The 115343-nt window shown below is 70.3% G+C and carries 99 protein-coding genes, 3 tRNA genes, 1 other RNA gene, 3 pseudogenes and 1 riboswitch (2 of these 107 running past the window's edge); of the genes and pseudogenes, 37 read left to right on the top strand and 69 right to left on the bottom strand.

The annotated features are described in order from the left end of the window. The 25 genes and pseudogenes from IPN03_19300 to IPN03_19420 all read right to left on the bottom strand — a co-directional run. Positions 1 to 3322, bottom strand: partial view of a translocation/assembly module TamB domain-containing protein gene (locus tag IPN03_19300; GenBank protein ID MBK9375802.1) — the 5' portion only. 704 nt of this gene lie to the left of the window's left edge; 3322 of the gene's 4026 nt are visible here — the first part of the coding sequence; the start codon lies at positions 3320 to 3322; its stop codon lies off the left edge, out of view. 12 nt (positions 3323 to 3334) lie between these two features. Beyond that, positions 3335 to 4225: an NAD(+)/NADH kinase gene (locus IPN03_19305; protein MBK9375803.1), complete on the bottom strand. Its 891-nt coding sequence runs from the start codon at positions 4223 to 4225 to the stop codon at positions 3335 to 3337. A 9-nt stretch (positions 4226 to 4234) separates the two neighbouring features. After that, the gene (locus IPN03_19310; protein ID MBK9375804.1) at positions 4235 to 4996 is read right to left on the bottom strand and encodes a TlyA family RNA methyltransferase; all 762 of its coding nucleotides are present in this window, start codon (positions 4994 to 4996) and stop codon (positions 4235 to 4237) included. Continuing rightward, entirely contained in the window at positions 4996 to 6030 is a 1035-nt protein-coding gene (locus IPN03_19315) for an alcohol dehydrogenase catalytic domain-containing protein (protein MBK9375805.1), read from the bottom strand. The genes IPN03_19310 and IPN03_19315 overlap by 1 nt, the downstream gene beginning before the upstream one ends. Further along, a complete protein-coding gene (locus IPN03_19320) occupies positions 6027 to 7043 on the bottom strand; it encodes an alcohol dehydrogenase catalytic domain-containing protein (protein ID MBK9375806.1) in 1017 nt (338 codons plus the stop codon). The genes IPN03_19315 and IPN03_19320 overlap by 4 nt, the downstream gene beginning before the upstream one ends. Positions 7044 to 7059: 16 nt before the next feature. Next, the gene (locus IPN03_19325) at positions 7060 to 8979 is read right to left on the bottom strand and encodes a 1-deoxy-D-xylulose-5-phosphate synthase (GenBank protein ID MBK9375807.1); all 1920 of its coding nucleotides are present in this window, start codon (positions 8977 to 8979) and stop codon (positions 7060 to 7062) included. A gap of 21 nt (positions 8980 to 9000) precedes the next feature. Continuing rightward, on the bottom strand, positions 9001 to 9900 hold the full coding sequence (locus IPN03_19330; protein MBK9375808.1) for a polyprenyl synthetase family protein: 900 nt from the start codon (positions 9898 to 9900) through the stop codon (positions 9001 to 9003). Beyond that, positions 9897 to 10175, bottom strand: coding sequence for an exodeoxyribonuclease VII small subunit (gene xseB / locus IPN03_19335; protein ID MBK9375809.1), 279 nt, complete (start codon positions 10173 to 10175; stop codon positions 9897 to 9899). Before xseB ends, IPN03_19330 begins: the two co-directional genes overlap by 4 nt. Further along, complete coding sequence (gene xseA, locus IPN03_19340; protein MBK9375810.1) at positions 10175 to 11596, bottom strand: exodeoxyribonuclease VII large subunit; 1422 nt, start codon at positions 11594 to 11596, stop codon at positions 10175 to 10177. Before xseA ends, xseB begins: the two co-directional genes overlap by 1 nt. 69 nt (positions 11597 to 11665) lie before the next feature. Continuing rightward, complete coding sequence (locus tag IPN03_19345) at positions 11666 to 12658, bottom strand: O-antigen ligase family protein (GenBank protein ID MBK9375811.1); 993 nt, start codon at positions 12656 to 12658, stop codon at positions 11666 to 11668. Between the two features lie 229 nt (positions 12659 to 12887). Then, positions 12888 to 13145 (bottom strand): Trm112 family protein, encoded by a 258-nt coding sequence (locus tag IPN03_19350; protein MBK9375812.1) that lies wholly within the window; start codon positions 13143 to 13145, stop codon positions 12888 to 12890. Positions 13146 to 13183: 38 nt separating this feature from the next. After that, on the bottom strand, positions 13184 to 13975 hold the full coding sequence (locus IPN03_19355; protein MBK9375813.1) for a YmdB family metallophosphoesterase: 792 nt from the start codon (positions 13973 to 13975) through the stop codon (positions 13184 to 13186). Positions 13976 to 14056: 81 nt separating this feature from the next. Next, positions 14057 to 15664: a ribonuclease Y gene (gene rny / locus IPN03_19360; protein ID MBK9375814.1), complete on the bottom strand. Its 1608-nt coding sequence runs from the start codon at positions 15662 to 15664 to the stop codon at positions 14057 to 14059. A gap of 104 nt (positions 15665 to 15768) precedes the next feature. Continuing rightward, a non-coding RNA gene (gene ssrS / locus IPN03_19365) (6S RNA) lies at positions 15769 to 15955 on the bottom strand. A gap of 117 nt (positions 15956 to 16072) precedes the next feature. Then, positions 16073 to 16291, bottom strand: a pseudogene (locus IPN03_19370) (cell division protein ZapA). A 51-nt stretch (positions 16292 to 16342) separates the two neighbouring features. Then, complete coding sequence (locus IPN03_19375; protein MBK9375815.1) at positions 16343 to 16678, bottom strand: hypothetical protein; 336 nt, start codon at positions 16676 to 16678, stop codon at positions 16343 to 16345. Positions 16679 to 16689: 11 nt separating this feature from the next. Continuing rightward, on the bottom strand, positions 16690 to 18756 hold the full coding sequence (pheT, locus tag IPN03_19380) for a phenylalanine--tRNA ligase subunit beta (GenBank protein ID MBK9375816.1): 2067 nt from the start codon (positions 18754 to 18756) through the stop codon (positions 16690 to 16692). 4 nt (positions 18757 to 18760) lie between these two features. Further along, positions 18761 to 19890, bottom strand: a pseudogene (pheS, locus tag IPN03_19385) (phenylalanine--tRNA ligase subunit alpha). Positions 19891 to 19901: 11 nt separating this feature from the next. Next, positions 19902 to 20264 (bottom strand): 50S ribosomal protein L20, encoded by a 363-nt coding sequence (gene rplT / locus IPN03_19390; protein MBK9375817.1) that lies wholly within the window; start codon positions 20262 to 20264, stop codon positions 19902 to 19904. Positions 20265 to 20285: 21 nt separating this feature from the next. Continuing rightward, the gene (rpmI, locus tag IPN03_19395; GenBank protein MBK9375818.1) at positions 20286 to 20489 is read right to left on the bottom strand and encodes a 50S ribosomal protein L35; all 204 of its coding nucleotides are present in this window, start codon (positions 20487 to 20489) and stop codon (positions 20286 to 20288) included. Positions 20490 to 20547: 58 nt separating this feature from the next. After that, positions 20548 to 21048 carry a translation initiation factor IF-3 gene (locus tag IPN03_19400; GenBank protein MBK9375819.1) on the bottom strand — a complete coding sequence of 167 codons (501 nt, stop codon included), beginning with the start codon at positions 21046 to 21048 and terminating at the stop codon, positions 20548 to 20550. A gap of 80 nt (positions 21049 to 21128) precedes the next feature. Further along, positions 21129 to 23087, bottom strand: coding sequence for a threonine--tRNA ligase (gene thrS, locus IPN03_19405; protein MBK9375820.1), 1959 nt, complete (start codon positions 23085 to 23087; stop codon positions 21129 to 21131). A 69-nt stretch (positions 23088 to 23156) separates the two neighbouring features. After that, positions 23157 to 23232: transfer RNA gene (locus IPN03_19410), tRNA-Val, on the bottom strand. 22 nt (positions 23233 to 23254) lie between these two features. Continuing rightward, positions 23255 to 23329 (bottom strand) — tRNA-Val (locus IPN03_19415). A gap of 162 nt (positions 23330 to 23491) precedes the next feature. Beyond that, positions 23492 to 24157, bottom strand: a complete 666-nt coding sequence (locus IPN03_19420) for a ribulose-phosphate 3-epimerase (GenBank protein ID MBK9375821.1) — start codon at positions 24155 to 24157, stop codon at positions 23492 to 23494. A 144-nt stretch (positions 24158 to 24301) separates the two neighbouring features. Between IPN03_19420 and IPN03_19425 the strand changes: the two genes are divergently transcribed. Both IPN03_19425 and IPN03_19430 read left to right on the top strand, forming a co-directional pair. Then, a complete protein-coding gene (locus tag IPN03_19425) occupies positions 24302 to 25276 on the top strand; it encodes a glycosyltransferase family 2 protein (GenBank protein ID MBK9375822.1) in 975 nt (324 codons plus the stop codon). Beyond that, the gene (locus IPN03_19430) at positions 25257 to 26285 is read left to right on the top strand and encodes a flippase-like domain-containing protein (GenBank protein ID MBK9375823.1); all 1029 of its coding nucleotides are present in this window, start codon (positions 25257 to 25259) and stop codon (positions 26283 to 26285) included. The genes IPN03_19425 and IPN03_19430 overlap by 20 nt, the downstream gene beginning before the upstream one ends. Here IPN03_19430 and IPN03_19435 read toward each other — a convergent pair. The 4 genes from IPN03_19435 to IPN03_19450 form a co-directional block, all read right to left on the bottom strand. After that, the gene (locus IPN03_19435; protein ID MBK9375824.1) at positions 26269 to 26880 is read right to left on the bottom strand and encodes an orotate phosphoribosyltransferase; all 612 of its coding nucleotides are present in this window, start codon (positions 26878 to 26880) and stop codon (positions 26269 to 26271) included. The two genes, IPN03_19430 and IPN03_19435, sit on opposite strands and share 17 nt — an antisense overlap. Then, positions 26877 to 28352, bottom strand: a complete 1476-nt coding sequence (locus tag IPN03_19440) for a sigma-54-dependent Fis family transcriptional regulator (protein ID MBK9375825.1) — start codon at positions 28350 to 28352, stop codon at positions 26877 to 26879. Before IPN03_19440 ends, IPN03_19435 begins: the two co-directional genes overlap by 4 nt. A 22-nt stretch (positions 28353 to 28374) precedes the next feature. Continuing rightward, positions 28375 to 29055, bottom strand: coding sequence for a M15 family metallopeptidase (locus IPN03_19445; protein ID MBK9375826.1), 681 nt, complete (start codon positions 29053 to 29055; stop codon positions 28375 to 28377). A gap of 80 nt (positions 29056 to 29135) precedes the next feature. Next, positions 29136 to 30446, bottom strand: a complete 1311-nt coding sequence (locus IPN03_19450; GenBank protein ID MBK9375827.1) for a SpoIIE family protein phosphatase — start codon at positions 30444 to 30446, stop codon at positions 29136 to 29138. Positions 30447 to 30543: 97 nt separating this feature from the next. Between IPN03_19450 and IPN03_19455 the strand changes: the two genes are divergently transcribed. After that, positions 30544 to 31119, top strand: coding sequence for a hypothetical protein (locus IPN03_19455; protein ID MBK9375828.1), 576 nt, complete (start codon positions 30544 to 30546; stop codon positions 31117 to 31119). 89 nt (positions 31120 to 31208) lie between these two features. Here IPN03_19455 and IPN03_19460 read toward each other — a convergent pair. Beyond that, positions 31209 to 31307 (bottom strand) — tRNA-Sec (locus IPN03_19460). 36 nt (positions 31308 to 31343) lie between these two features. Between IPN03_19460 and IPN03_19465 the strand changes: the two genes are divergently transcribed. Genes IPN03_19465 through IPN03_19480 form a run of 4 tightly spaced genes read left to right on the top strand, consistent with a single transcriptional unit; the run spans position 31344 to position 38561 of the window. After that, positions 31344 to 31562, top strand: a complete 219-nt coding sequence (locus tag IPN03_19465) for a hypothetical protein (GenBank protein MBK9375829.1) — start codon at positions 31344 to 31346, stop codon at positions 31560 to 31562. 10 nt (positions 31563 to 31572) lie between these two features. After that, positions 31573 to 32151 carry a UbiX family flavin prenyltransferase gene (locus IPN03_19470; GenBank protein MBK9375830.1) on the top strand — a complete coding sequence of 193 codons (579 nt, stop codon included), beginning with the start codon at positions 31573 to 31575 and terminating at the stop codon, positions 32149 to 32151. A gap of 9 nt (positions 32152 to 32160) precedes the next feature. Further along, positions 32161 to 35271 carry a PD-(D/E)XK nuclease family protein gene (locus IPN03_19475; protein MBK9375831.1) on the top strand — a complete coding sequence of 1037 codons (3111 nt, stop codon included), beginning with the start codon at positions 32161 to 32163 and terminating at the stop codon, positions 35269 to 35271. Continuing rightward, positions 35268 to 38561: a UvrD-helicase domain-containing protein gene (locus IPN03_19480; protein MBK9375832.1), complete on the top strand. Its 3294-nt coding sequence runs from the start codon at positions 35268 to 35270 to the stop codon at positions 38559 to 38561. The genes IPN03_19475 and IPN03_19480 overlap by 4 nt, the downstream gene beginning before the upstream one ends. 14 nt (positions 38562 to 38575) lie before the next feature. On the opposite strand, the gene phoU is transcribed toward IPN03_19480, so the two are convergent. From phoU to pstS, 7 genes are read right to left on the bottom strand one after another with little or no spacing between them, the layout of a single operon-like run. Beyond that, a complete protein-coding gene (gene phoU / locus IPN03_19485; protein ID MBK9375833.1) occupies positions 38576 to 39256 on the bottom strand; it encodes a phosphate signaling complex protein PhoU in 681 nt (226 codons plus the stop codon). Continuing rightward, positions 39253 to 40644 (bottom strand): PAS domain S-box protein, encoded by a 1392-nt coding sequence (locus tag IPN03_19490; protein ID MBK9375834.1) that lies wholly within the window; start codon positions 40642 to 40644, stop codon positions 39253 to 39255. The genes phoU and IPN03_19490 overlap by 4 nt, the downstream gene beginning before the upstream one ends. Further along, positions 40641 to 41372, bottom strand: a complete 732-nt coding sequence (locus tag IPN03_19495) for a response regulator transcription factor (GenBank protein MBK9375835.1) — start codon at positions 41370 to 41372, stop codon at positions 40641 to 40643. The genes IPN03_19490 and IPN03_19495 overlap by 4 nt, the downstream gene beginning before the upstream one ends. Then, positions 41372 to 42214 carry a phosphate ABC transporter ATP-binding protein gene (pstB, locus tag IPN03_19500; GenBank protein MBK9375836.1) on the bottom strand — a complete coding sequence of 281 codons (843 nt, stop codon included), beginning with the start codon at positions 42212 to 42214 and terminating at the stop codon, positions 41372 to 41374. The genes IPN03_19495 and pstB overlap by 1 nt, the downstream gene beginning before the upstream one ends. An 11-nt stretch (positions 42215 to 42225) precedes the next feature. After that, positions 42226 to 43881: a phosphate ABC transporter permease PstA gene (gene pstA / locus IPN03_19505; protein MBK9375837.1), complete on the bottom strand. Its 1656-nt coding sequence runs from the start codon at positions 43879 to 43881 to the stop codon at positions 42226 to 42228. Continuing rightward, complete coding sequence (locus IPN03_19510; GenBank protein ID MBK9375838.1) at positions 43878 to 46145, bottom strand: ABC transporter permease subunit; 2268 nt, start codon at positions 46143 to 46145, stop codon at positions 43878 to 43880. Before IPN03_19510 ends, pstA begins: the two co-directional genes overlap by 4 nt. Positions 46146 to 46157: 12 nt before the next feature. Continuing rightward, the gene (gene pstS / locus IPN03_19515) at positions 46158 to 47126 is read right to left on the bottom strand and encodes a phosphate ABC transporter substrate-binding protein PstS family protein (protein MBK9375839.1); all 969 of its coding nucleotides are present in this window, start codon (positions 47124 to 47126) and stop codon (positions 46158 to 46160) included. A 213-nt stretch (positions 47127 to 47339) separates the two neighbouring features. Between pstS and IPN03_19520 the strand changes: the two genes are divergently transcribed. Then, positions 47340 to 48650: a hypothetical protein gene (locus tag IPN03_19520; protein MBK9375840.1), complete on the top strand. Its 1311-nt coding sequence runs from the start codon at positions 47340 to 47342 to the stop codon at positions 48648 to 48650. A 103-nt stretch (positions 48651 to 48753) separates the two neighbouring features. Here the strand turns inward: IPN03_19520 and IPN03_19525 are convergent, their stop codons facing one another. From IPN03_19525 to IPN03_19550, 6 genes are all read right to left on the bottom strand, one after another. After that, positions 48754 to 49056, bottom strand: a complete 303-nt coding sequence (locus IPN03_19525; protein MBK9375841.1) for an alpha/beta fold hydrolase — start codon at positions 49054 to 49056, stop codon at positions 48754 to 48756. A 328-nt stretch (positions 49057 to 49384) separates the two neighbouring features. Continuing rightward, entirely contained in the window at positions 49385 to 50617 is a 1233-nt protein-coding gene (locus IPN03_19530; GenBank protein MBK9375842.1) for a glycosyltransferase, read from the bottom strand. Further along, on the bottom strand, positions 50614 to 51378 hold the full coding sequence (locus tag IPN03_19535; GenBank protein MBK9375843.1) for a phosphotransferase: 765 nt from the start codon (positions 51376 to 51378) through the stop codon (positions 50614 to 50616). Before IPN03_19535 ends, IPN03_19530 begins: the two co-directional genes overlap by 4 nt. 81 nt (positions 51379 to 51459) lie before the next feature. After that, a complete protein-coding gene (locus IPN03_19540) occupies positions 51460 to 52707 on the bottom strand; it encodes a glycoside hydrolase family 1 protein (protein ID MBK9375844.1) in 1248 nt (415 codons plus the stop codon). A gap of 53 nt (positions 52708 to 52760) precedes the next feature. After that, on the bottom strand, positions 52761 to 53168 hold the full coding sequence (locus IPN03_19545; GenBank protein ID MBK9375845.1) for an ATP-binding protein: 408 nt from the start codon (positions 53166 to 53168) through the stop codon (positions 52761 to 52763). Positions 53169 to 53193: 25 nt separating this feature from the next. Next, complete coding sequence (locus IPN03_19550; GenBank protein ID MBK9375846.1) at positions 53194 to 53538, bottom strand: STAS domain-containing protein; 345 nt, start codon at positions 53536 to 53538, stop codon at positions 53194 to 53196. Between the two features lie 80 nt (positions 53539 to 53618). Here IPN03_19550 and IPN03_19555 point away from each other — a divergent pair, with 80 nt between their 5' ends. After that, positions 53619 to 54743, top strand: a complete 1125-nt coding sequence (locus tag IPN03_19555) for a hypothetical protein (GenBank protein ID MBK9375847.1) — start codon at positions 53619 to 53621, stop codon at positions 54741 to 54743. Here the strand turns inward: IPN03_19555 and IPN03_19560 are convergent. Continuing rightward, complete coding sequence (locus IPN03_19560) at positions 54740 to 57163, bottom strand: PAS domain S-box protein (protein ID MBK9375848.1); 2424 nt, start codon at positions 57161 to 57163, stop codon at positions 54740 to 54742. The two genes, IPN03_19555 and IPN03_19560, sit on opposite strands and share 4 nt — an antisense overlap. Before the next feature lie 454 nt (positions 57164 to 57617). Then, on the bottom strand, positions 57618 to 59378 hold the full coding sequence (locus IPN03_19565; GenBank protein MBK9375849.1) for a PAS domain S-box protein: 1761 nt from the start codon (positions 59376 to 59378) through the stop codon (positions 57618 to 57620). 225 nt (positions 59379 to 59603) lie between these two features. On the opposite strand from IPN03_19565, the gene IPN03_19570 reads away from it, so the two are divergent. The 5 genes and pseudogenes from IPN03_19570 to IPN03_19590 all read left to right on the top strand — a co-directional run bounded on the left by IPN03_19570 (position 59604) and on the right by IPN03_19590 (position 62857). Next, complete coding sequence (locus IPN03_19570) at positions 59604 to 60056, top strand: helix-turn-helix transcriptional regulator (protein MBK9375850.1); 453 nt, start codon at positions 59604 to 59606, stop codon at positions 60054 to 60056. A gap of 128 nt (positions 60057 to 60184) precedes the next feature. After that, the gene (locus IPN03_19575) at positions 60185 to 60442 is read left to right on the top strand and encodes a TM0996/MTH895 family glutaredoxin-like protein (GenBank protein MBK9375851.1); all 258 of its coding nucleotides are present in this window, start codon (positions 60185 to 60187) and stop codon (positions 60440 to 60442) included. Positions 60443 to 60497: 55 nt separating this feature from the next. Then, positions 60498 to 61686: pseudogene (locus tag IPN03_19580) on the top strand (permease). Then, a complete protein-coding gene (locus IPN03_19585; GenBank protein MBK9375852.1) occupies positions 61683 to 62171 on the top strand; it encodes a hypothetical protein in 489 nt (162 codons plus the stop codon). Before IPN03_19580 ends, IPN03_19585 begins: the two are co-directional and overlap by 4 nt. 8 nt (positions 62172 to 62179) lie before the next feature. Continuing rightward, positions 62180 to 62857 carry a sulfite exporter TauE/SafE family protein gene (locus IPN03_19590; protein ID MBK9375853.1) on the top strand — a complete coding sequence of 226 codons (678 nt, stop codon included), beginning with the start codon at positions 62180 to 62182 and terminating at the stop codon, positions 62855 to 62857. Positions 62858 to 63006: 149 nt separating this feature from the next. Here the strand turns inward: IPN03_19590 and IPN03_19595 are convergent, their stop codons facing one another. Next, positions 63007 to 63426 (bottom strand): hypothetical protein, encoded by a 420-nt coding sequence (locus IPN03_19595; GenBank protein ID MBK9375854.1) that lies wholly within the window; start codon positions 63424 to 63426, stop codon positions 63007 to 63009. Between the two features lie 212 nt (positions 63427 to 63638). Here IPN03_19595 and IPN03_19600 point away from each other — a divergent pair, with 212 nt between their 5' ends. The 5 genes from IPN03_19600 (at position 63639) to IPN03_19620 (ending at position 67190) form a co-directional block, all read left to right on the top strand. Then, positions 63639 to 64004 carry a helix-turn-helix transcriptional regulator gene (locus IPN03_19600; GenBank protein ID MBK9375855.1) on the top strand — a complete coding sequence of 122 codons (366 nt, stop codon included), beginning with the start codon at positions 63639 to 63641 and terminating at the stop codon, positions 64002 to 64004. 53 nt (positions 64005 to 64057) lie between these two features. Next, positions 64058 to 64909, top strand: coding sequence for an arsenite methyltransferase (locus IPN03_19605; GenBank protein MBK9375856.1), 852 nt, complete (start codon positions 64058 to 64060; stop codon positions 64907 to 64909). A 55-nt stretch (positions 64910 to 64964) separates the two neighbouring features. Further along, positions 64965 to 66038, top strand: coding sequence for an ACR3 family arsenite efflux transporter (gene arsB / locus IPN03_19610; protein MBK9375857.1), 1074 nt, complete (start codon positions 64965 to 64967; stop codon positions 66036 to 66038). Beyond that, a complete protein-coding gene (locus tag IPN03_19615) occupies positions 66035 to 66466 on the top strand; it encodes an arsenate reductase ArsC (GenBank protein MBK9375858.1) in 432 nt (143 codons plus the stop codon). Before arsB ends, IPN03_19615 begins: the two co-directional genes overlap by 4 nt. A 142-nt stretch (positions 66467 to 66608) precedes the next feature. Then, positions 66609 to 67190 carry a DUF1579 domain-containing protein gene (locus IPN03_19620; protein MBK9375859.1) on the top strand — a complete coding sequence of 194 codons (582 nt, stop codon included), beginning with the start codon at positions 66609 to 66611 and terminating at the stop codon, positions 67188 to 67190. A gap of 54 nt (positions 67191 to 67244) precedes the next feature. Here the strand turns inward: IPN03_19620 and IPN03_19625 are convergent, their stop codons facing one another. Beyond that, positions 67245 to 70007, bottom strand: a complete 2763-nt coding sequence (locus tag IPN03_19625) for a response regulator (GenBank protein ID MBK9375860.1) — start codon at positions 70005 to 70007, stop codon at positions 67245 to 67247. Between the two features lie 180 nt (positions 70008 to 70187). Between IPN03_19625 and IPN03_19630 the strand changes: the two genes are divergently transcribed. Beyond that, entirely contained in the window at positions 70188 to 73751 is a 3564-nt protein-coding gene (locus IPN03_19630) for a hypothetical protein (GenBank protein MBK9375861.1), read from the top strand. Positions 73752 to 73793: 42 nt separating this feature from the next. On the opposite strand, the gene IPN03_19635 is transcribed toward IPN03_19630, so the two are convergent. Beyond that, positions 73794 to 75614 (bottom strand): ABC transporter ATP-binding protein, encoded by a 1821-nt coding sequence (locus IPN03_19635; GenBank protein MBK9375862.1) that lies wholly within the window; start codon positions 75612 to 75614, stop codon positions 73794 to 73796. Positions 75615 to 75685: 71 nt separating this feature from the next. Then, positions 75686 to 75840, top strand: a riboswitch (molybdenum cofactor riboswitch). Here IPN03_19635 and moaA point away from each other — a divergent pair. After that, complete coding sequence (gene moaA, locus IPN03_19640; GenBank protein ID MBK9375863.1) at positions 75832 to 76800, top strand: GTP 3',8-cyclase MoaA; 969 nt, start codon at positions 75832 to 75834, stop codon at positions 76798 to 76800. It overlaps the preceding riboswitch by 9 nt. 52 nt (positions 76801 to 76852) lie before the next feature. Here moaA and IPN03_19645 read toward each other — a convergent pair whose 3' ends face one another. The 12 genes from IPN03_19645 to IPN03_19700 form a co-directional block, all read right to left on the bottom strand. Further along, positions 76853 to 79213, bottom strand: a complete 2361-nt coding sequence (locus IPN03_19645) for an efflux RND transporter permease subunit (protein MBK9375864.1) — start codon at positions 79211 to 79213, stop codon at positions 76853 to 76855. 687 nt (positions 79214 to 79900) lie between these two features. Next, the gene (locus IPN03_19650) at positions 79901 to 81055 is read right to left on the bottom strand and encodes an efflux RND transporter periplasmic adaptor subunit (GenBank protein MBK9375865.1); all 1155 of its coding nucleotides are present in this window, start codon (positions 81053 to 81055) and stop codon (positions 79901 to 79903) included. Further along, complete coding sequence (locus tag IPN03_19655; GenBank protein ID MBK9375866.1) at positions 81052 to 82239, bottom strand: TolC family protein; 1188 nt, start codon at positions 82237 to 82239, stop codon at positions 81052 to 81054. The genes IPN03_19650 and IPN03_19655 overlap by 4 nt, the downstream gene beginning before the upstream one ends. Before the next feature lie 123 nt (positions 82240 to 82362). After that, a complete protein-coding gene (locus IPN03_19660; GenBank protein MBK9375867.1) occupies positions 82363 to 82665 on the bottom strand; it encodes a hypothetical protein in 303 nt (100 codons plus the stop codon). Positions 82666 to 82717: 52 nt separating this feature from the next. Beyond that, entirely contained in the window at positions 82718 to 84184 is a 1467-nt protein-coding gene (locus IPN03_19665; protein ID MBK9375868.1) for a sodium:solute symporter, read from the bottom strand. Continuing rightward, complete coding sequence (locus IPN03_19670; protein MBK9375869.1) at positions 84181 to 84528, bottom strand: DUF190 domain-containing protein; 348 nt, start codon at positions 84526 to 84528, stop codon at positions 84181 to 84183. Before IPN03_19670 ends, IPN03_19665 begins: the two co-directional genes overlap by 4 nt. A gap of 2 nt (positions 84529 to 84530) precedes the next feature. After that, a complete protein-coding gene (crcB, locus tag IPN03_19675; protein MBK9375870.1) occupies positions 84531 to 84914 on the bottom strand; it encodes a fluoride efflux transporter CrcB in 384 nt (127 codons plus the stop codon). Positions 84915 to 84955: 41 nt separating this feature from the next. After that, positions 84956 to 86338, bottom strand: coding sequence for a sodium:proton antiporter (locus IPN03_19680; protein MBK9375871.1), 1383 nt, complete (start codon positions 86336 to 86338; stop codon positions 84956 to 84958). A gap of 22 nt (positions 86339 to 86360) precedes the next feature. Continuing rightward, positions 86361 to 87422 (bottom strand): sodium ion-translocating decarboxylase subunit beta, encoded by a 1062-nt coding sequence (locus IPN03_19685; protein ID MBK9375872.1) that lies wholly within the window; start codon positions 87420 to 87422, stop codon positions 86361 to 86363. Between the two features lie 58 nt (positions 87423 to 87480). Continuing rightward, positions 87481 to 87891: an acetyl-CoA carboxylase biotin carboxyl carrier protein subunit gene (locus IPN03_19690; protein MBK9375873.1), complete on the bottom strand. Its 411-nt coding sequence runs from the start codon at positions 87889 to 87891 to the stop codon at positions 87481 to 87483. Positions 87892 to 87899: 8 nt separating this feature from the next. Beyond that, positions 87900 to 88205 (bottom strand): OadG family protein, encoded by a 306-nt coding sequence (locus IPN03_19695; protein ID MBK9375874.1) that lies wholly within the window; start codon positions 88203 to 88205, stop codon positions 87900 to 87902. A 10-nt stretch (positions 88206 to 88215) separates the two neighbouring features. Further along, a complete protein-coding gene (locus IPN03_19700; GenBank protein ID MBK9375875.1) occupies positions 88216 to 89760 on the bottom strand; it encodes an acyl-CoA carboxylase subunit beta in 1545 nt (514 codons plus the stop codon). A gap of 118 nt (positions 89761 to 89878) precedes the next feature. Between IPN03_19700 and IPN03_19705 the strand changes: the two genes are divergently transcribed. Together IPN03_19705 and IPN03_19710 are read left to right on the top strand one after the other, a co-directional pair. Beyond that, positions 89879 to 91048 carry an AMP nucleosidase gene (locus IPN03_19705; protein ID MBK9375876.1) on the top strand — a complete coding sequence of 390 codons (1170 nt, stop codon included), beginning with the start codon at positions 89879 to 89881 and terminating at the stop codon, positions 91046 to 91048. Between the two features lies 1 nt (position 91049). Further along, the gene (locus IPN03_19710) at positions 91050 to 92084 is read left to right on the top strand and encodes a polysaccharide deacetylase family protein (protein MBK9375877.1); all 1035 of its coding nucleotides are present in this window, start codon (positions 91050 to 91052) and stop codon (positions 92082 to 92084) included. A 12-nt stretch (positions 92085 to 92096) separates the two neighbouring features. Here IPN03_19710 and IPN03_19715 read toward each other — a convergent pair whose 3' ends face one another. Then, complete coding sequence (locus IPN03_19715; GenBank protein ID MBK9375878.1) at positions 92097 to 93824, bottom strand: VWA domain-containing protein; 1728 nt, start codon at positions 93822 to 93824, stop codon at positions 92097 to 92099. Between the two features lie 105 nt (positions 93825 to 93929). Between IPN03_19715 and gpmA the strand changes: the two genes are divergently transcribed. Then, positions 93930 to 94676 (top strand): 2,3-diphosphoglycerate-dependent phosphoglycerate mutase, encoded by a 747-nt coding sequence (gpmA, locus tag IPN03_19720; protein ID MBK9375879.1) that lies wholly within the window; start codon positions 93930 to 93932, stop codon positions 94674 to 94676. On the opposite strand, the gene phnE is transcribed toward gpmA, so the two are convergent. The 3 genes from phnE to IPN03_19735 are packed head-to-tail and all read right to left on the bottom strand — an operon-like array spanning position 94673 to position 97889. Further along, on the bottom strand, positions 94673 to 95746 hold the full coding sequence (gene phnE / locus IPN03_19725; GenBank protein ID MBK9375880.1) for a phosphonate ABC transporter, permease protein PhnE: 1074 nt from the start codon (positions 95744 to 95746) through the stop codon (positions 94673 to 94675). The genes gpmA and phnE overlap by 4 nt on opposite strands. Further along, the gene (phnC, locus tag IPN03_19730) at positions 95743 to 96522 is read right to left on the bottom strand and encodes a phosphonate ABC transporter ATP-binding protein (protein ID MBK9375881.1); all 780 of its coding nucleotides are present in this window, start codon (positions 96520 to 96522) and stop codon (positions 95743 to 95745) included. The genes phnE and phnC overlap by 4 nt, the downstream gene beginning before the upstream one ends. Beyond that, on the bottom strand, positions 96519 to 97889 hold the full coding sequence (locus IPN03_19735; GenBank protein ID MBK9375882.1) for a PhnD/SsuA/transferrin family substrate-binding protein: 1371 nt from the start codon (positions 97887 to 97889) through the stop codon (positions 96519 to 96521). Before IPN03_19735 ends, phnC begins: the two co-directional genes overlap by 4 nt. A 117-nt stretch (positions 97890 to 98006) precedes the next feature. Here IPN03_19735 and modA point away from each other — a divergent pair, with 117 nt between their 5' ends. The 4 genes from modA to IPN03_19755 all read left to right on the top strand — a co-directional run bounded on the left by modA (position 98007) and on the right by IPN03_19755 (position 100950). After that, positions 98007 to 98843 carry a molybdate ABC transporter substrate-binding protein gene (gene modA, locus IPN03_19740; GenBank protein MBK9375883.1) on the top strand — a complete coding sequence of 279 codons (837 nt, stop codon included), beginning with the start codon at positions 98007 to 98009 and terminating at the stop codon, positions 98841 to 98843. Positions 98844 to 98878: 35 nt separating this feature from the next. Then, a complete protein-coding gene (locus tag IPN03_19745; protein ID MBK9375884.1) occupies positions 98879 to 99307 on the top strand; it encodes a winged helix-turn-helix transcriptional regulator in 429 nt (142 codons plus the stop codon). A gap of 273 nt (positions 99308 to 99580) precedes the next feature. Continuing rightward, positions 99581 to 100048 carry a winged helix-turn-helix transcriptional regulator gene (locus IPN03_19750; protein MBK9375885.1) on the top strand — a complete coding sequence of 156 codons (468 nt, stop codon included), beginning with the start codon at positions 99581 to 99583 and terminating at the stop codon, positions 100046 to 100048. Next, the gene (locus IPN03_19755; protein MBK9375886.1) at positions 100045 to 100950 is read left to right on the top strand and encodes a hypothetical protein; all 906 of its coding nucleotides are present in this window, start codon (positions 100045 to 100047) and stop codon (positions 100948 to 100950) included. The genes IPN03_19750 and IPN03_19755 overlap by 4 nt, the downstream gene beginning before the upstream one ends. A 546-nt stretch (positions 100951 to 101496) precedes the next feature. Here the strand turns inward: IPN03_19755 and IPN03_19760 are convergent. Next, entirely contained in the window at positions 101497 to 101685 is a 189-nt protein-coding gene (locus IPN03_19760) for a hypothetical protein (protein MBK9375887.1), read from the bottom strand. Positions 101686 to 101861: 176 nt separating this feature from the next. On the opposite strand from IPN03_19760, the gene IPN03_19765 reads away from it, so the two are divergent. From IPN03_19765 to IPN03_19785, 5 genes are read left to right on the top strand one after another with little or no spacing between them, the layout of a single operon-like run. Further along, complete coding sequence (locus IPN03_19765; GenBank protein ID MBK9375888.1) at positions 101862 to 102890, top strand: hypothetical protein; 1029 nt, start codon at positions 101862 to 101864, stop codon at positions 102888 to 102890. A gap of 14 nt (positions 102891 to 102904) precedes the next feature. Continuing rightward, positions 102905 to 103303 (top strand): hypothetical protein, encoded by a 399-nt coding sequence (locus tag IPN03_19770; protein ID MBK9375889.1) that lies wholly within the window; start codon positions 102905 to 102907, stop codon positions 103301 to 103303. A 9-nt stretch (positions 103304 to 103312) separates the two neighbouring features. Further along, a complete protein-coding gene (locus IPN03_19775; protein ID MBK9375890.1) occupies positions 103313 to 103855 on the top strand; it encodes a 4Fe-4S dicluster domain-containing protein in 543 nt (180 codons plus the stop codon). Position 103856: 1 nt separating this feature from the next. Continuing rightward, entirely contained in the window at positions 103857 to 106106 is a 2250-nt protein-coding gene (locus IPN03_19780; protein ID MBK9375891.1) for a molybdopterin-dependent oxidoreductase, read from the top strand. Between the two features lie 2 nt (positions 106107 to 106108). After that, positions 106109 to 106735, top strand: coding sequence for a molecular chaperone TorD family protein (locus IPN03_19785; GenBank protein ID MBK9375892.1), 627 nt, complete (start codon positions 106109 to 106111; stop codon positions 106733 to 106735). A gap of 633 nt (positions 106736 to 107368) precedes the next feature. On the opposite strand, the gene IPN03_19790 is transcribed toward IPN03_19785, so the two are convergent. The 3 genes from IPN03_19790 to IPN03_19800 are packed head-to-tail and all read right to left on the bottom strand — an operon-like array spanning position 107369 to position 111856. Further along, on the bottom strand, positions 107369 to 108211 hold the full coding sequence (locus IPN03_19790) for an EamA family transporter (protein MBK9375893.1): 843 nt from the start codon (positions 108209 to 108211) through the stop codon (positions 107369 to 107371). Further along, positions 108212 to 110518, bottom strand: coding sequence for a thioredoxin domain-containing protein (locus tag IPN03_19795; GenBank protein MBK9375894.1), 2307 nt, complete (start codon positions 110516 to 110518; stop codon positions 108212 to 108214). It abuts the gene before it with no gap. Positions 110519 to 110569: 51 nt separating this feature from the next. After that, positions 110570 to 111856 (bottom strand): HlyC/CorC family transporter, encoded by a 1287-nt coding sequence (locus IPN03_19800; GenBank protein MBK9375895.1) that lies wholly within the window; start codon positions 111854 to 111856, stop codon positions 110570 to 110572. A 107-nt stretch (positions 111857 to 111963) separates the two neighbouring features. Here IPN03_19800 and chrA point away from each other — a divergent pair, with 107 nt between their 5' ends. Genes chrA through IPN03_19815 form a run of 3 tightly spaced genes read left to right on the top strand, consistent with a single transcriptional unit; the run spans position 111964 to position 113839 of the window. Next, entirely contained in the window at positions 111964 to 113100 is a 1137-nt protein-coding gene (chrA, locus tag IPN03_19805; protein ID MBK9375896.1) for a chromate efflux transporter, read from the top strand. Beyond that, positions 113097 to 113312, top strand: coding sequence for a hypothetical protein (locus IPN03_19810; protein ID MBK9375897.1), 216 nt, complete (start codon positions 113097 to 113099; stop codon positions 113310 to 113312). The genes chrA and IPN03_19810 overlap by 4 nt, the downstream gene beginning before the upstream one ends. Then, a complete protein-coding gene (locus IPN03_19815) occupies positions 113309 to 113839 on the top strand; it encodes a hypothetical protein (GenBank protein MBK9375898.1) in 531 nt (176 codons plus the stop codon). Before IPN03_19810 ends, IPN03_19815 begins: the two co-directional genes overlap by 4 nt. A gap of 36 nt (positions 113840 to 113875) precedes the next feature. Here the strand turns inward: IPN03_19815 and IPN03_19820 are convergent, their stop codons facing one another. Next, a complete protein-coding gene (locus IPN03_19820; protein ID MBK9375899.1) occupies positions 113876 to 114994 on the bottom strand; it encodes a TerC family protein in 1119 nt (372 codons plus the stop codon). 341 nt (positions 114995 to 115335) lie between these two features. Between IPN03_19820 and rsgA the strand changes: the two genes are divergently transcribed. Then, positions 115336 to 115343, top strand: partial view of a ribosome small subunit-dependent GTPase A gene (gene rsgA / locus IPN03_19825; protein MBK9375900.1) — the 5' portion only. 1057 nt of this gene lie beyond the right edge of the window; only the first 8 of its 1065 coding nucleotides appear in the window; its start codon is at positions 115336 to 115338; its stop codon lies off the right edge, out of view.

The following is a 115343-nucleotide window of genomic DNA, read 5'->3' on the forward strand; positions in this document are numbered from 1 at the left end:
GCACCTCGAAGGCCCCTGGCGGAATCGCGATCCGCACTTCCAGCGCCACGTCGTCGAACCGGGTCGGCTCGGAGAGGGTCCCGCCGGCGCCACGCCGGCCCCCGAGGAGCGCCTGGATCGACAGGTCGAGGTCCTCGGCGTAGATCCCCCGGATCAGCCGCAGCTCTCCTCGGGCGGAGCGGACCTCTTCGTCCCCGAGCAGGACGAGGTCTCCCGACACGGTCGTCCTGAGCCCGGCAAACGGCTCGCTTTTCAGATCCTCGACGTGGACGTTGAGCCTCAGCCCCGACATCCGGAGTCCGTCGAGGGTGAGGACACCGGCCACGGCGACGCTTCCGTTCCACCGCAGCGAGAGGTCGTCGGTCGTGATCCGGCCGGGTGTCAGCTGCAGCGTTCCGGTGATCCCCTCGATCGGCTTCTCCCCGGGCGACGTGACGAGCTCGAGGCCGTCGAGGCCCACGCGCCCCTCGAAGACGGGCCGTTCGAGCGTTCCGGACGCCGTCGCCGACACGGACATCCTTCCTTCCAGGGTCGCACCGTCTAGGAACGGCGTCAGGATCGCTGCTTCGATCGTTCCGACGGCCCGCGCGGAGACTGCGCCTCCGCCTCCGGTCTCGAGGCTCCCGCTCAGGGTCACCTCACCTTCCGGAAGAGACCCGGCGGAACCCGCCGCCCGGTGCGCGGCGAGGCGGACGTCCTCCCAGGAGAACCGGCCGTCCACCCACGTGAACGCCGCCGGAGCCGGGAGAGAGAGACGGTGCGGACCGACGACGGCGTCGAGCTGCACGAACCGGCCCCGGGCCGAGGTCACGTTCCCGGCCGCGTCCCGCGAGAGGCTGGCGGCGACCCGTGCCGTCCCGTCGAGGTCGGTTCCGGCGGGAACCCCGAGGAGGGCCGCGTAGGCGGCGATCGAGCGAACCTCGAGGCCGACCTCCAGCCCGCCTCCGCTCCCCGCCGCAGTGAGGCGCGCCGCCCCTGGCGCATCGACCTCCGCCTCGACCTTTCCGCCGTCGAGAGTCAACCGGAGAGACACCTCCTTGCCGGGCAGTGAGAGCGGCGTCTGCTGCCAGGCCGCCTCCACGATCTTCCCCTCCATTTCGAGGTTCGGGACGTCGAGCGTTCCGCGGCCCGCGAGGGAGCCCGTGAGCCGGCCCGTCAGGCCGGGCGCCCCTTCGGAGAACGCTCCGAGTCTCTCGAGGGGAAGGTCCTGCGCCTCGGCCTCCATCTCGAATCCGTCGTCGGCGTACCGGTAGAAGCCGTCCAGGCGGGCCGCCCCCTTCCCCAGTGCGCCGCGAACCGCCGAGAGCCGGAGACGGTCTTCTTCGAAACCGAGCGTCCCCTCGACGCGGTCGAAGGGCTGACCCCAGAGGCGCGACTCGTCGAAGGCGAGGCTCCCCTCGCCGAGGACGCGGGGCGTCACGCCGTCGAGAGGGAGACGGCCGGTGACGAGACCCGTGATCGGAAGGTCGAGCGAGAGGAACGAGAAGATCCGTTCCACCGGCCACCGCTCGGTCTGGGTCGTGAAGCCGGTCAGGCGGTACTCACCTCCGAGCGCCCCGCCCCACGCGATCTGTCCGCTCGCCACGAGCCGGCCGCCCCCGTCGCGCGCCTCGAGCGGCTGCAGCGTCAGGACGTTTCTGTCGACGAGGAAGTCGGCGGTCGTCTCGCCGAACGGCACGCCGCGCAGGACGAAGGACGAGGCCTCCAGCCGCCCCGTGATGCGCGGATCGGAGAAGCTCCGTGTCAGCGACGCGACGAGCCGCCCCGAGCCGCCGAGCTTCAGCGGCGGGGAGAGCGGCTCTCCCTGTATGGCCGGATAGAAGTTCGCGGCGAGCCGTTCGGCCTCGACGAGGTCCGGGGCCTCGATCGTCAGCGCCCAGTCGGGTTCCCAGGAACCGATCTGAAGCGTCCCGTCCAGCGTCGCGCGGAGCCCGCCTGCCGTGAGGAACGCCACGCGCGGAAAGAGAATCGCACCGTCCTTCACGAAGAGCGGTCCCCCTCCGGAGACGGGGAGCGCGTGCCTCCCGCGAACGGCCGAGGGGACGCCCGGGGCCGCGGCGAGGCGGATCGCTCCCGATCCGTCCGCGCGCGCAGCCCCGCCCGGCCCGAACGTGAGCGTCATGTCCAGGTCCGCCCGGGCCATCAGGCCCGTCCCCGGAAGCCCGAGGTCCGAGAAGAAGCTCTCGAAATCGATCCCCTTCCCCGACACCGCGATCCGCACCGGGAGCGGTGGTCCTTTCAGCCTCCCGAGCTGGACGAGGGCCTCGAGCGTCCCGCCCGCGTACTCGGCGCGGGAGACGTGGGCGAGAAGACCGTCGGGGTCGACGCGGATCGATCCCTCCCCGGTCATCGGAAACGGACCGAAACGCCCGCCCTCCCCGATCTCGAACTCCCCCCTCACCCGGAACCCTCCACCCTTCGGGACCCTCACGCTCGCCACGGCCGACACCGGCCCGGTCAGCGGGATCCCCGCACCGAAGTAGCGATCGAGATCCTCTCCGCGCATCCGCGCCCGGGCGAGGATGTTCACCTCCGGATTCGTCAGGTCGTCGATCCCGCCGAGGGCGTCGAGGGCGAACCCCTCTCCCCGGAGCCGGATCCCCCGGAAGCGAACCCTGCCGGGAGACAGGACGACGTCGGCCCCGATCTCGAGGTCGAGGACGTCGCCGTCGTCGAGCTTGAGGCGGGCCTGCCGGCAGCCGAGGGAAACCCGGGTCGTCTTCGAGAACCTCCCGGAACGCGCCGTCAGCGCCGCCTCGGTCAGGATGACGTCGAGCTTCGCCTTCCACTCGCGAAAGCGAATCGTCCCCTTCTGGAGGATCGCCTCCCGGATCCGGACGTCCTTCCCGCCGCCTTCCCCTTTCGGCAGGGCCGCGACGATGGAGGAGAAGTTGTTCGTACCGTCGGCGAAGACCTCGAAAACCACGTGCGGCCCCATGAGCCGCACCTTGGGCAGGTCGATCCGGGTGGCGGAGATCTGCGGGATTCCCCGCAGGCTCACCTCCTCCGCGGAAAAGCAGGAGCCGGCGAGCCCTCTCGGGTCGTTCGAGACGGACACGTCCTTCACGAGGAACGCTGGCGGGACGAGGGCGAGGTCGAAGCCACCGATCGTCACCTTCCTCTTCAGCGCCTCGGAGAGGAGCGTCTCGGCCCGGCGCCTCATCAGGTCCTGGAAGCGCGCCGAGCGGAAGACGGCGTAGAGGACGAGGAGGGAAAAGAGGAAGAGGAGCACGAAGAGCCGGAGGACCCGGACGTGCTCCAGGACGAGGTGCGGGATGTGGGGGTGGGGGATCCGGCCGCCGAGCCCCTTCTTCACCCCCATCGCGGCGGTCGCCTACTTCTTCTCGCCGCCGAAGGACAGCTTCTTGGCGAGGACGTCGAAGAACGTGCTGCCGTGGGCGCGGACGAGAAGGGCCGTCTCGCGCGCCCGGGCGATCGTGACCCGCGTCGCCGGTCCGATAGGGAAGCCCTCCTGCCCGTCCATCGTCAGGTAGACGTCCGACGGATCGCCCTCGACCGCCAGGCCGAGGGTCACGTCGTCCGGGAGGACGACCGGCCGGAGGCTGAGCGTGTGAGGACAGATGGGGGTCAGGATGATGGCCGGCATCGTCGGCATCAGGATCGGCCCGCCGGCCGAGAGGTTGTAGGCCGTCGAGCCCGTCGGTGTGGCGACGATGAGGCCGTCCCCGCGATAGCGCGACACCGGCCGTCCGTCGACCTCGACGCGGATCGTCGCGATGCGCGACAGGGCCGACTTGCCGATGACGGCGTCGTTGATGATCCGGATCCGCCGCCGGGGCCTCCCGGCCTCGACGACGTCCACGTTCAGCATCCGTCGCGACTCCAGCGGAGCCGTCCCGGCCAGCGCGTCCGTCAGGAGCGGCTCCCAGGCGTCGGGAGGGCACGAGGTCAGGAAGCCGAACGTCCCGATGTCGATGCCGAGGATGGCGACGCCCGGCGAGGGGTGCCGCGCGACGGAGAGGAGCGTCCCGTCGCCTCCGAGCGTCACGAGGAGGTCGACGTGCTTCGAGATCTCCGCCCGCGGAACGCCCCCCATCGCATGCCGCGCCCCCATCGACTCGGCGTCGTGGAGGACCTCGATGCCGCGCCTGCGCAGCCACGCCTCGAGGCGTCGGGTGAGGTGGATGGCGTCGCCGCTCGTGGTGCGCGTGACGAGACCGACCCTCCGGATGGCCTTTCTTCGCGCCCTCGGTCGCGTCGACATGGAGCGATTCTAGCCGCTGGCGGCGCTCTGACCGCCGAGGAGGAACGCCGCGAGGAGCTCGACGTTGCCATCGGCGCCGGTGATCGGCGACTCGATCGTCCCGCGGTGGGCCAGCCCGAGCGCTTCGGCCGAAGCGACGACGCGCTCCAGCGCGCGGCGGCGGACCTCGGCGTCACGGACGATTCCTCCCCTGCCGACCTCGCCGCGCTCCGATTCGAACTGCGGCTTGACGAGGAGAACGGAGTCGGCGCCCGTGGAGAGGAGGGGGACTGCCGCGGGCAGGATCAGCCGAAGCGAGATGAACGACACGTCGGCCACGAGGAGCGAGCAGGCCTCCGGCACGTCCGCGCGAGAGAGGAGCCGCGCGTTGACCCCTTCGCGCAGAACGACGCGCGGGTCGTTCCTGAGCCTGGCGTGGAGCTGGCCGTGCCCGACGTCGATCGCGAAGACCCGCGCCGCCCCCCGCGAGAGGAGAACGTCCGTGAAGCCTCCCGTGGACGCGCCGATATCCAGACAGCATCGACCCGCAGGGTCGACACCGAATGCGTCGAGCCCTGCCGCGAGCTTGACCCCGCCGCGAGAGACCCAGGGATGCTCCGGCCCCTGGATCTCGATCAGGACGTCGGGACCGACGGACGTCCCGGGCTTCGGCCGCTCGACCCCCTTCACCTTCACGCGCCCCGCCAGGACGAGCGCCTCGGCCCTCGTCCTCGACTCGGCCAGCCCCCGGGCGACCAGGAGCACGTCGAGGCGCGTCTTCGGCGCGGCCATCAGATCTCGACGACGACCTTCAGCGCTTCGCCCGCGGCCTCGGCGAGGGCGAAGGCCTCGGCGGCGCGGTCGAGCGGCAGACGGTGCGTGACGAGACTCTCGACGGGGAGGTCGCCCGAGGCGATCAGGTCGAGCGAACGCCGCGTCTCGAGGGGGCCGGAGGAATAGCTGAAGCAGAGCGTCAGGTCCTTGAAGTAGGGCGTGTGCGGCGCGATCGGCCAGACGGTGTCGGGCGCGACCGGCGAGAAGAAGACGACGCGGGCCGCGGGCGCGGCCGCTTCCATCGCCGGGAGGACCGCGGCGGCCGCCGTCGGGATGATCCAGACGACGTCCGCTCCGCCGGGGGCCGCGGACGTCACCCACTCGACGAGGCTCTCGGCGGATGGGTCGACGACGGCGTCGAACCCGAGCTCCCGGGCGAAGCGGCGCCGGGCGGGGTCGGGGTCGCTCCCGAGGAGTAGGCGCGCCCCGGCGAGCCGCGCGAGCCAGCCGAGGAGGAGGCCGTTCGATCCGAGGCCGACCACGAGAGCCGTGTCGCCCCGGCGGACGGCGGCCCGGTCCACGGCCTTCAGCGCGCACGCGACGGGCTCGACGAACGCGCCGCCGGTGAAGGAGACGTGCGGCGGAAGGAGGAGCGCATCGCGCGAGACGGACGGGGCCGCCACCCTCACGTACTCGGCGAGGCCTCCGGGGTGGAGGCGGGAGGGCTTCCATTCCGGGCACATGACGGACTCCCCCGCGGCGCAGAAACGGCAGACGCCGCACGGGGCGTGGTGGTGGACGAAGACCCGGTCCCCCGGCCTCAGGTGCGTCACGCCGACGCCCGTCTCGACGACGACGCCCGCGGTTTCGTGCCCGAGGACAGCCGGGGCCTTCGTCGCCACGTACCACGGGTGGACGTCGCTCCCGCAGAGGCCGACGGCCTTCATCGCCACGAGGATCTCGCCGGGACCGGGCCGGGGCGTCTCCATCTCGACGATCTCGATCCGCCCCGGGGCGCGGGCGAGCGCCGCTTTCATCCTGGAAGGGATCACGGGAGGAACGCCACCTTCATCTCCATCCCGCGGGAAAGCCGTTCCAGCACGAACGGGTACTGCTCGAGCGGGCTCTCGGCCGTCACGAGGCGGTCGATCGGGACCTCGCCCCGGGCGAGGAGGTCGAGCGATGCGCGCGCGTCGTCTGCGGTGTAGTGGAACGAGCCGACGAGCGAGACCTCGTCGTAGTGGATGCGGTGTGCGAGGACGGCGAGACGGGCCTCCCGCACGAGCCCGGCAAAGAGGAGGACCGTTCCCCCTCGTGCCGCCAGACCCGGCGCCTCGTCCGCGATCGACGGGGCTCCGGTCGTTTCGATGACGAGGTCCGCTCCCTGCCCTTCCGTCAGGTCCCAGAGCCGCGCCGTGAGGCTCTCGCGTGTCGAGATCGTCTCCACCCCCAGCGCCGCGTGGGCGGCCAGACGCCCCGGGCTCCGCCCCGCCACGAAGACGCGCGACGCGCCCCGCTTCAGGAGCTGGGACGTGAAGAGGAGGGCGATCGGGCCGGCTCCCAGGACGAGAACCGTCCGGCCCGCGGCGTCGGGGACCCGGCCCAGCCCGCGAAGCACCGACGCAAGGGGGTCCAGGAGCGCGGCGGCGGCCGGCGCGAGCCCGTCGGGGACGCGCAGGAGGCCGTAGCGGACGATCCGGGCGGGCACCTTCACGAGCTCGGCCCATGTCCCCCAGACCCGGTGGTCGAACGCGGTGCCGCAGAGGTTCGGATGTCCGTTGTGGCACTCGCGACACGCGCCGCAAGGCGCGCTGACCGCCGACGTCACCCTCTCTCCCTCTGAGAACGGGGCCCCCGCGCCGACACGCAGTACGCGCCCACAGAACTCGTGCCCGAGGACCGTCGGGAACGGGACCTTCGGGTGCCCTCTCTTCACGAGCTTCAGGTCGGTGCCGCAGGTGAGCGTCGCCTCCACCCGGACGACGACCTCACCCGGGCCGGGCTCGGGATCCGGGAGCTCCCGGAGCACGACGTGTCCGGGGGACTCGCAGACGAGCGCGCGCATCGGGCGGCCCGCCCGGTCAGCTCGCGGCGCGCGTACGGATCGGGACGACGCCGCCGCCGGCGGTCTTCGCCCGGAAGGTCCCGAGGAGGCCCTCCTCGTCGATCCCCATCTCGGCCCGCTGCTCGGCCTGAGTGGCGTGCGGGATGAACCGGTCGGGGATCCCGATCCGGTGGACCGGCGCCACGATGCCGAGGGCGTCGAGCGCCTCGGAGACGGCGGAACCGAACCCGCCGGCGATGGCGTTTTCCTCCACGGTGAAGACCGTCGTTCCGTTCTTGACGAACTGCGCCAGCAGCTCGGTGTCGAGGGGCTTCACCCAACGGGCGTTGATCACGGTGAGCGACGCTCCCCCCTCCGCCGAAAGCCGCTCGGCCGCACCGAGGGACGGGAGGACCGGGTCGCCGATCGCCACGACGACGCCGTCCTTTCCGACGCGCAGGACCTCTCCCTTTCCGACGGGGAGGATCCTCGGCTCGGCGTCGAGCGCGACGCCGTAACCCGCGCCGCGCGGATACCGGACGGCGGTGGGGTGGCCGGTCGTGAAGGCCGTCGCGACGAGCTGCCGCAGCTCGTTCTCGTCCTTCGGCGCTGCGACCATCATGTTCGGGAAGATGCGCAGGTACGAGAGGTCGTAGGCCCCGTGGTGGGTCGGCCCGTCGGACCCGACGACGCCGCCCCGGTCGAGGGCGAAGACCACCGGCAGGTCCATCAGGCAGACGTCGTGGAAGATCTGGTCGTAGGCGCGCTGCAGGAACGTCGAGTAGATCGCGCAGACGGGCTTCATCCCCTGCGTCGCCATGCCGGCGGCGAAGAGAACGGCGTGCTGCTCGCAGATGCCGACGTCGAACGTCCGGTCCGGGAACTTCTTCGCGAAGCGGTCGAGGCCGGTGCCGTCCGGCATCGCCGCCGTGATCGCCACGATCCGCTCGTCCTTCGCCGCGAGATCGGAGAGCGTGTCGGCGAATACCGTGGTGTAGCTCGGCGGTGCGGCCTTCTTCGCGATCTCGCCCGTCTCCACCTTGAACGGCGAGGGCCCGTGCCAGAAGACCGGGTCCTGCTCGGCGAGGGCGTATCCCTTCCCCTTCGTGGTCCGGACGTGGATCAGGAGGGGGCCGTCGTACTCCTTCGCTTCGCGGAGGGTCCTCACGAGCACGGGGATGTTGTGGCCGTCGATGGGTCCGACGTACTTGAACCCCAGCTCCTCGAACAGGGTGCCGGGGACGAGGGCCTTCTTCAGGCCGTCCTCGAGGTGTTCGGCCATCTCGGCGAGGCGCTCCCCCTTCGGGAGCTTCTTCAGGACGCTGGCCACCTCTCCGCGCACCCTGTTGTAGATCTGCCCGCGCGCGATCCGGAGGAGGTAGCCCGACATCGCCCCGACGTTCGGGGCGATCGACATCTCGTTGTCGTTCAGGATGACGATGAGCCGGCGCTTCAGGTAGCCGCCCTGGTTCAGCCCTTCCATCGCGACGCCACCGGTCAGGCCGCCGTCGCCGATGATCGCGACGACGTCGTAGTCGTCCCCCTTGGCGTCCCGCGCCGCGGCCATCCCCAGGGCGGCGGAGATCGACGTCGAGGCGTGAGCCGCCCCGAAGACGTCGTACTCCGACTCCGCCCGGCTGGTGAAGCCCGAGAGCCCGCCCTTCTGCCGGATCGTGTGGAGCCGGTCCCGGCGCCCCGTCAGGACCTTGTGCGGGTAGCACTGGTGGCTGACGTCCCACACCAGGAGGTCCCTGGGGGTGTCGAAGACGTGGTGGAGGGCGACCGTCAGCTCGACCATACCGAGGCCCGAGGCGAAATGGCCTCCCGTCTTCGACACCGAGTTGATCAGGAAGGAGCGAAGCTCGTCGGAGAGCGTCGCCAGCTCCTCGAGGGTCAGGATCTTCAGGTCCCGGGGCCAGAGGACCCGGTCGAGGAGCGGGGTCGGACGGCTGGTCATAGAACCATCAATGATATCCGGTCAACGGTCCCGGTGTCCGGCGTACTCGGCCACCGCCGCCAGGAGCCCCGGGGCACCCTCCAGCACCCGGGCCAGGGAGAGTGTCTGGGCCAGGGTCCTCTCCCGCTCGACGACCGCGCCGTCGACACCGAAGACGGAGACGTAGGTGAGCTTCTCCTGCGCGACGTCCTTGCCGACGCTCTTGCCGAGAACCGCGGCCGTCGCGGTGACGTCGAGGAGGTCGTCGGCGATCTGGAAGAGGACGCCCAGGGAGTCGCCGAACCGCGCGGCGGCCTCCCGCCGCTCTCCGGTCGCCCCCGCCAGGACGGCCCCGAGCTCGCACGAGGCCGACAGGAGGCGCCCCGTCTTCTTCTCGTGGATCTCCTTCAGACGCCCCGCCGTCCGAAGGTCCTCCCGTCCGTGCCCGGACGCGGCCAGGTCGAGCGCCTGCCCGCCCGCCATCCCTCCGGAGCCGATCGCCCGCGCCAGGAGGAGGACCGCCTCCGCGCGGCGGGCCGCCAGGGCCTCGCCGCGCGGCCGGGAGGCGAGGACCTCGAAGCCGAGCGACTGGAGGGCGTCGCCCGCCAGGAGGGCCATCGCCTCGCCGTGCACGACGTGGCAGGTCGGCTTGCCCCGGCGCAGGGCGTCGTCGTCCATGCAGGGGAGGTCGTCGTGGATCAGCGAGTAGGTGTGGACCAGCTCGAGCGCCGCCGCGGCCTCCGCGACCTCGTCGCGTGGCGCGGCGCTCCCTCCGAGGACGTCGTGAACGGCGAGCGCGAGGGCGGGACGCAGGCGCTTTCCTCCCGCGAGCGTGCTGTAGCGCATCGCGTCGGCGAGACCCTCGCCGGCCGGGGGGAGGATCCGTTCGAGGGCAGCTTCGGCCTCTCCTCTCGCCGCGGCGAGGAACGCCCCGAGGCTCACGCCTCGTCCTCCCCCGCTGCGTCGTCTGCGCCGGGCGCGTCGAGGGGCTCCGTCTCGAGACCCTCGGGCGTCTCCTTCAGGACGACGTCGACCCGCTTCTGGATCTCCTCGAGCTTGCCGCGGCAGAAACGCGACAGCGCGACGCCTTCCTCGAAGAGCTCCAGCGACGCCTCGAGGCCCCTCTCGGGGTCCTCCAGCTCCGCGACGATCTTCTCCAGCCTCTCGAGCGCCTTCTCGAACGTGAGCCCTTTCGGGAGCTTCGCCTTCGCCGTCATCACGCACCGTCCTTCGAAATGTCCGTCACGCGCGCTCTCACGGTCCCGCGCGCCAGGACGATCCGGAGGGCGTCGCCCGGTGCGACGCCTTCCGCGTCGACGAGGGGAGCCGTCGCCCCCTCGACGTACGTCACAGAGTAGCCTCGTGCCAGCACGCGGAGCGGGTCGAGCGCCGAGAGCGAGGCGGCGAGCGCTCCGAGCCGCTCGCGCGAGGCGCCGAGACGCCGCTCCAGCCGCTCCGACGCCGCCCGCTCGGCCGCCGCCGTGCGCGCGAGACCGAGAGGCAGGGCGGCCCGGGACGGCCATGCCGCCACCGCCCCTTCGGCCCGCAGGAGGCGCTCGCGGTATGCCGCCGGCAGGCGCCGGACTGCCGAGAGGAGCTCCCGGGCCGCCGAGGACGCCCGCGCGGAGAGCGACGCCGCCCGCGCCGGGAAGCCGGCGAGCGCAGGGGCGTTCAGCAGGCGGGCCGCGTCGGCGTGGGCCGCCAGGAGGCGGCCCTTCAGGGTCCGCGTCAGCTCGCGCCCGAGGCCCTCGATTCGGCCCTCGAAGTCGTCCCGGCGGGCTACGACGAGCTCGGCCGCCTGCGACGGCGTGGCGGCGCGCAGGTCGGCCGCGAGGTCGGTCAGCGTCACGTCGATCTCGTGGCCGACGGCCGAGATCGTCGGAATGCGGCTGGCCGCCACGGCGCGGACGACCCTCTCGTCGTTGAAGGCCGACAGGTCGTCGCGCGACCCGCCCCCGCGCGCCACGATGACGACGTCCGCGGCCGAGTGGCGCGAGAACCCCTCGACGGCGCGCGCGATCTCGTCCGGGGCCGCGGCGCCCTGAACCGCCACCGGCCAGACCGTCACGTGCGCGTTCGGAAAGCGCGCCGACAGGACCTTCAGGACGTCGCGCACGGCGGCGCCGTGCCGCGACGTCACGACCCCGATCCGGCGCGGGAGGAGGGGAAGCTTCCGCTTCCGGGACGGATCGAACAGCCCCTCCGCAGCGAGCCTCGCCTTCAGCTGCTCGAAGGCGAGCTGCAGCGCGCCGGCCCCGACGGGCTGGATCTCGGAAACGACGAAGGAGAGCTTGCCGCTGCGGGCGTAGACGTCGGGCCGTCCCCGGGCCAGGACCTCCATCCCCTCTTCGGGGCGGAACGGAACCCGTGCGACGTCCGACGACCACATCACGGCCGGTAGCGCGGCCGAGGCGTCCTTGAGCGTGAAGTAGGCGTGCCCCGACGACCAGATCCGCCAATCCCCGATCTCACCCTTCACCCACGTGTCGGGGAGCGAGGCACGCAGGACGCCGTTGAGCCTCGCCACGAAGAGCGAGACCGTGATCGCCGACGCCCCTGGAGGTCCGTCGCCAAACGGGAGGGTCGGCTCCGTGGAACCGGCCAGCGGTCGCCGCGGCACCCTGTAGCGGAACGACATCTCCCTCATTCTATTGGCGTGGAAGAGAAGTCTCGACACCGGGCCGGGGCGGCGGCGCCCCCGGCGAGCCTAGGAGACCGGTGGGGCCGGCGCTCCGGCGCCGCGAGCCGCGGCGAACGGGAGCGCGAGGACGACGAGCATCAGCCGGAGGATCTCCACGTCGCCGAAGTTGTACTCGAACATCCCGGCCACGAAGAGCGCGACGTTCGCCGCGAGCGCCCCGCGGGCCAGGGAGCGCACGGCGGGGCGCGACCGGTCCCGCGAGAGGGGCCATCCGGCCGCGAGGACGGCGACGACGATCGCGAGGTAGGCGATGGCCGAGGGAACGCCCGTCTCCGCGGAGACGTTCACCAGGTTGTTGTGGAGGTGACCGACGTTCGCCTCCACGAATTCCGGCTGGCGGTAGACCGGGTAAAGCTCGGTTATCCGTCCCGGACCGACCCCGAAGAACGGTCGCTCCGAGATCATCGTGGCCCCGGACGACCACATCGCGAGCCGGTCGCGCGCGGCGGCGTCGGTCCGGTCGAACGTCGAGGCCGCCCTCTCCCGCACGCCCGCAGGCAGGACGAGAACGAGCAGGACGGCGAGCGGGGGGACGGCGAGAACGAGCCGGGGACGGGCCGTGAGGACGAGGACGACGACCCCGGCGGCCAGTCCGAGGTAGGCGCTCCTCGTGAAGGTGAGGCCCACGAGGAGGATCGCGGCCAGCGCGAGGGCTCCGTCGGCGACGCGCTGCGGACGCGGCCGCCCCGCCGTCAGCGCGCGCGCCGCCAGGACGAGCGAGAGAACCATCAGGAGCCCGGCGTACGTCATGTAGATCGAGAGCCCGCCGGAGGGCCTCTCCCAGACGTTGTCGTAGCCGAGGATGAAGTAGTCGACGAGGCCCCTCAGGACGAGGTACAGGGTGGTGAGCCGGAGGGCGTCCACGACGAGGTGGGCGTCCTCGACACCGTCGACGAGCGCCGCCACGAGGACGACGAGCAGGAACGTGACGAGGCCCTTGACCTCCCGGGCCGAGCGGATCGCGTCGGTCGAGAAGAAGACTGCGAGGATCGACAGCAATAGGAACGGCGCGACGGGACCGTGAAGCGGCGACGTCCTTCGGAAGGGCCCGAGGGTTCTCTCCCGGCCCGCCGGACCGCCAGGCGCCAGAGCAGCGAGGCGAGGAGCGCCAGGGCGAGCGCGATGTTCGCGACCGCCATCACGTGACTCAGCGCCACGCACAGGACGAGCACAGCGAACGCCGCACGCGGGAGCGGAGCCCGGTGGGAAAGTGAGCCTGGGAGCAGGTTCAGGACGCGCGGGCCCCGGCGGGGAGGGCCTCTTCGACCAGCATGACCGGGATGTCCGAGACGATCGGGTAGACCCGGCCGCAGGCGCCGCAGTGGAGGCCCTCGGTCACGACGGGTTCCTCGTCGCGGAACCTGTCGCGGTACTTCTCGACGACCTGCGCGGCGGCCCCGGCCTCGAGGGGGCAGAGGGTCACGGCCGGTCGGGCGTCACATGCCGGGCAGGCGAGGATGGCGAGGAGCTCGGGATCTACGGCCATGTCCGAATGCTAGCAGGAGGTGCGGCCGCCCTGACGGATCAGGAACCGAGCTTCTCCTGGATCGGCGTGATCGACCGGGCCTTCCCCGTCGCCTCGTCCACGTCGACGATGGCGCCGCAGAGGCGGACGTCGCGCGTGGCCGTCTCCATGCCGCGGGGCGTCTGGAACCGGAAACGCTCGAGGATGTTCTTCGGGTCGAATCCGATGATCCCCTCGTAGGCCCCGGTCATACCGGCGTCGCCCTGGTAGGCCGTCCCCTTCGGCAGGACCCGGGCATCCGCGGTCGGGACGTGGGTGTGCGTCCCGATGACGAGCGAGGCGCGCCCGTCGAACCACCACCCCGTCGCCTGCTTCTCGGAGGTCGCCTCGGCATGGATGTCGATAACGACCACCTTCAGCTCCGGGCAGGCCGCCTTCATCTCCTCGAGGCAGACGTCGCCGACGCGGAACGGCGAGTCGGTCGCGGCCATGAAGACCTGCCCCTGCAGGTTCAGGACACCGACCGGTATTCCCGCGGGCGTCGACTGGATCGACCAGCCCCGCCCCGGGTTGCCCGGCGGGTAGTTCGCGGGACGGATGAGGTTCGGGATGTCGTCGAGGAGGGGAACGAAGTCCTTCTTGTCCCAGATGTGGTTGCCCGACGTGAAGACGTCGATGGGGAGCTTCGAGAGGTCCGCGAAGATCTCCGCGGTCACGCCGAACCCTCCCGCCGCGTTCTCGACGTTGACCACGGTGAAGTCGATCGCCTCGCGGGCGATGACCTTCTCCAGCAGCCCGAGGGCCTTGCGGCCCGGCTTTCCGACGACGTCTCCGACGAACAGGAGCTTCACGACCTGGTCCTTTCCGGGGCTGGGGACGACGCCGCCCCGGGGAGGCCCCGGGGCGGCGGGCGTACGTGGGATTTCGCGAGCCTACTTGGCGTACTCGACCGCGCGGGTCTCGCGGATGACGGTGATCCGGATCTGGCCGGGGTACTGGAGCTCGGACTGGATCCGCTTGGCGAGGTCCTTCGACATCCAGAAGCAGTCGGCGTCGTTGACCTGCTTGGCGTCGACGATGACGCGCAGCTCGCGTCCCGCCTGGATGGCGAAGGTCTTCTCGACCCCCTTCATCCCCTGCGTCATCTGCTCGAGCTTCTCGAGGCGCTTGACGTACGTCTCGATGATCTCGCGTCGCGCGCCGGGGCGGGCGGCCGAGATGGCGTCGGCGGCGTTCACGAGGACCGCCTCGATCGTCCGCGGCTCGTAGTCGCCGTGGTGGCACTCCATGCCGTGGATGACGGCCTCGCTCTCGCCGTACTTCTTGAGGAGCTGCCGGCCGAGCTCGAGGTGCGTCCCCTCCTGCTCGCGGTCGATCGCCTTGCCGATGTCGTGGAGGATGCCGGCGCGCTTGGCGACGGCGACGTCGACCTTCAGCTCGCTCGCCATGTGGCAGGCGGCCCAGGCGACTTCCTTCGAGTGCTGCAGGACGCTCTGCCCGTAGCTCGTCCGGTACTTCAGGCGCCCGAGGAGCTTCACGAGCTCCGGGTGGAGGTCGGCGATGCCGAACTCGTAGGCGGCGGCCTCACCGGTCTTCTTGAGGTCTTCCCAGAGCTCGGCGCGGACCTTCTCGACGACTTCCTCGATCCGGGCCGGGTGAATCCGCCCGTCCTGGATCAGCCGCTCGAGCGCCCGCCGGGCGACCTCGCGCCGGATCGGGTCGAACGAGGAGAGCAGGACGGCCTCCGGCGTGTCGTCGATGATGATGTCGACCCCGGTGGCCGCCTCGACGGCGCGGATGTTCCGCCCCTCGCGGCCGATGATGCGACCCTTCATCTCGTCGCTCGGCAGGTCGAGGACGGTCACCGTCGTCTCCGCGACGTAGTCGGAAGCCATCCGCTGGGTCGTCATCGCCAGGAGGCGCTTCGCCTTCATCTGGGCGTTGTCGACGGCGTCCTCCTCGATGCGACGGATGAGTCCGGTCGCCTCGAGCCGGGCCTCGTTCTCGAGGTCCCGGATCAGGTCCTTCTTCGCCTGCTCCGTCGTCAGCCCCGCGATCTGCTCGAGCTTGGCGCGCTGCGCGACCACCAGCGACTCGGCTTCCTTCTGGGCCTCGGCCTCGATCTCGTCGACGTGCTTCTCGCGCTTGTCGAGGTTCTTCGACCGGTTCTCCGCGTCCTGCTCGCGCTTCTCGGCGGTGCCGATCTTCCGGTCGAGCGACTCCTCCTTCGTCAGGAGCCTCTTCTCGAGGTCGACGAGCTCGTTGCGCCGGCGCGCCACCTCCTCGTCGACGGCCTCGCGGGCCTTGAGAAGATGCTCCTTGGCGTCGAGCTCGGCCTTCTGCGCGGTGGACTGGGCGCGACGGACCTCGGCCTCGGCCTGGAGCTTCGCCGTCTCCAGGACCTTTCGCGCCTCGAGGTCGGCGAGGGCCCGGGCCTGATCGGCATTCGCCCTCGCCTTCGTCGCACGGACGAAGAAAACCACCGCCGCCACAAAGAGGATCGCGGCTACGGCGATGGCGATGTAACTAGCTGGATTCACCTGTAGTCCCCCTCGTCTCGCATGTCGTCGAGGGTGACCCTGTGCCGGGAAGCGGAAACGAGAGACCGGGGGAATGCTGCCGCTAGGAAGCCCTCGCGGGAAAAAGGCCCCCGCCTCGGCCGTGTGAGCCTGAGTCTTTGAACCCTCGGTAAACCAGGGCGAACGACCCGGGGCGACCCGTCAGTTCCCCGGCCGGAGCCGGGGCGTCACAGGGTGGCCGGGCTTCGGGACGTTCAGGGTTCAAATATCGGTTCAAGGACATTTGCTCAATCACGCACCGCGCAGGGTGCCAGATATATCCGTTCCGGCTCGCGCCGGGACATCCGCAGGCAGTATCCCGAGGATCTCGTCCAGTTTCTCGACGAGGCGGCCCGCCACCGGCAGGAGCCGCCCCGGATCACCCATCCGGGTCTTCAATCGGTACTGATGGAACTCGTCGGAGACGTTCAGGGCCGTCAGGATGGCGATTTTCGTCGAGTCCACGGTCGGGGCGTGTGCCGCCACTTCCCGCATCTTCCGGTCCACGAACGCGGCGAGGTCGAGGATGTACTCCGCCTCTCCGGCCGCGCGGACCGAATAAGTCTGTCCGAAGATCTCCACCTGGATGACGGTAGGCCTGTTCTCCATCCCGGCAGCTCTCCTTCTTTGCTGCCGCCGGAGAGGATATCACGCGGCGCCTCAGACTTCGGCGGCCGGCTCCTCCAAGCTCTTGACCAGACGCTCGATACGGGCACGGACCTCTTCCCGCTCGACGGACATCCTCGAGAGCCTCTCGTTCAGTTCGGCCACGTGGACGGCCCCTTCACGGCTGTCGGTCAGCTCGGCCTTGAGGCGGTCCCGTTCGGCGGCCGTCTCCTCGAGAGCGGCGCGGAGGCGGCCGTTCTCGGCGGCGCTTCCCTGCACCGCGGACAGGAGCCTGGCGACCCGCTCTTCCATGGCGGAGAGAAGCTGCTCGAGCTCTGCAACCGCCGGAACCTGCTCCTCGGCGGGGGCCTTTTCCTTCTTTCCGCTCATCTCGTTCTCCTTCAAGCAATTCCATCCACGGCCGCGCCCGGCACGAGGAGGAGCCGCCGGGCGGCTTCGTCGCGCCAGCGGTTGATCTCGTCCCTTCCGAGGGAGCGTTCCTGGGAGCCGTAGGCGACCGTGAGGGTCGTCTTCACGAATCCCTCGGGAACACCTGCTCCACGCCAGAGGTACTTCGTATCGACCCGGAGGAGCTCGCCGGGGGCGTCCCGCCGGACGGCCGACTCGAGCGCCTCCCAGGCGACCGACAAGGGATGCGTCACGGTCAGGTCGACTTCGCTTCCCGGAAAGCGAGACGGCATCTCCACGGTCGACGGGGGCGGCGAAGCCGGGATCGCCGCGACGTCGACGTCCGCCACGACCGCCTCGCCGAGATCCCACGAGGAGGCGAGAGGCCCGGCGAGCACGCCGACCCAGCCGACGACCGTTCCGCCGGCCACGACCTCGGCCGACCGGCCGGGGGCGAGGAACGGGAACGACGCGGGCCGGATCTGGGGCGCCCCGGCGCCGAAGCCGGCGTAAAGCGCGGCCACGGCACCCGATCCGTCGTAGAAGTCCGCGGGGCGCGACGCGGCGGCCCAGTGGGTTCCCCGGCGCCCGTGCAGGAGCACCGCCGCGCGCCGGCTTTCGACCGGCCTCCCCTCGACGAGAGCGTACGAACGGCCGACCTCGAACAGGGCGAGATCGGCGTGGCCGCGGCGAACGTTGTGCCGTGCGGAGCGGAGCAGGCCGATGACCGGGGTCGCCCTCATCGTCGTGAAAGGCTCGCCGAGGGCGTTGGCGATCACCGGGGCGGAGCCGGAGACGGCGGACGCGAACGGGGCGTTCTCCTCGGCCGAGACGAACGAATAGCTGCACGCCTCGACGAAGCCGGCCGCCGCGAGAACGTCGCGGGCGCGATCCTCCCGGGCGAGGATCGGCTCGGACCAGGTCGGGTTGAACGGCGGCGGGAGCGCCTCCGGGAGGGCACCGTACCCGACGACCCGGATGACCTCCTCGATGAGATCGCACTCCTGCTCGACGTCGATCCGCCAGCTCGGGACCGTCACCGCGAGGACACCCGGCTCCGTCTCCTTCACGCCGAAGGCGAGAGCCGAGAGGATCTCGACGGCGCGCGCGAACGGAACGTCCATCCCGAGGAACGAGACGAGGCGCGCGTGCCGGAGCTTCACGACCTTCGGCGGGATCGCGCGGGCGAGGACGTCGATCACGCCGTGCGCCACCGTGCCGCCGCAGCCGGCGACGAGGAGCGCCGTGACCCTGTTCAGCCCTTCGACCGTCGTCGCCGGGTCGGCGCCGCGTTCGAAGCGGTGAGAGGCGTCGGTGTGCATCCCGAGGAGCCGCGCCGTCTTCCTCACCGCCGTGGCGCTGAAGTGGGCCGACTCGATGAGGACGCGCGTCGTCGACGGCGTGATCGCGGTGTGCAGGCCGCCCATGACGCCCGCGAGGGCGACGGGCCTTTCGGCGTCGGCGATGACGAGGTGCTCGGGCGAGAGCGTCCGCTCGACGCCGTCGAGCGTGACGAGGGTCTCCCCGGACCGTGCCCGCCGCACGACGATCGCGGGGCGGCCATCCGGGCCCTTCGCGAGCGTGTCGAGGTCGAAGGCGTGCGTCGGCTGCCCGATGTCCCAGAGGACGTGGTTCGTGGCGTCGACCGGCGCGCTGATCGGGTTCATCCCGAGCGCCCGGAGACGCTCCTGGAGCGCAGGCGAGGCTTCGCGGACCCGAATCCCCTCGACGATCCTCGCCGAGTAGCGCGAGCAGAGCGCCGGCTCCTCGATCGCGACGGTCGCGAGCGCGGCGGCGTCGACCGGGCCTTCGGCGGGGGTGGGCGCGGGCACGTCGCGGAACTCCCGCCCGAGGGCGCAGGCGGCCTCCCGCGCGAGGCCGCGGTGGTTCATCCCGTCGGGCCGGTTCGCCGTCAGCTCGACGTCGAGGACGGCCTCGCGGCCCTCGCCTTCCGTCCCCTCGACGATGAATCCGACGTCGGTCAGCCGGCGGCGGAGCGTCTCGAGATCGGGGAGCTCGCCGGGCAGGTACTGCCCGATCCATTCGAGGCGGAACTTCATGGCGTCATGTCCACGTCCGGTCGAGGAACCGGACGTCGTTCTCGAAGAGGAGCCGCAGGTCTGGGATGCCGTGAAGGAGCATTGCGATCCGGTCGATTCCCATTCCGAACGCGAAGCCGGTGTAGCGCTCCGGGTCGATGCCGGCGTTCGCCAGGACGTTCGGGTGGACCATCCCGGCTCCCATGATCTCGATCCAGCCCGAGAAGGAGCAGATGCGGCAGCCCTTCTCGCAGAAGGCGCAGCTCACCGCGCAGTCGACGCCGGGCTCGACGAACGGGAAGAACGTGGGCGCGAGGCGCACCTCGGCGCGCCCCCCGAAGAAGCTCTTCGCAAAGGCCGCGAGCGTCCCGCGCAGGTGGGCGAACGTGATCCCCTCGTCGACCACGAGCCCTTCCATCTGGTGGAAGACCGGCGAGTGACGCGGGTCGATGTCGTCCTTGCGGTAGACGCGCCCGGGACAGAGGACCCGGATGGGGGGCTTGCGGCTCTCCATCGTCCGCATCTGGACCGGGGACGTGTGCGTCCGGAGCAGCAGCGCGTCGCGCCCCGTCCCGCCCCCTCGACGAAGAACGTGTCCACCGCATCCCGCGCAGGATGGTCGGGCGGGAAGTTCAGCGATTCGAAGTTGTACCAGTCGGTCTCGATCTCGGGACCGTCGGCGACCTCGTATCCCAGGCCGCGGAACGACGCCTCGATCCGGCGCCTCACGATCGTCAGCGGGTGAAGGCGCCCCACCGTCGGCGTCCGCGGCGGGAGCGTGACGTCCACGGCCTTCGCCGCTTCGGCGAGAGCCGCTGCGCGGTCGGCCGACTCCGTCTCGAGAGCGTCGAGGCGGGCCTCGACCTCCTGCTTGAGGGCGTTCACGCCGGCACCGAAGGCGGACTTCTCCTCCTTCGGCACCTCCTTGAGGCGCGCCAGGAGCGCCGTGACGACGCCCTGCTTCTTGCCGAGCCAGCGGACCTTCAGCGCCGCCACGTCCGCCGGCAAGAGGCCGCCGCGAGAGATCGCGGCGGCCTCCGACTCGGACAATTCGACAGCGAAAAGGCCGCGGGCCTCCTCGACGGAGACCGGGCTCCCGGGGGGCGCTGCTTGCGGCCCCCCGGGCCCCCCGGCCTCGGGGCGAATGCCGCTCATCCCCGCCCGCCTCAGGCGGCGGCGAGGGCGCTCTTGGCGGACGAGACGAGCGCCGTGAAGCCCTTCGGGTCCTGGAAGGCGATCTCGGCGAGGACCTTGCGGTTCACGTCCGAGCCGGCCTTCTTCAGCCCCGCCACCAGCTGCGAGTAGCTGATGTCGTTCATACGGGCGGCGGCGTTGATACGGGTGATCCAGAGCCCCCGGAACTCGCGCTTCTTCTGCTTGCGGTCGCGCGTGGCGTAGGCGAGCGAACGCTCGACCTGCAGCTCGGCGATGCGGAAGCAGTTGTGCTTGGTTCCGTAGTAGCCCTTTGCCAGATCCAGGATCCTCTTCCGGCGATCCTTCCTCTTTGTTCCGCGCTTGACGCGAGGCATGGCCTTATCTCCTCTTCCTTCTTACGCGTAGGGAAGCATCTTGCGGACGGTGTGCTCGTCGGCCTTGGCGACGAGGCCCGACTTGGCGAGCTGGCGCTTCCGGCCGGAGGCCTTCTTCGTCAGGATGTGCCGCGCCATCGCGTGGCCGCGCTTGAACTTTCCCTTGGCAGTGATCGTGAAGCGCTTCGCGGCGCCGCGGTGGGTCTTCCTCTTGTGGGTGGCCATGGGCCGGGTTCTCCTTGCTCCAACGTGGTCCCAGGTTCGGTTCTGAGGCCGGGAATGATCAGTGCTTCTTCGGCGGTCCGAAGATCATGTGCATCCGGTTGCCGAGCATCTCGGGGTTGCCCTCGGCGTGGGCCTTCCCCTCGAGGTCCTTGCTGAGACGCTGGAGGACCTTGCGCCCGTTGTCGAGGCGGGACATCTCGCGGCCGCGGAACTGGATCGTGGCCTTGACCTTGTCCCCTTCCTCGAGGAACCGGACGATGTTCTTGATCTTGAAGTCGTAGTCGTGGTCGTCGATGTTCGGGCGGAACTTGACCTCCTTGACCTGGGTCACCTTCTGCTTCTTCTTCGACTCGTGCTCCTTCTTCTTCTTCTCGAAGGTGAACTTGCCGAAGTCCATGATCTTGCAGACCGGAGGCTGGGCCTGCTCCGCGATGATCACGACGTCGAGGGCCACCTCACGCGCCTTCGCGAGCGCGTCCTGTGGCGTGACGACCCCGAGCTGCTCGCCGTCCTCGGCGATGAGGCGCACCTCGGGAAAACGAAGGATGTACTCGTTGATCGGGGAGTTCTTCTGGGGGGGGATCCGTGGACCGCCTCGAAAGAAAATGGCGCTTCCTCCTGTTCGTTACGACGACGCGTTTACGTTCTGGCGGGCGCCGGGGCGCCCCACGTCGCCGCACGCGCGACGACGGCCTGTTTCATCTCTGACACGACGTCTTCGAGCGGGCGCGACCCGAGGTCCCCCTCGTGCCGCTTGCGCAGCGAAACCGCTCCCGCCTCGCGCTCCTTCTCGCCGACGACGAGGAGGACGGGGACCTTCTCCAGCTCCCCGTGGCGGATCTTGGCACCCAGCTTCTCGTTCCGCTCGTCGATCGTCACCCGGAGCCCCGCCTCGCGCAGCGCGGCGGCGACGTTCCGGGAGTACTCGAGGAGCTTGTCGGAGACCGGGATGACGCGCGCCTGCTCGGGCGCGAGCCAGAGCGGGAAGTCGCCCCCCGTGTGCTCGACGAGGATCCCGAAGAACCGCTCGAGCGAGCCGAGGACCGCCCGGTGGAGGACCACCGGCCTCTTCTTCGACCCGTCCTCGGCCGTGTAGTCGAGGTCGAACTGCTCGGGGTTGGAGAAATCGACCTGCAGCGTCCCGAGCTGCCAGGGACGGCCGATCGCGTCGGTCACCTGGAAGTCGAGCTTCGGACCGTAGAAGGCGCCGTCTCCCGGGTTGATCTCGTACGCCCGGCCGCGCCGCTCGAACGTCGCGGCGAGCGCCTTCTCGGCGATTTCCCAGTTCTCGACCGTCCCCATGAACTTCTCGGGGCGCGTCGCCAGGGCGACCTTCACCTCGGGGAAGCCGAAGGCCCCGTAGACCTCGTCGATCAGGTCGATGAAGCGGTCCATCTCCGCCGGCAGCTGCTCCATGGTCACGAAGAGGTGGGCGTCGTCCTGGCAGAACGTCCGGACGCGCGTCAGCCCCTGGGTCACGCCCGAGCGCTCGTAGCGGTGGAGCCGCCCGAAGTCGGCGTAGCGGACCGGCAGGTCGCGGTAGGAGAAGGCCTGCTGCGAGAACATCAGGAAGTGACCCGGGCAGTTCATCGGCTTGATGCCGTACTCCCGCTCGTCCGCCACCGTGAAGAACATGTTCTCGTGGTAGTTCTGGTAGTGCCCCGACTTCTTGAAGAGCTCGACGTCGTAGACCTGCGGGGTCACGACCTCCGTGTACCCGTACTTCGGGTAGAGGCTCCGCATGTAGTCGACGAGGAGCGTGTAGACCGTCGCCCCCTTCGGGAGGAAGAACGGCGAGGCCGGCGCCCAGGGGTGGAAGAGGTAGAGCCCCAGCTCCTTGCCGAGCTTGCGGTGGTCGCGGGCCCGGGCCTGCTCCATCCGGTGCAGGTGCTCGTCCAGCTCCTTCTGGGAGAGGAACGCCGCCCCGTAGATCCGCTGGAGCATCGGCTTCGTCTCGTCGCCCTTCCAGTAGGCGCCGGCGGCGTGCGTCAGCTTGAAGACGCCGAGCTTCCCCGTCGCCGGGACGTGCGGCCCGCGGCAGAGGTCGATGAAGTCGGCCTGCCGGTAGCAGGAGAGGGAGCCCTCGGGGATGCCGGAGACGATCTCCACCTTGAGGTGGTCGCCCTGCTCCTCGAAGATCTTCACGGCCTCGGCCTTCGACATCTCGAGCCGCTCGACCGGGGCGTTCTCCGACACGATCTTCCGCATCTCGGCCTCGATGCTCTCGAGGTCCTCGGGCGTGAAGGGCCGGCCCGGGTCGAAGTCGTAGTAGAAGCCGTGCTCGATGGCCGGTCCGATTCCGATCTTCACGCCCGGGAAGAGGCGCTTCACGGCGTGGGCGGTCAGGTGGGCCGTCGAGTGCCGGTAGACCTCGAGGGCGTCGGGGTGCTTCGGGGTGATGACCTCGAAGGCGCCGGAGGCCGTCAGCGGCCTCTTCAGGTCGAGTATCCGGCCGTCCACCTTCACCGCGAGGGCGTCCTTGGCGAGACGCGCCCCGATGGAAGCCGCCACGGCCTCGCCGGTCGTACCCGTAGCCACCTCCCGGACGGAACCGTCGGGAAGGGTCAGGCGGACGACTTGTTCGGCGATGGCAGACATGGCGACGACCTCCTCCAATCGAGCTGGTGGGGATTCGAGATCGAATTTCGGGAGGAGGGGGGAGCGGGATGGTAGGCGCTAGCGGACTCGAACCGCTGACCCCTTCCGTGTGAAGGAAGTGCTCTACCGGCTGAGCTAAGCGCCTGCGAACGCAGTGGGAAGCGAGATGGTAGGCGCGAGCAGGATCGAACTGCTGACCCCTACCGTGTCAAGGTAGTGCTCTCCCACTGAGCTACGCGCCTAAAAGCTTCCCAGGGCTACCGGCAGGAGACCTCGTGGAGGTACTTTGAACCCCGCCCTCGACCCGGAACTGATTCTCAAAAGACCCGCTCCGACCAATGGGCCGGAGCCGCGGAGGATACGGGGACCGGCGGGAAGCGTCAAGCGGGCGTGGGGCGCGGGCCTCAGGGCCCGAGGAGCGCCTCCCGCAACCGCCGGACGTTCGTCGCGACGTCGCCCCTGAAGACGGCCGAGCCGGCGACGAGGACGGTGGCGCCGGCTTCGACGACCTCGCGCGCGTTGCCAGGCTTGATGCCGCCGTCGATCTCGAGCTCGGCCTTCGAGCCGATTGCGTCGAGCATCGCGCGGAGGCGGAGGACCCGCTGGGTGGCTCCGGGGATGAACGACTGGCCTCCGAAGCCGGGGTTCACGGACATGACGAGGACCTGGTCGACGTCCGGAAGGATCTCCTCGAGGGCGGAAAGGGGGGTCGCGGGGTTGAGCGTCACGCCCGCCTTCACACCCAGCTCCCTGATCTGCTGGATCGTCCGGTGGAGGTGGGGGCAGGTCTCGACGTGGACCGTCAGGACGTCGGCCCCGGCCTTCGCGAAGTCGGCGAGGTACCGCTCGGGCTCGACGATCATCAGGTGGACGTCGAGGAGGGCGCCGGTCTCCTCGCGGAGGGGCCGGAGCGCCTCGACGACGAGCGGCCCGATCGTGATGTTCGGGACGAACCGGCCGTCCATGACGTCCACGTGGAGCCAGTCGGCGCCGGCGGCGACGGCTTCGCGGGCGTGGGCGGCGAGTCGGCCGAAGTCGGCGGAGAGGATGGAGGCGGCGAGCTTCGCCATGGCGCCATCTTCTCCGAGAAACGGCCCGGCGTCGAAGCTCAGGCGACAGGCTCGCCGGGAGAAGCGCAGACCAGGCGATATCCGGCCATACGACGAGCCGCTCGCGCCTGAGATCGAGCCGGACCTCGGCTATGCTCGCCGTTCGTGAAGCTCGTCATCCAGATTCCCGCGTGGGACGAGGAGGGGCAGATCGCGGCCGCCGTCCGCGAGCTGCCCCGGCAGGTGCCCGGCTTCTCGACGGTGGAGGTCCTCGTCGTCGACGACGGCTCGACCGACGCCACGTCGCGCGTGGCGAAGGAGGCCGGGGCCGACCACGTCCTCCGGCTCGGTATTCACAGGGGGCTGGCCGTCGCGTGGCGGGCGGGCCTCGACCGCGCCCTCGCCCTCGGGGCCGACGTCATCGTCTCGACCGACGCCGACCGGCAGTACGCCGCCTCCGATGTCGTCACGCTCGTCGGGCCGATCCTGCGTGGAGAGGCCGAGATCGTCGTCGGCGACCGCGGCGTCGCGACGAAAGCCGATTTCTCGCCCGGCAAGCGGCTCGTCCAGCGGCTCGGCTCCTGGGTGGTGCGGCGTGCCTCGGGCACCGACGTCCCCGACGCCACGTCGGGTTTTCGGGCATTGACGCGGGAGGCGGCGCTGCGGCTCAACGTCTACACCCGGATGACCTACACGACCGAGACGCTGATCCAGGCGGGGCACAAGAACATGGCGGTCCGCTCCGTCCGCGTCGGGACGAACCCGCCGGTCCGGCCCTCGCGGCTCTTCCGGCGGACGTCGCGTTACGTCCTCGTCCAGGGAGCGAACATCCTGCGGATGTCGGCCCTCTACAAGCCGCTTCCCGTCTTCCTCGGGCTGTCGGCGATCCTGTTCCTCCTCGGGACGGGGCTTTTCGCGCGTTACGTCTGGTTCCTCGCCACGCGGGAGACCCCCGGCGCGCACATCCAGTCGCTCCTTCTCGCCACGGTCTTCCTCGTCGGCTCCTTCCTCTCGTTCCTGACGGGCCTCCTCGCCGACCTGATCTCGATCAACCGGACGCTCATGGAGGAGATCCTGCTTCGCCTGCGCCGCCAGGAGGCGGCCCGGGGCGCCGAGGACCGTGACGACGCCCGAGGGTGAGCCGGGGGATCGGACTCCCCCGACCCTCTCGCCGCCCTCGCCCATCCTGCCCCTTCTGCGCCGTATCGCGCTGACGCTCCTCTGGCTCGTCCTCCTCACCCTCCTCGCCCGGCAGGTCGCGCACGCCCCCGCCGACGTTCTCGACCGTCTCGGGAAGGCCCGGCCAGGGCTGATCGCGGCCGGAGTCGTCATCTACGCGCTGGGATTCGCCGCCCGCGCGGCGCGGCTCAACCTCCTCCTCCCGCCGGCCGACCGGATTCCGTTCGGCCGCGCCTGGGCCGTCTCCGGCGCGACGACGTTCCTCCTCCAGGTCCTCCCTTTCCGCGGAGGCGAGGTCGCGAGCTGGGCGCTCTACAGGCGCGTCCTCGGGACGGGCTGGGCACGCGCCGGCGCGGTCTTCGTCCTCGTGAAGACCCTCGACAGCGCCGCGTTCCTTCTCGCCGGCCTCGCCGGCGCCGCGGCGCTCGCCCTCAGGAGCGGCGTCCCGGTCCTCGGCGGGGCAACGGCCGTGGCGGTCGCCGCGGGAACGGTTCTCCTCGTCCTGATGCCGCGCCTCGGCGTCCCGGTCGTCGAGGCCGCCGCCCGCCGCTTCGCGGCGCGGCCGCGGCTCGCCCGGGGGCTCGGCGAGCTGGCCGAGGGGCTGCGCGTCGCCCGGGAGGCGCCGGGCGCCTACCTGCTCGCGTTCGCCGGGGCGGTCGCGTTCCTCGCGGGCCACTTCGCCGCGCTCACGCTCCTCTTCTCCGCCCTCGGCCTGACGCCGTCGCTCCCCGCGCTCGCGTTCGCCTCGCTCGCCTCGGTCCTCTCGGCCGCCGTCCTCCCCTCCCCCGCCGGGACGTTCGGGCCGATGGAATCGGGCTTTGCGGCAGGGCTCGCGCTCGAGGGCGTGCCGCTGGCGCTCGGCGCCACCGTGACGGGCGCGGTCCACCTGCTGACGACGATCGCCTGCGGCGTCGTCGGCCTGCCGCTCCTGGGCCGGCGCGGCGCGCGGGATCTCAGCCCGCGGCCTTGACCGACGAGAGACGCCGAGAGCCGGGGGAGACGATCTCCTGGCCGCGCTGGCAGTAGGGGCAGGAGGCCTCGTCCCACGTCGGGACCTCCATCCTGAGGACCGACCGGAACGGCAGCCCTTCGAGGCTCTGGGTGCCGCCGCCGGCCGACGGGCCCCTGCGGTCGACGACCGCGGCGCAGGCGACCGGCTCGGCCCCGAGGCTCCTCACGAGCGCGAGGACCTCGCGCGTCGAGCCTCCCGTCGTCACGACGTCCTCGACGACGACGACCTTCTCGCCCGGCTCGAGGCCCAGGCCGCGCCGGAAGGCGAAGGACCCCTCGACCCGCTCGGCGAAGATCGCCCGGCGCGCGAGAGCGCGCCCCACCTCGTGGCCGATGATGAGCCCCCCCATCGCCGGGGAGACGACCGCGTCGATCCCGAGCGGCGCGAGGGCCTCCCCGAGCGCGGCGCCGAGGGCGCTGGCGCGAGCGGGCCACTGGAGGACCTTCGCGCACTGGAGGTACTTGTCGGAATGGAGGCCGGAGGAGAGCTTGAAGTGGCCCGTGAGAAGGGCTTCGGTCTCCTCGAAGTGACGGAGCGCTTCGCTGGCGTTCATGCCGTTGCTTCCTCGCGTTTCTTCAGGCCGTAGCGGTCCATCTTCTTGTAGAGATTCGACCGCGGGGTCTCGACGGCCTCGGCCGTCCGCGTCACGTTCCCGCCGTTCTCGGCGAGCTTGGCGACGATGTAGAGCTTCTCGGCCTCGTCCTGGAAATCCTGGAGAGTCTTCACGCCCAGGAGGCGGAGCCAGACCTCGTCCGGGGCCGCTGCACCGGCTCCCGTGGACGCCGGAGCTTCGGATGCCGCCTCCGCCATGGCCTCCGGCTCACCTTCGCGAACGACGCGTCCTCCCCGGACGACGACCGGCCCCTCGGGCCGCACCTCGCCCGGGACCTCGACGTCGACCGAGTCGACGACGTCGCCGTCCGTCATGATCATGAGCCGCTCCACGTGGTTCTTCAGCTCGCGGACGTTTCCCGGCCAGGGGCGCGCGGCGAGCGCCATGAGCGCGTCGTCGGTGAAGCGCTTCGGCCGGTAGTTGTTCGTCCGCGCGAAGAGCTCGGCGAAGTGGAGGACGAGGGCCGGGACGTCCTCGGGGTGCTCGCCGAGGGCGGGGGTCTTCAGCGGGATGACGTTCAGCCGGTAGAACAGGTCCTCGCGGAACTTCCCCTGCCGGATCATCTCCGTCAGGTCGCGGTTCGTCGCGGCGATGACGCGCACCTTGACGCGGACGACCCGCGGGCTCCCGACCGGCTCGACCTCGCCCTCCTGCAGGACCCGGAGGACCTTCGCCTGCGCCGAGAGGGACATGTCGCCGATCTCGTCGAGGAAGATCGACCCGCCGTCGGCCTCGACGAACTTCCCCACCTGCTTGCGCTCTGCCCCGGTGAACGACCCCTTCTCGTGCCCGAAGAGCTCGGACTCGATGAGCGTCTCGGGAATCGCCGCGCAGTTCACCTGGATGAACGGCCCGTTCCTCACCGCCGATCCCTCGTGGATCGACCGGGCGACGAGCTCCTTGCCCGTCCCGCTCGGACCGACGATGAGGATCGTCGCGGGAGTCGGCGCGGCGCGGGCCACGTCGGAGAGGAGCTTCTTCACGGCGGGAGCGTCGCCGACGAGGCGCGTCAGGCCGAGGCGGCTGCGCAGCTCGAGGTTCTCGCGGGTGAGGCGGGAGGCATCGAGGACCCGGCGCAGGGCGTTGAGGACGTGCTCGGTGGCGAGCGGTTTCTCGAGGAAGTCGTTCGCGCCGGCCCGGATCGCCTCCATCGCCGTCCGCACGTCGCCGTGCCCCGAGATCATCACGACGGGCGTCGTGAGGCCGCGCTTGCGGATCTGCGCGAGCGTCTCGAGGCCGTCCTGGCCCGGCATCTTGATGTCGAGGAGGAGGGCGTCGTGATCGGGCGCCTCGGCCACCGCGTTCGGCCCCGCGGAGACGGCCGTCACGTCGTAGCCCTCGTCGAGCAGTATTTCCCGGAGCGACTCGCGGATGTCGCCCTCGTCGTCGCAGATGAGAATCCTCTGGGCCATCGCCGCGGAGGATACGACGGCGTCAGGGAGTTTTCGTGACGGGCGGCGTCCCTGGCCGGCCGAGCTTCTCGAACGGCACGTCGAGGAGCGGGTAGTCGCGCCAGTCCTTGAAGTCGAAGTGCCACCACTCCCACGGGTAGACGAAGAACCCCTCGCGTTCCATCGCGCCCCGGAGGAGGTCCCGCCGGTCGACCTGCTCCTTCGTTCCCCCCTCCCACGTCGCGTACGAGCGCGGGCTCATCTCGTCGTACCCGGCTCCCATGTCGGCGGCCTTGCCCGTGTCGAGGTGGTAGAGCGTGAGGTCGACCGAGCAGCCCCGGTTGTGGCGCGAGCCGCGCGCGGGGTTGGCGACGAAGAGCTTCTTGTCTTCGGGCGTCGCGTCCCAGAACGCCTTCGTCACCGCCCAGGGCCGGTAGCCGTCGAAGACCATCAGGCCGTAGCCCTTCCCGGCCAGGCTCCGGTGGACCCTCGCGACCGCCTCGGCGGCAGGACGCTGCAGGAACGCCCGGGCCTCCCCGTAAACCGGCCGCCCGAGGAAGTTGTCGCTCCGCGCGTAGCGGACGTCGAGCCGGACCCCGGGCTCGAGGGCCGTCAGCTCGACGAGGTCGGAGGCTCGAAAAGGCCCCGCCTCCACCGGAGGACCGGTCTGCGCGAGAACGGGAGCCGCGACGGCGAGCAGGAGCGCGGAAAGGAGGCGTCTCATCCTGCCGTCGATCCTAGCCCCGGATCGGGGTCACCGAGGACCGGGATCAGGTCTCGATTCTCCACTCCGGCCAGGTGTCGTCAGCCCTGCCCGAGCCTCTTCAGGACGAGGACCGTGAAGTCGTCGGCGTACTCGGCGGAGCCGCAGAACTCCGCCGTCGCCCTCACGACCTCCTCGATCAGCCTCCCGCTCGGCAGGTGACGCGACGCGCAGACGACCTCGGCGAGACGGTCGACGCCGAACTCGTTCCCTCCCGGCGCTTCCGCTTCCACGACCCCGTCCGTGAAGAGAACCAGCAGGTCGCCCGGCTCCACCGTGACCTCGCCGGCGAGGTACCGGGCTCCCGCGAGAAGGCCGAGGGGTGGCCCGCCGGTCGTCAGCTTCGAATAGCGTCCGTCCGCGCGGACGAGGAGCGGCGACGTGTGCCCGCAGTTGGCGTAGTCGAGAAGGCCGCTGGCCGCGTCGAGGACGCCGTAGACCGCCGTGACGTACTCCGTCGGCCCGACCCTCTCCCGCAGGAGGCGGTTTGCGGCGGCCGCCGTCCTCACCGGCTCGGGCTCCCCCTCTACCTGGGTCCGCAGGATGGCCCGGAACGTCGTGAGGGTCATCGCCGCGAGGCTCCCCTTCCCGGAGACGTCCGCGACGACGAGCCCCAGCTTCCCGTCGGCGAGCGGGATGTGGTCGTAGTAGTCGCCGCCGATCTCGTAGCGCGGCCGGGAGAAGCCCGCGGCGTCCCAGCCGGTGATGCCGGGCCAGGCCGCGGCGCCCGAAAGCTCGCGGGTCTCGAGCGCGAGCCTGAGCTGCTCTTCGAGCCGCTCCTTCTGGACGAAGAGCCGGTAGAGGATCGCCTTCTCGACGGCGATGGCGGCCGCGTCCGCGAAGAGGCGCAGCGTTTCCGCGTCCTCGTCGCCGTAGGCACCGGTCTCGTCGCTCTCGAGGTTCATCGCGCCGACGAGCCTTCCCCCCGCGTAGACCGGCACCGCCAGCTCCGACCGCGTCGCGGGGCGCCCCATCACGTACCTCGGGTCGAGGCGGACGTCGGGCGCCACGGCGGCCTCGCCCGTCTGGAGGGCGTGCCCGACGAGCCCCTGGCCCAGCGCGAGAAGCCGGTCGATGTCCGGAAGCGGCCCGTCGAAACCCCGCCGGACCGTCGCCGCGATCGTCCTCCACGAGAGTCCGTAGCCCGGAAAGACCTCCTCGCGGTTCAGGACGAAGATCCCGGCGGCGTCGTATCCGACGGCGGAGCGGAGCGTGTCCAGGAGCCGGCCGAGCACGTCGTCGAGATTGAGGGTCCCGTCGAGCTCGTGCGCAATCCGCACGAGGAGCCGGTTTCGCGCCTCCCCCGTCATCCCCCGCCCGGATCGGACCCCGCCGCTGGCCGCCGAGTCCACCGAAGGAGGCTATCACGGCAGGGGTCAGGTCTTGATTCTCGGTTCCTGAGATCCCGCGGGGCCCGGCGTCGTCGTAATCTCACGGTCCAGAGACACCATGCTCGCGCTCACACTCGCCCTCCTCCTCCCACACGCTGCGGCTCCGGCGACGGCTCCCCCCCCGACTCCCGTCCCCACGGCACGCCCGGCACCCGCACTCGGCCGGTCCACCGAGCCGGCCAGGGAGAAGACGCTGGCCGAGCACGCCGCGGAGATGAAGGCGAAGGGGACGCCGGCGAAGCAGGTCTCGTTCGACGACGTTCAGACCGTCGACCCGGCCGAAGCTGCGGAGCCGCCCGCCTCGCGCGGAGCCAGCACCTCGGGCGCGGCCTCCTCGAAGAAAGGTGGCAGAGCCGGGGACGGCGACGCTACGGCCGCCCAGGCCCAGCGCCGCATGGACCGCGCCGTCTCGAAGGGCCTCGCCGTACCCGAACGCACGACCAGCTCCCGTCGGGACAACGCACGCCGCGAGTGGGACGACGCCGCCGAGGCCTGCCGCAAGACGCCCGGCTGCGTCCCGCAGCACCGCGACGACGTCCGCTACGGCGAGAACAAGCCCCTGAAGACGGACCGCGAGCTGATCGACGACATCCGCAAGCGCGGCTTCTCCGAGCCGCACCCGCTCCCGAAATAGCCACGGGGTCAGGTCTTGATTTTCTATTCTACGAACGACGACCCTCTACGTTCCGGAACGCTCGATGCCGCGCCTCGACGGAAGACGAATGGCGGAAGCGTGTGGGAGTCGAACCCACCCGCCGCCCCTCGCGGAGCGTGCACGCTGGTTTTGAAGACCAGGGAGGCCACCGGACCCCTTGCGCTTCCGCGCCGGATTCTACGCGGAGAGGGGACGGCCGGCCGGTGACGCGCGTCCTGTTCGTCGAGGGGAAGGACGAAGCCGCGCTCCGGGCGTTCGCTCGGAGGCTCACGCTCCCCTGGCGACTCCTCGCCCGTCCCGAGCAGGGCCTGTTCCTCCTCGAGACGACCGATCCAGGCCGGGAGAACGAGCGCGCTGCGGCCGAGCTGGCGAACGCCCACGCCTGGACCTTCGACATCCTCGACGAGGAGTCCGGCGGCTAGACTCCGCTTCATGGCCGCAAACATTCCGCGCCGCGTCGTCGTCGGGGTCTCGGGCGCTTCGGGGATTCCCTACGCAAAGGACGTCCTCGAGACCCTCCGCCGCACGCCGGACGTCGAGGTCCACCTCGTCGCGACCGAGGGGGCACGGCGGGTGGCCGCGGACGAGCTCGGGATTCCGTTCGACGAGCTCGCCTCCCTCGCCGACGTCGTCCACCCGAACAAGGACATCGGCGCGGCGATCGCGTCCGGCTCCTTCCGCACGACGGGAATGGTCGTCGTCCCGTGCAGCGCGACGACCCTCTCGAAGGTGGCCTACGGCGTCTGCGACAACCTCCTGACCCGCGCGGCCTACGTCCACCTGAAGGAGCGGCGACCTCTCGTCCTCGTTCCGCGCGAGGCACCGCTGCCCCTCCCGACGCTCGAGGCGATGGTGAAGGCCGCCCAGGCCGGGGCGACGATCCTGCCCGCGTGCCCCGGCTTCTACACCCGGCCGAAGACGATCGACGACCTCCTCGGCTTCGTCACCCAGCGGATCCTCGATCTCCTCGGGATCGAAGCCGCCCGCGCCCCCCGCTGGAAAGAGGGCTGACCGGGCGGGATGGCGGCGCCCTCCGGCCACACCCTCCACGTCGGCGACTTCGCCGCGCTCGAGGTGCGGTTTCTCGACGAGATCAGATCCCTCAAGGCGGCCGACCCGCTTCGCCCCGTCGACGTCCTCGTCGGCTCCAATCTCCTGGGCGTCTACCTGAGGCGCCGAGCGGCTGAGGCGTTCGGCGGCATCGCCAACCTCCGCTTCCTCACGTTCCTCGACCTCGCCCGCGAGCGGCTCCGGGATCCCGACCCGCGGCCGCAGCTGCCGGCCCTCGGCGAAGCGCTCCTCACGCGCCGGGCGCTCCTCGACACGCCCGAAGGAGACGTCTTCGACGTCCTGCGCGAGCGCCCCTCGACCGCAGCCCTGCTCGCGCGGACGGCCGCCGACCTGCGCGGCGCCGGAATCGCCGCATCGGTCCTCAGGGACCTCGCCCCGAAGATCGCGCGCACCGGCGACCGTGCCGCATTCCTCGGAAAGGTCGCTCTGGTCCTCTGCCGCCTCGAGAGCCTCCGCAGCGCCTTCGCCGACGCAGACTCCGCGCTCGAGCGAGGTGCGCTCGAACGCGGACCGATCAATTCCGACCCCCTGCTCGTCTACGGCCTTTACGACCTGGGAGGCGTTCGCGAGGCGCTGCTGTCCGTCATCGCCAGGGAGCGGCCCGTCCTCGCTTTCGTTCCTTCGGACGGGGCCCCTGAAGAGGAGGGCGACGGCATCCCGCCGGTCCGGGCGGCCCTCTTCTCGGGGCTCCTGGGCGCAACCGCCCTGGACGCGGGCCCGACACCCGCGTCCTTCGAGACGGATGTCGTCGTCGCGCCGTCCGATCTCTCCGAGGCGCGCGAGGTCGTTCGCGAGATCCTGAGGGCCGTCGACGACGGCGTCCCGCTCTACCGGATTGCCGTCCTCGTCCGCGACCCGGTGCGGCAGGAACCCGCGATCGTGGCCGAGCTCACGCAGAGGAGGATCCCGTTCTTCCGGCCCGCCGGGATCGGCTTCTCCCGAACCCCGATGGGGCGCGCCGCCCTCGGCCTTCTCGAGCTTCAGGCAGGCGGCGTCGCATCCGAGCCCCTCCTCGCGCTCGTCGACGTCCTCGAGGCGCTCGGCCTTGCGGCTGCGGGCTCCCGCGCACGCGTCGCCCGTGCCCTCGTCGAGCTGCGCGCCCGCGGGGGCTGGGTTGACCTTCGGAAACGTCTTGGCGCTCGGCTCGCACGCCTCGCGCCGGAAGAGCCCGCCGAGGCCGAGGGGCGCCTCTCGCGGCGGGAAGCCCGTCTGCGGCTCGACCTCGCCGCCCTCGGCGCGGTGATCGACCTGCTCGATCCCGTCCTGCCCGACGCAACCCCGGCCTCGTGGGCCGCGTGGGGGCAGAGGCTGGCCGCGTCCTTCCAGACCCTTCTCGGAGGACTGCCCTCCATAGAGGAGCTGGCGAGTGCCGCCGCGCATCTCGAGAATCTCGAGAGGGTCGAGCCGGGCGCACTCGTCGCCGCGTCCGAGGTCCTTCCTCTTCTCGGACGAGCTCTCGAAGAGACTCCCGTCCGGCAGGGCCGGTTCGAGCGCGACGGTCTCGCCCTCCTCGCCCCCGTCTCCGCCCGCGGTCTCGCCTTCGACGTCGTCCTCGTCCCCGGGCTCGTCGAGCAGTCGTTCCCCCGCGTCGGACGGCCCGATCCGCTCCTCTTCGACGCGGAGCGTGCCGAGCTGTCGCGCCTCACGAGGCGGCCGCTCGCTCCGCGCACGGGCCCGCGCCACGCCAGGGAGGAGCGCTTTCTCTTCCACCTCGCCACGGGTGCCGCGCGACGCCGGCTCGTCCTCCTCGCCGCACGGCGCGAAGCCGCCACGGACCGGCCGCGCCTCCTCTCACCGTTCCTCGTCGACCTTCTCGAGGAGCGCGCCGGGCACCCCGTCTCCGAGCCGGATCTCGCCGACCCCGCCCTCGCGGACCGCCTCTCGGTGCGGTGGATCCGCCTGGGACGGCCGGCCACGGCCGAACCTCCGGTCGACAGCGAAGAGGCGCTCCGCCGCGCACTGGCGTTCTCTCCGCGGCTCGCCGCCGCCCTCCCCCCTGGCCTCGAGCCGCTCGAGCGGGCGCTCCGTCGGGGACGGGCCCGCGCCGAGCGCCGCTTCACGGAATACGAGGGGCGGCTCTCCCGCGCGCCGCGTCGGCTCCTCTTCGACGATCGCCCTCTCTCACCGAGCCGCCTCGAGCGGCTCGCCTCCTGCGCCTACCGGGCCTTCCTGATGGACGCCCTCGGCCTCTCCGCGCCCCAGGAGCCTCCCGACGAGCTCGTCCTGGACGGCCGGACCGTGGGCGAGCGCGCCCACGCGGCGCTGGAAACCCTGGCCACCGACGCGATGCGCACCGGCTCGTCCCTGGCGGACGTCCTGTCGTCGCGCGCGGACGACGAAGCAGGGCGGCAGATGAGACGCTTCTTCGCCGACTGGGAGTTGGACCTCCCGCCCGTCCTCGTGGAAGTGGCGACGGCACGGCTCGCCGGCCTCCTGCGCGCCGTCGCCGAGCTCGAAGGCCGAAGGAAGGACCCGCTCCCGCTCGCCGGGACCGAGGTCCGCTTCGGCCCTTCCGCGGTTGTCGAAGCCTCTGAGGGGGACGACCTCACCCCTGTCTCCCTCACCGGCCGAATCGACCGGCTCGACCGGGACGGCGCCGTGGCACGCGTCGTCGACTACAAGTTCAGCCGCCCGTCGCCCTTCGGAACGACGAACCGGAAGCGCTACCGGATCGCGGGAGGAGAGAAGGTCCAGCTCGCCGCGTACGCCCTGGCCGCACGGGCTCTGGGCGCTTCCTCCATCTCGTCCGAGTACCTCTTCGTCTACCCAGAGAAGGCCGGCGGCGAGCCCACGGCCGTCTCCGTCGCCTTCGACGCCGCCGCCACCGATGAGGCGGTCGGGTCCCTCGGCCGCGCGGTCGCCCTCCTCGACGCCACGATCCGGGCCGGGGACCTCCTTCCGCGCACCGCGTCGCTCTCGGCAGGCGACAGCCTCTGTTCCCAGTGCGACGTCGCGGCCGTCTGCGGCCCCGGTCACCGGCGGGTCTACGACTCCAAGCGCGCGGGCGAGTCCGCGTCCGACCCCGGCGCGCCCCTCCTCGCGCTCGAGGCGATCCCGTGACGCCGCTCGCGGACGCTGCCGCGCGGGCGACCGCCGTCACCGACGTCGAGCGGTCGCTCCTCGTCGAGGCCTCCGCGGGGACCGGCAAGACGAAGACCCTCATCGACCGGATCCTCCAGCTCGTCCTCGACGCCGGGGAGCCGCTCTCCTCGATCGCCGCGATGACCTTCACGGAGAAGGCCGCCGGCGAGATGAAGGAGCGGCTGAGGAAACGCATCGACGAGGAAGCGCAGGATGCGCGGGACCCGGTCCGCCGGGACCGCGCCGAGCGCGCGCGCCGAGACCTCGACAGTGCCGAGGTCTCCACGATCCACTCCTTCTGCTCGCGCCTCCTCCGCGAGAGGCCTGTCGAGTCGCGCGTCGACCCGGAGTTCGTCACTCCCGAGGACGGGGTCGCGCGGGAGCTCTTCGAGGAGGTCTTCTCGGCCTGGATCGACGAGGAGGCCCGCGCGAACGGCCCGGTCACCGAGGCCCTCCGCCTCGGCCTCGGCCCCGGGGCGCTCGGCGAGCTCGCCACGACGCTTCACGAGGAGAGGACGCTCGTCCTCTCCTGCCGGATCCCCGACGACCCTGTCCCGTACGTTCAGGTGGAGATCGAGAGCCTCGTTCGCGACGGCGATCGCCTCGTCGAAGAAGTCCCTTCCGACTTTCGCGATGACCCGAAGGTCCTCCTCCTCCGGTCGGCCCTGGACGAGGTCCGGTCGCTCCTCTCTCTCGGCCTCGAGGAGCTCGCGGCCTTCCGGCCCGTCACGACGATCGACTTCCGGCCCGGGAAGAAGGCGTTCTTCACGGGAGACTTCAAGACGGCCGCGAACGCGTTCCGCGACGAGTGGAAAGCCCTCTCGGCCCGCCTCGCATTCCTCCCAGCCGAGAGGCTTCTCGCGGCCGTCGCCGTCTCCGTGAGGGACGGCTTCCTGCCGCGCCTGGCGGCCGAGAAGGAGAGACGCGGCCTCCTCGACTTCGACGACCTGCTCCTGGCGGCGCGCAAGCTCCTCCGCGACTCCCGCGCGGCGCGCGAGCACTTCCAGGAGCGCTTTCCCCATCTCGTCGTCGACGAGTTCCAGGACACCGACCCCGTCCAGGCCGAGATCGTCCTGCGCCTCGCGGCGCCGCCGGGCGAGCAGGACCCCGAGAAATGGGACGACCTCGAGCCGGCACCGGGGGCACTCTTCCTCGTCGGCGACCCGAAACAGTCCATCTACCGGTTCCGACGGGCCGACGTCGAGACCTACCGCCGCGTCGCGGACGGGCTCGGCGCGAGCGCCCGCCTCTCCCTCGTGACGAACTTCCGTTCCGCACCTCGCATCCTCGACTTCGTGAACGGCATCTTCGACACGGTATTCGAGGGCGCCCAGGACGAGCCCTGGGAGGTCGCGAACGCGCCGCTCGTGCCGCGCCCCGAACCGGTCGACGACGCTCGGCCCGGGCAGGTCCTCTACCTCGCGACACCCGAGCTCCCGGCGAAGAGCGACGAGGAGGCGCCCGGGGCCGCCGGAAACGACGGCGACGAGGACGACTCCGCGGACGCGAAGGCCACGATCCAGGAGGCCCGGGCCGTGGCGAATCTCCTCCTCTCGCGCTTCTCTGCCGGGGGCTACCGGGGCGCGGCGGTCCTCCTCGGCTCCAACGACGCGATCGACCTCTTCCAGGACGTCTTCCGCGATGCGGGAATCCCGGCCGTACTCGACGGCGGCGTCAGCTTCTACAGGCGCGAGGAGACGGCCGCCGTCGTCGCCGCGCTCCGGGCCGTCGACGATCCGTCGGACTCCGTCGCCACCGTCGCGGCCCTCAAGTCCTTCCTCTTCGGCCTGACCGACGTCGAGCTCCTCGACGCTTCCGAGGCCGGCACGCGCTTCGACGAACCGGCAACGGCTCCGGCCGAAGGGCCCGTCGCCGCGGCGCTCGCGTGCCTCGGCTCGCTCCGTGCGCGCCGGCTCCACCGCCCCCTCGCCGAGACGCTCCTCGACCTGCTCACGACGCGCCGGGTCCTCGCCGCCGTCGAGAACGGAGCCGTCGTCAACGGCCTCCAGGCCTCGGCGAACCTCGACCGGCTCCTCGTCCTCGCCCGCGCCCTCGACGCCGAAGGGCTCCCCTTCCGGGAGGCCGTCGCGCGCCTCGGCCTTCGCCTCGAGGAGAAGGTCCCCGAGCCGCGGGCCTTCGAGGAGGACGACGACGCGGTGCGGCTCCTGACCCTCCACAAGGCCAAGGGGCTCGAGTTCGACACCGTCGTCGTCGCGGGACTCGGATTCCGGGACCGTGAGAAGGTCGCGTCCCGCCGAAGCCTCTTCTACGACCGGGCGGGAGGCACCCTCGCGCTCCGCCTCCCGGTTGCCGGACTTGTCGTCGGAACGCCCGGGCTGCGTTTCGTCGCGGCCGCGGACGAGCTGAGGCTGAGGGCGGAAGAGAAGCGGCTCCTCTACGTCGCACTCACCCGCGCGAAGAAGAACCTCGTGCTCTCCTGGTTTCGCCGGCGGCGGACGCTCAAGAGCGGCGACGTCTCGGACCCGATCGGCAAGAGCCTCCTCCGGCCGATCGCGTTCGCGGAGGGCCTTCCCGCCCGACTCGCGCCGCTCGTCGAGGTCGTCTCCCCCGACGTTTCCATCCCGCCCGCTCCTGCTGTCACCGCACCGTTGGACGCCGCCGTCGACCTCTCCGCCGTGATGGCCGCTGCCGAAGCGCGCCTCGGGCGGGCCCGTGCCACCGCCTCCCGCCCTCTCCGCCGGTCGGGCGAGAAGGACGGGCTCTGGCGACCCGGAGCGTCGCCCGGACCGGCCTCTCCCGAGGACCTCCCCTCCATCGAACGCAGCGAGGAGGTCCAGGCCCGCGCCGTGAGGCTCGGCTCGGCCGTGCACGAAGCGATGGAGCTCCTCCTCGACCCGGAGCGCGTCCCTCCCTCCTCCGCCGAGGATGCGGTCGCCGCCACGTTGCCCGCCCTCGATCCGGCCGGAGTGGCCGAGGCCGTCTCGCTCGTGGAGCGCCTCCTCGCCCACCCCGTCGTGGCCCGCGCCCGCGCCTCGCGCCGCCGCTTCGTCGAGCTGCCGGTCCTCTTCCGGGACGATGCGCTCGAGGGCTCACCCCTCGTCGAGGGAAAGATCGACCTCCTCTTCGAGGAAGACGACGGCTGGGTGGTCGTCGACTGGAAGACCGACAGGGTCTCGACGGCCGCCGCGCGCGCCGAGCGGGAAGCTCTCTACACCCCGCAGCTCGCGAGCTACGCCCGGGCCCTCACCGCCGTCCTCGGACCAGGCACGATCGTCAAGGAGATGGTCCTCGCCTTCGCCCGGGGCTGAAGGGCCTGAGAGCCTCAGCGGCCCGACGTCTCCTCCGGGAGCTTGCCCTGGTGCTTGATGACGAGCCCTTCGGCGATGAAGATCGTCTCCTCTGCGACGTTCGTCGCCAGGTCCGCGACGCGCTCGAGGTTCTTCGAGATCGACATGATCTCGATCGACCGGCTGATGAGCGCCGGGTTCTCGGCCATGTAGGTCAGGAGCTCGCGGATGAGCGAGAGGTTCTTGGCGTCGACGATGTCGTCGCGCAGGACGACGTCCTTGGCCAGCGCCGTGTCGCGCCGCACGAAGGCGTCGAGAGCGTCGCGCAGCATTCCGCGGACGACCTCGGCCATGTGCGGGATGTCGATCCACGGCTTGAAGGGCTTCGCCCCCGCGAGCCGCTCGGCCGCCTCTGCGATGTTCACCGCGTGGTCGCCGATCCGTTCGAGGTCCGCGTTGATCCGGACCGACGCGACGAGGAGCCGCAGGTCGCTCGCGACGGGCTGCTGCGTGGCGAGGAGGTGGATCATCGCCTCCTCGTTCTTCACCTCGAGGTCGTCTATGACCGCGTCCCGCTCGCAGACGCCGCGTGCCTTGCCGGCGTCACCTTCGATCAGGGCCTCGACGGCGACGCGAATCTGGCTCTCGACCTCCGCGCCCATGCCGATGAGCTGGCGGCGGAGCTGCTCGAGAAGCTCGGTGAAGTGCTCTTTCATGAGGCCTCCTTCAAGGCGGCGTCTGCGGCGGCGGGGAGCACGACCGTGAATCGGCTCCCGCGCAGCGGCTCGGATTCCACGCGGATCGCACCGCCGTGGAGGATGAGAAGGTGCTTCACGATGGCGAGCCCCAGCCCGGTCCCGGGCGTCGTCTTCGAGCGGGACGGGTCGACCCGGTAGAAACGCTGGAAGACCTTCGCCTGCTCGCTGGCGGGGATCCCGATGCCACGGTCGATCACGTGAACGAGGATCTCGGCGCCTGCCGACCCCTTCCGCTCCTCGGAGACCACCTCGACCCGGGCGCCGATCGGCGAGAACTTGACGGCGTTGTCGACGAGGTTCCGGAAGACCTGCGCGAGGCGCCGCCGGTCGCCCCTCACGCTCCGCCCGGTCCGCGCCTCGAGCGCCACCTCGACCTGCCGCGCGCGCGCGGGGCCCTCGAGGTCCTTCACGACGCCCGCGAGAAGCCCCTGAAGGGGGACGTCCTCGAGCTGGAGCGTGACCGCGCCCGATTCGATCTGCGAGAGGTCGGTGAGATCCGACACGAGGTCCTGCATCTGCCCCGCCTGCCGCTCGAGGATCGCGGCGAGGTGGTTCGCGGCCTCGTCCAGCGACTTCTCCTCGACGAGCGTCTCGGCCGCGGCCCGAATCGTGGCGAGGGGCGTCCTCAGCTCGTGGGAGACGTCGGAGACGAACTGCCGGCGCATCTGCTCGGTCCGCTCGCGCTCGGTCACGTCCCGCGCGACTCCGATCGCCGCCGGCTCCCCGTCGGCGTGCGTTCCGGGCACCGCCCGCGCCGCCACCTCCAGGAGCCGCTCGCCTCCTTCGCGCCCCTCCACCTTGAGGACGATCGGCGACGACACCTCGTCTCCTGCGCCTCCCGCGCTGATCAGCGAGCGGAAGAGCCCGAGGACCTGAGGGTCCCGTACGACATCGTGCAGAGCGGGGCACGAGGCGTCCGGCGGAACGCCGAAAAGGAGGCGGGCCGCAGGGTTGACGTCGAGGAGGGCCAGCGAGCGGTCGACGACGACGAGCCCGACCGGTACCTCCTCGAAGACGGAGCGGGCCAGGACGCGTGCCTTCTCGCTCCCCTCCCGCTCCCGGGCCACGAGGTCGGCGAAGCGGTGGAGCGCGTGGAACACCGACTCCGTCTCCGGGGAAAGCCCGCGCCATTCCTGGGGCCGCGTCCCGGTGGCCGCCGTGGCGACGCCTTCGCGCACCCGGTCCAGCTCCCGCATCCTCCGCAGCCGGATCACGAAGAAGACCGTCGCCACGAGCGCCCCTGCGAGGAACGCGCGGGGCTCCAGCCCCACCACCCCGACCGTGATGACGCCGAGGACGAGGGCCTCGAGCGCCGGGCGGGCCCGCCTCGGAACGGCCGGCTTCACGTGGGGAACCTGTACCCGACTCCGACGACCGTTTCCACGACGTCGTCCCCGATCTTCTTCCGCAGGGAACGGATGTGGACGTCGACCGTGCGCGTCTCGACGTCGGCGGCGTAGTCCCACAGGCGCGAGAGGATCGTCTCGCGGCTCACGACCCGGCCGCCGCTCTTGATGAGGAGCCAGAGGAGATCGAATTCCTTCTTCGTGAGGTGGATCGCGCGACCCTCTCTCTCCACGAGATGGCGCGACCGGTCGACGCGGAGCCGCCCGTCGTCGAACGCGTCGTCGGCCGTTGCCCCGGCGCCCCCCGCGCGCCGCAGGTGGGCGACGATCCGGGCGACGAGCTCCTTCATCGAGAAGGGCTTCGTGACGTAGTCGTCGGCCCCCAGGTCGAAGCCGAGGAGCTTGTCGCGCTCCTCCGCCCGGGCCGTCAGCATCAGGATCGGCACGCGGCGCGTCGTCTCGTGGCGCCGCAGCTCGCGGCAGATCGTCAGGCCGTCGACGTCGGGAAGGTTGAGGTCGAGGAGGACGAGGTCCGGAGGCCGTTCCGTCATCTCGTCGAGGGCGACGAGCCCGCCGGCGTACCGCACCGGGTCGAACCGGCCGTCCTTCCGGAGGCTGTAGAGGAGGGTGAACGCGAGGTCCTCGTCGTCCTCGACGAGGGCGATCCGCCAGCGGGCCGGAGTTGCTCCAGCCGCATCCGTCCCCTTCACCTCCGGGGCGCTCGCCATTAACCGAACCTCCCCGTAATGTAGTCCTCGGTCATCTTCTGCTTCGGGCGCGTGAAGATCACGTCGGTCTTGTCGAACTCGACGAGCTTGCCGAGCATGAAGAAGCCGGTCTCTTCCGAGACGCGCGCGGCCTGCTGCATGTTGTGCGTCACGATGACGATCGTGAACCGTTCCTTGAGGCTGAAGATCAGCTCCTCGATCTTCGCGGTCGCGATCGGGTCGAGAGCCGAGCAGGGCTCGTCCATCAGGACGACCTCGGGCTCGACGGCGAGAGCCCGCGCGATGCAGAGGCGCTGCATCTGGCCGCCGGAGAGCGAGAGGGCGCTGTCGTCCAGCCGGTCCTTCACCTCGTCCCAGAGCGCGGCCCCCTTGAGCGCCACCTCGCACGCATCGCGCAGGCGCGTCCGGTTCCTCTCCCCCTGGATCCTCAGGCCGTAGACGACGTTCTCGAAGATCGACTTCGGGAACGGGTTCGACTTCTGGAAGACCATCCCGAGGCGCTTGCGAACGTCCACGACGTCCACGTCGGAGCCGTAGAGGTCCTCCCCGTTCACCCGGAGCGATCCCTCGACACGGACGCCGTCGATCAGGTCGTTCATCCGGTTCAGGCACCTGAGCAGCGTCGACTTCCCGCACCCGGACGGCCCGATGAAGGCCGTCACCGACCGCTCCCTCACCTTGAGGTCGATGTCGAACAGGGCCTGCTTGGCGCCGTACCAGAAGTTGAACTTCCGGAGTTCGATGAGGGCCGGATCTCCGGTCGCAGCGGTCTCGGGCTGCGGGGAGGTCCGGGTCTCGATCGCGAGGGCGGGCGTCGGTGCGGTCATGATCTGCGCTTCCATGATGACGGATCTCAGATTCCCGACGAACGGAGCTTCCTGCGAAGCCGGCCGCGGATGACGATTGCCGTGAGGTTGAGGGCGACGACGAGGACGATCAGGAGGATCGTCGTGGTGAAGACCATGGGCCGTGCCGCGTCGACGTTCGGGGACTGGAAGCCGACGTCGTAGATGTGGAACCCGAGGTGCATGAACTTGCGGTCGAGGTGGAAGAACGGCGCGAAACCGTCGATCGGCAGGGCCGGCGCGAGCTTGACGACACCCGTGATCATGAGCGGCGCCACTTCCCCGGCGGCCCGGGCCATGGCGAGGATGAGGCCGGTGAGGATCGACGGCATGACGGCCGGGAGGACGACCCGCCACATCGTCTCGAACTTCGTCGCCCCGAGCGCGAGGGAGGCCTCGCGCATGCCGCGCGGAATCGCCGCGAGGCCCTCCTCCGCCGAGACGATGACGACCGGGACGGTCAGGAGCGACAGGGTCAGCGAGGCCCAGAGAATTCCCCCGGTGCCCCAGGTCGGCGTCGGCAGCGCCTCGGAGAAGAAGAGGCGGTCGATCGACCCGCCGAGGAAGTAGATGAAGAAGCCGAGGCCGAAGACGCCGTAGACGATGGACGGGACGCCCGCGAGGTTGTTCACGGCGATCCGCACGGCGCTGACGACCGGCCCCTGCTTCGCGTACTCGCGCAGGTAGAAAGCCGTGAGGACCCCGAGCGGCGTCACGACGATGCTCATGAGGAGGACCATCAGGACCGTGCCGAAGATGGCCGGGAAGACCCCCCCTTCGGTGTTCGACTCGCGCGGGTCCTCCGAGACGAAGGCCCAGACGTTCGCGGCGTAGCGCCCCGCCTTCGTGAACCAGCCCATCTCGTTGGGGCGGTCGGCCCTGACGACCTGGACGAGGGGCAGCTCCTTCTCCTGGCCTCCCGCCGTCTCGAGGACGAGGACCGCCGTGACCCGGGCCCGCACGGCCTGCAGCTGGGTCAGGAGCCGGTCGTACTCGCCCTGGAGCTTCGACTCCTTCGCCGCGAGCGCCTCGACGTCCGGCCCCGATGAGACGCCCTTCAGCTCGAGCTTCTTCCGGTCCAGGCGGAGCTTCTCCTTCTCGAAGTTCACCGCTCCGATCCGGTCCTTCTCGAGCGTGAGCGCCTCCTCGTAGACGTCGAGCGCCTTCGGAAGGAGGGCGCTCAGCGCCTTCCACGACGCGTCGCGCCCCGAGGCGACGACGTTGCCGCCGTCGCGGACTTCCTTCACCCAGCCGTAGAAGGCGCCCCACTCCCGCCGCTCGAAGGCGATGACGTCGGCAGGCTTTGTGGTCGACCGGATCGCCGACTCGTCGATCCAGACGAAATCCTCGCCGGTGACGTCCCGGTTCCCCTGCTTCACCTTGATCCGCCAGCGGGGCACGGTGCCGGCGGTCGCCCCCGGATCCGGGACCCTCTCCCGCGCCGCGAGCGGGCCGGCTACGGTCCGGCCGTCGGCCAGCGCGTACTGGGAGACATCCGCGGGCCAGAAGAAGCCGAGGCCGTTGGCCAGGATGAGCCAGAGGAGGCCCGCGACCATCAGCACCGCGGCGGCCAGGCCGCTGCCGGTGATCCAGATGAACGGCTCGCCGCTCTGGAAGAGTCCGGCCTTTCGCGCCGAGGCGAGGCGGGGGGTCGCGCTGCTCATTCGAACGTCCTGTACTTCTTCCGGAGGCGCAGGCGCACCAGCTCGGCCGCCGTGTTGACGACGAACGTCATCAGGAAGAGGAGGAGGGCCGCCAGGAAGAGCACTCGGAAGAGCGTCCCGCCTTCCGGGGCCTCTGGCAGCTCCACGGCGATGTTGGCCGAGAGGGCGCGGAAGCCGTTGAAGATCGACGCTTCCATGACGGGCGTGTTCCCGGTGGCCATCAGGACGATCATCGTCTCGCCCACGGCCCGCCCGAACCCGATCATCACGGCGGAGAAGATCCCGGGCGAGGCGGTCGGAAGGACGGTTCTGAGGGCCGTCTGCCAGCGCGTGGCGCCGAGGGCGAGCGAGCCTGCCGCCAGGCCCGTCGGGACGCTCGAGAGGGAATCCTCGGCGACCGTGAAGATGATCGGGATGACCGCGAACCCCATCGCGATGCCGACGACGAGGGAGTTGCGCTGGTCGTAGGTCAGCCCGAGGGCCGTCAGGAGGAAGTGCCGGTAGTCGCTCGCGAGGAAGAACCGCTCGACCTCGAATCCCAGCCAGATCGAGAGCGCCCCGCCCCCCACGACGAGCGGAACCAGGAGCACGGCCTCCCAGCCGTTGGGAATCCGCACCCGGATGCGCGAGGGCAGCTTCGCCCACGCCGCCGCGCCCAGGACGGCGAGGACCGTGATGACCACGGGCATGAGGAGGACGCCCGGGACGATCCTCTCGAGCATCGGTGCGAGCCAGAGCCCGGCGATGAAGCCGAGGACGACGCTCGGGAGCGCGGCCATCACCTCGACGACCGGCTTCACGACCGACCGCAGGTTCGGATGCATGAACTGCGCGGTATAGAGGGCGCCGGCGAGGGCGATCGGGATCGCGAGGATCAGGGCGTAGAACGTCCCCTTGAGCGTCCCGTAGATGAGAGGTGTCAGGCTGAACTTGGCTTCGAAGTCGTCGGTCCCGCCGGTCGACTGCCAGACGTAGTCGGGCTGGGCGTACCCCTCGTACCAGACCCTCCCGAAGAGCGCGTTCCAGGACACCTCGGGGTGAGGATTCCGGAGCGTGAACTGGTGCAGCCGCCCGTCCACCGAGGCCGCCAGGACGGCGTCGGCCTTCGGCGCGAAGACGACGGCGCCGAGAGGCGCCTTCCCCGCTTCGAGCGACAGGAGGGACTTGCCGGTCGTGGCGTAATGCACCTCGACGCCTCCCGCGGCGTCTCCCGTCACGAAGCCCTTGTCCCGCCGCGAGGCCGAGAACCCCGTGACGGCTGCCCCGTGGGGGCGGAACTCGTGGATCCTCGCGAGCCGACGCGAGTCGCCGGATTCCGCCTGGATCACCTGCCAGGAAAAGACGCGTCCTGCGGCGTCTCCGGATACCAGGGTGCGGTCCCCGTTCAGGAAGCCGAGGACCCCGAGTGCATCTCCGGATGAGCTGGCGGAGACGGTCTCCTCCTGCTTCGGGTTTGCCTCGTCGCGGAGGTCGAACCGGACGATCTCCCCGCCCGACGTACCGGCGAAGATGTCCTGTCCGCGGACGTCGAGGGCCAGCGACGTCACCTCGCCCTTCGCCTCGACGGGAAGCAGAATGCGCACTTCCTCCCGCGTCGTCTCGCCCATCATGTTCGTCTTCTCGACGACCCGGACGAGAGTCAGCTGACGGGGGCCGGTCGCGACGAGGGCGATCGGGCCGTCGGGGCCACGGACGTACTTGAAGACCCCGGCTGGCTTTCCTTCCGATCCAACCGTCACCGGCGACCCGGGACGGACGGATGGAGTCACGCGCCGCTTCCCCTCTTCGTACACCACCTCGGTCGAGACGCCGACCGGATAGAGGCGGCCGTCGGAGAGTCCGAGGACGATCAGCTCCGGCTCCGGCGCGACGGCCTTGACGACCGTGGCCTCGCCGAGCTCGGGCAGCTCCACGACCGTGGCCTCGCCGCCGGACACCGGCAGGATCAGGAGACCGCCCTTCGTGGCGACGAACGCCTCCTCCCGGTACTCGTCGACGGCCAGGGCCAGCGGAACCGTACCGGCCGGCAGCGCGCCGGCCGGTACGGAGGCGGCCGAAGGCGACCTGAGAAGTGGCCACACCACCGCGACGATGACGAAGAGGATCGCCAGGATGGCGGCGATGATGACGACGCCCGAGAGCGTGACGAACCGGGCTGCGAGCCGGTCGGCGAGGAACCGGCGGCTGAGCGGCCGGGCGGCGGCCTTTCGGGCCGGCGGCGCCACCGGGTCGCCCGGGGACGCGCTCTCGAGCGTGGAGGACATGGCGTCCGCGTCCTACTTGAGGAGCTTGGCGAGCTCTTCCTGCTCGATCTTCGACGGCAGGGGGAAGTAGCCGTCCTTGACGACGACTTCCTGGCCGTCCTTCGAGAGGACCAGCTTGAGGAACTCACCCACGATCGGGTCGAGCGGCTTTCCGGGGGCGCGGTTCACGTACACGTAGAGGAAGCGGGCCAGGGGGTAGTTGCCGGAGTAGGCCTCAGCGGGGGACGCCGGGTAGCACTTGTCTCCCTGCTTGGCCGCGAGCGGCAGCGCCTTGACGCCGGCCGTCGCGTAGCCGATGCCGGAGTAGCCCATCGCGAACCGGTCGACGGTGACGCCCTGGACGACGGACGCCGAGCCGGGCTGCTCCTTCACCTCGTCCTTGTAGTCCCCGTTCTTCAGGACGTGCTCCTTGAAGAAGCCGTAGGTGCCGGAAGCCGAGTTGCGGCCGAAGAGGCTGACGGGGCGGCTCGCCCAGTCGCCCGTGAGGCCGAGCTGGCCCCAGGTCTTCACGTTCTCCTTGTAGCCGGCCCGGCGCGACTTGGAGAAGGCGCCGTCGACCTGCTGCATCGTCAAGCAGGCTACGGGATTGTCCTTGTTCACGAAGACGGCGAGGGCGTCCACGGCGACCCGCACCTGGGTCGGCTTGTAGCCGTACTTCTTCTCGAACTCGTCGATCTCGCTCCCCTTCATGGCGCGCGACATCGGGCCGAGCTGGGCGGTGGCCGAGATCAGCGCCGGGGGGGCCGTCGAGGAGCCCTTCCCCTCGATCTGGATCTTCACGTTCGGGTACATCTTGTTGAACTTCTCGGCCCAGAGGGTCATGAGGTTGTTCAGCGAGTCGGAGCCGATCGAGCTCAGGTTTCCGGAGACGCCGGAGACGGGCTTGTACGGCTGGATGGCCGGATCCACCTGGACGGTCTGGCCGACAGCCGGGCCGGCAAGCAGCACGGCTGCGACGAGTGCGGGAGCGATTCTCTTCATTCTGTTCCTCCTTCGGGAATCCAATACGGCGGCGAGTCTTCCCTCAGGACGGGCGGAACACTGTTAGGTCCAGGTTAAATCTGTATGAAGCGTCGTCCCGGACGCGCATGCGGGGTCGCTCTCTTTACATCTCCTTCATACCGTCTGAACTGCGCCCTCCGGCGGCTCTCCGAGACTCCCCCCGGTTTGTAACGATCTGAAAGGAGAGACGGAATGCACCCCATCAAGCTTCGACACATCATGGGAGTCGCCCTCGCGGGCCTCCTGCTTCTCGCCGGCGCCGCCCAGGCCCAGGTCAACCTCCTCTGGTACAAGGAGGTCGCCAAGGAAGGCCGGATCTACGTCTTCAACGACCCGAACGAGTTCAAGGCGTGGGAAGGCTCCGGGGAGCTCGGCAAGTCGATCACGAAGATCGGCTACGGGCCGAACGGCGAGACGATGGTCTTCGACAACGAGGTCGCCCTCGACCTCTACAACTTCAAGCACGGCAAGGACGCCGAGGTCCGGAAGTACACCGCCCCGAAGGCGCCCACCTTCCCGCCCCCGACGTCACTCAAGGTCGGTGACGGCGACCTGAAGTTCGGCCTCCTCCTCCAGGGCTGGTTCTACGGCGACGACTCCGTGCAGGCCACCGGGACTTCGTACCTCGGCAACCCGACCGGCGTGAACACGTTCCGCCTGCGCCGCGCCGAGATCAAGCTCTCCGGCAAGGTCACCAAGGACTGGGGCTACGAGGTCATGATCGACCCGACGAAGAACCCGACCGTCACGGCCGGTAGCGACGGGAAGGTCATCCAGGACTTCGGCATCACCTACCTCGGCCTGACGGGGCACCAGTTCACGCTCGGCCAGAAGAAGATCGCCCTCACCGAAGAAGGGCTGCGGTCCTCCTCCGAGATCGACTTCATCGAGCGCTCCCGGATCGCCCGGATCATCGGTGACCAGCGCCAGATGGGCCTCTTCTACAAGGGCGACTACGGCTCGATGTTCGGCGCGCAGGCCTCGATCACGAGCGGCCTCCCGTCGAACGTGGACGGCACCTCCGACCGCCTCTTCTACGCCGGCCGCTTCGACGTGAAGCCCGCGAAGGGGATGGTCGCCGGCGTCTCCGGCGGCACGGGCAACCAGGGGACGGCCGCCCTGAAGCGCGACCGCCTCGGCGCCCACTTCCGCTGGGACGGCACCGAGACGCTGCCGCTCATGCTCCGGGCCGAGTACGGCATGGCGACCGACGGCCAGACGAACGGAACCGAGATCGACCGCGAGGGCTTCTACGCCTCGGCCCTCTACACCTTTGCGAAGAAGTACCGTGTCGGCGTCCGCTACGAGGAGTACGACCCGAACAACGACGTCGCCAATGACGACCTCTCGATCGTCACGGCCGGCTTCCACTACATGATCATGGGCAAGACCGTGAACCTGAAGGCCGAGTGGTACGGCGTCGAGCAGAAGGGCCGCAAGGTCAACAACGTCGCCGACGAGAAGTACAACCAGTTCGTCCTCGGAGCCCAGATCTCCTTCTAGTCCCCGGTCCCGGAATCCTGCGAGGGCCCCCGGCGCCTGCGGCGCCGGGGGCCTCACGTCTTCCCCAGGACCGCGATTGCTCCTGTGCGGGCCGGTCCGCCGGTCAGGCCGCCTCGTCGACGAGGCGGCGCGACGGGAGCGATTCGGGGGCCAGATCGTTCAGAAATGACGAGAGGTGGAAGGCAAACACCGAGGGGCGATCGACCATCGGGAGGTGGCCGGCCTCCAGGATGAAGAGGAGGCGTGCCTGGGGCAGGGCGGTCCGAAGGCGCCTTCCGACCGCGGGCGGCGTGACTGGATCCTCGGTCCCCCAGAGGAGGAGGACGGGCGTGTCGGCCCTCCCGAATCCGTCCCTGGGGTCGTCGGAACAGCCCGAGAGAACCACACCCCGAACGCGCCCCCGCATGCGACGGGCGAGCTCGAGCGCCACGATACCGCCGTCCGAGCTCGCCACGAGGACGAGGGGCCGCGTCTCGTCGCGAAGCTCGTCCTCGACCCGTTCCGCGAGCTGAATCGGAGATCCCGCGTCGGCGCGACCGTACGGCAGGTGCGGGGCGATGGCCGAGAACCTCTCCGGCAGCCTGCCGAGGACGCGGTCGAAGTCGGAGGGCCGTCCCAACGGCCCGTGGATAAAGACGACCAGGGGGCTCCGTGAATCCATCATCCCTTTGTCCTCAGGCCGGTTCCGCCAAGGCGCGCCGCGGAATGCCCATCGCGCGGCCGTCAGGCATCGCTCATGCGTTTGCGAACGACTCCGGTCGCTCGACCGCGACGAGAACCGTCCTCTTGCCGATGCGGGCGCGGTGGCCGTGCCAGACGACCTCCTTCGAGACGAAGGGAACGGCCTGGGTCGCCAGCTGGAGGAGGTCCTTCAGGGGCATGGCCAGGAGCGCGACGGGGCCCAGGGGCGTGCCACAGATCCGTCCCAGGAGGCTCGCCTGGAGAATACGGAGGAGGAGCGAGACGAGGGCGATGGATGAGACCGCCCCAGCCCACGGCGAGCCTCCCGGAACGGCGAGGAGTGCGGCCAGGAGCGCGACGGGGAAGGGGTTCATCAGCAGCTCGCCCGCGAAGAGGGACTTCGAGAAGGCGTAGCGGATCTTCCCCCAGCGCACCTGGCGGTCGAGGGCGCGCCCGAGAGTCCGGCGCTCGATGACGTTGGCGACGACGACGGGCGAGAGGACGACGCGGTAGCCCGCGTCGCGGACGGCGAGGCCGATGGCCTGGTCCTCCGCCAGGAACTCTCCGAACGCGGCGAAGCCGCCGATGAGGTCGTGGACGTGCCGCGGCAGGGCCATCGACTTGCCGACGACGCACGGCGTCCCGTTCCAGGCGGCGAGGACGTTTCCGGGAACGACGAACGTGAGGAGGTGGAGGCCTTCGATGACCGCGCCGAAGTCGCGCGCACCCGACCCGACGAAGAGGTTCGAGACGCAGCCGACGGACGGGTCGTCGAAGAGGGCGACGGTCCGCGCGACGTCGTCGGGGGCGACGCGGACGTTGGAGTCGGAGACGAGGAAGACGTCTCCGCGGGCGATGCGGGCCGCCGCGACGAGGCGCTCGACCTTCGGGTTTCCGATCCGCCCGGCGGGCGCGCCGCCGACGACGAGGACGAACGGGGCGTGGGGGAAGCGCGCCCTCACCCGCGCGACGGCGTCGAGGGCGGGGTCTTTCGGGTCGGCGACGGAGAGGACGACTTCGTAGTCGACGCCGCACAGACCGGCGAAGGACGCGAGGTTCTCCTCGAGGCCGTCGTCCAGGCCACGCAGGGGCTTAAGGATGGAGAGCCGCGGCCGGCCCGCCGTGGAAGCGGCCGGCGGGGAAGAAGGCCGATCGGCCCGCGCGCGCGGGCCGCGGCGGAAAGGGCGGTGTCTCCCCTTCAGGCGCGAGAGGAGGACGACCGGCAGGGTGGTGATGACGAGGCCCGCGAGGGCGAAAGCGGCGAGGAGGAGGGCGGCGGGCGTCATGCCGAGGCCCTCGCGAAACCGGGGAGGCCCTCGCACGGCTCGGGCTCCATGTGCGGCACGGGGGCGTGGGCGGGGGCGAGGAGACGCGTCAGGCCGAGCCCCTTTCCCTTCCGGAGCGCGGAGAGGACCGCCTCGGGACGCTTCTCGCAGTCGAGGAGCGTCTTCCAGGCCCACATGTGCGGGGCGCGATGGAAGTCGCTGTTGCCGAGAAAGGCGAAGCCCGCCTTGCCGACCTGGGGGAAGAGATCCCACCGGCAGGCGAGCTCCCAGAGGTGGACGAGACCCTTGACGTCGTCCTTGCGGTTCCAGAGGTAGAACGTGTTGGCGAACCAGTCCGACTGCTCGTTCGGGTGGCACGCGACGGTGATGGCTCCGGCATCGCGGGCGCGGGTCAGCATCTCCTCGACGCGGCCGTCGGCGGAGACGAAGTCGTCGAGGCCGAGGGCGAGGGCGTGCGCCGACTTGCCGCCCGTGAAGCCGTTCCGCGTCAGCTCGACGCCGGGGAGGACGAGCATCCGGTAGGTGTCCCAGGCGCGGCGCGCCTCCCGCTCGATCTCGGCGCGGTAGTCGGCCCACTTCTCCTTCGTCACGGAGAGTCGCAGCCTGTGAGCCGCCTTTCCGAGAAAGGAATCGGAGTTGACGACGTGGTCGGTGATGGCGATGACGTCGTGCCCGGAGCGGCCGAAGAGGTCGACGACCTCCGGCAGTGAATGCCGGCCGTCCGACCACGTCGTGTGGATGTGGAAGTCGCCGAGCAGCATTCCGAATTCCCCCTTTTCGGAACCCGACGATCGGCCTGGGGGCTGAGGGCGGCGTGTGGAGGCGGTTACGGGGCTGTTAAATCAGGAGCCCTGCCGCCCGGGAGACGGCCGTCCCAGGTAGCCGGAGGCGAGGCGGCGGAAGGTCCCGGCCGACGGGCGCTCGCGACGCGCGAGAGTCTCGCGGTCGAGCTCGAGGAGGCCGAATCGCGGCTCCCACCCGTCGAGCCACTCGTAGTTGTCGACGAGCGACCAGTGAAGGTATCCGTGGACGGGGAGGCCCTCGGCCTCGGCTGCCAGAAGGACGCCGACGTGAGCCTCCAGGAACGCGGCCCGCTTCGTGTCGGCCCCGTCGGCGAGACCGTTCTCGGTGACGAGGAGCGGCTTGCCGAGCGAGGCGGCCTGTCGCAGCAGCGGGAGGAAGGCCTCCGGGACGACCTCCCAGCCGTTGTCGGTGAGGCCGCGGCCGAGCGGGTCGCGGTAGGCGAAGGAGCCGATGCGCCCGCCGTCGCCGAGAAACCGCAGGTGCAGGCGCGAGTAGTAGTTCACGCCGAAGAAGTCGAGCGAAGCGGGAAGGCCGGGGCGCCTTCCGGCCAGGCGCGTGAACGGCGGCAGGTAGGCGCTCCAGCGCCCCTCGCCGAAGGCGTCGAGGAGCGCCTGGTTGTAGAAGCGGCCCGCGACGCGGACGAGGGCCCGGTCGAACGGGTTTCGCGCCCGCTCCGGAGCGAAGCCCATCATGTTGTGCGCGACGCCGATGGCGGCGCCGGGGACCGCCGCGCGAATCTCGGCAGCGGCCGCCTCGTGCGCGGCGAGAAGGTGATCGAGGGCGCGTGCGGCGTCGCGCGCGGACGCGATCCCTGGCGGGACCTGCCCGTCGAGGAACCCGCCGAGGACGAGGACGAGCGGCTCGTTCAGGACGGTCCAGCAGCGCGCCTTCGGCCCGAGCGCCCTCGCCGTCCGCGCCGCGAAACGGGCGAAGGCGTCGACGGAGGCCGTCGAGGTCCAGGGCGTCTCGGCGTGGAACCAGCGCGGGTGGGTGTAGTGCAGGAGCGTGACGACGGGCTCGAGGCCGAGCGCGTCGAGGCGGACGACGAAGCGCGCGTAGCGTTCGAGAGCCGCTTCGTCGAACTCCCCCCTCCTGGGCTCCACGCGACTCCACGAGACCGAGAAGCGGAAGGCGTTCGCGCCGAGGGCGGCCGCCGACTCGGCATCCTCCTCGTATCTCTCCCACGCGCCCGCGGCGCGGCCGCACGGCCCGCCGCGCGTCTTCCCAGCCGACTCCCAGTCGGTCCAGTCGCACGGGTCGTTCCCTTCCACCTGGTAGTGGGACACGGCGACGCCGAAGAGACGGGGACGGTCGGCGAACGGGAAACGGGCGGTCTGGCTCAGGGGACCGTGAACTCGACGACGACGACGTTCCGATCGCCGTCGCGGCGCCAGGCGAAGGAGCTCGAGAGGCCCCGGACGAGGTGAATCCCGCGCCCGCCGGGCGCCGTGTCGAGCGAAGGCGGAGGGGGCGGCGGGACGAGGGTCGGGTCGAATGGGAGTCCGGAGTCGGAGACCTCGAGCCGGACCCGCTCCGGCCCCGTCTCGAGGAGGAGCGCCGCCGGGCCCGCCTCCCCGGGCGGGTAGGCGTACTTCCAGACGTTCGAGAGGAGCTCCTCTGCGGCCACCTCCACGGCGTTCCGCGTCCTCGGAGACAGGGCGCAGCCGTCGACGAACTCGTGCAGCTGCGCGAGCGTCGCGAAGACCTCGTCCCGACGGGCCTCGAGGAGCTTGCGGTAGGTCGGCACGGTCTCGGGATGCCCCGCGCAGACTCTACGCCGCAGCGACGGCCCGGAGCGCGTCCTCCTGATTCGACACGATTCCGGCCACCTCGCCGAGGCCCCCGATGCGGAGGACCTCCTCGACGTGGGGCGTCGCCCCGTAGAGGACGAGGACCGCCCGCCGCAGTCGGACGTTCCGTGCGGCCGCGAAGAGCATCCCTATTCCGAGCGATCCGACGTACGTCACGTCCGCGAGATCGACGAGAACGGGCCTCTCGGATCGTCCGGCTCTCACCGTGAACGCGAGCTCGATCTCCTCGATTCCCTTCAGGTCGAGCCGCCCCTCCAGACGAATCCAGACGTTCGCGTCTCCCTTCTCCAGGACCTCCATCCTCATCGGGACCTCCCTCTTTGGCATGATGCGAGAACGCTGTAAAGACCGCGTGTAGCCAGAAATGCTCCAGAAGCAGAGACGACATGAATGATCGCTTCTCCCGACGCCTCATCGGTTTCGCCCTTGCGGGCCTCCTCCTCCTCGCCGGTACATCCTCCGCCCAGGCGAACCGCGAGGAGTCCGACGTCCGTCCCGACACGCCCCAGAAGGCACCCGCCTTCCCACTCCCGGTGACGCTGAAGATCGCGGACGGCGAGCTGAGGATCGGCGCCCTCCTCCAGGCGTGGTACGTCGCGGATGACTCCGCGCAGGGCTCCGGTACGGGCTACCTCGGCAACACCACGGGCATCAACACATTCCGCATTCGCCGCGCCGAGATCAGGCTCGCCGGCACGGTCACGCCGTCGTGGGGATTCGACGTCCAGATCGATCCCGCCAAGACCCAGAGCACTTCCGCCGGAGGCGACGACAACATCCTCCAGGATTTCGCCGTCACGTATCTCGGCCTGAAGGGCCACGAGTTCAGCCTGGGCCAGAAGAAGATCGCCATCACCGACGAAGGTCTCCGGTCGTCCGCGGATATCGATTTCGCCGAGCGTGCCCGCATCACCCGGGTCGTCGGCGACCAGCGCCAGGAGGGCCTCTTCTACAAGGGCGAGTACGGCCCGCTGTTCGGCGCCCGGGTCTCCATCACGAGCGGCGTCCCCTCGAACACCTCCAGCACCTCCGACAGGCTCTTTTGCGCGGCCCGCTTCGACGTGAAACCGGTCGCAGGGATGATCGTCGGAGTCTCCGGCGGCACCGGCGGCCAGGGAACTCCGCCCCTGGCCCGGGACCGTCTCGCCGCCCACTTCCGGTGGGACGGCACGAGGTCCTTGCCCCTGATGCTGCGAGCCGAGTACGGCCGGGCGACCGACGGCCAGTCGAACGGCACCGAGATCGACCGCGACGGTTTCTACGTCTCGGCGCTCTACACCTTCGCCAGGAAGCTCCGGATCGGCGCCCGCTACGAAGAGTACGACGCGAACAAGGACGTATCGGGCGACAGACTCACGATCGTCACCGCCGGCTTCCACTACATGATCAAGGGGAAGAACGTGAACCTGAAGGCCGAGTGGTACGGAGTCGACCAGGAAGGCCGCAAGGTCGACGGTGTCCTTCAGGAGACGTACGACCAGTTCGTCCTGGCGGCCCAGGTCGCGTTCTAGCCTGGCAGCTCCACGAAGAACGTCGCGCCCTTCCCTGGTGCGCTCTCCGCCCAGACCCGCCCCTTCATCCTCTCCACGGCCTTCCTCACGAGGGCGAGGCCGATCCCCGTCCCCGCGAACTCCTCCAGCCGGTGCAGGCGCTGGAAGATCTCGAAGATCCGGTCGTGGTACGCCATGTCGAACCCGATCCCGTTGTCCCGGATTCTGAGGCGAGTCGTTCCCTCTTCCGCGCTTCCGCTGATCTCGATGCGGGGCGGGCGCGCTCCCTGGCTGTACTTGAGAGCGTTCCCCACGAGGTTCCTGAGGACGATGGCCAGGCCCTCGTGATCGGCCTTCACGACGAGGCCGTCGACGTCGACGGCGACCTCCGCTCCCGACGCCACGATCTCTTCCTGCAGCTCTCCGAGTACCGCCGCCACGGCGGTGGAGACGTTCACGGTCCCCACGTGGATCGCCCGACGCTCGATCCTGGAGTAGGCCAGGAGCGCCTCGACGAGCTGGCCCATGCGCTGGGCCCCGCGACGGACCTTGACGAGGGTGGCCCGCCCGTCCGGATTCAAGGCCTCGGCATGCTCTTCCAGGAGGATCTGGCTGTATCCGTCGATGGCCCTGAGCGGCGATTTGAGGTCGTGGGAGACCGAGTAGGCGAACGTCTCGAGCTCCTTGTTGGCGGCTGCCAGCTCCGCCGTCCGTTCGGTCACGCGCCGCTCGAGATCGGCATTCAGCCTGAGGACCTCCTCCTCGGCCCGCCGTCGCTCCGTGATGTCGCTGACCAGGGCGAGGAAGACGTCGCCCTGGTCCGTCCCCACGAGCTGAAGGTGAATCTCGGTGGGATAGTGGGACCCGTCCTTCCTGCGGTGCGCCGACTCGAAGCGATGGACCTCGCCCGACCGGGCGCTCGCAGCCCGGAAGACCTCCTGCAGGGACTCGGAGTTGAACTCGGGAGCGATGTCGAGGGGCGTCATCCCCAGCAGCTCCCCTTCGTCGTATCCGAGGTTCCGTACGGCACCGCGGTTCACGAATCGGAACCGGTGGGTCTCCCGGTCGAGAACGTAGACCTCGTTGAGGCTCCGCTCGATGACGTCCCGGAGCCAGGCCCGTTCCGACTCGGCTGCGCGCCGGGCACGCTCGAGCCGGCCCAGCTGCCGCCTCCAGCCCGCCGCGACGCCGGACCCGACGGCGAAGAGGAGTCCGGCCATCACCAGGACCGTCAGCCAGAGCCGCTCGCGAAGCGGAGCGAAGGCCTCGGAAACGTCGATCCGGGCGACGAGCCCCCAGTCGGACCCGGGAATGACACGCGTCGCGGCCAGGACCGGAATTCCCCGGTAGTCCGTTCCGAGGCCGACGCCTTCCTCTCCGAATGCTGCCCGTACGGCCGGGATGTCGGTCTTCGAGAGCGGCACCCTGAGCGCGAGCGCGGAGTCTCGCGCGAACCGCAGCTCGTTCAGGAAAAGGGCGTCGCTTCCCTCCTGCCGGACCAGGAGCGTCTCTGCGGTCCGGCTCGGCAGCGGCCAGCGGGCGACGAAGGGATAGAGGAACGTCGCGGGATCGATGCGCAGGACTACGACGCCGATCCCGCTCCGCGCGCTCTCGTCATGAATCGGTACGACGACTCCCATGTGAATCGCTCCGCCCGGGCCGTCCCTGTGCAGGTCCATCAGGAGAGCGTCCGACTGCACGAGGACGTGCGGCAGCCTCCGTCGCAGCTCGGCGCAGGGCATCGCGGTCCCCCGCGGCGCCCTGAGACGGGAGCTCCCATCCGGCGCCAGCAGCTCGACCACCTCGTATCCGTAGCTCTTCTGGACTCTCTCGAGCCACTCCTCCAGGAGCTCGGCGTCTTCGGACGACGCCGACCCCTCGACGACACCTCGAGCCAGCTGCTCGAAGGCCCTGCTTCGCGCGAGCACCGAGCCGTTCCCGAGGCGCTCGCTCCTCCACCGGACGATCTCCCCCGCCTTCAGGTCGGCGATGGCCGAGACCTCCCGATACGCCTGCGCGCGGAACCGGCGATCCTGCTCCCGGAACCAGTAGACGCCGGAGAGAACGATTCCCGCCGCGAGACACAGGAAGAGGGCGATCAGGGCCACCTCTCCACCTGCCGTCAGCTGGACGCGATCAGACCCGCTCCTTTCGCGCGGCCGCGCCAGTGCGAGGATCCCCACCCCGAGGGCGGCGAAGGCGGCGCTCGTCGTGGCCGCCGGAGGAATGAACGTCCCGCCGTAGAAGAGCGGCTCTCCCGCGAAGTAACCGAGGAGCAGGACTCCTCCTCCCGTCGAGGTCACCCCGGCGGCGGCCGCGGCGAGGCGGGCCCGACCTCCGCGCCGTCCCCCGGCGAGGACGGCCGCCACGAGCGCGACGCTCAACAGAATGAAGCCGGCGGCGCTCACGGGCGACATGAAGCCGACCGGCGAGCCCCCCACTTCACCGCCAATCGAGAGCCCGAGGTGCTCGACCTTCGGCCGGACGCCCGCGAGACCAAGGGCGAGGAGAGCGGCGGCCGCCGCTCCGCCGACGGACGCGACGGAAATGGCGCCGGTGTGCGTCCGCCGGCCCGCGCCCGGAGCGGCCCACGGCCGCCAGTGCCGCCCCGTAGGCGACGAGGAGGAGCGCCGTGCTCGGCGCCATCGGGATGTTCTTCGAGCCGAAGTCCGCGAGGGAAGGGATCCCGAGGGCCCAGCCGGCGAGAGCCAGGGCGCCGAGAGCGGACGATACGACGCCGCACGCCGAAGCCAGGAGGTCGAACCGCCGTGTCTCGGAATGGTGTATCCCGTTCACCGGACCGCTCCCGTCGTCCACGCCCCCTCGATCTCCATCAGTCGCTCCGAGGCCAGTATGCGCCCGCGCGCGACCCCTCGCCGCCGCACACGGACCCCTTCAGTGCGCCGGCAGAGAGAAGAAGAACGTCGCCCCTTCGCCCACCTTCCCCTCGGCCCAGACCCGGCCCCCGTGGCGCAGGACGATCCGCCTCACGAGCGCGAGCCCGACCCCGGTCCCTTCGAACTCGCTGGGAGCGTGAAGCCTCTGGAAGACCCCGAAGAGCTTGCCCGAGTAAGCCATGTTGAATCCCGCGCCGTTGTCCCTCACGCGGTAGACGGCGCTGGGACCCTCGCCCTCTCCGTCGATCTCTATGACGGGCCACTCCCTGTGCGCCGAGAACTTGACGGCGTTCGACAGGAGGTTGACCCAGACCTGCATGAGCAGCGCCGGATCCCCCTCGGCTCTCGGCAGGTCCCCCACCCGGAACTCGATCCGCCCGCGCGCCTCCGGCGCTTCGACGATCTCTTCGAACGCGGCGCGGGCGAGGGAGGCCATGTCGACCGACGCCCGCCGCATCTCGCTGCGGCCCAGGCGGGAGAGGCGCAGCAGGTCGTCGATCAGCTGCGCCATCCTCCTCGCGTTCGCGCTCACGACCCCGAGGAGGCGGCGCCCCTCGGGATCCAGTCTCTCCCCGTGATCCTCCACGATCATCCTGGAGAAACCGTCGATGGCGCGAAGGGGTGCGCGGAGGTCGTGAGACACCGAGTAGGAGAAGGCCTCGAGCTCCTTGTTCGCCTCTTCGAGCTGGGCCGTCCGCTCGGACACGCGTCTCTCCAGCTCGGCGTTCAGCTCGCGGAACATCCCCTCGCTCCGCCGGAGAGCCGCTTCGGTCGCCCGGGACTGCTCCTCGGCCCGCTTGCGCTCCGTGATGTCGAGGACCATCGAGATGTTCGTCGAGGGGGGCTCGCCGGGCGCCCACATCGGGGAGACGGCGAGCGCCCCCCAGACGACGGTTCCGTCCCTCCTCAGGTAGCGCTTGTCGACCGTGAACTCGGAGATCCGTCCGGCCCGAAGCTCTTCCATCCTCGCGAGGTCGCGAGCGACGTCCTCCGGATGGGTGACGTCCTGGAAGCGAAGGGTTTCCAGCTCCTCCCGGGAGTAGCCGACGAGCTCGGCGTAGCGCTGGTTGACCCGCAGGAACGCGCCCGTTCCCGTGTCCACCTGCGCGACCCCGACGACGGTCTGGTCGAAGAGAGCGCGGAAGAGGGACTCCCTCTCGCGCAGCGCCCCGGAGTCCCGCTCCCGCCTCAGGCGGTTCGCCATGAGGAGACCGAGCGCCGCCGTCGCGGGCGGGTAGATCAGGAGGATCGGGAGGGTGATGTGAGAGAGCACCCGAAGGGCGCTCGACCAGGGAAGAGTGAAGAACAGGCAGAGCATCGCCACGTGGACGGCGAGACCGAGCGCGGTGAGCTCGACCCACTCCAGGTCGGCGAGACGCGACCGTCGGCGGTACCGCCAGAGGAGACCGATACAGCCGGACGCCACGATGACCAGGACGCCCGTGAGAGCTGCCGCGCCCCCCATCCAGATCCGGAAGGCCGACGTCACCGCCATGGCGATGACGGTCGGCACCGTTCCGAAGTAGAGGCCGGCCACCCCGAGGAGGATCGAGCGCGTGTCGAACACGATCCCGGGCTCGAGCGTCCACGAGGAGAGCATCACCGCCACCCCGAGGCCTGCGACCGCGAGACCGACGGGAACCTGCCGCAGACGGCTCGCGTCGGCCCTCCACCGCGTCGTGGCGAGGTCGTAGACGAGCGCCAGCGCCAGCAGGAGCGCGGCATTGTGGACGAGCGCGAGGAAGCCGCCTTCAGGCATCGGCCCGCCGTCGCCCCGTCCTCATCTTCGAGGGGGCCCGCAGGGCCAGCTCCGCGTCACTCTCGTCGTCTTCCACGAGGAGGATTCGCACGTTCTGGGACATCGCATCCTCCGACTCAGCGAATAGTAGACGCTCGGGCTGTGTACCGGCCGACCCGTCCGCCCGCGTCGGGGATTTCCGTTGACCCCGGCCCCCGCCGCAGCTACATTTCGCAGGAGACCGAAATGGTAGACAGGAACCTGCCCAACCTCGCGGGCCGGATGCAGGCTCTCGCGAACGCCACCCGGCTCCGCGTCCTGCTGCTGTTGCGCGACGGGGGTCTCTGCGTCTGCCAGGTCGCCGCCATCATCGACGTCCCCGCATCCACCGTCTCCAGCCATCTCGCCGATCTCAAGCGGGCCGGAATCGTGAGCGAGCACCGCCGTGGGCGTTTCGTCTGGTACGCGCTTCGCCGGCACGACGACGTCGTCCCGTGGCTCCGCCTCGTGGCCCGCCAGACGACGAGCGACCCGCAGCTCGCCGCCGACCACGCCCGGGCCACCCGCATCCGCCTCGTCCCGCCCGAGATGCTCCTGGCCTCGACGGGCTGCGAAGCGACGCAGAGCGTTCCGACGCCCGGTACGGCGACGGCGTCTCCCCGTCACCCGGCGGCGCGTCGCCGGTTTTCCGCCGTCTGAGCGCCCGGCCCCCCCGTCTCGAATGGAGAGCGCGCTGGACATCGTCCCATCAAGAAACTATGATTCGTGTTTAACCGAAGCCAGCCCGGCGTCGCCGGGTCCCGCGCTCGCGACGAAAGGAACCGCCCATGGAAACCACCCCCTCCCACAGGAAGATCGAGATCCTCGGCCCCGGATGCACCCGCTGCAAGGAGACGTTCCGCGTCGTCGCGCACGTCGTCGAGACCGAGAAGCTCCCCTTCACCGTCGAGAAGGTCGAGGGGATGGAGCGGATGCTCGAGCTCGGCCTCCTCGCGACCCCCGGCGTCGCCGTCGAGGGGAAGGTGATCTTCTCCGGCCGGATCCCGAAGGCCGAGGAGCTCCGCGCGGCCCTGGCCGCCCTCTGAGACCCCGCGACGGGGCGGGGCCGCGTCCGCCGCGGCGCCCGCCCGGAGGCCATCCATGAAGGAGAGGACGAAGCTCCTCCTGATCGTCGGGGTCTTTCTCGGCGCCTACTTTCTGCCGGTCGAGAGCGCTCGTTTCCAGCGGGCCGTCCCCGAGGGGTTCGTCCTGCTCCGCGACTACGCCCGCGAGCACGTCCTCCTCTGCCTCGTCCCGGCCTTCTTCATCGCGGGAGCGATCGGCCAGTTCGTCAGCCAGGGCGCCGTCATGAAGTACCTCGGCGCCACGGCGAAGCGCCCGGTCGCCTACGGCGTCGGCTCGGTCTCCGGCGCCATCCTCGCGGTCTGCTCCTGCACGGTCCTGCCGCTCTTCTCGAGCATCTACAAGCGCGGTGCGGGTCTCGGACCGGCCACGGCGTTCCTCTATTCCGGCCCCGCGATCAACGTCCTCGCGATGATCCTCACCGCCCGCGTCCTCGGCCTCCAGCTGGGCCTCGCCCGCGCGATCGGGGCCGTGGTCTTCGCCGTCGTCATCGGGCTCCTCATGGCCGCGATCTTCCGGAAGGAGGAGGCCGAGCGGGTGAAGAACGGCCCCGATCCGTTCGCGGCGGCCGGCACCGCGGCGAGCGGACGGACGCGCGAGGTGTGGCAGGACGCTTCCTTCCTCGGCTCGATGATTGCGATCCTCGTCTTCGCGAACTGGGGCGCATCGAACAGGGCCGTCGGCTTCTTCGCGGCGGTCTACGAGGTCCACTGGATACTGACCGGCGCGGCCCTCGCGGCCCTCATCTTCATGATGCTGCGCTGGTACGACCGGGAAGAGCTGCGGCTCTGGGTCCTCGGGACCTGGGAGTTCGCCAAGCAGATCCTCCCGCTCCTCCTCGGCGGCGTTCTCGTCGCCGGGTGGCTCATGGGCCGCCCCGGGCACGACTCCGGGCTGATCCCCGACGCGTGGGTCGCCGGGGCGGTCGGGGGAAACTCCCTCGCCGCGAACCTCTTCGCCTCCGTCGCCGGGGCCCTGATGTACTTCGCGACGCTCACCGAGATCCCGATCCTCCAGGGGCTCCTGGGTTCCGGCATGGGGAAGGGGCCGGCCCTCTCGCTCCTCCTCGCCGGTCCGGCCCTCTCCCTCCCGAGCATGATCGTCATCCAACTCGTACCTCGGCACGAAGAAGACGATCGTCTACGTCAGCCTCGTCGTCGTCATGTCCACCGCCACCGGTCTCGTCTTCGGAGCGTTCGCGTCATGAGCATCGAAAACAAGCACCTCGTCACCGGAGCTCTCCTCGCCTTCGTCGTCGTCACGGTTGTCACCCTCGCCGTGAAGGAGACGCGCCACGCGCGGGCCGTCGCTGCGGTGGAGGCCACGGACGCAGTACCGCCGTCGGCTGCCCCCTCCTCGACGGTCGTCGTCACGTACTTCCACACGACCGCTCGCTGCCTGTCGTGCCTGAAGATCGAGGAGCTGACGAACGCGACGATGACGGTGCACTTCGCCGGGCCGATCTCCGGGAAGGCGGTCGTCTGGAGGCTCGTGAACACCGACGAGCCCACGAACGCCCACTACGTGAAGGACTACAGGCTCTACACGAAGTCGGTCGTGGTCTCGGAGGTGAAGGACGGCAAGGAAGTCCGCTGGAAGAACCTCGACCAGGTCTGGCAGCTGCTCGGAAGCCCCGACGCGTTCCAGGAGTACGTCGAGCGGGAGGTCCGGTCGTACCTGGAGAAGGCGTGACGCCCGAGCTGGCCCCGGCGATCGCGACGGCCCTCTGGCTCGGCGTCCTGACGTCGATCAGCCCCTGCCCGCTCGCGACGAACATCGCGGCCGTCTCGTACCTGGCGAGGCGCGCCAACAGGCCCCGGCTCGTCCTCCTCTCGGCCTTCACGTACTCCCTCGGCCGCGCGCTCGCCTATGCCGCGGTCAGCACCGTGGTGGTCCTCGGCCTCCTGTCGGTTCCCGGCCTCTCGCAGTTCCTGCAGCGGTACATGAACAAGCTCCTGGGTCCGCTGCTCGTCCTCGTGGGGATGTACGTCCTCGACCTCATCCGGATCGGTGTCTCCACGACCGCGGGAAGCGACGACCTGCGGAAGAAGGCGGCAGACGGGGGCGCGTGGGGCGCGGCGCTCCTCGGCGCCCTCTTCGCCCTCTCCTTCTGCCCCGTCTCGGCCGCCCTCTTCTTCGGCAGCCTCGTGCCGCTCGCCCTCCAGCACGGGTCGAAGGTCGTCCTCCCGGTCGTCTACGGCTTCGGCACGGCGCTCCCGGTCGCGATTCTCGCGCTCGTCGCGACCGGCGGGACCAAGGCGCTCGCCGCGGCGATGAAAAAGATCGGGGCGTTCGAGGTCTGGGCGCGCCGAATCACCGGCGTCGTCTTCGTCGCGGTGGGGATCTACCTCTCGGTGCGGTTCGTCTTCCTGGGCTGACGGGCAGGCCACCGGAACTCCACCCTCTCACCCGTCCGATGTCGTCCCAGGGTCCCGCGCCTGCATCACTCCCGGCAACGAGACCTTGTCTGCGATCGCCCCGACGAGCTCGACGGATCGGTCTCGGCAGCAGGCTCCGGGCAACGGGCTCAGTAGTTGGGGATGTACTCCCAGGAGATCGGACCCCGCCTCAGGGCGTTTCTGTCGTCATAAACGAGTTCTCCCGGGCCTTCCGTCCGGTCTCCAACGGGCTCCACTCCCCGCGGGGTGAGCTGGGCCTGCCGGAGGACGGCGATCAGGCGTACTTGCTCGTTGCGACTCCCGTAATCACCAGTCCCGGACCACGTCTCCCTCTCGACCAGCTCCAGCTCACGCCGGACGATCGAGAACCTCCAGAAATGGGTCTTGTCGTCGTGGTTGGCGCCAGTCCCGATCGTCGCGGACTTGTCCAGCGGCCTCCAGGTCCCGGAGTAGTTGTATCCCGCCCCGAAGGTAGTGATCAATTCCGCCTGCGACTGAAAGTGCCTTCCGCTACCGCCGACCAACGGCTTCAGCAGCGCGATGCCCACCATGTCAGGGGGGGTGTTTGCTCCATGCCGGCTCTTCTGAAGAAGCTGAATCTTGCAACGCGAAAACACGATGGGCCCTCCTGCATGTCCGCTCTCTTGGATGGATCTTAATTGAGACGCGTTCTGTGACGCAGCCTGGCAAGAGGGGCTGGAACCGGCGGACTTGCGTCGGGCCCCTTGACATATCAAGAATTCTCAATATATTTAATCGCGTGAGCGTTCCCACTTTCCGCCCCGGCCCGGCCCGGCCCGCCCACCCTTCCGCCAAGCCGGACCGGGCGGAGCATCTCGCCGACCTCTTCCACGCCCTCTCCGACCCGACCCGCCTCCGGATCCTCTCGGCCCTCAAGAACGGCGAGCAGTGCGTCTGCAACCTGACGGGGCTCCTCGTCGCCCAGCAGTCCCGACTCTCGTTCCACATGAAGACCCTCAAGGACGCCGGCCTCGTGAAGGACCGGCGCGAAGGGCGCTGGATCCACTATTCCCTCGTTCCCGAGGCGGTCGACGAGATCCGGCTGGCGCTCGACGAGCTCGCGGAGGCCGCAAAGGCGTCGGCCGCGACCTGCTGCCGCCCTTGAAACCCCTTTTTTTCTTCTACGTATCGAGAATTCTTGATAGAAGGGAGCACACCATGAACGACAACGAGATCCGCGACATCGTGAGAGAGAAGTACGGGAAGGCCGCCCTGCAGGTAAAGGAGGGGCGCGCCTCCTGCTGCGGGCCGGCGCCGTCGGCCTGCTGCGGCACGGCCCCCTCGGCCTCCGGCCTCTCCGGCGACCCGATCACCTCGAACCTCTATGCCGACCACGAGACGGCGCTCCTCCCGACCGCCGCCGTCCAGGCCTCGCTCGGTTGCGGCAACCCCACGGCCCTCACGAAGCTCGAGGAGGGGCAGGTCGTCCTCGACCTCGGCTCCGGCGGTGGCATCGACGTCCTCCTCTCCGCAAAGCGGGTCGGCCCGACCGGCAAGGCCTACGGCCTCGACATGACCGACGAGATGCTCGCCCTGGCCCGCGAGAACCAGAAGAAGGCGGGCGCGACGAACGTCGAGTTCCTGAAGGGGACGATGGAGGAGATCCCGCTCCCCGACGGCTCCGTCGACGTGATCATCTCCAACTGCGTCATCAACCTCGCCGCCGACAAGGACCGGGTCCTCCGCGAGGCCTTCCGCGTCCTGAAGCCGGGCGGCCGGTTCGCCGTCTCGGACGTCGTGACGAAGGGGGAGATTCCCGCGCCCGTCAAGAAGAGCGTCGAGCTCTGGATCGGGTGCATCGCCGGGGCCCTCGACGAGGACGAGTACGTCGCGAAGCTGACGGCCGCGGGCTTCACGGACGTGACCGTCGAGCCGACGCGAATCTACCGGGTCGACGACGCACGCGAATTCCTCGAATCGGCCGGGATCGACGTGGACGCCCTCGGGCCGGAAGTCGACGGCAAGTTCCGGAGCGCGTTCGTCCGCGCGACGAAACCCGCGCGGGGCTGAGGACCGCCCTCCCCCGCCGCATCCCGAGTTCGGATTCGTTCAGGAGGCAGAGACCATGCCCGATGGCGTCGGAAAGAGGCTTTCGTTTCTCGACCGGTGGCTGACGTTCTGGATCTTCGCGGCGATGGCCGCCGGGGTCCTCGCCGGAGCCTTCGTCCCCGGGGTCGAGTCGTTCGTCAACTCGTTCCAGGTCGGGACGACGAACATCCCGATCGCCATCGGGCTCATCCTGATGATGTACCCCCCCTTCGCGAAGGTGAGGTACGAGGACATGGGCGACGTCTTCCGCGACCGGAAGGTCGTCGCCCTCTCCCTGTTCCAGAACTGGATCGTCGGGCCCATCCTCATGTTCGTCCTCGCGATCGTCTTCCTGCGCGGCTACCCGGAGTACATGGCCGGCCTCATCATGATCGGCCTCGCCCGCTGCATTGCCATGGTCATCGTCTGGAACGAGCTCGCGAAAGGCGACACGGAGTACGCCGCGGGCCTCGTCGCGTTTAACAGTGTCTTTCAAGTTCTCTTCTACAGCGTCTACGCCTGGTTCTTCATCACCGTCCTGCCTCCGCTCTTCGGCCTGAAAGGGAGCCTCGTCGAGGTGAGCATGGCGGAGATCGCGAAGAGCGTCTTCATCTACCTCGGGATCCCGTTCATCGCGGGCGCGCTCACGCGGCTCGTCGGCGTGAAGCTGAAGGGGAAGGAGTGGTACCACCGGCGCTTCGTCCCGGCCATCAGCCCGATCACGCTCGTCGCGCTCCTCTTCACGATCGTCGTGATGTTCAGCCTCAAGGGGAAGCTCATCGTCTCGATCCCGATGGACGTCGTGAGGATCGCCATTCCGCTCGTCGTCTACTTCGTCCTGATGTTCGTCGTCTCGTTCTGGATGGGCAGGAGGATCGGCGCCGACTACAGCAAGACGACGACTCTCGCGTTCACGGCGGCGAGCAACAACTTCGAGCTGGCGATCGCCGTCGCCGTCGCGGTCTTCGGGATCAATTCCGGAGCCGCTTTCGCGGCCGTCATCGGTCCGCTCGTCGAGGTGCCGGTGATGATCGGTCTCGTCAACGTCGCGTTCTGGTTCCAGCGGCGGTACTTCGTGCCCTCGGCGGCAGGGGAAAAGGCCGTGGCATGACGACGCCTCGCGTCCTGGTCCTCTGCACGGGCAACTCCTGCCGCTCCCAGATGGGAGAGGGGTGGGTGCGCCGCCTTCTCGGCGATCGCGTCGAGGTCCACTCCGCAGGGACCAAGCCGTCTTTCGTCCACCCGCGCGCGATCCAGGTGATGGGCGAGTCCGGCGTAGACCTCTCGTCCCACACGAGCAAGGGCGTCGAAAGCCTGAGGGGGATCTCCTTCGACCTCGTCGTCACGGTCTGCGATTCGGCCCACGAAGCCTGCCCCCTTTTTCCGGGCGCGAAGAAGACGGTCCACCACGCGTTCGAGGACCCGGCCCACGCGGGCGAGGGGGACGACGCGCTCCCCCTCTTCCGCCGCGTCCGCGACGAGATCCGCGACGTCCTCCCGGCGCTCGTTGCACGGGAACTGGGGCTCTCGGGGAACTGACCTGGGCGGGCGCCCCGTGCACGGAACGTCGTGAAGCTGGGACGTGAGGCGGGGGTGGACCGGCTCCTCGTGCCGGCCTCAGACCGCTTTCCGGATCCGGCCCCTCCTGAGGCAGACTTCCGCCAAAGACAAGGAGACCAGGATGATTCACCGATCTCTCGCCGCGGTCCTCGCCCTCTCAATTGCAGGCCTCCCCTCGGCCGCCGACGCGCAGGGGCGCCCCGATCCGGCCGTCACCGTCGCTGCCCAGAAGGAGGCCCTCGCGAAGCTCTCGTTCCTGGACGGCCTCTGGAGGGGCCCCGCCTGGACGATCTCTCCTTCCGGCGAGAAGCACACGGTCACTCAGACGGAGCGCGTCGGCCCGTTCCTCGACGGCGCCGTCAAGGTCGTCGAGGGGCTGGGCTACGAGGCCGACGGCAAGGTCGCGTTCAATGCGTTCGGCGTCATCTCCTACAGCCCGGCGACGCGTGCCTACTCGCTCCGGTCGTACGCGATGGGAATGTCCGGAGATTACGTGCTGACCCTTCTCCCCGAGGGGTTCGCATGGGAGATCCCGGCGGGGCCGATGACCATCCGCTACACGGCCACGGTCAAGGACGGCACCTGGCACGAGGTCGGGGACCGGGTCGTCCCCGGGAAGGACCCCGTCCGCTTCATGGAGATGACCCTCAAGCGATTCGGCGACACGACGTGGCCCGCGGGAGGGGCGGTCCCGTCCAGATAGGGACGAACGATCCGGAGCCCCCAGTGTCCGGAGCTCTTCCGACCGACGACCGTTTCACTTCTCCCGGAGAACGCCTCTGATGCAGGCGTCGAGCGCTGCTCCCAGGTCCTCGGTAGTGCCCGGCTTGAGGATCAGCGCCTTCGCGCCGACGGCGAGCGCGGCGGCCTCGTCGACGGACGAGACGTAGCCGGAGGTGAGGACCACGGGGACGTCGGGACGGATCACGAGCACCCGGCGGGCCAGCTCGAGACCCGACATCCGAGGCATCGACAGGTCGCTCACGACGACGTCGAAGGAACCGGGCTCGGCCCCGAATGCCGCGAGTGCAGCCAACGGATCGGAGCTCGCCGTGACGGCGAACCCGAGCCGGCCCAGGGCCCTCTTCATCAGCTCGACGAGGGCGTCTTCGTCGTCCACGTAGAGGACCCGCACCCGCGGCGGCGCCTCCGTTCGGGCCGGGACCTCGGCCCTGTGCGCGCGGCCCGCGTCGAGGGCCTCGCGCACCGCTACCGCCAGTTCGTCCGACGAGAACGGTTTCGAGAGCAGCCGCACCCCCTCGCCGATCATCCCCTTCCCCGTCACGACCTCCGCCGCGTGTCCCGAGACGAAGAGGCGGCCTATTCCGGGACGCGTCTCGAGGATGCGCTCCGAGAGCTCCCTGCCGTTCATCCCGGGCATGACGACGTCGGTCAAGAGGACGTGGATCGCGCCACGGTGCTCCGCCGCCATCCTCAGCGCCGATTCCGGACCGCCTGCCGCGAGCACCGTATATCCCAGGCGTTGAAGCATCGCGGAGGAGAGCCTGAGGAGGGCCGGTTCGTCCTCGACGAGAAGAATGGTCTCTCCCGCGGCCTGGGCCTTGACGGCGTCCGGCTCGCCGCCGGCGGTGCCCCCGGTCTTGCCGTCCGCGGGAGCTCCGACGAGCCGTGGCAGGAAGATGCGGACGTGAGTCCCCTCTCCCGGTGCACTTTCGACGTCGATGTACCCGCCGTTCTGCTTCACGATGCCGTAGACCGTGGGAAGGCCGAGGCCCGGGCCGCTCCCGGCCGTCTTGGTCGTGAAGAAGGGCTCGAACACGCGGTCGAGTACGGCCCTGTCCATGCCGCAGCCGTCGTCGTGAACGGCGAGCATCGCGTGATCTCCCGGGAGGGACCCCGGCCGCACCGCACAGTACCCGGCGTCGAGAACCCGGTTCGCCGTCTCCACGACGATGGTCCCGCGATTGCCGACGGCGTCTCGTGCGTTTGAAAGAAGCGCCTCGAGGACCTCGTCGAGCTGGACCGGGTCGATCCGCACGGGCCAGATCCCCTCCCCCGGCCGGAACGACAGCGCGACGCCACTGCTGGCGAAGGACGTGAGCAGGGGCCGCAGCTGCCCGAGCGCGGCGTTCAGGTCGACGGGGCGGGGCGCGGCGGGCTGCTTCTGGGCGAACGCCAGGAGCTGCCGGACGGAACCGGCGGCCCTTCGGGCAGCCGTCCGGATCTCGCGTAGGCCTTCGCTGGCGGGATGCGACGGATCGACCTGCTCGAGCGCCAGGGCCGCGTAGCCCTGGATCACGGCGAGCATGTTGTTGAAGTCGTGGGCGATGCCCCCCGCCAGGCGGACCACGGAGTCGATCCGGCGCGACTGTTGAAGCTGCGCCTGCAGCTTCAGCTTCGCCTCCTCCGAGCGCCGCCGATCGCTCAGGTCGCGCGTCACCCCCTGCAGTTGCCTCACGCGTCCCTGGGGGTCGGTGACGAACGACGCGGCGACCTCCACGGGCCTCACGCTGCCGTCCGGCCAGATCTCGTCGAGCTCGATCACGGCGGAGCGGGCCGACGCGTCTCCGGCTTCGAAAGCGGCGCGTCGCGAGCGCAGGAGGGCCTCCACCTTTCGCCAGGAGTCGTCCGTGAGGAGATCGCGCATCGAGAAGCTCGACGCCCTCCCGTCCCGACGGCCTCCGAGCCTGTTGGCGGAGGGGCTCACGTAGACGAAACGGTCCGCGTCGAGATCGTAGAGCCAGACGACGTCCGTCGCGTTCTCGGCGAGCAGCCGGTAGCGGGCCTCGCTCTTCCGAAGGGCCTCCACCTCGCGGCTCCGCGAGATGGCGATCGACGCGGCGTGCGTTGCGAGGTCGACGAGACGCTGGTCGTGCGCCGCGGGTCGACCCGGCTCCGGGACGTGGAGAGCGAACGTCCCGAGGACCTCGCCGCTCCCGGCCAGGATCGGCGTCGACCAGGCGGAGCCGTCCTGCGGGTGCAGGTGCTCGTGGTCGGGGTCGAGGAGGAGGATCGATGCGCGCGTCCCCGGCGCCTGCTCCTCGATACCGCGGGCGATGGCGTCGAGCGTGCCTTCGAGTGGCGCCCCGGTGGCGATCATGCCGAGAACGCGGTTGTGAAGCTCCAGGGTCGCCTCGGAGGCTTTCCGTTCCGAGATGTTCCGCGCGACGCCGAGGACGCCCACGAGCCGGCCCTCGCCGTCGATCAGCGGAGTCTTCAGGACCTCGACGACCTCGGCGTGCCCGTCCTCGGGGTAATACACGACGTTCTCGAACGCGATGGGCTTGCCCGCAGCGAGGACTTCGGCGTCCTGCCGGCGGAACCTCTCGGCGCGCTCGGAGGAGACGAAGGCATCGTCCGTCCTCCCGAGGATCTCGGACGCGGGGACTCCGCAGAGCTGCTCGTACCGGGCGTTGCAGGCGAGGTGTACGCCGCCGGGGTCCTTCAGCCAGACGGGATCCGGCAGGGCGCGGAACGCCGCCAGCAGGAGCGCGAGCCCGTGGCTCTCCGGCTCGGCCGCCTCGTCCTTCGGGCGCGCTGCGGCAGGATCGTCGTTCACGTCGTGTCGACTCCCTTCCGGGTGCGGGGCGCGCCTCCTCGAAGCGCACAACGGAAAGTATAGGCCCGAGAACGGACGGCTCAGGACACCAGGGCCTCGTCGAGGGCCGAGGCTGCCGCGCGGGTCAGCCCCAGATTCGATCGCGGGTTGCACTCTTCGAGCGTGTGCCACACTGAAGAGATGTACCGCCCAGTGATGACGCTTCTCGCCGCAGTCCTTTGTTCCCTGGCGGTCGCCGCCGACCTGGGCGCAGTCCCGCGGGCCTCGGCCGGCTCGCTCTCGCTGAAGGGCAACACCGTTGCGACGAGCCCAGGGCAGTGGACCTGGGCCGGTGGTCCGGACCGCATCGCAGAAGTCGAGCGCGTCGGCGTCTACGGGACAAAGGGCGTTACGGCGCCGGAAAACGTGCCGGGCGCCAGGTCCGGTGCCGCGACGTGGGTTGACACGAGCGGGAACTTCTGGCTTTTCGGGGGCCGGGGTTTTGCCAGGCACGCGCTTCTGGGCACTCTGAACGACCTCTGGAAGTGGGATGGGGCGAGCTGGACGTGGGTCAGCGGGTCGGACACCTACGGACGTCGCGGCACCTACGGCGAGAAGGGGGTCGCCGCGCCGGGGAATGAGCCGGGTGCCCGATCTGACGCGGTCTCCTGGATCGACTCCGCCGGAAACCTCTGGCTCTTCGGAGGGCACGGACGCGATTCGGCGTCGTCGTACAACGTCAGCCTGAGCGATCTCTGGAAATGGGACGGCTCCGACTGGACGTGGGTGAGCGGGCCGATCGTCGGCAGCCGACAGGGCGTCTACGGAACGCTGGGCGTCGCGGCCCCGGAGAACTGCCCGGGAGCCCGCTACGGCGCGACCCATTGGAGCGGCGGTGACGGGAGCTTCTGGCTCTTCGGCGGCAACGGCTACGGAATGAGCCAGTACAGCTCTGGGTTGCTCAATGACCTCTGGAAGTGGAACGGCTCAGCCTGGAGCTGGATGGGCGGGTCGAGCGGCGTAAACCAGCCCGGCGTCTACGGAACGAAGGGGATCGCGAATCCGGCGAACGTCCCGGGCGGCCGCCGCAACGCTTCGGCGAACGTCGGCCCGGACGGGACGATTCTGCTCTTCGGCGGTTACGGCCAATCGGTATCGGGAAGCGGCTACCTCAACGACCTTTGGAGGTGGGACGGTGCCGAGTGGATCTGGGTGAACGGCTCGGACGTCCCGAACCAACCGGGGGTCTACGGCACGAGGGGTGTTCCGGCGCCGGAGAACGTCCCCGGGGCCAGGGAAGGCTCGGTTGCCTGGATGGACGGGACCGGGAGATTCTTTCTCCTCGGGGGCTTTTACAGCCCGACATCGAACTCCTGGGCGTCTCTGAGCGACCTCTGGATGTGGAATGGCGCCGGCTGGGTCTGGGTCGGAGGAACGAGCACACCGAATCAGACCGGGAGCTATGGCGTTAGAGGGGTGCCGGCCGCGGGGAACGAGCCAGGTGCTCGCAACGGAGCGAGTGCCGCGCGAGACGCCTTGGGAGGCGTCTACGTCTTCGGTGGCGACGGAGCGTCGTCGACGGGCAGCATCGGCGCCTTGAACGACTTCTGGCGATGGAACGGCTCCGAGTGGGCGTGGCTCTCCGGCACGAACGGAGCGACTCTCGTCGGGGTCTACGGGACGAAGGGGCTCGCGAGCCCAACCAGCCATCCTGGTGCCCGGAGGGGGGCGGTCACGTGGCTTACCGCGAACGGGGAGACCTGGCTCTTTGGGGGCCACGGCTATTCGGCGGCAGGGCTGGGCTACCTGAATGATCTGTGGCGATGGGACGGCTCCAGCTGGACCTGGATGAGCGGGACGAACCTGGAGGACCAGCCGGCGATCTCAGGAACGAAGGGAATTCCCGCCGCGGAAAACGTTCCCGGCGCGAGGGCCTGGGGCGTTTCCTGGGCAGACTCTGCCGGAAATCTCTGGCTCTTCGGCGGCCGCACCCCCGACGTCTATGACGACGGTCTCCTCAACGATCTGTGGCGATGGGACGGCACGAACTGGACCTGGGTGAGCGGAAGCCTCTCTCCCTGGAAACAGGGGATCTATGGGACGAAGGGCGTCCCCGCTCCGTCGAACGTGCCGGGAAGCAGAAGCGAGCTCACCGCCTGGGCTGACGCGACAGGCAACTTCTGGCTCTTCGGAGGGTACGGCATGGCCGGAGGATGGTTCGGAGACCTGAACGACCTCTGGCGATGGGACGGAACGAACTGGACCTGGATGCACGGGTCGAACGACACAGACGATTCCGGCTCAGGAGGAGTCCTCGGTGAGCCGTCCGCAACGAACACCCCAGCAGCGCGAACCGGCGCCATCGGATCGGCGGCCCCGGACGGAACGGCCTGGGTTCACGGCGGCGCGAGCGGGGACTACTGGTTGATGGACGATCTCTGGCGATGGGACGGAACCTACTGGACCCGAATGAGTGGAACCGGGACCTACTTCGCGAACGGGGTTTATGGCGAGAAGGGAGTGGCGGCGCCGGGGAATCGGCCGGGGGCTCGCGCCTGGGGCGCATCCTGGGCCGACGCAAGAGGCCACTTCTGGCTCTTCGGGGGCAGCCGATCCTTCGGGGCCGGCGTCTACCTGAACGACCTCTGGCGGTGGGACGGAGTGAACTGGACCTGGATGAGCGGCTCGGACGCAGCGAATGCCTCTGGCGTCTACGGCGTCGCCGGAACGCCCGCCGCCGGGAACTCCCCGGGGGCGCGGGACACCGCGTTCGCCTGGAAAGGCAATGACGGAAACTTCTGGATCATGAATGGGTTCGGCGCCGACTCCGCCGGAGTCGCCGGGCGGCTCGCCGACCTCTGGGCCTACGAGCCCCCGGCCTGTTCGCCCCCCTCGGCGACGATCACCGCGCCGGACTGGATTCTCGAGGGGAGTGGCTCACACTCCGCTTCCGTGGCCAATGCCGGCGACGGGTTCACTTACGAGTGGACGATCACCGGGGGGACGATCGACGGCGGCCAGGGAACCCCGGCGGTCACGATCTCAGCTACCGCCGGAGAGTCGAGCGTCGTCCTCGCCGTCGTCGTTCAAAAGGGCGACTGCGCCACATCCCGGGAGAAGACGATCCTCGTCGGTCTCTATCACCGGCTGGTGGTCGTCCGGAACGGCTCGAGTGCCGACCGGGTCAGCTCGGGCAGCCCCGGCTACGAAATCTCCTGCGGGACCTCCTGCTCGGCGCTCTACGGGCCCGGAACCTCGGTCACGCTGTTCGCATATCCGGGACCGAACTCTCGTTTCGCCGGGTGGGTGGGCGGAGGATGCTCCGGGACGGAATCCTGTGTCGTCACGATGAACGAATCGACGATGGTCTCTGCCACCTTCCTCCAGAAGGCGGCCGCGGGTTTCTTCCCAGTGAGCCCCTGCCGCATCGCCGACACGCGCAACCCGGCTGGCCACTACGGCGCTCCCGCACTCGAAGCGGGCGCTTCGCGCTCTTTCACAGTCGGCGGAACGTGCGGTGTCCCGGCCGACGCAGCGGCGGTCGCGCTGAACGTGACGGTCACCGCGCCGACGGACGCAGGCTCGCTCACACTCTTCCCGGGAACGGGCCCGGCACCGGACACGGGCGTCGTGTCGTTCGCGACCGGGAGAACGCGAGCGAGCAGCGTGACGATGGGTCTCGTCGGCGGAGTCCTGTCAGTCCTCGATCGTCAGGAGACCGGCACCGTGGACCTGATCCTCGACGTCAACGGCTACTTCCGCTAACAGGCCGAAGCCGGTCTCGTTCGTCCGGCCAGCGCTCCTGATTCAGGCTTCCGGCGCCAGTGCTTCGTCGAGAACCGCGGCCTCCTCCGACACGGAGGCCGTTGCCTTCGGCATCGCCCACGGTTCCCGCTCGCCGATCTGCTGACGCCACATGGCGTAGTAGAGGCCCCGCCGTTCCACGAGCTCGTCGTGGCTCCCCGTCTCGACGATGCGCCCGCGCTCGAGGACGTAGATCGTCTCCGCGTGCGCGATCGTGCTCAACCGGTGGGCGATCAGGAGGACCATGTGCCGGCGGCTGCCCGAGAGCTCGCGCACCGAGGCCGTGATCTCCCGCTCGGTGATCGAGTCGAGCGCCGAGGTCGCCTCGTCGAAGATGAGGAGGCGCGGGTGGCGCAGGAGCGCGCGGGCGATGGAGATGCGCTGCCGCTCGCCGCCCGAGACCCTCAGTCCCGATTCGCCGAGACGTGTTTCGAGCCCCTCGCCAGAGCGCTCGAGGAGCGCTCCGGCCGAGGCCTGCCGGAGCGCCTCGAGCATCTCCTCGTCGGTGGCGTCGGGCTTCACGAGCTGGAGGTTCTCGCGGATCGTCCCCGAGAAGAGCTGCGGGTCCTGGGTGACGAAGCCGATCTGGCGCCTCACGCGGTTGTAGCGCAGCTCGTTCGTCGGGACGTCGTCGATCGTGATGACGCCGCCGGTCGGGGCGTAGAGCCCGACGAGGAGCTTCACGAGGCTCGACTTGCCCGAGCCCGAGGGGCCGACGAAGGCGATCGTGTCGCCCAGCTTCGCGGAGAAGCTGATGTGGTCGAGCGCGTCCTCCGCCGCTCCCCTGTACCGGAAGGAGACGTCCTCGAAGCGCAGGCTCCCGATCTCCCCGACGTCGACGGGCTCCTCCGGACGCTGCTCGACCGGCGTCGCCATGAGCTCCCCGAACGCGAGCAGGGAGGCTTCCGCCTCCCGATGGTTCAGGAGGACGTTCCCGAGCTGCTGGAGCGGTCCGAAGATCGTGTTGAGGATGAACTGGAAGGCGATGAGCTCGCCGGGCGAGAGGGCCCTGCGGAAGATGAGCCAGAGCAGGATGAAGAGGATCGACTGCCGGAGGACGTTGATGATCGTCCCCTGCAGGAAGGCGAGGCCCCTCACCTTCTTCACCTTCGCCATCTCGAGGTCGAAGATCCGCTTCGTGTAGCCGGAGAGGCGCCCGATCTCCGCGCGGGTCAGCCCGAGGCTCTTCACGAGCTCGATGTTCCGGAGCGATTCGGTGATGGCTCCCGCCATACGCCGCGTCTCGCGCACCACCTGCCGCTGGACCGTCTTGATCTTCCGGCTCAGGAGGCCCGTGAGGGAGCCGAGCAGGAGGACCCCGATCCCGAACGCCGGGATCAGGAGCCAGTGCCGGGTGACGCCGTACCAGACGAGGAAACCGATGCCGACGAGGGAGGAGTAGAGGATCGTCACCGAGGCGTTCACGAATCGCTCGGTGTCGGTCCTCACCTTCGAGAGGAGGGCCATCGTCTCGCCGCTCGACCGGTCCTCCATCTCCTGGAACGAGAGCCGGAGCGTCCGGCGCAGGCCGTCGTTGAACATCTCCATCCCGATCGACTGCACCAGGAGCCGAAGGGCATATTCCTGCAGGGCCGATGCGAGGCGGGCGGCGAGGGCCACGGCCGCGGCGACGAGGAGCCAGCCGAGCGCACCTCGAACCAGCTCGGTCTCGGGACGGCCACCGGGATTCAGGGCGTACTGGTCGACGATCCGGCCGAAGATGAGAGGGTCGACGAGCGTCAGGATCTGGGCCACGCCAGCAAGGAGAAGCGTGAGCGCCACGAGGCCCCGGTGCGGGCGCAGGTACCGCCAGAGGATTGCCATCGCGCGTTCGTCCTGCGACTCCGTCTTCGGCTCGGCGGTCATCTCTTCGCAACGTATCACCCGACGCGATAGACTCCCCTGGTCTTCGACTCCTGGCCCCTAAAGGGGCTCCCCCAAGGGACCAGGAGCGGCGGGCAGGACTCCCCGAGGGAGCCCGGAGCCCCGAGGGTCGCCTCCGGAAACGGGACGGCCTCCCGGTTGGAAAGGAGATCGCTCGATGCACCGCGCCGCCGGAGCCGCGACCCTGCGCGTCTCCGTGACCGACCGCTGCAACCTCCGCTGCGCCTACTGCATGCCGGAGGCGGGGGTCCCGCTCCTTCCGCGCGGCGAGATCCCGTCGCTGTCGGAGCTGGCCTCGGCAGTCGCGTGGCTCGCGTCGAGGTACGGCGTGGACCGGATCAAGGTGACGGGGGGCGAGCCGCTGGTTCGAGGCGGCGTACCGGCTTTCGTCGCGAAGGTCGCCGCGATCCCGGGGGTCCGCGAGGTCTCCATGACGACGAACGGGACGCGCCTCGCCCCGGCGGCCCGCGAGCTCGCCGCGGCCGGCCTCGCGCGCGTCAACGTCTCCCTCGACACGCTCGACCCCGCCCGCTTCCGCGAGCTGACCCGGGGCGGCCGCGTCGAGGAGGTCCTCGAGGGAATCGACGCCGCCCTCGAGGCGGGCCTCGTGCCCCTGAAGATCAACTCCGTCCTGCGTGGCAGCTCCTTCCGGGAGGACGTCCCCGGCCTCCTCGCCCTCGCCGCCGCGAAGGGCGTCGAGATCCGCTTCATCGAGCTGATGCACACCGGCACCGAGGCCGCCTGGGCGATCGCCGAGCGGGTCACCGGCGCCGCGGTGCGCGAGTGGCTCGCGGCCGAGGGGGCGCGGATCACCCCCCTTCCCGCGCGCCCCAACGCGCCGGCCCGGCGGACCGCGATCGCCTGGAGGGGGCTCGAGGTCGAGGCCGGCTGGATCGACCCCGTCAGCCACTCCTTCTGCGACGACTGCGACCGCCTGCGGCTCGACGCACGCGGGCGCCTGCGCCGCTGCCTCATGGACGACATGGCCTTCCCGCTCGTCGACCTTCTCCGGAGGGGCGAGCTTGCGGAGGCCGAGGTGGAGGATGCAGCAAGGGACTACGTCGCAGGCAAGCAGCCTCCGATCGCCATGACCATCGGTTCCACGATGGCGTCCATCGGCGGCTGAGAGCTTCTTTCGGCCGCCTGCGCACCTCTCGCCCCTTTAGCCGCCTCCCCGCTCACACCCTCTCCTCCACAGGCCTTCCCACCCACGCGTAGAAGCTCGGAAGGGCGAGGAGCGTGAAGAGGGTGGAGGTCACGAGGCCTCCCACCATGACGATCGCCAGCGGCCGCTCCAGCTCGCTCCCCGCGATGCCGAAGAGCATCGGGAGGAGGCCCAGGATCGCCGCGCCGGCCGTCATCAGCTTCGGCCGCACGCGCCCGAGCGACGCCTCGCGCAGCGCCGCGAGGAACGGGACGCCGCCCGCCACGAGCGACTTCGTCTGCGTGATGAGGACGAGGCTGTTCTGGACGGCGACTCCGAAGAGGCCAATGACGCCGACGATCGAGCTGATGTTCCAGGTCTCCCCCGCGAGCCAGAGGGCGAGGAGGCCGCCCGCGAAGGCGTCGGGGAGCGTCGCGAGGACGACGAGGACCTCCCTGAGCCGCCCGAGCGCGAGGTAGAGGAGGCCCACGACGAGCGCGAGCGCCACCGCGATGGCGACGGCGAGCCGCCGCTGCGTCTCGCGCGCCTCCTCGATTTTCCCGCCGTACCTGACGATCGTCCCCTTCGGGAGATCCGCCTTCCCCACCGCCTCTGCCACGCGCCGCGCCGTCCCGCCGAGGTCGCCCCCGGCGCGGACGTTGAGGGCGAGGCGGCGCTGGCCTGATTCGCGCCGGAGGACGCTCGGCGTCGACTCCTCCGAGAAGACCGCCAGCTGGCCCAGCTCGAAGACCCGCCCCCCTTCGACGACGACGGGCAGCCGGCGCAGGATCTCCGGGCTCGTCCGCCCGTCGTTCGGAAAGCGGACGACCCGCTCGATCCTCTGCGGGCCGTCGTGGCGCACGCCCGCCTCCACGCCCTGGAGCGCGGCGGCGAGCGTCTGCGCCACGAGCCGTCTCGGCACCCCGAGCCGGCGGAGGGCGTCGTCGTCGGGGACGACGTTCCACCTCGGGAGGGGCCCGCCCGTGTCGGGACTGACGGAGGCGACGCCCGGGAGGCGAGAGAGCCGCTCCTGCAGACGCGGGAGGGCCGCCTCGAGGAGGCCGAGATCGGGGTGGAAGAGCTTCACCTGGACGTCGGCCGGCGTGCCGCCGATCCCCTCCGCGATGCGCATCTGCATCGGGGTCGTGATCTCCACCGGGAACGGGAGGTCCTCCACGCGTCCGGCCACGATCCGCTCGACCGCCTTCGTGTCGGCCCCCCGTTCGAGGACGACGAGGACGTCGCTCAGCGTGTGCGGCATCGGGTCCTCGGCCACCTCTCCCCGGCCCGTCCGCCGGTAGACCGTCGCGACCCCGGGGATCTGCATCAGCCGCGCCTCGAGCCGGAAATTGGCCTCGTCCACGGCCCCGAGGCTCGTTTCCGACGGGAGCTTCGACTGGAGCATCAGGGCCCGCTCGTCGAGGGACGGCAGGAAGTCGGACCCGAGCCGCAGCGCGAGCCAGACGCTCGGGACGGTGAGGCCGAGGGCCACGATCCTCACGAGGAGACCGTGCCGAAGCGCCCACTCCAGGGCGGGGCGGTAGACGCCCTTGATCGCCGCCACGACGCGCGGCTCGGCGAGGGAGGCTCCCGGGGGGACGAGCCTCTCGACGAGGACCGGGACGAGCGTGAAGCTGAGGACGAGGCTGATCGTCATGGCCGACGCGACCGCCACGGCGAGCGGCGCGTAGAGGCGCCCCGCGAGGCCGCCGAGCGAAAGGAGCGGCACGAAGACCGCGAGGATGACCGCCACCGCCGTGACGATCGGCACCCCCACCTCCGCGGCCGCCCGGGCGATGACGCCGCGGCGCGAGGCTCCGTCCCGCAGTCGCGGAGCCGGTGGAGGAGGTTCTCGACCATGATGACCGAGGCGTCGACGAGGAGGCCGACGGCGATGGCGAGGCCGCCGAGCGTCATCGCGTTCAGACCGAGCCCGGCGGCCGCGAGCGGGATCGCCGCGCCCAGGGTGGCGAGCGGGAGGACGGAGAGGACGACGAGCGCGCCGCGGAAGTTCCCGAGGAGGAGGACGAGGACCGCCGCGACGAAGAAGGCCCCCAGGAGGAGCGCCTTCGTGACGCCGTTGAGCGCGTCCGTCACGAGCTCGCCCTGGTCGTACATGAGCGTCAGGACCATCCCCGCCGGCAACCCGGCCCGGAGGTCGTCGAGCATCTCCTTCACGTCGCGCGAGACGGCGATCGTGTCGGCCCCCGGCTGCTTGATGACGCGCAAAGAGACGTCCTCGTGCCCCTGGTGGCGCGCGAGACCGCGGCGGAATGCGGGCCCCTCGCGCACGTCCGCGACCTCGCCGAGCGTCACGACCCCGTGCGGCGTCGCGACCGGCAGGCGGCGGACCGCTTCCGGGCCGGCGGCGAGGCTCCCCACGGTGACGAACCACCCCTTGTCCTGGATCTCGAGGACCCCGGAGGCGGAGTCCTGCTCCGTCCCCTCCAGCGCCTCGAGAACGCGGTCGAGGCCCACCTCGAGAAGCCTCATCCTCTCCGGGTCGAGCGAGACCTGCAGCTGCCGCTCCTCCCCCCCGAGGTGCTCCACCCTCGAGACGCCGGGGACGGACTGGAGGCGCGGGACGACGACCTTCTCCGTGTAGTCGCGCAGGACCATCGGGTCGACGTCGGGCCCACCCAGGACGACCTCCTGTATCTCCTGCAGGCGCCCCGCGGCGCTCGTCATCAGCGGCGCCCGGGTCCCCTCGGGGAACTCGTTCACCGCCGCCTGGAGCCGCTCGGCCACGAGCTGGCGCGCGCGCCACGGGTCCGTCCCCCCCTCGAACGTGACGACGACCTGAACGACCTCCGCCTGCACCGTGGCGACGACGCGCCTCACGCCCGGCAGGCCCCCGACCGCCTGCTCGATCGGCTGCGCGACGGTCAGCTCGAGCTCCGACGCCGCCCGCCCGGGGCTCTGGACGAGGAGCGTGAGGCCGGGAAGGGTCAGGTCGGGGAAGAGGTCGCGGCGCAGCGAGGCGAACGCCACGACTCCCGCCAGGAGCCACACGAGGGCGAGGCCGAGGACGATTCCCCCGCGCGAGAGAACGGCCTCGAAGAGGCGCGGCAGAACCCTGCGCTCAGTGGTCATGCGCGTCCCCGCCGCTCTTCCTCTTCAGGAGCGCCGCTTTCAAGAGATAAGCGCCGTCGGTGACGACGGTCTGGCCCGGCTCGACTCCGTCGAGGACCATCACGTCGCCCCCCAGCTCGGTGCCGCGTTTCACGGGACGGAAGACGGCATGCCCGTCCTCCTTCACGAAGACCCCCCAGGAGCCCTCGACCTGCTGGAGCGCGTTCTGCGGAAGGATCACGGCCGACGCGAACGGCACGCGGACCTCCACCGGCTTGCCCGGGATCGGCAGCGGCCCCCCGGCGAGACGGAGACGGTAGGAGAGGCGGCGCGTCGAAGCGCCGAGGACCGCGGGGACGCCCGCGACGCGGGCCCGCCACCGCTTCCCGTCCGACGAGCGCACGTCCGTCTCGTCGCCGAGCGCCCACTCCGGCCCGGGGAGCGGAAGCTCGAGGAGGACGAGAGACGCGCCGGCGGACTGGAACGTCCCGAGCTCCTCCCCCGCCGCCACCCCCTGCCCGACGCGCACCTTCCACTCCACGACCGAGCCGCGGGCCGGGGCCTTCACGACGAACGGCCCCGGAATCGAGCCGGGCGAGACGCCGCGCGCCTCGAGCCCGATCCGCGCCGCGTCTTCCTCCGCGCGCGCCGCCGCCGCCTCGTTCCGCGAAAGCTCCAGCTCCCGCGCCGACGTCGCGTTCCCGGCCGCGAGGCGCTCCTCGCGCCCGAGGTCGGCCTCGGCCCTGAGGCGCCTCGCGGAGGCGGTGAGCCAGCGCGCGCGAAGATCGGCCAGCTCCGGGCTCGCGAGGCTCACGAGCGGCGTCCCCGCGGGAACGGGGGCCTGGGGCGCTGCGAGCGGCGCGACGACGATTCCCCCCACCGGTGCGGCGAGGATGGCCTGGGCGTTCTCGTCGCCGATCGCCTCGCCCGGGAACCAGGCGCCTTCGGAGCGGCGCGCGGGCGCCTCGACGAGCTTGAGGCCGCGAACCCCGTCGAGGGGAATGGCGGCGCCGGCTTCCCCTTCGGCGGTCTCCGCCGACTCTCCTTCGTGGTCGTGGTCGTCATGCCCGGCGGGGGCTTCGGGGGTCGTCGGCCGGCAACCGGCCGAGAGGGCCAAGAGAAGGACAAGGAGAAGGACGAGGACGGGCCCGTCGAGTCGCTTCACGGCGTCATTCCTTTCGTCAGCGCATCCAGCTCGGCGGAGAGGAGGGAGGCGTCCCTCAGCCTCTCGAGGGCCCCGAGGCGCCCGTCGAGGAGCTGTCGGCGGGAGAGGACGGCGTCCGAGGGGCTGTCCTTCCCTTCCAGGACCCTGAGGTTCACGGCGGCGAGGGCCTCCTCGAACGCGCGTCCGTCCGGTAGCGCTCCGAATTCACGGGCCCTCTCGAGGGCCCCGGCCAGGCGCGCCTCGAGGAGGCGCCGCTCGGCGTCGGCCTCGCGGCGGCGGGCCAGCTGGAAGAACTTCGAGGCCTCGTCGCCCGAGGTCCGCTCGCCCGGGAGCGGGAACCGGTACGCCAGCCCGGCCCGGGCCACGGAGTCCGCCCCCTCCTTCGCCACCGAGCCGAGGAGGCTCCACCTCTCGAGGCGATCCGAGCTCTCGAGCGAGCCGAACGCGAGGTCGAGCGCGAGACGCGCGTCGACCGACGCCCTCGCGACGCCGGCCTCGAACCGGGCTTTCGCCTCGTTCGCCCCCGGCCACGCCGGGATCGCAGGGCTCGCGAGCTCCTGCGGCGCCTCGGGGAGGTCGGCGAGGGCCCGCAGCGCCCCCCACGCCTCCGCCGCCTCGCGCCGCGCCCGGTCGAGCTCGCCACGGGAGCGCAGGAGGTCCGCTTCCACGAGGGCCGCCTGGAACGGCGCATCCGCGCCAGCCTCCACCCTCTTTCGTGCGGCGTCGCGCCACCCTTCGAGGAGCGTCCGCTGCCCGGCGAGCGCTTCGACCCGGCTCGCGGCGAGCCACGCATCCGCATACGCCTCCGCGAGGCGACGCGCGGCTTCGGCGTCGGCCGCCGCGAGTAGGACCGGCGCGGCCTCGTCGAGGCGCACCGCGGCCGCCGCCCGGGCGCCGCCCCTCAGCCGGATCGGAACGTCGGCCTCGACCGAGAGGTCCGCTTTCGTCCCGTCGTTCTCGAGGCGGCGCGGTCCGGCCTCGACGCCGACCAGAGGACCCTCGCGGGCGAAGCTCCCGGCCGCGGCCAGCTGACGGCGGCGCTCGGCGAGGTCGGCCCGCAGCCGCGCAACGCCTGCGTCTTCAAAGGCCGCCGCCTTCACGCTCCCGAGGTCGAGCGGCGCAGAGACGGCCGACGCGCGGGCGGCCAGGCCGCAGCAGGCGAGCAGGATCCACGTGGTTCTCATGGGCACCTCGGTCAGGACACGGCTCCGCCCGCGCTGCGGGTGGAACGGGTCAGGCGAGGGCGGAACGCGGAACGGTCGCGAGGCGAAAGGGAACGCCCGAGACCGCCGGGGCCGCCCGGCTCCTCAGGAAGAGGTGCCGATCGGAACGTGCGCGATTTCCGCCGGGTGACCCTCGGCGGGAACCACGGCCGGCGTCGCGAGCTCGAAGGCGTCGCGCGGGGCAGGCGACTCGAGGCGCGCGACCCGCGGCGGGACGGGGTTCAGGCGAGTCCCGCAGGAGCACGCGACGCAGACGGGCGAGCAGCGGCCCCCGGGCACGTCGTCGGGGCACGTCTCGGCGCACTCCTCGCCGGCGAGGAGCGAGCCGAGGCTCGACTCCTGGGCCAGGAAGAACGAGAGGAGCGCAACGACGACGAGCCGCACCACGACGAGAAAATAGCACGTCCCTCCCGGGCGGCTTCCCTCCCCGGGGAGCGTTTCAGGCGGGCCGGGCGCGCCCCTCCACCGCCGATGCGGTCCAGGCCACGGCCACCGTCACGAGGCTCCCGGTGAGCGTGTAGAGAGGCCAGGCGAGCTTCGTTCCGAGGACGACGAAGACCATCGCGCCGACGCCCGTGAGGAAGCCGATCGCGGCGGACCGTGAGGTCGTCTTCCCGCGGACCGCGAGGAAGAAGAGTCCGAGGAAGCCGCCGTAGGTGAACGACGCGATGCTCAGCGCCAGCTCCACGACGGCCTGCCCGGTCCCGATGAAGATGAGCGCCGCTCCGGTCAGCAGGATCGCCCAGCCGAAGCTGACACGCCGCGAGAGACGGAGCTTGTGCTCCTCGGTCGCGGCCCGTCCCCGCTTCGTCGAGGCGTAGAGGTCGAAGACGGTGGAGCTCGAGATCGAGCTGATCGAGCCCGAGATCGTCGACATCGCCGCGGCGAGGAGGCCCGCGATGATGAGGCCAGAGAGGCCGGACGGGACCTGCTCGACGATGAACTTCGGGAAGACGGCGTCGCCCTTGAGCGGGAGGTCGCCGTAGTAGAGGAAGAGGAGCGTCCCGACGGCGAGGAAGAGCGTGAACTGGAGGATGACGGCCACTCCGCTCGCGACGAGGGCGCGCCGGCCGTCGCGCAGGCTCTCCGTCGCGAAGAGGCGCTGGACGATGATGTAGTCGGTACCGTGGGAGGCCATCGAGAGGACGGCTCCGCCGAGGATCGCCGTCAGGACGTGGTACGGCGACGTGAGGAAGCTCCCGTCGGTCTGGAAGACCGTGAGCTTTCCGGAGGCGGCCGCGGCAGCCAGCTTCGCCCCGAGCTCCGGGATCTTCGGAACGAGGACGAAGATGGCGATGGCTCCCCCGAGGATGTAGACCCCGAGCTGGATGACGTCGGTCCAGATGACGGCCCTGACGCCGCCCACCTGGACGTAGATCACGGTGACGGCCGCGGTGAGGAGGATCGCGCCGACGTACAGCATCGGGTCCGAGACCCCGGCGAAGAGGTTGTAGCCGCGGAAGATGATGACGAGCGGGATCGCCGTGGCGTAGAGCCGCACGCCGTCCGCAAAGATCCGGGTCAGGATGAAGGTCCCGGAGGCCATCCTCCGGACGCCCACCCCGAACGTCCGCTCGAGGAGGGCGTACGAGGTCGTCAGCTCGCCCTCGAAGTAGCGCGGCAGGAGGAGCCACGAGATGACGATCCGCCCGAGGAGGTAGCCGAAGGAGAGCTCGAGGAAACCCCAGGCTCCCTTGAAGGCCATCCCGGGCACCGAGATGAAGGTGAGCGCCGAGGTCTCCGTCGCGACGATCGAGGCGGTGACCGCCCACCAGCCGATCTTCTTTTCCGACAGGAAGTAGTCCTTCGCGGAGGCCTGCTTCCCCCCCTTGGCGAGGCCAAAGGCCGCGATGCCGCCCATGTACAGGACGACGACGGCCCAGTCGAGCGCGGAAAAGCCGCTCATCGTGCCGGCGGCTTCCCCCCGCGGTAGAAGCGGACGAACGCCTTCTCCAGCGTCGCGAGCCCCTCGGGGACATGCCCCTCGATCTCCTCGAGAAAGGCTTCCAGCTTCTCGCGGACGTCGACGATCTCGACGATGACGGGCAGGTCTTCCGAGAGCCGCTCGATCTTGAAGGTGTGTAGCCGGCTGTGCGCGCCGAAGCCCATGACCCCGCGCAGGACCGTCGCTCCCGCAAGCCCCCTCGCCCTCGCCTTCAGGACGAGCCACTCGTACAGGAGCTTACCCTCGTGGCGATCGCTCTCGCCGACGAAGATCCGGAGGAGGGCGCCGTCTTCGGGGAGGGTCATCGTCACCTCCAGAGGAGCTGGGCCGCGACCCTTCCGAGCGCGACGGCGAGGAGGCCCAGCACGAGCTGCCCCCCGGCGTTCGCGGCGGCGGCCAGTGCCTCGCCGCCGCGCAGGAGGTTCAGCGTTTCGTTGCCGAACGAGGAGAAGGTCGTGTAGCCGCCGAGGACACCGACGAAGAGGAACGTCCGGGTCTGGCCGGACGGCACGCCCCGCGTCTCGGAGAGCTGCGCGAGGAGGCCGATCACGAAGCAGCCCGTGACGTTCACCGCGAAGGTTCCCCACGGGAACGTCGCGCTCCTGGAGAACGCCTGCACCGCGCCCCCGAGGAGGTGGCGGAGCGAGGCGCCGATCCCGCCACCGAGGAAGACGAGGGCGAGGGACTTCATCGGTCGGGGGAGCGTAGCACCGGCGGACGAACGACCGGCCGTCAGCGCCGCGCCGCCACCGCCGTCCGCACGAACCACCCGGCGAGGAGAGCCGCCAGGACCCCGCTCGCTATCCTGATCGCCGGCGTCTCCACGATGAAAATCCCGACCATCAGGGCGAGGATCGGCGCGAGGTAGACGAGCGCGTAACGGGCCACGTACCCGCCGAAGCTCGGCATCGGGACGCCGTCCGACTCCGCGATCGCCTTGACCATGAAATTCGGGCCGTTCCCGATGTACGTCATCGCGCCGCAGAAGACCGCCCCGAGGCTGATCGAGACGAGGAAGACTTCCCTCACCCCTGCCACGGCCGGCTCTCCCCCGAGGGCCTTCGCCAGCTCGAAGAACGTCACGTAGGTCGGTGCGTTGTCGAGGACGGACGAGAGGCCCCCGGCGAAGACGAAGAACGTCACCCTGTTCAACGGAAGGGCCGCCGCGTTCTGGGCGAGGTACGCCAGCGCCGGGACCATGGTCAGGAAGATCCCGATGAAGAGGGCCGCCACTTCCTGGATCGGCCCCCACTCGAACCGGTTGTCCACGAATCGCGTCTTTCGGTCCCCGAGGCGGAAGGAGAGGAACGCGGCCGTCAGCAGGACGATCTCCCGGAACGGGACCCAGGCGGCCCACGGGGCGTGCCCCGCGTGGATCGCGTGGAGATCGACGGACGGAACGAGCGCGACCGCCGCGACGATGACCCCGAGGAGGGCGATGCTCTCCTTCCCGTGAACGGCGAGGGGCTTCACCTCGATCGCGTCGCGGACGATGTCGGGCATTTCTTCCTTGCGGTACGCGAGGTTGTCGACCGAGTAGTAGGCAACGAGCAGCATCCCGTTCACGAAGAGCCACTCGGGGAAGAGGTTCAGCGTCCAGAGGAACGGGACGCCCCGGAGGAGGCCGAGGAAGAGCGGCGGGTCCCCGAGCGGCGTCAGGAGGCCGCCGCAGTTCGCCACGACGAGGATCGTGAAGACGACCGTGTGGACCTTGTGCTTCCGTTCCCGGTTCGTGTTCAGGAGCGGCCTCACGAGGAGCATCGCGGCTCCGGTCGTGCCGATCAGCGAGGCGAGAACGGCGCCCGCGGCGAGGAAGAGGGTGTTGTTGCGGGGCGTGGCCCGGATGTCCCCGGCGACGAAGACGCCTCCGCTCACGACGAAGAGCGAGAAGAGGAGCGTGATGAACGCGCCGTATTCGACGAGCGCGTGGATCACCTCGGTCCGGCCGCCGAGGCTCCAGACCCAGACCCCCATCGGCACGCCGAGGACGAGGGCCAGGAGGAGCTGGAAGCGCCTCTTCTCCCAGAGGTGCTTCGTCGCGGGCATGAGCGGAAACGTGGCGATCGCGGCGAGGAGCGCCACGAAAGGGAGAAGGCCGTACCAGGGAACCGTCATCTGTACCTCGAAACCGCGGCGGCTACTTCAGGAGCGCGAGGAGACTACCAGCGGCGACCGCCGTACCGATGACGCCGGCCACGTTCGGCCCCATGGCGTGCATCAGGAGGTAGTTGTCGGGGTCGGCCTCCTGGCCGACGTTGTGGGCGACGCGCGCGGCCATGGGGACGGCCGAGACGCCTGCCGCGCCGATGAGGGGATTGACCGGCGTCCCGGGGAGGACGGCCATCAGCTTGCCGAGGAGGACGCCCGCCGCCGTCGAGAAGGCGAACGCGATGCAGCCGAGGACGAGGATCTTGAGGGTGGCGGTCCTCAGGAAGCTGTTGCCGTCCATCGTCACGCCGACCGAGAGACCGAGAACGATCGTGATGAGGTTGATCAGCTCGTTTTGCGCCGAGCGGTTCAGCCGCTCGGTGACGCCGCACTCGCGGAGGAGATTCCCGAACATCAGGAGGCCGATGAGCGACGTCGCCGCCGGGACGATGAGGGCGCAGATCACGGTGCAGAGGATCGGGAAGGAGATCCGGAGCCACTTCGGAACGTCGAAGTTCGCTTCCATCCGGATCATCCGCTCCTTCTTCGTCGTCAGGAGCCGCATGATCGGCGGCTGGATGAGCGGCACGAGCGCCATATACGAGTAGGCCGAGACGGCGATCGCCCCGAGGAGGTGCGGCGCGAGCTTGATCGTCAGGTAGATCGAGGTCGGCCCGTCGGCCCCGCCGATGATCCCGATCGACCCCGCCTCCTGGGGCGTGAAGCCGAGCCAGCCGGCGACGATGAAGGTGCCGAAGACGCCGAACTGCGCCGCCCCGCCCAGGAGGAACGTCTTCGGGTTCGCCAGGAGCGGCCCGAAGTCGGTCAGGGCGCCGAGGCCGAGGAAGATGAGGGGCGGGAAGATCTCGAGCTCGACCCCCTGGAAGAGGTAGTGGAAGAGCCCGCCCGGCGCGCCGCTCGCGGGAAGGGCCATGAGGCCGTTGAGGGGCAGGTTCGTCATGAGCGCCCCGAAACCGATCGGGACGAGGAGAAGCGGCTCGAACTCCTTCTTGATCGCGAGCCAGAGCAGGAAGAACGCGACCGCGATCATCACTCCCTCGCGCCACGACAGCGCGAGGAAGCCGGTCTGCGCGATCAGCTTCTCCATGTCACCCCTCCGGAACGTAGCGGATGAGGGGGTCGCGGACCTGGACGGCCGCGCCCACCTCCACGCAGACCTCCGCGATCGTCCCGGTGCGCGGGGCGTAGATGTACGTGTCCATCTTCATGGCGTCGAGGAGGACGAGGGGCGTCTTGGCCTCGACCGGCATTCCCTTCGTCACGAAAACCTTCTGGACGGTCCCGGCGAGCGGCGAGGCGATGGTGTTCGGGTCCATGCCGCCGGCGGGAACCGAAGCGGGAGCCGGGACCGAGGCGGGCCGCGCGGCCTCCGGAATCGGAAGGGCGGCGGCCCCCGGGTACGGGAGGCTCGCCGGCGAGCCGATCGCCTCGTCGTCCTGGAGGACCTGGACCTCGACGTCGTAGACCTTGCCACTGACGGTGATGCGGAGCTTCTTCATTTCTGTCTCTATCTCTTGGGTTCCATACGGTGGGAGCGCAGGATGTCGATCCGCCCGACACGCGACCAGTTCTCCTGGCCGGCGGGACGGAGGACGTGAATGCGACGGACGACGACGGCCTTGCCGAGCGCGGCGTGGGCCGCCGCGGCGAGGACCACCACGAGCTCGGGCGTGATCCCGTCTTCGGGAACGGCGGCCGCAGACTTCGCCTGGCGGCGGGAAACGGCCTGGAGGGCGTAGAGGACGCCGACCAGGAGCGTCATGACGCACATCACGACGCTCATGCAGATCAGGGCGACGACGGAGGGCGACATCATCGTCGCCTCACATCGGGATGTTGCCGTGCTTCTTCTGCGGGCGCAGGTCGCGCTTTCCCCGCAGCGTGACGAGGCGCTCGATGAGGAGTCGCCTCGTCCACGACGGCCGGATCACGTCGTCGACGTAGAGAGCGGCCGCAGCACGGAAGGGGTTGGCGTGAAGCCGCCGGTACTCGGCGGCCTTGTCGGCGAGGAGGGTGTTCTTGTCCTTCACGGTCTTCGCGGCTTCCAGCTCGCGGCGGTGGAGGATCCTGGCGGCCCCCTCCGGTCCCATGACGGCGATCTCGGCCGTCGGCCAGGCGAGGACGGAATCGGCCCCGAGGTCCTTCGAGCACATGGCGAGGTAGGCGCCGCCGTAGGCCTTGCGGAGGATGACCGTCATCTTCGGGACCGTCGCGGCCGAGTAGGCGAAGAGCATCTTCGCCCCGTGCCGGATGATCCCGCCGTGCTCCTGCGCCACGCCCGGCAGGAACCCGGGGACGTCGACGAGCGTGACGAGCGGGATGTTGAAGACGTTGCAGGTCCGCACGAACCGGGCCGCCTTGTCGGACGCGTCCATGTCGAGCGACCCGGCGAGGTGCATCGGCTGGTTCGCGACGAGGCCGACGACCATCCCGCCGAGCCGGCCGAAGCCGACGACGATGCTCTTGCCGAACGCGTCCTGGACCTCGAGGAATATGCCGCCGTCGACGAGGCGGTTGATCACTTCGCGGACTTCGTAGCTCTTCCGCGGGTCTTCCGGGACGATCTCGTCCAAGGCGTCGTCGTCGACGAGGGGCGCCTCGAAGGCGACGTCCGGAGGCGACTCGAGGTTGTTCGCCGGGAGGTAGGAGAGGAGCGCCTTGACGGTAGCGATCGCGGCCCGCTCGTCGGGCGCGGAGAAGTGGATGTTCCCCGAGACTTCCGCGTGGACGCGGGCGCCGCCGAGCGCCTCGTCGGAGATCACCTCGCCTGTGGCCGCCTTGATGACGTCCGGCCCGGCGATGAACATCTTCGCGCTCTCCTGCACCATGACGATGAAGTCGGTGAGGGCCGGCGAATAGGCCGCTCCGCCGGCGCAGGGTCCCGCGATGACGCTGATCTGCGGGACGACGCCCGACAGGAGGGTGTTCGTGTAGAAGATCTGCCCGTAGCCGGAGAGCGCCTCGACCCCCTCCTGGATCCGTGCGCCGCCCGAGTCGTTGAATCCGACGACGGGAAGGCCCACCCGGAGGGCGCCCTTCAGGCATTCGCAGATCTTCGCGGCGTGCAGCTTGCCGACCGAGCCGCCGCTGACGGTGAAGTCCTGGGAGAAGGCGTAGACGGCCCGCCCGTCGACCCACCCCTTCCCGGTGACGACCCCTTCGCCCGCGAGGGCCTTGCCGCCCGGCTCACCCGAGCCCCCCTGGGCCCAGAGGCCGAACTCGACGAAGCTGTCGGGATCGAGGAGGAGGCCGAGACGCTCGCGCGCCGTCAGCTTTCCCTGGCGATGCTGCTTCTCGATCTTCTCGGCGCCGCCGCCGAGAAGAAGCTCCCGCCTCTTTTGATCGAGGTCCGAAAAACGACTGGACATGTGCCTCCTCAGTGAGCCCCCCGAGCGGAGGGCGGAGGAATTCTACGCTTCGACGGCTGCGAGGCGGACCGCGAGTCTTGATGCAGGGAGACCGGGTCTCCGGTAATCTGACTTGTTTATGGACACTGCCGTCGACTTCGCTGCCCTTCCCCCGGACACCGGCCACGCGGAGCTCGTCCGCGGGCTGTGCGACGCCATCGAGTCCATCTGGGACGAGGGCCTCTACCCGCAGCTCGAGATCGACCGTCCGTGGTCGCGTCACAATCCCGTCCTGAAGGGCGAGTTTGCGCGTCCACGCGCCATCCGGTGGTACCTCGAGCGGGAGCTCGGCAAGCTCGCCGCCGGCGGCGCTCAGGTCTCCGTGACCGGCACCCGACCCCGGATTCCGTTCGACGACCCCGCCCTCTTCGAGAGCCTCGACGAGGACGCCTGGGACCTCCGCCAGAAAAAGCTCTTCCTCTTCCGGCCCGAGCGGATCGACCTCTCCCTCAACCGGCTCGAGCACTACACCGGCACCTCGCCGGAGCGGTTCCAGCGGCACGTCCTCTTCACGAACTACGAGATGCACGCCGAGGCGTTCCGCTCCCGCTACCCCGGCGCCGTCGGCCCGGGCCGCTCCGTCCAGATGCCGGCGTGGCATCACGAGCTGCCCGGCGCCGCGGGCCTCACTCTCGTCAACATCGGGGTCGGCCCGTCGAACGCCAAGACGATCACCGATCACCTGGCCGTCCTGCGCCCCGACGCCGTCCTCATGGTCGGCCACTGCGCGGGCCTCAGGAACCACCAGGAGATCGGCGACCTCGTCCTGGCGACCGGCCACATGCGGGACGACCGGATCCTCGACGACGTCCTGCCGACGAGCGTCCCCGTCTCCTCGAACCACTTCCTCAACGCTCTCCTGATCGAAGGGATGGAAGCGCGAGGCCTCACCTACCGGATGGGAACGGTCTTCACGACCTCCAACCGGAACTGGGAGTTCAACCAGGAGCGGGCGCTCGCCGCCATCCAGGCGAGCCGCAGCGTCGCGGTGGACATGGAGTCGGCCACGGTCGCCGCGAACGGCTTCCGCTACCGATTTCCGACCGCGGCGCTCCTGTGCGTGAGCGACAAGCCGCTCCACGGCCAGCCGAAGCTCTCCGCAGAGGCGCAGACCTTCTACCGCGCGAGCCGTGTGACCCACCTCGAGGTCGCGGCCGAGGCGCTGGAGAAGGTGCGCGAACGCTTCCCCGGGGGCCTTCCCGCCTCGGACATCCGCTCCTCCGACGAGCCGCTCCTCGGGTCGGGCTGACGTGTCGCGCTCGCGAATCACCTCTGCCCCCGCTCTTGCCGCCATCCTGGCGATCGCCTTTCCGCCTCTCCTCTCGGCGTCCGGCGCGCCCGGGGCGGCCACGCCGTCTCAGCCGGCTGCGGCGCCGCGCCGGACCGTCGCCGTCACCGTCGACGACCTGCCGTTCGTCGGATACGGTCTGCCGCTCGCGGCGGTCGCTCCTCTCTCCAGCAAGCTCGTCGCCGCGATCGCCGCGCGCAAGGTGAAGGCCGTCGCCTTCGTCAACGAGGACAAGCTCTTCGTTCCGGGAGAAGTCGACGCGCGGATCGCCCTGCTGACGGAGTGGCTCGATGCCGGGATGGAGCTCGGGAACCACACCTTCGGCCACCCGGGTCTCACGAAGACGCCGCTCCCCGCAATGCAGGACGCCGTGATCAAGGGGGAGGTCGTCACCCGCGGCCTTCTCGAACGGCGCGGGAAGACGCTGAAGTGGTTCCGCCACCCCTACGCGCAGACGGGGACGACGCGAGAGACGCGAGACGCCTTCGACGCATTTCTTCTCTCACGGGGCTACACGGTGGCGCCGCTCTCGATCGAGCACGAGGACTGGGTCTTCGCGTCGGCCGACGCGAAGCTCGCCGCCGAGAGCGACGTGGCGGGACAGGCGCGTCTCCTCGCCGCATACATCGAAGACTTCGACGCCCGCTGCGCCTTCTACGAGGAACGCTCCCGCGCCCTCTTCGGCCGGGAGATCCCGCAGATCCTCCTCTCCCACGCCAACGCCCTGAACGCCCGCGCGATGCCGCTCCTCCTCGAACGGCTCGAGAAGCGGGGATACGCCTTCGTCACCCTCGAAGAGGCGCTCGCCGACCCTGCCTGGAAGAGCCCCGACGGCTACTTCGGCCCCTGGGGCCCCTCCTGGCTCCACCGCTTCGCGGCGGCGCGCGGCGAGGACGTGAAAGCGCTCTTCCGCGCCGAGCCGGAGGCGCCGAAGTGGGTCGCCGACCTCGACGCTGCGCGCAGCGCGGCGGCTTCCGCGCCCGCTGCGCCCCGCTGACACCCCGGGACTTCAGCCCTTGAGCCGGCCGACGAGCGCGAAGCCGGCCTCGCCACCGATCTCGTCCCAGACGCCGAGGGAGATTCTCGGCGCCGGCGCGTCGCTCTCGATCTCGAGGGTGTAGGTGAGGTGGGAGGCCCCCGCCTTCTCCTCGTCTCCCCGCCCGACCTGGAACTCCTGCCTGCGCCGCGTCACCTCGGAGAAGTCGCCGTTCGGCGTTGCGACCACGACGAAGACCGAGAACTTGCCCTGCGTGGAGGCAGGGCCGGGGAGGCGGACGAGCGACCCGACGGGGATCTTCACCTCGATCGGAATCCGGTACTTCTTGCCCTTCCGCTGCGCCTCGCCCGCGACGACCGAGATCGCGATGCGCGACCTCTCGTCGGAGGCGAAGAGGTTCGCGAGCACCCTGTCGCCCAGCTGATCCTCCACGGTCCTCTCGGCAACCGTCGCCCGCGTCCGCACCTCGACGCCGGGTCTCTTCACGCGGACCGTCACCGCGGCGGCCTTCGCTCTACCCGAGGCCGGGAAACCGATCGCGTAGAACGACCCGAGCTCCGTCGCGACGCGGTCGAGGAAGCGCGGCAGCTCCCCGGGGTGGCCGGCCGTCATGCCTCCGGTCTTTCCGGCGACGAAGTCCAGACCTGCCATCTCGTTCGACCAAATCGCATCCAGGCCGGCGCCGTAGACGCCGCTGGCGGCCCCGGGGTTGGAGACGGCGGAGTCGGCGGCCGAGACCATCGCCACGCGGTCGTAGGGGTATATGCCGTAGAGCGTGACGCCGCTCGCGTTCGCAGCCTCGGCGAGCTCATCGAGGAGTGGCCGGGCGTCGCGCTCGCGCGGCATCCCCACCTGCGCGCCGCGCGGACCGACGTAGAACTCGCGTCCCGGATAGCGCCCGAAGTGATCGGCGACGACCACGAGGGACTTCCGGCCCTCCATCCCCGCCATGAGGGCGACGAGCCCCCGGAGCGCGGTCGTCTTCGCCTTCATGACGTTGTACGCCTGCAGGGCGGCGAGCTCGCGGGAGAGGTCCGTCGAACCGGTGTCGACGTCGGGAATCCCGCCCGACGCCGCCTCGACCTCCTGGAACCAGAAGTCGCGCGCCGCGAGCTCGTCCAGCTCGGCGGCTTCGCTTCCGCGGCGCGCGGCCCTCCGGGCCACCGCGTCGATCGTCGCCTCGAGCTGCTCGAGATCGCCTGTGAACGAGCGGACGACTCTCACGGTATCGCCCCACGAGACGATCATGGCTTCGTCCCGTGGCCCGAGCGACCGCTCCAGGAACTCCTTGAGCCCGTCGAAGAGCTGCCGCCGGCGGTCCGGCTCCGGGAGGTAGAGGCGATCGACGAAGACGACGACGCGACGGGGCAGCCGCCCGGCCGGTTCCGCAGCTGTCGGCCCGGCCGGGGCCGCCTGGGCGGGGCCGCCCGCGGTCGGCGCGGGATCGCGCTCCTCGCGGAAGTTCGTGATCGCCACCGGCTTGCCTCCGAGAAGGACCTCGAAGTCCTTGGCCGTCAGGCCGTGGACGGGCCGACCGTCCGTGCCGGTCACGACGACGTCCACGTCGAGGATCGAGACCTCCGCCGAGGCGGAGACCTTGGGCGCGTCCGAGGCGGGCTGCCCGGACAACCGTCCCGCCGGGAGGACGGTCGCCAGGGCGATCAGGGCAACGAGGGCCGGTGCTGCCTCGCCGCGACACCTCGGCCCCGAGAGAAGGCGCTCATTCGGGGACGATTCCATGACCACTGCCTCCATGCCGGGCCCTCATGCAGATGGCATACCATTCGCCGGCCGGAGGCGCGCAACCTGCGCCTCCCGCGCAGAACGTCGAAGCAGGAGGCCTTCATGTACACCCTCGTCCTCGTCCGCCACGGTGAGAGCCAGTGGAACCTCGAGAACCGCTTCACCGGCTGGACCGACGTCGACCTCACCGAGAAGGGGCGCGAGGAGGCCCGCGAGGCGGGCCGGCTCCTCCGCGAGGGCGGCTACGACTTCGACGTCGCCTACACCTCGGTCCTGAAGCGTGCGATCCGGACACTCTGGATCGCGCTCGACGAGATGGACCGGATGTGGATCCCGGTGATCCGCGCCTGGCAGCTCAACGAGAGGCACTACGGGGCCCTTCAGGGGCTCAACAAGGCCGAGACGGCCGCGAAGTTCGGCGAGGACCAGGTGAAGGTCTGGCGCCGGAGCTATTCGACCCCCCCGCCCGTCCTCACTCCCGAGGACGAGCGCTTCCCCGGCCACGACCGCCGCTACGCCAACCTCACTCAGGCGGAGCTGCCGCTCACCGAGTCGCTCAAGGAGACCGTCGCCCGCGCCGTCCCCTACTGGGAGAACGTCATCGCCCCCGAGGTGAAGGCCGGCCGCCGCGTCCTCGTCGCGGCCCACGGCAACAGCCTCCGCGCCATGGTGAAGTACCTCGACGGCATCTCCGAGAACGACATCGTCGGCCTCAACATCCCGACGGGCGTCCCGCTCGTCTACCACCTCGACGAGAACCTGAAGCCGGTGAAGAGCTTCTACCTCGGCGACGCCGAGGCGGTGAAAGCGAAGGCCGAGGCCGTCGCGAACCAGGGGAAGAAGGGCTAGACGATCCGTTCGCGGATCCGCGCGGAGACGAGGTCCATCACCCAGACCGCGACGGCGATGAGGAGGACGAGCGTGCCGACCTCGCCCCACTCGCCGAGGTCGACACGGGGCTTGAGGATGTAGCCGATACCGCCGCCCCCGACGAAGCCGATGATCGTCGACATGCGGACGTTGATGTCCCAGCGGTAGATCGTGAACGAGAGGAACGGCGGGATGACCTGCGGGACGACCCCGTAGCGGAGGACCTGGAGCGTCCCGGCGCCGGTCGCCTTGATGGCGTCCATCGGGCCGCGGTCGATGCTCTCGATCTGCTCGGAGTAGAGCTTCACGAGCGAGGCGACGGAGTGGACCCAGAGCGCGAGGACGCCCGCGAACGGGCCGATGCCGACCCACGAGATGAAGATGAGCGCCCAGACGAGCGGCTCGACCGCGCGGGTGAGGTTCATGGCGGTGCGCAGGGCCGTGTAGACGAATTTCGCCGCGGGGCTCTCGCGCGTCAGGTTGCGCGCGGCGGCGAACGCCAGGAGGAACGCCGGGGGGATCGCGAACGCCGTCGCCATGAAGGCGAGGAAGAGCGTCTGGATGAGGAGGATCAGGCCTTCGAAGAGGACGGTCCCGGAAGGGTGCATCAGGCCGCGGATGACGCCGGCCGCCTTGTCGAAGTTCGTGAAGAAGGTCCCGAGGTCGACCTCGGTGACGAGCCACCCCGTGAAGAAGGTCAGCTCGACGAAGAGGAGCGTGAACCAGCCGCGGAGAGTGAGGTTCCACGAGACCTCGGCCTCCTCCTGCGGCAGCGCGCCGGCGAAGCTGAGCCCGGGCGTCCCGCCGAGGAAGCGCCCCGCCGCGTGCCAGACGACGGCGAGAACGAGCCCGGTGCCGGAGAGGACGGCGTAGTGGAGACGCTCGAGGATCTCCTGCGCGGTCCGCAGCGTCCCTTCCCCGACCGGGAAGACGAGGGCGCGGCCGAGGAACTCCCCCATCAGGAGGAACGTCGCGAGGAGAAGGGCGTCGACGAGGAGCGCGAGGCCACGGGCCCCGAGGCTCGGCGGGGCCGGGGCGGCGCGCTTCACGAGGCCGCCTCGAAGCCGAACTCGGCCTCCTGGCCGTAGATCGACTTCAGCGTCGCGAGGTCGAAGTCCTCGGGCTTTCCCTCGTGGACGAGCCTGCCCTCGCGCAGGGCGACGGCGCGCGTCGCGTAGCGCTTCATCAGGTCGAGGTCGTGGAGGGAGCAGATGACCGTGATCCCCTCCTCGCGGTTCAGGGCCTCGACGTGCCGCATGACCGAGTTGCGCAGGGCCGGATCGAGCGAGGCGACCGGCTCGTCGGCGAGGATCAGCTTCGGCCGCTGCATGAGGGCGCGCGCGATGGCGACCCTCTGCTGCTGGCCTCCCGAAAGGGCGTCGGCGCGGCTGTCGCCCCGGTCTCCCATCCCGACGCGGTCCAGGCACGCCTGTGCCTCGGCCCGCTCGGCTTCGGAGAAGAGCAGCAGGAGGCTCCGAAGCGTTCCGGTTCTCCCGAGCGCGCCGGAGAGGACGTTGTCCTTCACGCTGTGGCGCTTCACGAGGTTGAACTGCTGGAAGATCATCCCGACCTCGCGGCGGAGGGCACGCAGGCCTGCCCCTTCGGCGCTCGTCACGTCGCGTCCGAAGATCGAGATCTTCCCTTCCGTGGGGTCGACGAGCCGGTTGATGCAGCGCAGGAGCGTCGACTTGCCCGAGCCGGAGAGGCCGAGGACGGCGAGGAACTCCCCCTCGCGGACCTCCAGAGAGACGTCGTCGAGCGCCCGGATCCCGTCGGGCCAGACCTTCGAGAGCTTCTCGACGGTGACGGCGACCGGCGTGGTCACTTCTTCCCCTCGCGCTTCTTGCGGAGCTTCTCTTCCTCGGCCTCGAGGAGCTGGACGGCGCTGACCCCTGTCGCCCGGAGCGCCGCACGGAAGCCGTCGAAGGTGGCGTCGTCGCTCGGCCGGGCCGCGACCGCCGCGACGAGGTCGAGGTAGGCGCGGAGCCCTTCGGGCGTGGCGATGAACTTCTGGAGCGAGCGCTCGAAGCGGTCCCAGGTCGCCTTCGGGAAGCCGCGGCGAACGCAGCAGACGTCGTTCGGAATGGGGTCGGTCAGCGCCAGGACGCGCACCTCGTCGAGGAAGGCGAGCCGCCCCTCGTCCGTCGGGATCCGCTTCATGACGAGGTGGCGCGCGTCGGCGACGTAGGTGTGCTCGATCTCGTTCACCTTGCCGGGCGGCGAGTAGAACGACGAGCCCCCGGCCACCTTGCCGTCGGCGACCGCCTGGATGACGTTCGCGTGGCCGCCGGCGAAGTAGACGTGGCCGAGCTTGACCGCGCTGGCGTTGAGGAGGTTCAGCGGGAAGATGTAGCCCGAGGTCGACGTGGCGTCGGAGAAGGCGAAGGGACGCCCGTTCAGGTCCTCGAGACGCGAGACGCCCGAGTCGGTCCGGGTCAGGACGGAGCCGTAGTAGACGTTGACCCTTTCCCGCGCGGCCTCGCTGGTCTTGAAGGCGATGCGGGTCTTCTCGAGCGTCCCGGGACGGTCGTACTCGAGGAGCTTCCGCCCGTCGCCAACGAGGTCCTTCGGCCCGGAGAAGACCCAGCTCGAGGCGGCCGCGTCGACGGCGTCGGCCCGGTCGAGAAGCTGCTGTACGGCGTCCTTGTCGTCCGCCGCCGGCACCTCGACCCAGCCGGGGGCCCAGCGGTCCAGCTCGGGTGTCAGCGAAGCCCTCAGCTCGGGCGAGAAGCTCTTCGGAACGGCGATCCGCTTCTTCGCGAGGTCGGCGAGTCCCGCGGGCTCGCCCGCCCCGTTTCGCGTGACGACGACGGCATAGCGCTCGGCTTCGCGGACGACCTGGAGGCGCGCCTCGGCCCCGTAGCGGGCGTGGGCGACGACGTAGGCGAAGGCGGGGACCCAGGCGATGTCGGCCTGCCCGACGCCGAGCGCCTGGACGACGGCCGCGTAGCTCGTCGGGACGGCCGACCGGATGACGAGGCCGGAGTCCTTTCGCACGAACTCCGCCAGCTCGTTCCCGCGGCGGGCGAGGGTCCCCTGCTCGACCGAAGGGACGAAGAGCATCCGGATGACCTCTTCCCCTGCCTGCTCGATCCGGTCGCGCCGCACGAGCCCGGCGACGAAGGCGAGGAAGAGGAGCGCGGCAAGAATCCAGCCGGCGCGCGGAAGGATGTCGATCCGTCTCGCCGTCATGGGCGGTCCCCCTCCCGGACGGCAGCTCCTCCCCACATCATGCCGGGCCGGGAGTCTAAGGCATCGGCGTGAAGCCCGCCGGCCGGCGCACCGATTTGTCCGTGCCTCCCGTGTCTCATGGGAGACTGGGGCGTGAGGTCGACGCTCTGGATCGTCCTGAAACCGTTGCTCCTCACGCTTGCGCTCGGCGCACCTCGAACCCAGGTCCACGCCGCTCCTCATCCCCGCGAGGTCCGCATCGCCGCCGCGGCAGACCTGAAGTTCGCTCTCGACGCCGTCCTCGCCGGCACGGCCGCATCGACGCGGGGGATCCGTCCCGTCGTCACGTACGGCTCTTCCGGGAGCTTCTACGCGCAGATCGAGAACGGCGCCCCGTTCGACCTGTTCCTGTCCGCCGACGCCGAGTACCCGAGGCGCCTCGCGGCGAAAGGGCTCGGCGACGGGGAGCCGTTCCTCTACGCCGTCGGACGGATCGCGCTCTGGGTTCCCGCAGGTTCGAAGCTGGACGTCGCCGCGCTCGGCCTTCGCGCCCTCCTCGACCCTTCGGTCCGAAAGGTCGCCATCGCGAACCCCCGCCATGCTCCGTACGGCCGTGCCGCCGAGGCCGCCATGAAGGCGCTCGGGGTGTACGAGGACGTGAAAGGCAAGCTCGTCCTCGGAGAGAACGTCGCGCAGGCCGCGCAGTTCGTCCAGAGCGGGGCGGCGGACGCGGGCATCGTCGCTCTCCCGCTCGCCCTCGCGCCGCACATGCGTTCGAGCGGGCGGCACGTCGAGATCCCCGTCGCGAGCTATCCGCGCATGGACCAGGGAGGCCTCGTCCTGAAAGGGGCGCGTGAGCCCGCTGCCGCTCGCATCCTGCGCGACGCCCTCCTCGGCGCGCGGGGCCGCGCCATTCTCGAAGAGCACGGGTTCTTCCTCCCGGCGCCTCTCGCCGCACCCCTCTCCGCGCCTTGACGAGGGCTCCGAGGCGGAGCTACCGTCGTTCCCGTATGGACAGCCCGCTGAATCGCACCCTCGGCGTCACGAAGGCGCTCGCGAATCCGGCCCGAATCCGGGTCCTCGCCGCACTGGAAAAGGGCGAGTGCTGCGTCTGCCAGCTGACGGCCGTCCTCGACCTCGCCCCGTCGACCGTTTCGGCCCACCTCGCCGAGCTTCGGCGGGCAGGCTTCCTCCTCGACCGCAAGGACGGAAAGATCGTCTTCTACCGCCTCTCGGAGCGGCCCGATCTGAAGACCTGGCTGAAGGCGACCTTCACGGGGATCCAGAACGACGAGAAGGTCGCGGCCGATCGCGCTTTCCTCGAGCGGGTCAAGGCGATCGACGTCGAGACGTTCTGCGGTGCCGGCCCTCGCTGGAAGCTCCTTCCCGCGTTCCGTCCCGCGCCGAAGCGGCCGCCGTCCGCGCGGAAACCGGGCTGACGACCGGGCGGTTCATCAGGCCATCAGGCCATTAGACCTCCGCCGGTCCTGATGGACGGGTGCCGACGGTGCTGGTTCCAGGCGCGCCGGCAGGGCCCGCACCCACGCAATCCATTCCCCTGGAAGCGATTGAGCCATTCGACCCGTTAGGCGACCCGGCTCCGCCCCACCCGGCTCCCGCGACGCCGTCGCGACTTCGTCGTATCGGGAAATGATGAAAACTCATCGTTGAGGCCGGAAACGGATCGCGGCATCATTTCGACGCCTCGCGAAATGCCGACCTCACCGCTCTCCCGCCTCCTCGACACATCGAAGGTCCTCGCGAACCGCGCGCGGCTGCGGATCCTCGCCACGCTCGAAGGAAACGAGCTCTGCGTCGGCCAGGTCGCGGCGATCTTCGACATCGCCCGCTCGACGGCGTCCGAGCACCTCTCCGCCCTCCGGCGCGTCGGGCTCGTCGCCGAACGTCGGGACGGCAAGTTCGTCTACTACTCCCTCACCGTCGACGAGCACGCGCGGAAGTTTTCCGACGTCGTCCTGGCCGAGCTCTCCACCGACGCCGCCGTCCGGAAAGACCGCGACCTGACAGCTCGAATCCTCGCGCTGCCGCACGACCTCGTCTGCGAGCAGGGCCGCGCGGCCCTCCTCGCCCCGATCTCCCCGGCCGCCCCGGCGGCCGATCCGGATTCTCCGTCCTGCTCGGCATCACATCCGAACACCGACCCACAGGAGGCTCCATGACACAGGCCCGGCCCTCCCCGGAAGGCCCGCCCCGCGTCCCCGGGTGGATGCATCAGGGCGGACTCCTCCTCGCGGCGGGCGCCCTCCTCGCCCTTCTCCCGGCGCCGCCCGCGGTGGCCGCCGCCGAGAGCCCCTGTGCACCCTGCCACGCCGAGCAGGTGGACGCGGCCTCGAAGGGGCCGCACGCCGGCATCGCCACGCGCGAGGCGCGGTACTGCGAGAGCTGTCACGGCGACGCGGCGAAGCATCTCGAGAGCGGCTCTGCCGCCGACATCGTCGGCAAGGCGGCTCTTGCGAAGGCGGACGCGAAGGCCCGTTCCAGGGCGTGCCTCACCTGCCACCGGAGCGGCTTCCCGGGGTGGGAGGGGACGCCCCACTCCCGCAGTGCCGACGTCTCCTGCTGGAGCTGCCACGGGGATTCGTGGCACGACGCCAAGGGCAAGGCGGCGAAGAAGCGGGGCGAGAGCGCCTGCGCCTCCTGCCACGTCGAGCAGGTCAGCGAGTTCCGGCGCGTCTACCGCCACCCCGTCCTCGAGGGACGGATGGGCTGCGCCTCCTGCCACGACGTCCACGGCAAGACCGCCGGCGGGAAGAAGGGCCCCGAGAGCAACTGCCTCGAGTGCCACCCCGAGGCCGCTGGCCCGTGGGTCTTCCCGCACCGGGCGATGGAAGACGGCTGCTCCTCGTGCCACGTCCCGCACGGCTCGGTGAATCGCAGTCTCCTGAAGACCTCGGGCAACGGCGTCTGCCTCACCTGCCACGTCCAGACCAACTTCCCGGCCGCCGGCAAGATCCCGCACAACCGCTACCTGCAGGGGGGCGGCAAGTGCATCGACTGCCACAGCGAGGTCCACGGCTCCAACGTGGACGAGCTGATGGCGCCGCAGTACCGCAAGCGCTGAGGAGGAGACGATGAAGAAGAGCTTCCTCCTCCCGCTCGCCCTCACGACAGCCTTCGCCGTCGCGCTCCCTGTCACGGCCGAAGACGCCCCGAAGACCAGCACCACCGACGTCACCCTCGCCGGCGTCGCCGGCATCGAGGACGGCGACGACGGCCGGCGGGACGACCACGAGGGCTACCGCAACGGCGTCCTCGTCGGCCTCGAGCACAGGTCCAGGGGGCTCGAGATCGGCCTGCGCTTCGAGCCGACCACCGCCGGCTGGCTCGACCTGACCTACCGGCCGGAGAGCCCCTTCCGCCTCGAGCTGACGCTCGACCGGACCCGGCGCTACTCCGACACCTCCATCCGGCCGGAGACCACGCCGCTCGGGACGCCCGTCTCCACCCTCTACCCGAACACGAACACCCTCCATCCGGGCGTCGGCCCCGACGACCCGGTTGCCACGCGGACCCGCTTCAAGGTCCGCGCGGCCTGGCTCCCCTCGGCGGGCGTCGTCGACTTCACCGTCCGCGGCGTCGACCTCGGCGGCGAGCGGGTCCCCGAGGCTCAGGGCTTCGCCTTCGGCGACTCGGGCGCGCCGGCCTTCTTCAGCCCGGCCCTTGCGGAACTCGACACGCAGCTCCTCGAAGGAGCCCTCGGCGCCAGGCTGCGCCTCCTCTGCATCGACTGGAACGCCCGCGTCGCCCTCGGGAAGCGCACGAGCGACTCCCTCACCACGACGCCCGTCTTCGGCACGGCGAGCCTCCTCGAGCTCTACCGCGGCGGCGAAGGGCACGACGCCGACTACGTCCAGGCCCACCTGACCGCCGCCAACCAGTACGAGCACGTCCAGCTCGCCGGCGGCGTCCACTACGACAAGGTCGAGTCGACCCCGACCTTCACCGGCGGCCACGAGCGCCGCCGGGCAGGTCGTGCGCGACGCCCTGACGAACGGCGTTTCCGACGTCACCCGCCAGGGAGCCGCCGGCGCCGTCTCCGTCCAGCCCTTCGGCGGCTTCGACGTGAGGGTGACCGGCCGCATCGGCAAGGAGGAGACCGAAGCCTCCGGCACCGAGACCGTCAGGAGCCGCACCTACGCCCTCACCCAGAACCAGGACCTCGACACCTGGGCCGTCCGCGGCGAGCTCGGCTACCGCACCGGCGGCTTCCGCGCCTCGGTCCTGGGCGGGCGCGAGGAGACCACCAACGACCTCCTCTTCGTCCGCGGGACCGGCCTGCAGCAGCAGGAAAACGAGCGGACGAAGGACTCCCTGCGCGGCGAGCTGCGCTACAAGGCGGGCGCCTTCCGCATCGCCCTGCAGGGCGGACGCACCTGGGACGAGACCACCATCGAGCTGGCCGACCTCCTCAACGGCTATGCCACGGGCCCGAAGGAATCGACCTTCGACTCCGTCTCCGGCTCCCTCAGCGGCAAGCTCGGCAAGGCCCCCTTCACCGTGATGGCCTCCTGGGGCCGGGGCGTCGCCGACCTCGAGGCGCCGTTCTACGAGCCCTTCTACGACCCCACCTGGGTCCTCGGCACGGCCCGCGCCGAGACCGAAGCCACCAGCGTCGTCCTGCACGCCGGCACCCCCGGCGGCTCGGCCTTCGAGCTCTGGGGCGAGATCGGCTTCCGGAGCCAGAGCTGGGAGTTCCCCGACGCGGTCACCTTCCCCGGCTTCGTCAACACCGACGAGGAGGTCAACGGCGTCACCGGGGCGCTCGGCCTCGACTGGACACCGGGAGACGGATGGCGTGCCGGCCTCTCGGGCTGGCTCGACGCTCCTTCCGAGTCCACCGACCACCAGGCGTGGCGCGTGGAAGGAATTGTCGAGAAGAGCCTCTCGAAGACCTTCGACGCCCTCCTGAGGATCCAGTACCGCGACTTCGACGAAGCCCTCTACAACCTCGACGACTACACCCTGACGGCCTTCACCTTCGGCGTGAAGGGCCACTTCTGAGAGAGGAAGGACCGATGAGCAGGAAAGCCACCTTCGTGGCCCTCGCCCTCCTCCCGCTCCTCGCCCTCGCCTCCGCGCCCTTCACGGGCGCCGACGCGGCGGCGGTGAACGCGACGGCGATCCACGACCCCCAGAGCCCCTCCTACAAATCCGACTGCCTGACCTGCCACGCCGCGATCCTGAAGGAGAGCTCCCAGGACCCGCGGGTGCAGACGTTCCACAACGCCATGCTCCCCTTCACCCCGGGCTACAACCCGCGCAAGGGTCCAGACAACAAGAACTGCGTCTTCTGCCACCGCGCCGCCATCGACTTTACCCAGGAGTCCGGCGCCGAGCTGCGCCGCACGGTCTCCGTCGAGGCCTGCGTTTCCTGCCACTCCCGCTCGGGCCCCGGCCCGGTCTACTACAAGTAGGAGCAGAGGATGAGCACGTACGGATTCCTCGTCGACCTCGGGCTCTGCATCTCCTGCTCGGCCTGCGAGGCCGCCTGCAAGACCTGGAACAACGTCCCCACCGGCCGCAACGTCCGCTGGCGCCGGGTCATCGACCAGGTCCTCGGCGTCTGGCCGAAGGTGACGACCTACGGCGTCTCGATGGCCTGCAACCACTGCGCCGACGCCCCCTGCGTCAAGGCGTGCCCCTCCGGCGCCCTGACGGTCCGCACCAAGGACGGCATCGTCCTGCTGGACAAGACCAAGTGCATCGGCTGCCGCTACTGCGAGTCGGTCTGCCCGTACGGCGCCCCGCAGTACGACGCCACCGAGAAGAAGATGTCCAAGTGCACGATGTGCGTCGACCGGATCGATGCGGGCAAGGAGCCGGCCTGCGTCGACACCTGCCCGACCGGAGCGCTGCAGTTCGGAAAGCTCGTCGACATCGACCACGAGGGCGTCAAGCAGATCCCGAACTTCGCCGAACCCTCCTACACCAACCCCTCGATCCGCTTCGTGCCGAAGGAGGGATGAGATGAACACTCTCGACGCGAACCGGCGCGAGTTCCTCAAGACATCCGGCACCGCTCTCGCCGGCGCCGCCGTCCTTCCCGGTTTTCTCGACGGCATCGTCCGCAAGGCCTCCGGGCCCGTCCCCCTCGCCGACACGGCGACGCAGATCATCAGCGACTGTGCCTGGTGCGGCTCGGCCTGCGGCATGAAGGCGACGGTGTCGGGCGGCGTCCTGACGTTCGTCGAGGGGCTCCCCGAGGACATCCAGGGCGGCGGGAAGATGTGCGCCAAGGGGAAGGCCGCCACCGGCTACCTCTACGACCCCGACCGTCTCAAGTACCCGATGAAGCGGACGAACCCGGTCAAGGGTGTCGGCGTCGACGCCGGCTGGGTCCGCATCACCTGGGACGAGGCGCTCGACCTCGCCACCGCGAAGCTGAAGGAGACGATCGAGAAGAACGGGCGCGACAGCGTCATGATCCTCGGCCTGGCGAGCCCCGACGTCTGGGCCCGATTCCAGAACTGCATCGGCACGTCGAACCGGTTCGACCACTGGGACGAGTGCTTCCTCGCGAACCGCGTCGTCTCCGCAAACGTCATCGGCGGCTTCGTCTGGGGCCACGACTTCGCGAACGCGAAGTACATCGTCACGTTCGGATGGGACGTCGTCGGGAAGGCGAAAGTCGTCTGGGCCCGCGCCGTCACCGACGCCAAGAAGAAGGGGGCGAAGATCGTCTCCTTCAACCCGTACAAGGCGGCCGGGACCTCCGTCGTCGCCGACGAGGCGATCTCGATCCGCCCCGGGTCGGACCTCGCCGTCGTCAACGCGATGATCCACGTGATCCTCGCCGAGAACCTCTACGACAAGGCCTTCGTCGAGGGGCTGACGAACTTCCCGCAGTACGAGACCGAGATCCGCGCCCACTTCGCGCCTTACACGCCGGAATGGGCCGAGGCGCTCTCCGACGTCCCCGCCGAAACGATCACCCGGATCGCCCGCGAGTTCGCGACGAACGGCCCTGCGATCGCCCCGATCCACAAGAAGACCCCGTCGGCCAACTACGCCAACGGCAGCGAGACGACGTTCGCCATCACGATCCTGAACGTCCTCGCCGGGACGATCGACCGGCCGGGCGGACGCTTCTTCCCGCGGACGCACACGATCCCCGGGATCGACGCCATCGTCCCGCCGCCGGCCTACCCGGCCAAGAGCGGCGTCGACATCGTCGGGCGCCACCGCCACCCGTTCCTCAAGGCCGTTGGAAGCGGCATGTTCTCGTGCCTGGCGGACGGCCTGCGAAAGAACCCCGGCAAGATCCAGATGGGGATCATCACCCGCTACTCGACGATGGCCTTCCCGAATCCGCCCGAGGTCGAGGCAGAGCTGAAGAAGATCCCCTTCACGGTCGTCTGCGACATCTTCCCCAACGAGATCATCGAGCTGGCCGACGTCGTCCTCCCCTCGGCCCTCTACCTCGAGGTCTCCGACCTCGTCGCCCGCGACCACCACGCCCCCTACAAGATGACCGTCGTGAGGCAGCCCGTCGTCCCGCCGCAGTTCGAGACGAAGCCGCTCGGCTCCATCCTCCTGGCGTGGGGCCTCAAGGCCTTCCCCGAATACTGGAAGAACCCCGACGGGACGCCGATCAACATGGGATACGTCCTCGACGAGAAGACGAAGCGTGCCGGCCTCGGAGCGAACTTCGCCGAGATGAAGGCGAAGGGATTCGTGAAGGAGGTCGCGCCCTTCGTCCCGCGGACGTCGTTCCCGACGGCGAGCGGGAAGATCAACATCTACGTCAAGGCCTTCGCGGATGCCGGCTTCGAGCCGCTCCCGACGTGGAAGCAGAAGCGCGACGTCCCGAGCAGCCAGTACCCGTTCTATCTCCTCACGATCATTCCCCCGATGCACATCCGCAATACCACGGAGAACAACCGGATCACGAACGAGATCAAGGGGACGAACGAGGTCTTCATCAACGTCCAGACCGCCCGCGGCCTCGGCATCTCCGAGGGCGACACGATCAAGGTCCGCTCCCGCGTCGGCGAGATCCAGGTCCCGGCACGCCTCACCGAGGCGATCCGGCCCGACTGCGTCCTCGTCCCGCACGGCTTCGGCCACCAGTCGCGCCTCATGACGGCGGCCTACGGCAAGGGCGCCAAGGACGCCATCCTCGTTCCCGGACAGTCGATGGACGACATCCTCGCCCGCAAGGACGTCGGCGGCGCGGCCTGCATCATGGACGCCGTCGTCTCCATCGCGAAGATCTGATCGTGACGAGCGGCGCTCCCGGTCCCCGCGGTCTCCTCCTGGCCCTCGCCGTCGCGCAGCCCGCGACGGGCGGGCCGCGGACCGCCGCGTTCGTCTCCGGCTTCCTCGCTCGCCTTCTCCTCGACCCGCCGTCCGAGACCCTTCACGCCCTTCTCGGACTGCGGGCCGATCCTCCGCTCGTGCACGACGGCCTCGACGCCCGCGTCGAGGCCGTCGCCCGCCTCTACCGCGAGGCCGATCCGGTCGAGCTGGCGAAGGAATGGACGCGTCTCTTCGTCGGACCGCGGGCCGCTCCCTGCCGCCCCTGGCACGACACCTGGGAGCACGACGGGCCGCCGCGCCTCAGGGGTCCGAAACACGCCTCGATGACCGCCTTCTACCTCCGCGCCGGCCTCGAGCCGACGCGCGCCGGGTCCGACCCGGCAGACCACGCCGGGCTCGTCCTCGCCCTCTTCTCGGCCCTGGCGGCCCGCGTCGCCGAGGGAGACGACGTGCGCCCGCTCCTCGAGGAGCTCTGGCAGGCGCACGTGGGGTCCTGGCTGCCCCGCTTCGCCACGACGCTCGTGGCCGAGGCGCGGGTCCCCGCGCTGAAGGCCGCCGGGGAGCTGCTCCTCGAGGCCGTCTCCTGACCGCCGCCCCGGTCCCTCCTACCGGGGCTGCGCGCGCGCGGCCTCGATCGCCTTCTTCAGCTCGGGGTTGATCCCCACGCCCCGGCCTTCAGCCTCTACGCCCGGCCTGTCGTACCGCCGCGCCAGTAGGGAGGGCCGAGGTTGTGCCCGCCGTAGCCGGGCTGGCCTTCAGCGCCGCTCGTACTGTCACGGCTTGGCGGGCCGCTGAGCCAGAGGACGTTCCTGAAAGAAGGAGTACCGGCTGGTCCGGGGGGCGTTAGGATGGGTCGATCTCGCCTCCGCCTCCGGGACTCTGCTGGCCGCGCCGGCCGCCCCGGTCGGAAAGGCGCGCCCGCGCGCCCGGCCGCCCCCTGCCGCGTCGCGTGCGTCGTCCCGGCGGCCTCCCGGGGCGCCGAGCACCCCGGGTCCGCTCGAAGTCCTTCCTGTCGAAATGCCTGGCCTGCGGGACGGGTCCGGACCGGCGGAGAGCTGGCGTCGAGGGTCTGGTGCTGTGGCGCGCGGCGGCAGGCCAGGCGACCGCAGCGACCGGCGGCCTTTCCGCATCCCCTCCGGGGCGGGAGACCAGCCCCCAGCCCCGTTTCGGGACGGATCAGCGAGTGCCACCCACCCGCCGGGCCGGGCGGGGCCCTGGAGTCAGCTCTGGGCGCGCGCGCCCAGAACCGTCCGCCCCGCCACGGCGAGGAGGACGATCGCTCCTCCGGCGAGCGCCCATCCCGACGGCCGCTCACCGATGCCGAGATACGCCCAGAGCGGGTTGAACGCCGGCTCGAGCATCCCGAGGAGCGACGCCTCCGCGGCCGGGACGACCGAGAGGCCCCTCACGAACAGGATGTAGGCGATTCCCATCTGGACGATGCCGAGGAAGGCGATGACGGCAATGCCCTTCAGGTCGAGGGCGAGGTGCCCCCAGGCGAAGGGCAACGCGATGGCTCCGGCGAGAAGGTTACCGAGGAAGACCGACGCCATCGCATCGCGCGACTGGTCCCGCCGGAGGAGAAGGACCGTCAGTCCGAAGAAGAGGCCCGAGACGACCCCCATCAGGTTCCCGGCGAGGTGCCCGCCATCCAGCTTCCCGACGAAGAAGAGCGACATTCCTCCAAGGGCGACGGCGATTGCGACGGCGTCGGCCTTGCGGAACCTCTCCCTCAGGAGCCACGGCCCCAGGGCCAGCACGTAGAACGGCCCCGTGTACTGGAGGAAGATCGCGTTCGCCGCCGTCGTCCACTTCGTCGCCGTGACGAACGTCAGGATCATGAGCGCGTAGACGACCGCCGTCGCGACGGACGCCCTCTTCCACCTCTCGAGGCTCGGCCGGAAGACGGCGACGAGGAAGGCGACGGTCAGGGCCGCCCGCCAGAAGACGACGCCGAGAGCATCGAGCGGGACGAGCTTGATGGCGAGCCCGCCTGTCGACCAGAGAAGCGCCGCTCCCGCGACGTAGAAACGGCCCGCGCGAGGAGATAGCGCCTCGGGCATTCAGCGCTTCAGGACGAGGACCGGAACCGTGAGGGCGAGCGCCCGCTCCGGCAGGCAGGTCCCTTCGCCGCAGGCACGGTACCTGAGAGAGATGGCGATCGGGTGCTCCCCCTCGGTCGCTCCGGGGCGGACGTCGAAGACGAGCGTCACGTCGACGTGTCCTTCGTAGCCGAGCTCGGTCGTCCCGTCCTCGTGCCGCACGGTTCGGCGCGGCGGCAGCTCGACGGCGGAGCAGCGCAGGTCGGGCCCGCCCCACGCGTCGACCGCGAGCGGCTTCTCCCCCGTCAGGGACCAGCCCGCACTCAGCTCGACGGCGATCCTCACCTCGAGCATCTCCCCCGGCGCGACCCGGTCGGCGGAGATGGAGGCCGAGACGCGGACCGGTCCACCCGCCGGCTCCGGTCCCGTTCCCTTCGCCTCCTCCTCGTCGTCCTCCCCAACCACTCGTTCTGCGCCGTCCTCTGCCGCGGGCGCCTCCCGCAGGAGACCGCCCGTCCGGAGCTCCTCCCACGCGAGGTGCCACGACTCCGTGCCGTGCGGCGCGCGCTCCATCAACCCCGACACCTCCTCGACCGCCGCCAGCGCCTCGGCCGCGAGGACCCCGTCGCCCTCTCGCCGCGCCAGGCGCGCGAGGGCTCGGGCGGCTGCGCCAGGTCCCGAGGGAATCGCCTTGTCGAACAGGTCTCGCGTCCTCACGAGGAGGGGTTCGTTTCCCTCCCCCGTGAACGTGAAGCCGGGCACACCGGGCCGCGTGAAGCGGCGCCGCAGGCCGGTGACGACGCGGCGGGCCTCGGTCGCCCACCGCTTCGCCTCGAGAGCGTCGGGCTCGGCGTCGGCGAGGTCGAGAAGGGCGAGCGCCAGGTACGCCTCGTCCTCGAGGAATGCGAGGATCTTCGCCTCCCCCCCTGCCCAGGTCCGGAGGAGGCGTCCCTCGCCGTCGCGCATCCGCGTCAGCAGGAACCGTGCGCACTCCCGGGCCGCCTCGAGGTAGCGCGGCTCGCCGAGTATCGAGGACGCGACCGCGAGGCCCGAGATCGTCAGCGCGTTCCAGCCCGCGATCCGCTTGTCGTCCGTCGCCGGCGGCACCCGCCGGCGCCTCCGTTCGAGGAGCCGGGCCCTCACGGGGGCGAGGCGCGCCTCTTCTTCCGCCGACGGCTCGTCTCCGAGGTGGAGGACGTTCAGGCCCGTCGCCTGCCGCGTCGACTCGTCGTGGAAGTTACCCTCGGCCCGGACGCGGTAGGCGCTCGCGAAGAGCGCGGCTTCGCTGCCGGCCACCTCGCGCACCTCGGCCTCGGGCCAGACGAAGTACTTCCCCTCCTCTCCTTCCGAGTCGGCGTCGGTGGCGGCGAAGAAGCCCCCTTCCTCCCCGCGCATCTGGGAGAGGAGCCAGTCGCCGATGCCGCGGGCCGTCCTCCAGTAGAGGTCGCGGCCCGTCAGGACGAACGCCCGCGCGTAGAGCGAGAGGAGCTGTGCGTTGTCGGTCAGCATCTTCTCGAAATGCGGCAGGAGCCACCGCTCGTCGGTCGAGTAGCGGTGGAAGCCGCCGGCGAGGTGGTCGTGGATACCGCCGAGGGCCATCGCGTCGAGTGTCTTCAGCGCCATCGACCGGGCGATCGAATCCCCTTCGGCTCCCTTCAGCAGGAGCCACTCGAGCGCGAGGTGCGGAGGGAACTTCGGCGCGCCGCCGAACCCGCCGTGGCGTGCGTCGAACGTCCGCTTCAGCGTCGCCGTCAGGACGTTTCCCGTCGCGGCCGAGAGCGCCTCGCGGCCCGTCCGCTCGGTGATCCGGTTCGCGTTCTCCACCTCGGCGACGATCTCGTCGGCCCCCTTCGCCAGCTCGTCGCGCCGCTCGCGCCACGCTTCCGCCAGCTTCTCGAGGATGGTCCGGAACCCCGCGCGCCCCTGCCGGTCATCCGGGGGGAAGTAGGTACCGCCGAAGAACGGCCGCCCGTCGGGGAAGAGGAACGCCGAGAGCGGCCAGCCGCCCCGGCCGACCATCGTCTGCACCGCGCTCATGTAGACGTCGTCGACGTCGGGCCGCTCCTCGCGATCGACCTTCACCGACACGTAGTGCGCGTTCAGGACGGCCGCCACCGCGTCGTTCTCGAACGACTCCCTTTCCATCACGTGGCACCAGTGGCACGCCGAGTAGCCGATGGAGAGGAACAGCGGCTTGTCCTCCCGCCGCGCCCGCTCGAACGCCTCCGCCCCCCACGGGTACCAGTCGACCGGGTTGTGCGCGTGCTGGCGCAGGTACGGGGACGATTCCTTCGCGAGCCGGTTCGGCGGGCGTGTCGTGTCGGACATGGCGGGATTCTCCAACAGAACGGTCAGCCCCCCCGCCTCCCGCCGCGCGCCTCAGCCGACGCGCGTCAGCCGGACCCGCGACACGTGCCGCGCCGTGCTCTCGACGACCTCGACCTTCAGGCCCGACTCCTCGTCGACGAGCGATTCCCCCGGTCTCGGGATCCGCCCGAGGCGATGAAGGACGAGCCCCGCGATCGTGGCGTAGGCCGGGTCCTCCGGCAGCTCGAGGTCGAGCGCGCGGTTCACGTCCCTCACTCCCGCCCCTCCCTCGACCACCCAGACCGCCTCACCTTCGGAGCGGTACGGCACGGTTGCCGTCTCCTTCTCGTGCAGGATCTCCCCGACGACCTCTTCGACGAGGTCCTCGAACGTGACGAGCCCCGTGAAGGCGCCCAGCTCGTCGACGACGAATCCCATCGAAACGTGGAGCTTCTGAAGGTCCCGAAGGACGGCGACCGCCTCCGCCGACTCCGGGAAGAACGGCGCCTCGTGCACGAGACCCTCGAGCGGCCCGGGGGAGCCCTCCAGGAGCCGGAGGAGGACGTCCCGGCCGAGGACGTATCCCTTTGCGGTGTCGAGGCTCCCCTCGTGAACGGGGAACCTCTCGAAGGGGCTGCGGGAGAAGAGGTCCTGGATCTCTCGCGGGCCGGCCGTCATCGGGATCGCGACCACGGCCGTTCGCGGGGTCATCACGGTGCCGACTTTCAGGCCCGGCAGGTCGAGCGCCCGGGAGGCGATCTCGCTCGCCCGCGGGTCGAGCGCACCCGTCAGGGCGGTCTCTTCGACGAGCGTCTGCAGCTCCTCGCGCGAGAGCCGGGCTTCGGTGAAGGACGTCCTGTCGCCGAAGAGGCGGAGGATCAGGTTCGAGCACGCCGTCAGGAAGCGGATGACGGGGCGCCCGAGCCTCGCGAGGAGAGAGAGCGGCCGCGCGATCGCGAGGGCGTAGCCTTCCGCGAAGCGCATGGCGAGGGACTTCGGGACGAGCTCTCCGGCGACGAGGGACAGGAACGACACGACCACGACCACGAGGCCGAGCGCGACGTCGTCGGCGACCTTGACGGGGACCCCGAGCGCGCTGAACCCCGCCGCGAGGGGCGCGGCGAGCGTCGCGCCCCCGAACGCCGCCGCCGCCGCACCGACGACCGTGATTCCGATCTGAACCGTCGCCAGGAAGCTCTCCGGGTCGGCGCGCAGCGCGGAGAGGGCGGCAGCCCCCGCCCGTTCCTCCTCGACCAGCTCCGCGATCCGGGTCCTTCTCACGGTCAGGACGGCGATCTCCGCGCCGGCGAAGAGCCCGTTCGCCGCGACGAGCGCCAGGACGACGAGGATCTCGAACATGCGGCGATTCTACGGACGACGCGCTCCGCGGGTACGTCGGGGCGCGAAACCGCGCGGTGGCCCAGGTCCTCGTCCGGGGCTCTCTTCCGGTTATCGTCCCGGCACCGATGTCCGCGACGTCCCTCTCGGAGCTGGCGCTCCTCTTCCTTCGCCTCGGGACCACCGCCTTCGGCGGACCGGCGGCGCACGTCGCGATGTTGCGCGACGAGGTCGTGAGGCGCCGGGCGTGGATGACGGACGCCGCGTTCCTCGACCTCCTCGGTGCCACGAACCTGATCCCGGGCCCGAACTCGACGGAGATGGCGATCCACGTCGGCTGGGCGCGCCGCCGGTGGGCCGGCCTCGCCGTCGCCGGCCTCGCCTTCATCCTCCCCGCGACGCTGATCACGGGCGTCCTCGCGTGGGCGTACGTCCGCACCAGTGACCTGCCCCAGGCGCGCTGGCTCCTCTACGGCGTCAAGCCCGTCATCCTCGCGATCGTCTTCCAGGCCATCTGGGGCCTCGCGCCGCTCGCCGCACGGTCGTGGCCGCTCCGCGTCCTCGGCGTCGCTGCCGTCGCGGCGTCGGCCCTCGGCGTCCACGAGCTGGCGGTGCTGCTGGGGAGCGGTCTGCTCGTCGTGGCCGCGCGCGCAGCGTCCGACCGCCGCCCGCCCGCGCCCGTCGCGGGCTTCGCTCCCCTACTTCCTCTCGCCGCCGGCGTGGCCGGACTCGCGTCGGCGGGCGGGGCCACCCTCAACGGGATCTTCTGGCTCTTCTGCCGGACGGGCGCCGTTCTCTTCGGGAGCGGCTACGTCCTCCTCGCGTTCCTCCGTGCCGACCTCGTCGAGAGGCTCGGCTGGCTCACCGAAGCGCAGCTCCTCGACGCGATCGCCGCCGGGCAGGTGACGCCCGGCCCCGTCTTCTCGACGGCGACCTTCGTCGGCTGGCTCCTCGCAGGCCCTTCCGGCGCTCTCGTCGCCACCGCCGGGATCTTCCTCCCCGCCTTCGTCTTCGTGGCCCTCTCGGCGCCGCTCGTACCGCGCCTGCGCACCTCACCCACGGCCGCGGCGTTCCTCGACGGCGTCAACGTCGCTTCGCTCGCCCTCATGGCCGTCGTCACGGTGCTTCTCGGGCGGGCGGCGGTCGTCGACGTCCCTTCGGCGCTGCTGGCCGCAGGCGCCGCCATCCTTCTCCTGCGTTTCCGGCCGAACTCGACCTGGCTCGTCCTCGGGGGAGCCGTCGCAGGGGCGATAATCGCGCCATGACGTCCACCGGAGACGCATTCCGGCGGAAGACCGCCGAGGACGACGCGTCGCTGACCCCCGCCGAGCGGGTCCAGCGCGCGCTGCGGCTCGGCGACGACGAAGCGGAGGCGTTCCGCAGGGCGCGCGGGATCACGCGCGCGGCGGCGGAAGCCGAGCTCGCGTCCCGGAGGCGGGCCGGCCGGATCCCGAGCCGGGTGGCGGGGACCGGGTGAGCCTGCTCGCGAACGTCGCGAAGCACTTCGACCTCCGCCGGACGCCCTTCGCGGCCGTCGGCGGGATCGCCCTCGCGGTCCGCGGCGTCGCCCGCCCGACGTTCGACGTCGACCTCCTCACGACGGACGTCGCCGTCCTGGCCGATGCCTACTGGGCGCTCGTCACGAGGGACGGGACTCAGATCGAGATCCGGCGCGGCGACGCGGACGACCCGCTCCGGGGACTCGTCCGGCTCCTCTCGCGCGACGAGCGTTCCGTCGACGTCTTCGTCGGGCGCGGCGCCTGGCTCGACGGCGTCGTGAGCCGGGCCGAGCCGTTCGCGCTCCTCGACGTCCGCATCCCCGTCGTCCGCGCGGCCGACCTCGTTCTCCTGATGCTCCACGCGGGCGGCACCCAGGACCTCTCGGACGTCAGGCAGCTCCTCGATGCGGACGGCGGCGGCGCCCTCGCCGACGAGGTCTCCGCCCGCCTCCCCGAGGTCCCCCGCGGCGCCGCGATCCTCTGGCGACGCGTGCGCGAAAGCTGAACCCCCTCCGTTCCGTGCCAGGCGTGAAATCGTGTATTACTCGACGGGTCGGGCGGCGCCGGGGCCGCCCGACCTCGTCTCCTCGCCGCGGTTCTTCAGAAGCGACGCGACGACGCCGGCCGCGAGGATGAGGAGCACGACGGCGAGCAGGTAGAGGTTGAAGTTCTCGCCGAGCTGCTCCTTGAGCCACTTGTGGGTCATCATCTTGACGCCCACCACCATGAGCACGACGGCCAGGGAGACCTTCAGGTAGCGGAACTTGTCGATCATCCCGGCCAGGGCGAAGTAGAGGCTGCGAAGGCCCAGGATGGCGAAGACGTTGCTCGTGAAGACGAGGAACGGGTCGGCCGTGATGGCGAAGATCGCCGGGATCGAGTCGACGGCGAAGATCAGGTCGGTGAACTCCACCATGACCAGGGCCAGGAAGAGCGGTGTCGCGAGGACGGTCCCGCGCTTCGCGGCTTCGACGACCCTGTCGGAAGCGACGGCCGCGCCCGGGGTCTCCGCCTCCCGGGAGGCGTCGGTCCCCGCCCTCACGAAGAAGTGCTCGCCGTGGAACCGCTCGGTGATCGGGAAGAGCCTCCGGGTCGCGCGGACGACGAGGTTCCTGTTCGGGTCGGTCTCCCCCTCCTTGAGGAGGAGCATCTTGACCCCGGTCAGGATGAGGAACCCGCCGAAGACGTAGATGATCCACGCGAACTCCTGGATCATCTTCGCGCCGACGGCGATCATCGCCCCGCGCAGCAGCAGCGCGCCCAGGATGCCCCAGAACAGCACCCGGTGCTGGTAGAGCGCGGGCACGGCGAAGAACGTGAAGATCATGCTGATGACGAAGATGTTGTCCACGGCGAGGGACTTCTCGACGAGGTATCCCGTCACGTACTTCACGAAAGCCGAGGCCCCGTCGTTGTAGACCGTCCCGAGCCCTTCCACGGCCACGGGACGCGCGGTCATCAGGTCGGGCGTGAGACCGAGGCCGAGCCAGTGGTTCTCGTAGCCGAAGTAGATGAAGCCGCTGAACGCGAGGCCGATGGTGATCCAGAAGACCGACCAGCCGAGGGCCTCCTTCACGGACACGACGTGAGCCTTGCGGTTGAAGACGCCCAGGTCGAGCGCGAGGAGCGCCAGGATCAGCAGAACGAAACCGGAATACATCCAGAGCACGTCGAGACTCCTTTCGAGGATCCGTCAGCCAGGGATGTCGCCCAGCGTCGGGTACCGGCAAGCGGCCCGCCCGCTGGCCGCTGCAACCGATAATTCTCCCCTGACCGACGGGGCTGTGAACGCTCCGGGGGGCCCAGGTATTCCGGCGACGACCCGGCTGCGCTATCCTGTCCGCCTGAGACGGCCTCTGTTTACGGTCCTTGCCTGACGGGAAGGCGCGCCCCCTAGCGCGCCGGTGATAGAGACGGGCCACGCGCCCGGCGATGTGGGTTTCGCCGCGCGGCCTGCCTCTCCCTTCCCGTTCGCGACCGTTTCCCCACGGAGGCCCCGAAATGCCCCT

The organism is Holophagales bacterium (genome assembly GCA_016719485.1).
Taxonomy (GTDB): domain Bacteria; phylum Acidobacteriota; class Thermoanaerobaculia; order UBA5066; family UBA5066; genus UBA5066.

Bases quoted from the DNA above. Each gene is read 5' to 3' on its own strand.
- IPN03_19305 (MBK9375803.1), bottom strand. From the start codon at position 4,225: ATGTCGACGCGACCGAGGGCGCGAAGAAAGGCCATCCGGAGGGTCGGT.
- IPN03_19310 (MBK9375804.1), bottom strand. From the start codon at position 4,996: ATGGCCGCGCCGAAGACGCGCCTCGACGTGCTCCTGGTCGCCCGGGGG.
- IPN03_19320 (MBK9375806.1), bottom strand. From the start codon at position 7,043: ATGCGCGCGCTCGTCTGCGAGTCCCCCGGACACGTCGTGCTCCGGGAG.
- IPN03_19325 (MBK9375807.1), bottom strand. From the start codon at position 8,979: ATGACCAGCCGTCCGACCCCGCTCCTCGACCGGGTCCTCTGGCCCCGG.
- xseB (MBK9375809.1), bottom strand. From the start codon at position 10,175: ATGACGGCGAAGGCGAAGCTCCCGAAAGGGCTCACGTTCGAGAAGGCG.
- xseA (MBK9375810.1), bottom strand. From the start codon at position 11,596: ATGTCGTTCCGCTACAGGGTGCCGCGGCGACCGCTGGCCGGTTCCACG.
- IPN03_19350 (MBK9375812.1), bottom strand. From the start codon at position 13,145: ATGGCCGTAGATCCCGAGCTCCTCGCCATCCTCGCCTGCCCGGCATGT.
- IPN03_19375 (MBK9375815.1), bottom strand. From the start codon at position 16,678: ATGAGCGGAAAGAAGGAAAAGGCCCCCGCCGAGGAGCAGGTTCCGGCG.
- pheT (MBK9375816.1), bottom strand. From the start codon at position 18,756: ATGAAGTTCCGCCTCGAATGGATCGGGCAGTACCTGCCCGGCGAGCTC.
- rplT (MBK9375817.1), bottom strand. From the start codon at position 20,264: ATGCCTCGCGTCAAGCGCGGAACAAAGAGGAAGGATCGCCGGAAGAGG.
- rpmI (MBK9375818.1), bottom strand. From the start codon at position 20,489: ATGGCCACCCACAAGAGGAAGACCCACCGCGGCGCCGCGAAGCGCTTC.
- thrS (MBK9375820.1), bottom strand. From the start codon at position 23,087: ATGTCTGCCATCGCCGAACAAGTCGTCCGCCTGACCCTTCCCGACGGT.
- IPN03_19420 (MBK9375821.1), bottom strand. From the start codon at position 24,157: ATGGCGAAGCTCGCCGCCTCCATCCTCTCCGCCGACTTCGGCCGACTC.
- IPN03_19435 (MBK9375824.1), bottom strand. From the start codon at position 26,880: ATGAACGCCAGCGAAGCGCTCCGTCACTTCGAGGAGACCGAAGCCCTT.
- IPN03_19440 (MBK9375825.1), bottom strand. From the start codon at position 28,352: ATGGCCCAGAGGATTCTCATCTGCGACGACGAGGGCGACATCCGCGAG.
- IPN03_19445 (MBK9375826.1), bottom strand. From the start codon at position 29,055: ATGAGACGCCTCCTTTCCGCGCTCCTGCTCGCCGTCGCGGCTCCCGTT.
- IPN03_19455 (MBK9375828.1), top strand. From the start codon at position 30,544: ATGCTCGCGCTCACACTCGCCCTCCTCCTCCCACACGCTGCGGCTCCG.
- IPN03_19470 (MBK9375830.1), top strand. From the start codon at position 31,573: ATGGCCGCAAACATTCCGCGCCGCGTCGTCGTCGGGGTCTCGGGCGCT.
- IPN03_19475 (MBK9375831.1), top strand. From the start codon at position 32,161: ATGGCGGCGCCCTCCGGCCACACCCTCCACGTCGGCGACTTCGCCGCG.
- phoU (MBK9375833.1), bottom strand. From the start codon at position 39,256: ATGAAAGAGCACTTCACCGAGCTTCTCGAGCAGCTCCGCCGCCAGCTC.
- IPN03_19495 (MBK9375835.1), bottom strand. From the start codon at position 41,372: ATGGCGAGCGCCCCGGAGGTGAAGGGGACGGATGCGGCTGGAGCAACT.
- pstB (MBK9375836.1), bottom strand. From the start codon at position 42,214: ATGGAAGCGCAGATCATGACCGCACCGACGCCCGCCCTCGCGATCGAG.
- pstA (MBK9375837.1), bottom strand. From the start codon at position 43,881: ATGAGCAGCGCGACCCCCCGCCTCGCCTCGGCGCGAAAGGCCGGACTC.
- IPN03_19510 (MBK9375838.1), bottom strand. From the start codon at position 46,145: ATGTCCTCCACGCTCGAGAGCGCGTCCCCGGGCGACCCGGTGGCGCCG.
- pstS (MBK9375839.1), bottom strand. From the start codon at position 47,126: ATGAAGAGAATCGCTCCCGCACTCGTCGCAGCCGTGCTGCTTGCCGGC.
- IPN03_19520 (MBK9375840.1), top strand. From the start codon at position 47,340: ATGCACCCCATCAAGCTTCGACACATCATGGGAGTCGCCCTCGCGGGC.
- IPN03_19525 (MBK9375841.1), bottom strand. From the start codon at position 49,056: ATGCGGGGGCGCGTTCGGGGTGTGGTTCTCTCGGGCTGTTCCGACGAC.
- IPN03_19530 (MBK9375842.1), bottom strand. From the start codon at position 50,617: ATGACGCCCGCCGCCCTCCTCCTCGCCGCTTTCGCCCTCGCGGGCCTC.
- IPN03_19535 (MBK9375843.1), bottom strand. From the start codon at position 51,378: ATGCTGCTCGGCGACTTCCACATCCACACGACGTGGTCGGACGGCCGG.
- IPN03_19550 (MBK9375846.1), bottom strand. From the start codon at position 53,538: ATGAGGATGGAGGTCCTGGAGAAGGGAGACGCGAACGTCTGGATTCGT.
- IPN03_19555 (MBK9375847.1), top strand. From the start codon at position 53,619: ATGAATGATCGCTTCTCCCGACGCCTCATCGGTTTCGCCCTTGCGGGC.
- IPN03_19565 (MBK9375849.1), bottom strand. From the start codon at position 59,378: ATGCCTGAAGGCGGCTTCCTCGCGCTCGTCCACAATGCCGCGCTCCTG.
- IPN03_19570 (MBK9375850.1), top strand. From the start codon at position 59,604: ATGGTAGACAGGAACCTGCCCAACCTCGCGGGCCGGATGCAGGCTCTC.
- IPN03_19575 (MBK9375851.1), top strand. From the start codon at position 60,185: ATGGAAACCACCCCCTCCCACAGGAAGATCGAGATCCTCGGCCCCGGA.
- IPN03_19585 (MBK9375852.1), top strand. From the start codon at position 61,683: ATGAGCATCGAAAACAAGCACCTCGTCACCGGAGCTCTCCTCGCCTTC.
- IPN03_19605 (MBK9375856.1), top strand. From the start codon at position 64,058: ATGAACGACAACGAGATCCGCGACATCGTGAGAGAGAAGTACGGGAAG.
- arsB (MBK9375857.1), top strand. From the start codon at position 64,965: ATGCCCGATGGCGTCGGAAAGAGGCTTTCGTTTCTCGACCGGTGGCTG.
- IPN03_19615 (MBK9375858.1), top strand. From the start codon at position 66,035: ATGACGACGCCTCGCGTCCTGGTCCTCTGCACGGGCAACTCCTGCCGC.
- IPN03_19620 (MBK9375859.1), top strand. From the start codon at position 66,609: ATGATTCACCGATCTCTCGCCGCGGTCCTCGCCCTCTCAATTGCAGGC.
- IPN03_19630 (MBK9375861.1), top strand. From the start codon at position 70,188: ATGTACCGCCCAGTGATGACGCTTCTCGCCGCAGTCCTTTGTTCCCTG.
- IPN03_19635 (MBK9375862.1), bottom strand. From the start codon at position 75,614: ATGGCAATCCTCTGGCGGTACCTGCGCCCGCACCGGGGCCTCGTGGCG.
- moaA (MBK9375863.1), top strand. From the start codon at position 75,832: ATGCACCGCGCCGCCGGAGCCGCGACCCTGCGCGTCTCCGTGACCGAC.
- IPN03_19655 (MBK9375866.1), bottom strand. From the start codon at position 82,239: ATGAGAACCACGTGGATCCTGCTCGCCTGCTGCGGCCTGGCCGCCCGC.
- IPN03_19665 (MBK9375868.1), bottom strand. From the start codon at position 84,184: ATGAGCGGCTTTTCCGCGCTCGACTGGGCCGTCGTCGTCCTGTACATG.
- IPN03_19670 (MBK9375869.1), bottom strand. From the start codon at position 84,528: ATGACCCTCCCCGAAGACGGCGCCCTCCTCCGGATCTTCGTCGGCGAG.
- crcB (MBK9375870.1), bottom strand. From the start codon at position 84,914: ATGAAGTCCCTCGCCCTCGTCTTCCTCGGTGGCGGGATCGGCGCCTCG.
- IPN03_19680 (MBK9375871.1), bottom strand. From the start codon at position 86,338: ATGACGGTTCCCTGGTACGGCCTTCTCCCTTTCGTGGCGCTCCTCGCC.
- IPN03_19685 (MBK9375872.1), bottom strand. From the start codon at position 87,422: ATGATCGCGGTCGCGTTCTTCCTGCTCTGGCTCGCGATCAAGAAGGAG.
- IPN03_19690 (MBK9375873.1), bottom strand. From the start codon at position 87,891: ATGAAGAAGCTCCGCATCACCGTCAGTGGCAAGGTCTACGACGTCGAG.
- IPN03_19695 (MBK9375874.1), bottom strand. From the start codon at position 88,205: ATGTCGCCCTCCGTCGTCGCCCTGATCTGCATGAGCGTCGTGATGTGC.
- IPN03_19700 (MBK9375875.1), bottom strand. From the start codon at position 89,760: ATGTCCAGTCGTTTTTCGGACCTCGATCAAAAGAGGCGGGAGCTTCTT.
- IPN03_19705 (MBK9375876.1), top strand. From the start codon at position 89,879: ATGGACACTGCCGTCGACTTCGCTGCCCTTCCCCCGGACACCGGCCAC.
- IPN03_19715 (MBK9375878.1), bottom strand. From the start codon at position 93,824: ATGGAATCGTCCCCGAATGAGCGCCTTCTCTCGGGGCCGAGGTGTCGC.
- gpmA (MBK9375879.1), top strand. From the start codon at position 93,930: ATGTACACCCTCGTCCTCGTCCGCCACGGTGAGAGCCAGTGGAACCTC.
- IPN03_19735 (MBK9375882.1), bottom strand. From the start codon at position 97,889: ATGACGGCGAGACGGATCGACATCCTTCCGCGCGCCGGCTGGATTCTT.
- modA (MBK9375883.1), top strand. From the start codon at position 98,007: ATGGGAGACTGGGGCGTGAGGTCGACGCTCTGGATCGTCCTGAAACCG.
- IPN03_19745 (MBK9375884.1), top strand. From the start codon at position 98,879: ATGGACAGCCCGCTGAATCGCACCCTCGGCGTCACGAAGGCGCTCGCG.
- IPN03_19750 (MBK9375885.1), top strand. From the start codon at position 99,581: ATGCCGACCTCACCGCTCTCCCGCCTCCTCGACACATCGAAGGTCCTC.
- IPN03_19755 (MBK9375886.1), top strand. From the start codon at position 100,045: ATGACACAGGCCCGGCCCTCCCCGGAAGGCCCGCCCCGCGTCCCCGGG.
- IPN03_19770 (MBK9375889.1), top strand. From the start codon at position 102,905: ATGAGCAGGAAAGCCACCTTCGTGGCCCTCGCCCTCCTCCCGCTCCTC.
- IPN03_19775 (MBK9375890.1), top strand. From the start codon at position 103,313: ATGAGCACGTACGGATTCCTCGTCGACCTCGGGCTCTGCATCTCCTGC.
- IPN03_19780 (MBK9375891.1), top strand. From the start codon at position 103,857: ATGAACACTCTCGACGCGAACCGGCGCGAGTTCCTCAAGACATCCGGC.
- IPN03_19790 (MBK9375893.1), bottom strand. From the start codon at position 108,211: ATGCCCGAGGCGCTATCTCCTCGCGCGGGCCGTTTCTACGTCGCGGGA.
- IPN03_19795 (MBK9375894.1), bottom strand. From the start codon at position 110,518: ATGTCCGACACGACACGCCCGCCGAACCGGCTCGCGAAGGAATCGTCC.
- IPN03_19800 (MBK9375895.1), bottom strand. From the start codon at position 111,856: ATGTTCGAGATCCTCGTCGTCCTGGCGCTCGTCGCGGCGAACGGGCTC.
- chrA (MBK9375896.1), top strand. From the start codon at position 111,964: ATGTCCGCGACGTCCCTCTCGGAGCTGGCGCTCCTCTTCCTTCGCCTC.
- IPN03_19810 (MBK9375897.1), top strand. From the start codon at position 113,097: ATGACGTCCACCGGAGACGCATTCCGGCGGAAGACCGCCGAGGACGAC.
- IPN03_19820 (MBK9375899.1), bottom strand. From the start codon at position 114,994: ATGTATTCCGGTTTCGTTCTGCTGATCCTGGCGCTCCTCGCGCTCGAC.